Annotated in this window: 75 protein-coding genes and 4 tRNA genes; 62 read left to right on the plus strand and 17 right to left on the minus strand. The window is 67.4% G+C overall.

Going from position 1 to position 86,215, the window contains the following annotated elements:
• Positions 1-131 precede the first annotated feature (131 nt).
• Positions 132-1,382 carry a putative DNA modification/repair radical SAM protein gene (locus ACG04R_RS25500; RefSeq protein WP_394416780.1) on the plus strand — a complete coding sequence of 417 codons (1,251 nt, stop codon included), beginning with the start codon at positions 132-134 and terminating at the stop codon, positions 1,380-1,382.
• Positions 1,382-2,137: a TIGR03915 family putative DNA repair protein gene (locus ACG04R_RS25505; protein ID WP_394416782.1), complete on the plus strand. Its 756-nt coding sequence runs from the start codon at positions 1,382-1,384 to the stop codon at positions 2,135-2,137. The genes ACG04R_RS25500 and ACG04R_RS25505 overlap by 1 nt, the downstream gene beginning before the upstream one ends.
• Here ACG04R_RS25505 and ACG04R_RS25510 read toward each other — a convergent pair.
• Positions 2,134-3,609 (minus strand): hypothetical protein, encoded by a 1,476-nt coding sequence (locus ACG04R_RS25510; RefSeq protein WP_394416784.1) that lies wholly within the window; start codon positions 3,607-3,609, stop codon positions 2,134-2,136. The genes ACG04R_RS25505 and ACG04R_RS25510 overlap by 4 nt on opposite strands.
• A gap of 197 nt (positions 3,610-3,806) precedes the next feature.
• Here ACG04R_RS25510 and ACG04R_RS25515 point away from each other — a divergent pair, with 197 nt between their 5' ends.
• The 10 genes from ACG04R_RS25515 to ACG04R_RS25560 all read left to right on the plus strand — a co-directional run bounded on the left by ACG04R_RS25515 (position 3,807) and on the right by ACG04R_RS25560 (position 14,232).
• Positions 3,807-4,688, plus strand: a complete 882-nt coding sequence (locus tag ACG04R_RS25515; RefSeq protein ID WP_394416786.1) for a glucosamine kinase nucleotide-binding domain-containing protein — start codon at positions 3,807-3,809, stop codon at positions 4,686-4,688.
• On the plus strand, positions 4,685-5,413 hold the full coding sequence (locus ACG04R_RS25520; RefSeq protein ID WP_394416788.1) for a GntR family transcriptional regulator: 729 nt from the start codon (positions 4,685-4,687) through the stop codon (positions 5,411-5,413). Before ACG04R_RS25515 ends, ACG04R_RS25520 begins: the two co-directional genes overlap by 4 nt.
• A 151-nt stretch (positions 5,414-5,564) precedes the next feature.
• Positions 5,565-6,689 (plus strand): N-acetylglucosamine-6-phosphate deacetylase, encoded by a 1,125-nt coding sequence (nagA, locus tag ACG04R_RS25525; RefSeq protein ID WP_394416790.1) that lies wholly within the window; start codon positions 5,565-5,567, stop codon positions 6,687-6,689.
• A complete protein-coding gene (locus ACG04R_RS25530) occupies positions 6,670-7,704 on the plus strand; it encodes an SIS domain-containing protein (RefSeq protein WP_394416792.1) in 1,035 nt (344 codons plus the stop codon). Before nagA ends, ACG04R_RS25530 begins: the two co-directional genes overlap by 20 nt.
• 15 nt (positions 7,705-7,719) lie before the next feature.
• Positions 7,720-9,192, plus strand: a complete 1,473-nt coding sequence (gene nagZ / locus ACG04R_RS25535; protein WP_394416794.1) for a beta-N-acetylhexosaminidase — start codon at positions 7,720-7,722, stop codon at positions 9,190-9,192.
• Positions 9,192-10,469 carry an MFS transporter gene (locus ACG04R_RS25540; protein WP_394416796.1) on the plus strand — a complete coding sequence of 426 codons (1,278 nt, stop codon included), beginning with the start codon at positions 9,192-9,194 and terminating at the stop codon, positions 10,467-10,469. The genes nagZ and ACG04R_RS25540 overlap by 1 nt, the downstream gene beginning before the upstream one ends.
• Positions 10,466-11,308, plus strand: a complete 843-nt coding sequence (locus tag ACG04R_RS25545) for a glycoside hydrolase family 16 protein (RefSeq protein WP_394416798.1) — start codon at positions 10,466-10,468, stop codon at positions 11,306-11,308. The genes ACG04R_RS25540 and ACG04R_RS25545 overlap by 4 nt, the downstream gene beginning before the upstream one ends.
• Positions 11,305-12,447 (plus strand): glycoside hydrolase family 18 protein, encoded by a 1,143-nt coding sequence (locus ACG04R_RS25550; RefSeq protein ID WP_394416800.1) that lies wholly within the window; start codon positions 11,305-11,307, stop codon positions 12,445-12,447. Before ACG04R_RS25545 ends, ACG04R_RS25550 begins: the two co-directional genes overlap by 4 nt.
• Positions 12,444-13,505, plus strand: a complete 1,062-nt coding sequence (locus ACG04R_RS25555; protein ID WP_394416802.1) for an acyltransferase family protein — start codon at positions 12,444-12,446, stop codon at positions 13,503-13,505. The genes ACG04R_RS25550 and ACG04R_RS25555 overlap by 4 nt, the downstream gene beginning before the upstream one ends.
• A gap of 13 nt (positions 13,506-13,518) precedes the next feature.
• Positions 13,519-14,232 carry a DUF6445 family protein gene (locus tag ACG04R_RS25560; protein ID WP_394416803.1) on the plus strand — a complete coding sequence of 238 codons (714 nt, stop codon included), beginning with the start codon at positions 13,519-13,521 and terminating at the stop codon, positions 14,230-14,232.
• A 179-nt stretch (positions 14,233-14,411) separates the two neighbouring features.
• Here the strand turns inward: ACG04R_RS25560 and ACG04R_RS25565 are convergent, their stop codons facing one another.
• A complete protein-coding gene (locus ACG04R_RS25565; RefSeq protein ID WP_394416805.1) occupies positions 14,412-17,060 on the minus strand; it encodes a TonB-dependent receptor in 2,649 nt (882 codons plus the stop codon).
• A 420-nt stretch (positions 17,061-17,480) separates the two neighbouring features.
• On the opposite strand from ACG04R_RS25565, the gene ACG04R_RS25570 reads away from it, so the two are divergent.
• Both ACG04R_RS25570 and ACG04R_RS25575 read left to right on the plus strand, forming a co-directional pair.
• A complete protein-coding gene (locus tag ACG04R_RS25570) occupies positions 17,481-18,440 on the plus strand; it encodes a cupin-like domain-containing protein (protein WP_394416807.1) in 960 nt (319 codons plus the stop codon).
• A gap of 10 nt (positions 18,441-18,450) precedes the next feature.
• Positions 18,451-19,494: a cupin-like domain-containing protein gene (locus ACG04R_RS25575; RefSeq protein WP_394416809.1), complete on the plus strand. Its 1,044-nt coding sequence runs from the start codon at positions 18,451-18,453 to the stop codon at positions 19,492-19,494.
• A gap of 1 nt (position 19,495) precedes the next feature.
• Here ACG04R_RS25575 and ACG04R_RS25580 read toward each other — a convergent pair whose 3' ends face one another.
• Both ACG04R_RS25580 and ACG04R_RS25585 read right to left on the minus strand, forming a co-directional pair.
• Positions 19,496-21,106, minus strand: a complete 1,611-nt coding sequence (locus ACG04R_RS25580) for a tryptophan halogenase family protein (RefSeq protein WP_394416811.1) — start codon at positions 21,104-21,106, stop codon at positions 19,496-19,498.
• A gap of 107 nt (positions 21,107-21,213) precedes the next feature.
• Positions 21,214-24,030, minus strand: coding sequence for a TonB-dependent receptor (locus ACG04R_RS25585; protein WP_394416813.1), 2,817 nt, complete (start codon positions 24,028-24,030; stop codon positions 21,214-21,216).
• A gap of 630 nt (positions 24,031-24,660) precedes the next feature.
• Here ACG04R_RS25585 and ACG04R_RS25590 point away from each other — a divergent pair.
• The 13 genes from ACG04R_RS25590 (at position 24,661) to rpoC (ending at position 38,866) form a co-directional block, all read left to right on the plus strand.
• Positions 24,661-24,745 (plus strand) — tRNA-Tyr (locus tag ACG04R_RS25590).
• Positions 24,746-24,783: 38 nt separating this feature from the next.
• Positions 24,784-24,857: transfer RNA gene (locus ACG04R_RS25595), tRNA-Gly, on the plus strand.
• Between the two features lie 84 nt (positions 24,858-24,941).
• Positions 24,942-25,016, plus strand: a tRNA-Thr gene (locus ACG04R_RS25600).
• Between the two features lie 49 nt (positions 25,017-25,065).
• Complete coding sequence (gene tuf, locus ACG04R_RS25605; protein ID WP_394416815.1) at positions 25,066-26,256, plus strand: elongation factor Tu; 1,191 nt, start codon at positions 25,066-25,068, stop codon at positions 26,254-26,256.
• 16 nt (positions 26,257-26,272) lie between these two features.
• A tRNA-Trp gene (locus ACG04R_RS25610) sits at positions 26,273-26,348 on the plus strand.
• Positions 26,349-26,492: 144 nt separating this feature from the next.
• On the plus strand, positions 26,493-26,879 hold the full coding sequence (secE, locus tag ACG04R_RS25615; RefSeq protein ID WP_394416817.1) for a preprotein translocase subunit SecE: 387 nt from the start codon (positions 26,493-26,495) through the stop codon (positions 26,877-26,879).
• An 11-nt stretch (positions 26,880-26,890) separates the two neighbouring features.
• On the plus strand, positions 26,891-27,469 hold the full coding sequence (gene nusG / locus ACG04R_RS25620) for a transcription termination/antitermination protein NusG (RefSeq protein WP_394416819.1): 579 nt from the start codon (positions 26,891-26,893) through the stop codon (positions 27,467-27,469).
• 224 nt (positions 27,470-27,693) lie between these two features.
• The gene (rplK, locus tag ACG04R_RS25625; protein ID WP_394416821.1) at positions 27,694-28,131 is read left to right on the plus strand and encodes a 50S ribosomal protein L11; all 438 of its coding nucleotides are present in this window, start codon (positions 27,694-27,696) and stop codon (positions 28,129-28,131) included.
• A gap of 1 nt (position 28,132) precedes the next feature.
• Positions 28,133-28,843: a 50S ribosomal protein L1 gene (rplA, locus tag ACG04R_RS25630; RefSeq protein WP_394416823.1), complete on the plus strand. Its 711-nt coding sequence runs from the start codon at positions 28,133-28,135 to the stop codon at positions 28,841-28,843.
• A 282-nt stretch (positions 28,844-29,125) separates the two neighbouring features.
• Positions 29,126-29,650: a 50S ribosomal protein L10 gene (gene rplJ, locus ACG04R_RS25635; protein WP_394416825.1), complete on the plus strand. Its 525-nt coding sequence runs from the start codon at positions 29,126-29,128 to the stop codon at positions 29,648-29,650.
• Positions 29,651-29,704: 54 nt separating this feature from the next.
• Positions 29,705-30,085: a 50S ribosomal protein L7/L12 gene (rplL, locus tag ACG04R_RS25640; protein ID WP_394416827.1), complete on the plus strand. Its 381-nt coding sequence runs from the start codon at positions 29,705-29,707 to the stop codon at positions 30,083-30,085.
• 430 nt (positions 30,086-30,515) lie between these two features.
• Complete coding sequence (gene rpoB / locus ACG04R_RS25645; RefSeq protein ID WP_394416829.1) at positions 30,516-34,637, plus strand: DNA-directed RNA polymerase subunit beta; 4,122 nt, start codon at positions 30,516-30,518, stop codon at positions 34,635-34,637.
• 11 nt (positions 34,638-34,648) lie between these two features.
• The gene (gene rpoC, locus ACG04R_RS25650; RefSeq protein WP_394416831.1) at positions 34,649-38,866 is read left to right on the plus strand and encodes a DNA-directed RNA polymerase subunit beta'; all 4,218 of its coding nucleotides are present in this window, start codon (positions 34,649-34,651) and stop codon (positions 38,864-38,866) included.
• Between the two features lie 69 nt (positions 38,867-38,935).
• Here rpoC and ACG04R_RS25655 read toward each other — a convergent pair whose 3' ends face one another.
• The gene (locus tag ACG04R_RS25655) at positions 38,936-39,412 is read right to left on the minus strand and encodes a PIN domain-containing protein (RefSeq protein ID WP_394416833.1); all 477 of its coding nucleotides are present in this window, start codon (positions 39,410-39,412) and stop codon (positions 38,936-38,938) included.
• A 146-nt stretch (positions 39,413-39,558) separates the two neighbouring features.
• Here ACG04R_RS25655 and rpsL point away from each other — a divergent pair, with 146 nt between their 5' ends.
• From rpsL to rplQ, 34 genes are all read left to right on the plus strand, one after another.
• Positions 39,559-39,933, plus strand: coding sequence for a 30S ribosomal protein S12 (gene rpsL / locus ACG04R_RS25660; RefSeq protein ID WP_088486369.1), 375 nt, complete (start codon positions 39,559-39,561; stop codon positions 39,931-39,933).
• Positions 39,934-40,088: 155 nt separating this feature from the next.
• The gene (gene rpsG / locus ACG04R_RS25665) at positions 40,089-40,559 is read left to right on the plus strand and encodes a 30S ribosomal protein S7 (protein ID WP_119046632.1); all 471 of its coding nucleotides are present in this window, start codon (positions 40,089-40,091) and stop codon (positions 40,557-40,559) included.
• Between the two features lie 68 nt (positions 40,560-40,627).
• Positions 40,628-42,733, plus strand: a complete 2,106-nt coding sequence (gene fusA / locus ACG04R_RS25670) for an elongation factor G (protein WP_394416836.1) — start codon at positions 40,628-40,630, stop codon at positions 42,731-42,733.
• Positions 42,734-42,853: 120 nt separating this feature from the next.
• Positions 42,854-44,044: an elongation factor Tu gene (tuf, locus tag ACG04R_RS25675; RefSeq protein WP_394416815.1), complete on the plus strand. Its 1,191-nt coding sequence runs from the start codon at positions 42,854-42,856 to the stop codon at positions 44,042-44,044.
• Between the two features lie 64 nt (positions 44,045-44,108).
• The gene (rpsJ, locus tag ACG04R_RS25680) at positions 44,109-44,420 is read left to right on the plus strand and encodes a 30S ribosomal protein S10 (RefSeq protein WP_132576760.1); all 312 of its coding nucleotides are present in this window, start codon (positions 44,109-44,111) and stop codon (positions 44,418-44,420) included.
• Positions 44,421-44,685: 265 nt separating this feature from the next.
• Entirely contained in the window at positions 44,686-45,357 is a 672-nt protein-coding gene (rplC, locus tag ACG04R_RS25685) for a 50S ribosomal protein L3 (protein WP_394416838.1), read from the plus strand.
• On the plus strand, positions 45,357-45,977 hold the full coding sequence (rplD, locus tag ACG04R_RS25690; protein ID WP_132576758.1) for a 50S ribosomal protein L4: 621 nt from the start codon (positions 45,357-45,359) through the stop codon (positions 45,975-45,977). The genes rplC and rplD overlap by 1 nt, the downstream gene beginning before the upstream one ends.
• Positions 45,974-46,288 (plus strand): 50S ribosomal protein L23, encoded by a 315-nt coding sequence (rplW, locus tag ACG04R_RS25695; RefSeq protein WP_394416840.1) that lies wholly within the window; start codon positions 45,974-45,976, stop codon positions 46,286-46,288. The genes rplD and rplW overlap by 4 nt, the downstream gene beginning before the upstream one ends.
• A complete protein-coding gene (rplB, locus tag ACG04R_RS25700) occupies positions 46,289-47,113 on the plus strand; it encodes a 50S ribosomal protein L2 (protein WP_394416842.1) in 825 nt (274 codons plus the stop codon).
• Positions 47,114-47,123: 10 nt separating this feature from the next.
• Positions 47,124-47,402 carry a 30S ribosomal protein S19 gene (rpsS, locus tag ACG04R_RS25705; protein ID WP_088484478.1) on the plus strand — a complete coding sequence of 93 codons (279 nt, stop codon included), beginning with the start codon at positions 47,124-47,126 and terminating at the stop codon, positions 47,400-47,402.
• Between the two features lie 11 nt (positions 47,403-47,413).
• Positions 47,414-47,743 (plus strand): 50S ribosomal protein L22, encoded by a 330-nt coding sequence (rplV, locus tag ACG04R_RS25710; RefSeq protein WP_233374577.1) that lies wholly within the window; start codon positions 47,414-47,416, stop codon positions 47,741-47,743.
• Positions 47,744-47,758: 15 nt separating this feature from the next.
• Positions 47,759-48,619, plus strand: a complete 861-nt coding sequence (rpsC, locus tag ACG04R_RS25715; RefSeq protein WP_394416844.1) for a 30S ribosomal protein S3 — start codon at positions 47,759-47,761, stop codon at positions 48,617-48,619.
• A 2-nt stretch (positions 48,620-48,621) separates the two neighbouring features.
• Complete coding sequence (gene rplP, locus ACG04R_RS25720; protein ID WP_394416847.1) at positions 48,622-49,038, plus strand: 50S ribosomal protein L16; 417 nt, start codon at positions 48,622-48,624, stop codon at positions 49,036-49,038.
• An 11-nt stretch (positions 49,039-49,049) separates the two neighbouring features.
• Positions 49,050-49,250 carry a 50S ribosomal protein L29 gene (gene rpmC / locus ACG04R_RS25725; protein ID WP_394386455.1) on the plus strand — a complete coding sequence of 67 codons (201 nt, stop codon included), beginning with the start codon at positions 49,050-49,052 and terminating at the stop codon, positions 49,248-49,250.
• Positions 49,247-49,516, plus strand: coding sequence for a 30S ribosomal protein S17 (rpsQ, locus tag ACG04R_RS25730; protein WP_394416849.1), 270 nt, complete (start codon positions 49,247-49,249; stop codon positions 49,514-49,516). Before rpmC ends, rpsQ begins: the two co-directional genes overlap by 4 nt.
• An 84-nt stretch (positions 49,517-49,600) precedes the next feature.
• Positions 49,601-50,107: a peroxiredoxin gene (locus ACG04R_RS25735; protein WP_394416851.1), complete on the plus strand. Its 507-nt coding sequence runs from the start codon at positions 49,601-49,603 to the stop codon at positions 50,105-50,107.
• 257 nt (positions 50,108-50,364) lie between these two features.
• Positions 50,365-50,733, plus strand: a complete 369-nt coding sequence (gene rplN, locus ACG04R_RS25740) for a 50S ribosomal protein L14 (protein WP_056194233.1) — start codon at positions 50,365-50,367, stop codon at positions 50,731-50,733.
• A gap of 23 nt (positions 50,734-50,756) precedes the next feature.
• Positions 50,757-51,071 carry a 50S ribosomal protein L24 gene (gene rplX, locus ACG04R_RS25745; RefSeq protein ID WP_394416853.1) on the plus strand — a complete coding sequence of 105 codons (315 nt, stop codon included), beginning with the start codon at positions 50,757-50,759 and terminating at the stop codon, positions 51,069-51,071.
• Positions 51,072-51,081: 10 nt separating this feature from the next.
• The gene (gene rplE, locus ACG04R_RS25750) at positions 51,082-51,621 is read left to right on the plus strand and encodes a 50S ribosomal protein L5 (RefSeq protein ID WP_268169246.1); all 540 of its coding nucleotides are present in this window, start codon (positions 51,082-51,084) and stop codon (positions 51,619-51,621) included.
• A gap of 8 nt (positions 51,622-51,629) precedes the next feature.
• Complete coding sequence (gene rpsN / locus ACG04R_RS25755; RefSeq protein WP_394416855.1) at positions 51,630-51,935, plus strand: 30S ribosomal protein S14; 306 nt, start codon at positions 51,630-51,632, stop codon at positions 51,933-51,935.
• Positions 51,936-51,961: 26 nt separating this feature from the next.
• A complete protein-coding gene (gene rpsH / locus ACG04R_RS25760; protein ID WP_394416857.1) occupies positions 51,962-52,357 on the plus strand; it encodes a 30S ribosomal protein S8 in 396 nt (131 codons plus the stop codon).
• A 17-nt stretch (positions 52,358-52,374) separates the two neighbouring features.
• The gene (gene rplF, locus ACG04R_RS25765) at positions 52,375-52,908 is read left to right on the plus strand and encodes a 50S ribosomal protein L6 (protein WP_394416859.1); all 534 of its coding nucleotides are present in this window, start codon (positions 52,375-52,377) and stop codon (positions 52,906-52,908) included.
• An 11-nt stretch (positions 52,909-52,919) separates the two neighbouring features.
• Positions 52,920-53,276, plus strand: a complete 357-nt coding sequence (gene rplR / locus ACG04R_RS25770; protein ID WP_394416861.1) for a 50S ribosomal protein L18 — start codon at positions 52,920-52,922, stop codon at positions 53,274-53,276.
• An 18-nt stretch (positions 53,277-53,294) separates the two neighbouring features.
• Entirely contained in the window at positions 53,295-53,816 is a 522-nt protein-coding gene (gene rpsE, locus ACG04R_RS25775; protein ID WP_394416863.1) for a 30S ribosomal protein S5, read from the plus strand.
• Between the two features lie 20 nt (positions 53,817-53,836).
• A complete protein-coding gene (gene rpmD / locus ACG04R_RS25780) occupies positions 53,837-54,019 on the plus strand; it encodes a 50S ribosomal protein L30 (protein WP_056877725.1) in 183 nt (60 codons plus the stop codon).
• 26 nt (positions 54,020-54,045) lie between these two features.
• The gene (gene rplO / locus ACG04R_RS25785) at positions 54,046-54,477 is read left to right on the plus strand and encodes a 50S ribosomal protein L15 (protein ID WP_394416865.1); all 432 of its coding nucleotides are present in this window, start codon (positions 54,046-54,048) and stop codon (positions 54,475-54,477) included.
• 18 nt (positions 54,478-54,495) lie between these two features.
• Positions 54,496-55,806, plus strand: coding sequence for a preprotein translocase subunit SecY (gene secY / locus ACG04R_RS25790; protein WP_394416867.1), 1,311 nt, complete (start codon positions 54,496-54,498; stop codon positions 55,804-55,806).
• Between the two features lie 54 nt (positions 55,807-55,860).
• A complete protein-coding gene (infA, locus tag ACG04R_RS25795; protein WP_011830996.1) occupies positions 55,861-56,079 on the plus strand; it encodes a translation initiation factor IF-1 in 219 nt (72 codons plus the stop codon).
• A gap of 59 nt (positions 56,080-56,138) precedes the next feature.
• Positions 56,139-56,252 carry a 50S ribosomal protein L36 gene (gene rpmJ / locus ACG04R_RS25800; RefSeq protein ID WP_056194202.1) on the plus strand — a complete coding sequence of 38 codons (114 nt, stop codon included), beginning with the start codon at positions 56,139-56,141 and terminating at the stop codon, positions 56,250-56,252.
• A 30-nt stretch (positions 56,253-56,282) separates the two neighbouring features.
• Entirely contained in the window at positions 56,283-56,648 is a 366-nt protein-coding gene (gene rpsM, locus ACG04R_RS25805) for a 30S ribosomal protein S13 (RefSeq protein WP_268154334.1), read from the plus strand.
• A gap of 26 nt (positions 56,649-56,674) precedes the next feature.
• A complete protein-coding gene (gene rpsK / locus ACG04R_RS25810; protein WP_056194196.1) occupies positions 56,675-57,079 on the plus strand; it encodes a 30S ribosomal protein S11 in 405 nt (134 codons plus the stop codon).
• Positions 57,080-57,300: 221 nt separating this feature from the next.
• Positions 57,301-57,924 (plus strand): 30S ribosomal protein S4, encoded by a 624-nt coding sequence (rpsD, locus tag ACG04R_RS25815; RefSeq protein ID WP_394416870.1) that lies wholly within the window; start codon positions 57,301-57,303, stop codon positions 57,922-57,924.
• A gap of 139 nt (positions 57,925-58,063) precedes the next feature.
• On the plus strand, positions 58,064-59,053 hold the full coding sequence (locus ACG04R_RS25820) for a DNA-directed RNA polymerase subunit alpha (RefSeq protein ID WP_056194188.1): 990 nt from the start codon (positions 58,064-58,066) through the stop codon (positions 59,051-59,053).
• Positions 59,054-59,148: 95 nt separating this feature from the next.
• Positions 59,149-59,538 (plus strand): 50S ribosomal protein L17, encoded by a 390-nt coding sequence (gene rplQ, locus ACG04R_RS25825; RefSeq protein WP_394416872.1) that lies wholly within the window; start codon positions 59,149-59,151, stop codon positions 59,536-59,538.
• An 85-nt stretch (positions 59,539-59,623) separates the two neighbouring features.
• On the opposite strand, the gene ACG04R_RS25830 is transcribed toward rplQ, so the two are convergent.
• Genes ACG04R_RS25830 through tssK form a run of 5 tightly spaced genes read right to left on the minus strand, consistent with a single transcriptional unit; the run spans position 59,624 to position 68,454 of the window.
• Positions 59,624-61,561: a protein kinase domain-containing protein gene (locus tag ACG04R_RS25830; RefSeq protein WP_394416874.1), complete on the minus strand. Its 1,938-nt coding sequence runs from the start codon at positions 61,559-61,561 to the stop codon at positions 59,624-59,626.
• The gene (tagF, locus tag ACG04R_RS25835) at positions 61,558-62,259 is read right to left on the minus strand and encodes a type VI secretion system-associated protein TagF (protein WP_394416876.1); all 702 of its coding nucleotides are present in this window, start codon (positions 62,257-62,259) and stop codon (positions 61,558-61,560) included. Before tagF ends, ACG04R_RS25830 begins: the two co-directional genes overlap by 4 nt.
• Complete coding sequence (gene tssM / locus ACG04R_RS25840) at positions 62,256-65,795, minus strand: type VI secretion system membrane subunit TssM (RefSeq protein WP_394416878.1); 3,540 nt, start codon at positions 65,793-65,795, stop codon at positions 62,256-62,258. The genes tagF and tssM overlap by 4 nt, the downstream gene beginning before the upstream one ends.
• Before the next feature lie 4 nt (positions 65,796-65,799).
• Entirely contained in the window at positions 65,800-67,101 is a 1,302-nt protein-coding gene (gene tssL, locus ACG04R_RS25845; RefSeq protein WP_394416880.1) for a type VI secretion system protein TssL, long form, read from the minus strand.
• An 18-nt stretch (positions 67,102-67,119) separates the two neighbouring features.
• A complete protein-coding gene (tssK, locus tag ACG04R_RS25850; protein WP_394416882.1) occupies positions 67,120-68,454 on the minus strand; it encodes a type VI secretion system baseplate subunit TssK in 1,335 nt (444 codons plus the stop codon).
• A 259-nt stretch (positions 68,455-68,713) separates the two neighbouring features.
• On the opposite strand from tssK, the gene ACG04R_RS25855 reads away from it, so the two are divergent.
• Positions 68,714-69,253 carry an OmpA family protein gene (locus ACG04R_RS25855; protein ID WP_394416884.1) on the plus strand — a complete coding sequence of 180 codons (540 nt, stop codon included), beginning with the start codon at positions 68,714-68,716 and terminating at the stop codon, positions 69,251-69,253.
• Positions 69,254-69,556: 303 nt separating this feature from the next.
• Here the strand turns inward: ACG04R_RS25855 and ACG04R_RS25860 are convergent, their stop codons facing one another.
• The 7 genes from ACG04R_RS25860 to ACG04R_RS25890 all read right to left on the minus strand — a co-directional run.
• Positions 69,557-69,943, minus strand: coding sequence for a DUF4280 domain-containing protein (locus tag ACG04R_RS25860; RefSeq protein WP_394416886.1), 387 nt, complete (start codon positions 69,941-69,943; stop codon positions 69,557-69,559).
• Between the two features lie 10 nt (positions 69,944-69,953).
• A complete protein-coding gene (locus tag ACG04R_RS25865; protein ID WP_394416888.1) occupies positions 69,954-70,712 on the minus strand; it encodes a PP2C family protein-serine/threonine phosphatase in 759 nt (252 codons plus the stop codon).
• A 10-nt stretch (positions 70,713-70,722) separates the two neighbouring features.
• On the minus strand, positions 70,723-72,354 hold the full coding sequence (gene tagH / locus ACG04R_RS25870) for a type VI secretion system-associated FHA domain protein TagH (RefSeq protein WP_394416890.1): 1,632 nt from the start codon (positions 72,352-72,354) through the stop codon (positions 70,723-70,725).
• Positions 72,355-72,426: 72 nt separating this feature from the next.
• Positions 72,427-73,209, minus strand: coding sequence for a hypothetical protein (locus ACG04R_RS25875; RefSeq protein ID WP_394416892.1), 783 nt, complete (start codon positions 73,207-73,209; stop codon positions 72,427-72,429).
• A 161-nt stretch (positions 73,210-73,370) separates the two neighbouring features.
• Positions 73,371-75,062, minus strand: coding sequence for a hypothetical protein (locus ACG04R_RS25880; protein ID WP_394416894.1), 1,692 nt, complete (start codon positions 75,060-75,062; stop codon positions 73,371-73,373).
• A 49-nt stretch (positions 75,063-75,111) separates the two neighbouring features.
• Entirely contained in the window at positions 75,112-76,527 is a 1,416-nt protein-coding gene (locus tag ACG04R_RS25885) for a caspase family protein (RefSeq protein ID WP_394416896.1), read from the minus strand.
• Positions 76,524-86,215: autotransporter-associated beta strand repeat-containing protein (locus tag ACG04R_RS25890; protein ID WP_394416898.1), on the minus strand; the 9,692-nt coding region annotated here is incomplete at its 5' end. The genes ACG04R_RS25890 and ACG04R_RS25885, both read right to left, overlap by 4 nt.

Below are 86,215 nucleotides of genomic sequence, written 5' to 3' on the forward strand. Positions count from 1 at the left end.
GCATCCTTCATCCTTGGCCAAACCAGCGCTTCGACGCCACCCACCCAAGGCAGGAGCCCGGTGCGGGAATTCTGCACGCCGGGATCTGCGCGGGGGGCGCCCGGTAACGGGTGGCCCTATCGCAATTCTACATGGAAGTCCAGGACAAGCTCGCCATCCTTGCCGACGCCGCCAAGTACGACGCGTCGTGCGCCAGCAGCGGCACCGAAAAGCGCGACTCTCGCGACGGCAAGGGCCTGGGCTCGACGAGCAACGGCATCTGCCACGCCTACACGCCCGACGGGCGCTGCATCTCGCTGCTGAAGGTGCTGCTGACGAACTGGTGCGTCTACGACTGCCTCTACTGCATCAACCGCCAATCCAGTGACGTGAAGCGCGCACGCTTCACCGTCGACGAGGTCGTGCGGCTCACGCTGTCCTTCTACCGCCGCAACGCCATCGAGGGGCTGTTCCTGTCCAGCGGCATCATCCGCACGCCCGACTACACGATGGAGCAGGTCATCGAGGTCGCGCGGCGGCTGCGCGAGGAGGAGCACTTCCGGGGCTACATCCACCTCAAGACCATCCCCGACGCGTCGCCCGAACTGGTCGAGCGCGCCGGCCGCTACGCCGACCGGCTGTCCATCAACGTCGAGCTGCCCAGCGCGGCGAGCCTGAAGCAGTTGGCGCCCGAGAAGGACGCCGCCGGCATCGAGCGCACGATGTCGCGCATCCACCTGCGGCTGCAGGCGGCCCGCGAGGCGAAGCGAGAAGCCCAGGCCATCCGCGCGCTGCCCGGCGCCGTGGCGGGCGCCGTGAAGCCGCCGCCCTTCGCGCCGGCCGGTCAGAGCACGCAGCTCATCGTTGGCGCCGATGCCTCCGACGACCGCGTGGTGCTGCAGCTTTCCAGCCGGCTCTACACCGGCCAGCGGCTGCGGCGCGTTTACTACTCGGCCTACAGCCCCATTCCGCATGCCCACCGCGCGCTGCCCGCCCAGGCCGCGCCGCTGCTGCGCGAGCACCGGCTCTACCAGGCCGACTGGCTGATGCGCTTCTACGGCTTCCAGGCCGACGAGATCGTCACTGAGGCCGGCTTCCTGTCGCTGCGCCACGACCCCAAGCTGGCCTGGGCGCTGGCCCACCCCGAGGTGTTCCCGCTCGACGTCGACCGAGCCCCCCGCGAGCAGTTGCTGCGCGTGCCGGGGCTGGGCGTGGGCTCGGTCGACAAGCTGCTGGCCGCGCGCCAGCACCGGCGGCTTCGCCGCGCCGACCTGCTCGCGCTGGGGCCCTCGGGCAAGAAGGCGCTGCCCTTCGTCGTGACGGTGGACCACCGCCCGCGCCCGGCTGATGTGCAGGCACTGGCGCGGCCCGTCGCTGCCCCACAGCAGGCGGCGCTGTTCTGATGAACCTGCCGCTGCGCTACCCCGCTGACTGGGACGGCTTCGCCGCGCAACTGCCGGCGCTGCTGGCCGGCGATGCCGACTGGACGCACGACGTGGGCGCCCAGGCCGCGCTGTTCGGCGATGCCCCGCCGACGCCGCCGGCCCCCTGGGCGCCGCCCGACGGCTGGGACGCGCTGGGCCGTCAGGTGGCCATGCATGCCGACGACGACCGCTACGCGCGGCTGCTCGCCTTTGCGCGCCGGCTGCAGCGCGAGCCGGGCCTGTGGGGCGACCTGCTGGACCCGGAGCGCCGCCACCTTCAGTCGCTGGCCCGGCAGGTGCGCCGCGAGATCCACAAGATGCATGCCTTCGTGCGCTTTCGCGAGGTGGCCGACGACCAGGCGCCGGGCGGCCGCCGGCATGTCGCGTGGTTCGAGCCGGTCCACCACGTGCTGCGCGCGGCTGCGCCGTTCTTCGTGAAGCGCTTCGCCCAGCACGCCTGGGCCATCCTGACCCCACGCGGCTGCCTGCACTGGGACGGCAGCCGCCTCACCGGCGCCGGCCCTGCGCTCCGTGAGGACGCGCCACCCGAGGACGCCGGCGAGGCGCTGTGGCTGACCTACTACCGCAGTATCTTCAACCCGGCGCGGCTCAAGATCGGCATGATGAAGAAGGAGATGCCGGTGCGCTACTGGGCACAGATGCCCGAGACTCGGCTCATCAGCGAGCTGGTGAAGGACGCGCCGCGGCGAGAGGCGCGGATGCGTTCTGTCTAGGCGGACTGAGCTTCAAAAAGTAGCGCGAGCTGGCTCGCGATCAGCAGCTCCTGCCGTGTCCAGGCCCGTGTGGCACGTGCATCGACAAGCCACAGCGCGCCGGCGAGCTGCGCGCCGTCGTAGAGCGGCACCTCGATGCGCGCCTCGGCCGCGCCGGTCAGGCCGGCCAGCTCATCGTGGCAGGGGTGCAGGGCCGCGTCGGGCAGGGCCAGCGGTGCGCCGTGGCGGGTCAGCAGGTCGATATAGCGGGCATGGGAGTCGGCGTTCAGCCCTTGCGGCCCCAGCGGCCAGCGGATGACGCTGGCCACGCCCAGGATGCGGCTGCTGGCCGCCTTCAGTTCGGCCAGCGCTTCATGCGGCGGGATGCTGGCCAGGCGCTGGCGCTGCCCGCACAGGTGCAGCAACAGCTCCTCAGGCGAAACCGGTGTGCCGGTGTCGTCGGCCGGCGGCGCGGCCAGCGTGGCACGTGCAGGCAGGGACAGGCGCTCGATCTCCGACTGCAGGGCCAGGTGTTGCCAGAGATGCTCCAGTGCGCCGGCGGCGTCGCCTTCGGCCTGCAGCAGCTGGGCCAGCTGCAGGTGGGCCTGGCGGGCCTGGGCGCGGGCCTGGATGCGTTGCGCCAGCTGCAGGCCGTGGCGCGTGGAGCGCACGGCGGCGGCGTTGTCCCCGCGGGCCAGCGCGATCTCGGTCCAGGTGCGGCTGGCGGCGGCCTCCAGCCAGGGGTAGCCCTGGCGGGCGGCGATGTCGAGGGCCAGGCGGCAGTCGGCCACGGCCCAGTCCATGCGCTGGCGGGCCAGCGCGGCGCGGGCCAGGTGCCAGTGCGCCTCGGCCTCGAACACGCGGTGTCCGCCGCGGCGCGCCGCCGCGAGGCCGTGGCTGAAGTGGCGCTCGGCCGCGGGCAGGTCGCCGGTCTCGAAGCTGCCGACGCCGATGTTCAGCGCCAACTTGGCGGCGAGGTAGCTGTCGTCCCCCTCTTTGGCGGATTGGGTGAGGTGCTCGGCGGCGTCACGCATCTGGCGCAGGCCCCGGGCCCAGTCGGCCTGCGCGTAGTAGATCTGGCCCAGGCCGATGCGCGCGGCCACGCCGGTCTGCAGATGGCCGCTGACTTCGGAAAGGTCCAGCGCGCGCGACCACTGCTCGCTGGCGAGCTGGTACTCGCCCTGCTGGTAGGCGATGCGCCCCAGCGCCTCGCAGACGCGCGCGGCCTGGATGGGGAAGTGGCCCGCCGCGGCCAGCGCGCCGGCCTGCTCCAGTGCCGGCAGCAGCTCCAGCGCGCGGCCGCGCGGCTCCAGCAGGCCGAAGCGGGCGTAGAGCGTATCCACGCCGACAGCGGTGTCGCCGGCGGCGAAGGCGTTCGCGCTCAGGTGGTCCAGCAGCCGGTCGGCCAGGGCGGGGTGGCGGTGGCCGACACGGGCGATGCGGCCCAGCAGGTCCGACAGGGCTTCGCTGGCAGCAGGTTGGAGCGTGAACACGGCGGGGGCGTCAGGTTGGTTTCTCACTGGTATTCTTGTTCATCCGAGAGCCTTCCCAACCCCGGCAAGGGCGGGTCCGTGGTCCGCAAAGAAGACCGTAGACCAGTTTAAAACCAATTGACGATGCCTGTCGTTGGTATTAGAGTGGTATCGACTGATTCGCGTCGACCATGTTGCCTGCTCTCGATCCTTCTCTTGTGACCTCTCACGACTCCGGTCGGCCCGCCCGCTGGTGGGTCGGCATCGACGGCGGCGGCACCAGCACGCGGGCCGTCGTGGCCGACGCCGGCGGCCAACTGCTGGGCCGCGGCGAGTCCGGCGCGTCGGCGCTGAACCAGGGGGTCGAACAGGCCTGGCGGCATATCGCCGAGGCGATTGAACGCGCCAGCGTGCCGGGCTTGCAGCTGCAGGATTGTGCGCTGGGCCTGGGGCTGTCCGGCACGGGTGTTCCCGCGCAGCTGCAGGGCTTCGTCGCGGCCGATCCGGGTGTTGCGCGCTTCGCATTGATCACCGACGGCCTGGCCGGTCTGCTGGGCGCGCATGGCGGCCGGGCCGGCGCGCTGCTGATCTCGGGCACCGGCTCCGTGGCCGAAGCGCTGCTGGAAGACGGCACGCGCCGCATGACGGGCGGCTGGGGCTGGCAGATCGGCGACGAGGGCAGCGGCGCCTGGCTGGGCCAGCAGGCGATGAAGGTCGCCCAGGCTGCTTTCGATGGCCGTGCGCCGCGCGGTGCGCTGGCCGACAGCGTTTACGCCGCTGCCGGGCCGAGCCGCGAAGACTTGTTGGCCTTTTGCGCCCAGGCCGGCCAGGGCGGCTATGCCGGCCTCGCACGGCTCGTGTTCGAGAACGAGCATGCCGACCCCGCTGCCGCCGCGCTGCTCGACGAGGCCGCACGCGCGCTGGACGCGCTTGCCGAGGCCCTCCATCCCTCCTTGCCGCTGGCCCTGGCCGGCAGCATCGCGCTGCGCCTGGCGCCGCGCCTCGGCCCGGCCCTGCAGGCCCGCCGTGTCGAACCCCAGGGCGATGCCGCTGCCGGCGCACTCTGGCTGATCCAACAACAAGAGACAACCTCCCCATGAGCGCTGTTTTCGATTTCAAACCCGACCCCAACGCGGCGTCGCCCCTGTATATGCAACTGGCGCAGAGCCTGGCGCAGGCCATCCGCGACGGTGTCTTCCACGCCGACGAGGCGCTGCCGAGCGAGCGCGTGCTGGCCGAGCAGCTGGAGCTGTCGCGCGTCACCGCGCGCAAGGCCATCGACCGGCTCGTCGAGCAAGGGCTGATCATCCGCAAGCGCGGCTCGGGCAACTACATCGCGCCCAAGCTGGAGCAGCCGCTGACGCGCCTGACCAGCTTCTCCGAGGAGCTGCACCAGCGCGGCTTCGTGCCGGGCTCGCGCTGGCTGCTGCGCGGCTTCACGCCGGCGGCGCCGGACGAGCAGCTGTCGCTGGAACTGAAGAGCGGTGAGCGCGTCGCTCGCCTGGAGCGGCTGCGGCTGGCGGACTCGGTCGTCATGGCCTACGAGGTCAGCGTGCTGCCGCAGAGCGTGCTGCCCGACCCGCAGAAGGTCGAGGCCTCGTTGTACTCGCACCTCGGCGACCGCGCCCCGGTGCGTGCGCTGCAGCACATCCGGGCGCTGAACGCGGACGCCAAGCTGGCGGGCCTGCTGGAGGTGCCGCTGGGCGCCGCGGTGCTGTTCATCACGCGGGTGGGCTATCTGGCCTCCGGTCAGGCGGTGGAGCTGACGCACTCCTACTGCCGCAGCGACTACTACGACTTCGTCGCCGAGATGCGCCGGGAATGATGATGCCCCTCGTCCAACGATTGCGTTGGCCGGTCCCCCGCGGGGACGGCGATGCTTGCCGGGTTGACCGGCAAGCACATCGCCATGGCGGGCCGGCTTGGGAGCGGCCCGGCGCTCGGCCCGCGGAAGTCACGACGTGTTGGAGAGGCTGATGCGACTCGAAGGCGACATCGTCACGCCGCAGGGCGTGATCGCCGGCCACCTGGACATCGCTGACGGCCGCATTGCTGCCGTCAGCGGCACGCCCATTGACGCTTCTCGCGCCGGTGAGGGCGGCCGCGCCGTGCTGCTGCCCGGCTTCATCGACACCCACGTGCACGGCGGTGGTGGCCGCGACACGATGGAGGCCGGCGACGCCATCGAGACGATTGCACGCCGCCATGTGCGCCACGGCACGACGGCCTTCCTCGCGACGACGATGACCGCGCCGGTCGGCGACATCGAGGCTGCCTTGCGCGCCCTCGGCCCCGTCTGCCGAGAGCGTGGTGCGCAGTCGGCGCGCGTGCTGGGCGTGCATCTGGAAGGGCCCTACATCAACCCCGACCGTCTCGGCGCCCAGCCGGCGCACGCGATTCCCGCGACGCTGGCCGAGGTCATGCGGCTGAACGAATTCGCGCCCATCAGGGTGCTGACCATCGCGCCCGAGATGGCCGGCCACATCGCGCTGATCGGCCCGCTGCGCGATGCCGGCATCCGCGTGCAGATCGGCCACAGTGCCGGCAGCTACGACGACGGCGTGGCGGCGCTGAACGCCGGCGCGGCCGGCTTCACCCACCTCTTCAACGCCATGACGGGCCTGCACCATCGCGAGCCCGGCATGGTCGGCGCGGCGCTGGCGCATGGCCGGCATGCCGAGCTCATCCCCGACCTGCTGCACGTGCACCCCGGCGCCATCCGCGTCGCGCTGCGCTGCATCCCGGGCCTGTTCTGCGTGACCGACTCGACCGCCGCCGCCGGCATGCCCGACGGCGAGTACCGCCTGGGCGAATACACGGTGCAGAAATGCCTGGGCGGCGTGCGCCTGGCCGACGGCACGCTGGCCGGCAGCGCACTGACGATGGACCAGGCGCTGCGCAACCTCGTGCAGGCGCTGGGCCTGGATCTCGTGGACGCCTCACGTCGCGTGTCGACGGCGGCGGCCGATTACCTGGGCCTCGCGGATCGTGGGCGGCTCGCCCCCGGCGCGTGGGCGGATGTGGTCGTGATGGATGGCGCGCTCGATCTGCGGCGCGTGTTTGTGGAAGGTGAAGAGGTCGATGTCGTCTTTGATGCTTGAGGAGGCGCTGAGCGCGCCGGACGTGGTGGCCCGCCAGCTGGCGGCCGACCCGTTGAGTTACGCCCGCCTGGGCCAGTCGCTGCAGGAGCTGCCGCCCACCAGCGTGCTGACCATTGCGCGCGGCAGCTCCGACCATGCGGCCCACTACCTGGCCTATCTCGTCATGGCGCGGCTGGGCCGGCTGGTCACATCGCTGCCGATGTCGCTGATCACGCTGTACCAGAGCCGCATCCACTGCGAGGGCCTGCTGTCGCTGGCCTTCTCGCAGTCCGGCCAGAGCCCCGACCTGATCGCACCGACGACCTTCTTCCGCGAGGGCGGCGCGCGCACGGTGGCCTTCGTCAACGCCAGCGGCTCGCCGCTGGCCGCCGCGGCCGAGCATGTGTTCGAGCTGCACGCCGGCCCCGAGAAGAGCGTCGCCGCGACGAAGAGCTACATCGCCCAACTCGTTGCCGGTGCCCGCGTCGTGGCCGCCTGGCAGCAGGACGATGCGCTGCGTGCCGCGCTGAACGTGCTGCCCATCGCGCTGGAGCAGGCCGCCAAGCTGGACTGGAGCGCTGCGCTGCCGGTGCTGCAGAACGAGGAGCGCCTGTTCGTGCTGGGCCGCGGCACGGGCCTGGCCGTCGCGATGGAAGCGGCGCTGAAGCTGAAGGAGACCTGCGGCATCCAGGCCGAGGCCTTCTCGGGCGCCGAAGTCAAGCATGGCCCGATGGCGCTGGTGCGCGACGGCTATCCGCTGCTCGTCTTCGCGCCGCGCGGTCCCGCGCAAGCCGGCCTGCTGGCCATCGCCGAGGAGATGAGCACCCGTGGTGGCCGCGTGCTGCTGGCCGCGCCCATCGGCACGCGCTGCTCGGCCGGTATCGAGCTGCTGCCGCTGGTCACGACCGGCAACGAGGACCTCGACCCCATCGCCCTCGTGCAGAGCTTCTACCCGATGGTCGAGGCGCTGGCGCGTGCGCGCGGCTTCAACCCGGACGTTCCGCCAAACCTGGCCAAGGTCACCAAGACCCACTGAGAAGCTGAGGACAGCATGAGCACCTTCGATCCTGGCCGTCTCGTGATGGTCGACATCCCCGGCAAGTCCCTCGATACCGAGACCGCCGCCTTCCTGCGAGAGCAGAAGATCCGCTCGGTCTGCCTGTTCCGCAAGAACCTCGGCACCGAGGAGGAGGTCCGGGCGCTCGTCGGCGACCTCATCGACGTGCTGGGCCCCGAGGCGCTGATCGGCATCGACCAGGAAGGCGGCGCCGTCGTGCGCGCCACCTTCCTGCCGCAGCCGCCGTCGGCGATGGCGCTGGGCGCCAGCGGCGACGCCGACCGTGCCGAGGCCGTGGGCGCCGCGGTCGCGCGTGGCTTGAAGTCGCTGGGCATCAACTGGAACTTCGCGCCGGTGCTGGACGTCAACAACAACCCGGCCAACCCGGTCATCGGCGAGCGCAGCTTCTCGAACGACCCGGCCGAGGTCAGCCGCCTGGCCGCCGCGTGGATGCGCGGCTCGCTGCGTGAAGGCGTGGCCTGCTGCGTGAAGCACTTTCCCGGCCACGGCGACACGCACGTGGACTCGCACCACGCGCTGCCCACCGTCGACAAGAGCCGCGCCGAGCTGGATGCGCTGGAGCTGGCGCCGTTCAAGGCGCTCGCCGGCCAGGCCCCGGCCATGATGACGGCCCACATCGTCTACCCGCAGATCGACCCCGACCGGCCCGCCACGCTGTCGCCGCAGCTGCTCAAGGGCATCCTGCGCGACGACTGGGGCTACGACGGTGTCGTCATCACCGACGCGCTGATGATGAAGGCCGTCGCCGAGCGCTTCGGCTATGCGAAGAGCGCCGTCATGGCCATCGAGGCCGGCGCCGACATGGTGCTGGCCCAGGGCTCGCTGGCCGAGCAGCTCGTGGCCATCAATGCGTTGCGCGACGCTTTTGCCAAGGGCCGGCTGACGCTCGAGCAGGGCGAGACGGCCAACCGCCGCCTGGACACGCTGGCCGCCGCCTACCCCGCCCGCGTGGTGGGCGATGCCGCCGCGCGTGCGGCTGACCATGCGCTGATGGCGGAGGCCTGGGCGGCCGGCCTGACGGTGCTGCGCGGCGCGAAGCCGCCTGCGCTGACCACGCCCATCCGCGTCATCGTGCAGGGCGACGTGCCGACCGACATGGTCTCCGAGGCGGGCCCCACGGGCCGACAGGCTCTCGCGCTGTTCGACGCCTTCACCGACGCCCAGGTGCGCATGGTGGATGACATCGCCCAGTTCGACTGGTCGACGCTGCCCAAGGATGGCCGCCTCAACGTCGTCGTGTCCACGCGCCGCGCCCGCTACGGGCTGGCTGCCAGCGAGTGGCGGCCCGACCTGCACCTGTCGCTGTGGAACCCCTACCAGGCGCTGGACGTGCACGGCCCGACCGTGCTGACCTGGGGCTTCGCACCCGGTGCCCTGGCCGCACTGAAGGCCTGGCTGGAAGGCCGCACCCAAGCAACCGGCCGTGCGCCGCAGGGACTGCAGTGATGGAACAAGCCAAGACGCCCATGCGGTGGATTCCGACCCTGTACTTCGTGCAGGGCATGCAGTTCTTCGTCGTCATGCTCATCGCGGGCCTGATGTTCAAGAACCTGGGCGTCGCCAACGACCAGATCGCGCGCTGGACCGCCGTGCTGGGCCTGGCCTGGGCCGTCAAGCCGCTGTGGAGCCCCTTCCTGGAGCTGGCGCGCAGCAAGAAGCTCATCGTCACGGCGATGCAGTACCTCGGCGCCGTGGGCCTGGGCCTGATGGCGCTGGCGCTGCACCTGCCGCACTGGTTCGGCGCGGCCATCATCGTGCTGTTCCTGATCGCCTATGCGTCGGCCACGCACGACATCGCCTGCGACGGCCTCTACATGGCCTCGCTGGACAGCAAGCGCCAGGCCGCCTACGCGGGCTGGCAGGGCGCCTTCTTCAACGGCGCGCGCTTCTTCATCACCGGCATTGTGCTCAAGCTCGCCGGCCATCTGGAAGGGCAGGTGGGTGTCGTGAACGCGTGGAGCAGCGTCTTCCTGATGCTGTGCGTGCTGGTCACGGTGCTGGCCACTTACAACGCCAAGTTCCTGCCCGGCACGCTGAGCACCGAGCACAGCGACCTGACGGCCTCGGGCGTCGCCGAGATGCTGAAGGACGTCGTCATCGACTTCTTCAAGAAGCCCGGCATCTGGCTGGCCGTGCTATTCATCGTGCTGTTCCGCCTCGCCGAAGGCCAGGTGCAGACCATCGGCCCGCTGTTCCTGCTCGAAGCGCGCGACAAGGGTGGCCTGGGCCTGACGACCGGCCAGGTGGCCGACGTCTACGGCTGGGTCGGCACGGGCGGCTTCCTGATCGGTTCGGTGCTGGGCGGCTACCTGACCAGCGCGCTGGGCCTGAAGCGTGCAATGCCGCTGCTGCTCGTCGCGATGATGGTGCCCAACTTCACCTTCTACTACCTCGCCAGCACGCTGCCGCAGGACATGCTGCACATCGGCGCGGCGGTGGGCACCGAGATGCTGGGTTACGGCTTCGGCTTCGTCGGCATGATCCTCTACATCATGCAGGCCGTGGCCCCCGGCCGCTACCAGACGGCGCACTACGCGCTGGGCTCGGGCGTCATGCAGCTGGGCTTCATCTTCGCGAAGTTCATCAGCGGCGACATCCAGGTCTCGGTCGGCTACCAGCACTTCTTCGCCTGGACCATCGGTTGCGGTGTGTTGCCGCTGCTGCTGCTGTTCTGGGTGCCGATGCCGCGCACGGCCAAGCCCGCCGAGGCGGTGCCGGCATGAAGGCGGCGCTGGTTCTGCTCGTCGTGGCCACTCCGGTGTTGGCGGGCGGCGAGTTCTTCGACGACTTCTCGCAGAAGGACCTCGACGCGCTGCGTGCCAGCGGCTGGGTACTGCGCGATGGCTCGGGCCATCCGGGCCTCGCCGGCTCACGCTTTTCGCCTGGCCAGCTGTCGCTGGACGCGGGCCTGCTGAAGCTCAAGCTCACGACCGACGGCACCAACGCCAACACGACGCTGGCCCAGCTCTGCGCGCCGCGCAAGTTCCTCGTCGGCACGACGACGGCGCGCGTGCGGCTGCGCGACACACCGGGCTCGCGCGATCCCGTCATCCAGAGCTTCTTCCTGGCCGGCCCGCTCAAGCACGACTACGACCCCGACTTCAGCGAGGTCGACTTCGAATACCTGCCGCACGGCGGCTGGGGCGAGCCCGAGACGCGGCTGTACGGCGTCAGCTGGCACACGGTGCGCATCGACCCGTGGGAGTCGTTCAACCAGGCGTCCATCCTGCAAGGCTCGTTCGACGGCTGGCAGCTGCTGACCGTGCAGGTCGAGGCGACGCGCACGCGCCACTACGTCAACGGCCGCCTCATCGGCGAGCACACCGGCCGCAACGTGCCCAGCCAGCCGATGGCGATCAGCTTCAACCACTGGCTGTCGGCGGGCGCCGTCGCCGGCTCGCAGCGCGACTACGAATTCGACGTCGACTGGGTGCTGCACGAAGCCGGCAGGACGCTGAGCCCCACGGCCATGCAGGCCCGCGCCGCGCAACTGCGCAAAGAGGGCGTGGCCCGGCGTGACACCGTGCCCGACGCGGGCCTCACCAGCGAATGCAATCTATGAAGAAGACCTGGCTCGCCGCACTGGCATTCGTCGCGGCTGCCGCGAACGCCCAGATCAAGCCTTCTCCCGTCGTCGGCACCTATGTCCTGGCCGAGCGCGGCGTCGACGTCGTCGAGCAGCTCAAGCCCGGCAGCGTCACGCACATCCTCTACGCCTTCCTGCTGATCTGCGGCGAGGGCGAACGCAAGCAGGAGGCCGCTGCCTGCGCCGGCCGTCCCAACTTCAGCATCGCGCCGCATGCCGACCAGGAGACCTTCTCCGCGGCGTTCCAGCGCCTGAAGGCACGCGACCCGAAGGTGCAGGTGCTGGCCTCGGTCGGCGGCTGGGGTGGGTCCGACCCGTTCTTCCACCTCGCCGCGACGGCCGAGGGCCGCGCCGCGTTCGTGAAGCAGGCGAGCGACTGGCTGCGCGCTCACCCCGGCTTCGACGGCCTGGACATCGACTGGGAGCACCCGGGCAACAACGGCGCGTCCAACGGCGTGCAGCTGGGCAGCCCGGCCGACGGCGAGCACTTCGTGCAGCTGCTGCAGGATCTGCGCGCGGGCCTGGACGCGCTGGGCCGCGAGGCCGGCCGGCATTACGCGCTGACCACGGCCATCAATTCTTCGAAGGAACAACTCGCGCGCATGCCCATGGGCCGCGCGGCGGCGTCGCTGGATCTGGTCTTCATGATGACCTACGACTTCACCGGCCCGTGGACGAAGAACGCAGGCAATCACGCTGCGCTGCGCAGTGCCAGGCCTGGCGACGACGCCAGCCTGGAGGCGCAAGTAGCCGGCCTCAAGGCCGCGGGCGTGTCGCCGGCCAAGATGGTGGCCGGCGTGGCCATGTACGGCCGCGGCTTCGCCGGCGTGAAGGCCGACGGCAGCTACGCCAAGCCCTGGCCCAACGAGGACGGCTCGGTCGCCTTCAAGGACATCGCCGCGCTGAAGCAGCAGGGCATGACACCGCAGTTCGACAAGCGCACGCAGTCCTGGGCCATGGTGGGCGGCGGCCGCTTCGTCGGCTACGACGACCCGCGCGCGGTGCGTGCCAAGGTGGCGTTCGCGAAGAAGGCGGGCCTGGCCGGCGTGTTCGCGTGGGAGCTGAGCCAGGACAACGGCGAGATCCTGGGCGCGATGAACGCGATGCGGCCGTGAGCCGGCGCATCGCGTCGGTGGATGCGCTGCGCGGCCTGGCCGTCGCGGCCATGCTGCTGGTCAACAACCCGGGCGATTGGGGCCATGTATACGCGCCGCTGGAGCATGCCGCCTGGCACGGCTTCACGCCGACCGACCTGATCTTCCCGTTCTTCCTCTTCATCGTCGGCGTGTCCGCCGCGCTGGCGCTCGGGCCGCGTGTGGATGCGGGCGCCCCGCTGGGGCCGGTGCGCGCGGCCGTCGTGCAGCGCGGGCTGCGCATCGTGGCGCTGGGCCTCGTGCTGCACGCGCTGGCCTGGTGGCTGATGCACAAGCCGGAGTTTCGCGTGCTGGGCGTGCTGCAGCGCATCGGCCTGTGCTTCATCGCCGCCGGACTGGTGGCATTGGGCCTGCGCGCCCGCGGGCAGTGGGTGCTGTTCGTGGCGCTGCTGGCCGGCTACGGCGCGCTGCTGCTGACGGGGCCGACGCTGGAGAAGCTCGGCAGCCTGGCCCAGCGCGTGGACACGGCCGTGCTGGGCCGTTTCGCCTACGAATGGGACCCGGTCACGCGCATCGCCTTCGACCCCGAGGGCCTGCTGTCCACGCTGGGCGCGCTGGCGACGACGCTGTTCGGTGTGCTGTGCGGCGGCCTGCTGCGCCGCGGGCAGGTGCGCGGCCTGCTGCTGAGCGGCATTGCCGCAGCGCTGGTGGGCTGGTGGTGGTCGGCCTGGCTGCCGTGGAACAAGCAGCTGTGGACGCCGTCCTTCGTGCTGTGGACCGGTGGCCTGGCCGCTGTGGCGCTGGCCGCTGCGCACGAGTGGGTGGACCGGCGCGGTCACCGGCCCTGGGGCCGTGCCTTCGGGCTCAACGCGATCGGCGCCTACGCCGGGGCCTGGATGTGCACCGTGCTGCTGGCCGCCACGGGCTGGATGGAGCCGCTGTACCGCGGCGTGTTCGGCCCGCTGGGCCGCTTCGTGGGGCCGGAGGGCCAGTCGCTGAGCTTCGCCGTGGCCTTCGTGGCCGTCTGGGCCGTCATCGTCTGGGCGCTGGACCGGCGCGGCTGGTACTGGAAGATCTGACACGCGAGCCGCCATGAGCGACGACGAGCCGTTCGCGCTGCGCATGCCGCCGGACATCCGCTCCGTGCGGATCGGCGAGCACACGGTCGTCTTCATCGACGACTTCCTGCAGGACCCGCAGGCCCTCGTCGAGGCGGCCAGCCGCGCCCGCTTCGAACCCTGCCCCGGCGCCGACGAGAAGCGCGGTTACCCCGGCATCCGCGCGCCGGTGCCATCGGCCTATTCCGAAAGCCTGACGGCGCTGCTGGACCCGCTGATCAAGGTCAACTTCGGCGTGCCCGAGGCCCTGCCGGTAAAGAAGACGCCCTGCGCCTTCTCGCTGACCACCGTGGCGCCAAGCGAGCTGGGGCCGCTGCAGCGCATACCGCATTTCGACGCCAGCACGCCGCACTACATGGCCGTGCTGCTCTACCTATGCGACGAGCAGCAGGGCGGCACGGCGTTCTATCGCCACCGCGCCACGGGCCTGCAGCAGATCACCGCCGCGAACCGCGAGCGCTACGGGGCCGCGGTCTACGGCGAGGTCGATCGCCGGCCCGCGCCGCCGCGCTATTTCGACGACTCCGACGAGCACTTCGAGTTCCTCGGCATGATGCCGGCGCGCTTCAACCGCCTGGTGATCTATCGTGGCAGCCTGCTGCACTCGGCCATCGTCAACCCGCAGCGCGGCCTGGGAAGCGACCCGCGTACGGGTCGGTTGACGGTCAACACCTTCTACGACTTCTAGGAAGGGGCTGCGACACCCGCGCGGGCCGGGGCTGTCGCCAACCCGCAGGGGTTTTGCAGACCCTTCCTGGCCCCGGCACGGCCACCGGGCTTCGCCCGCGCAGTGCTGCGCCTGCCGCGCCAGAAAAAAAGCCCGGCGGCTGCCGGGCTTGAAGGGGAGGAGACAAGGGGACGTCGGGGTCAGAACTTGGCGGTCAGGCCCAGCTTGTAGGTCGTCTCGCCCTTGAACGACCAGGCCGGGAAGCCGGCGCGCAGCGGGTCCTTGATGGCCGTGTTGCTGGCGGCCGCGGCGCCGTACTGGATGTCGTCCTGCTTGGTCAGGTTGACGGCATCCAGGCTCAGCTTCAGCCACTTGTTGATGTTCCAGCCGAAGGAGGCGTCCAGCGTGCCGAAGCTGGCATGCATGCGGTTGCCGTACCAGAACGCGCCCTCGCGGATCATGTACTTCGAGCGCCAGTTGTAGGCCAGGCGGCCGAAGTAGGTCTCGTTCTCGTAGTAGCCGACCAGGTTGACGTTGTGCTTGGAGGCCTGGGTGAACAGGTTCAACCCGTCCAGGAAGCTGCTGCCGGGGGCCTTGCCTTCGGTGAAGGTGTAGTTGCCGCTGACGCCGAAGCCATTGCTGAAGCCGTGGTTGACCTGCAGCTCCAGGCCGCGGATGGTGCCGCCACCGGCGTTCTGGAAGCTCTGGACTGTCCAGTTGTCCACCTTCGTCAGCGGGTCGACCAGGCCGACCTTCTGGTTCTGCAGGACGTTGGCGACGACGAAGTTGGAGATGTCCTTCAGGAAGTAGGTCGCCGACAGCAGATTGCCCTTGCCGTAGTAGTACTCCAGGCTGAGATCGGCCTGGCTGGACTTCATGGGCTTGAGGCCGACGTTGCCGACGGTCCAGGTCTCGTTGTTCGGCCGGTCGTCGTTGTAGCCGGACACCGTCACGCCGAACATGTTGGCGAAGTTCGGGCGGGTGATGGCCTGGGACGCCGTGGCGCGCAGCACCAGGTCCTTGCGCAGGTCGAAGGCGATGTTGAGGCTGGGCAGCACGTCGTTGTAGGTGGAGTCCGTGGACGCCGTGGTCTTGGCCCAGTTCTGGTTGCCGGAGTAGGCGTCGGCCGGCGTCGTGCCGTCGAACTTGTAGCCGGTGCTGGTGACCTTGGTCGAGATGTAGCGCAGGCCGAAGTTGCCGCGCACGCCCTCGGTGTCGAACTCGAACATGCCGTAGGCCGAGCGGTTCTTCTCGTTCAGCTCGCCGTAGCCCGAACGATCTTCCACCCAGGAGCCGATGCTCTTGGAAGTGTTGTTCAACATGGCGCTGATGTCGGGGCGCGGAACCGACCAGCTGGCCACGTTCACCGAGCCGCTGAACAGTGTGTTGGTGTTGGTCAGCGCATTGATGCCGTCACCGTCCTGGATGAGTCCAACGCTCCAGATCGGGCGGAAGCTGCGCTTCTCGAAGGTATGGTCAGCCAGACGGACACCGGTCTTGAAGGCGCTGATGACGCCCCAATCCAGATTGAAGGTCGCGTCGAACTGGCCGAACTTCTCCTTGTCCTTGTTCGGGCCGGAAGACGTGGCCCATGACCTGGCCGCCAGCTGCGTCGGCAGAGCGCTCAGGCCCCAGGACTGGTTGGACGTCGGGTTGATCTCGATCTCGTGACCGGTGGCGTCGATCGTGCCTTGCCAGTTCGGGCGGTTGAAGACGTTGCTCCAGGAATTGGTCTGGTAGTTGGTCGTGATGGACGTGCCACCCTTGGCGCTGGTGTCGCCGAGCACGACGTCGAACTTGGCGTTGTCGAGCTTGTAGTGGGCATCCGCCACGACGCTGTTCGAATCCATGCTGGCACCACGGGCCCAGACTTGGAAGAAGCGGTTCTGCAGCGGATTGGCGGCCGTCGTCGTGCTGTGCAGGCACATGCCGTTCGGGTTGAAGATCGACTCGACAGCGGTATTGCGCTGGTCGCAGTTCGGGTCGTGCATCAGGTAGTCGCTGGTGTTGGAGCTGTTGGCGTCCAGCTTCATCTTCAGCACGTTCAGGCCCAGCTCCAGACCCTCGACCGGGCGCGCCTGCAGTGCGACGTTGAGCGACGTGCGCTTGCGCTCCTGAATGAAGGCGGTGGGGGCCACGTCGCTGTTCCAGCGGCTGTCGGACTCGACGCCGTTGCGGATGTAGTTGCCCTTGGAGATGCCGGCGGCCACCAGGGCGCCGAAGCGGCGGTCAGCGGTGCGCCAGCTGTAGAGGCCGGAAACCTCCTTCTCGGGCTCGCTGATGGAACTGTGGCTGTAGTGCGTGCTCAGGAAGACGGTGTTGGGGTCCAGATCCAGCGGCTTGCGGGTCTTGACGATCACGGTGCCGCCGATGCCGCCTTCGGTCAGGTTGGCCTGCGACGACTTGTAGACCTCCATGCCGCCGATCATTTCAGCGGGCAGCAGCGAGTAGTTGAACGAGCGGTCGATGTCCATCTGGTCGTACCAGCCGGTGGACGCGACGGTCTGGCCGTTCAGCGTGGTGTAGGTCATCTGCGGGTCGGAGCCGCGGATGGACACGGACGCGCCCTGTCCGAATGCGCGGCCGACGGACACGCCGGGGATGCGGCCCAGCGCCTGGCCCACGTCGGAGTCGGGCAGCTTGCCCACGTCTTCGGCCGACACGGCGTCGACGACGGCGCTGGCGTTCTTCTTGATCACCGCGGCGCTTTGCAGCGAGGCGCGGATGCCGGTGACGACGACTTGCTCCAGCTGGGTGGATGCGGGTGCCTCCTGTGCCTGGACGGCGAATGCCGCGCCCAGCAGTGACAGCGAGACGGCTGCTGCGATGGGGGTCTGCTTGACCTTCATGATCTCTGGTTCCTCGTTGTGGCCGGTGGTTCGATGCGGAGGTGGTGGTGGCCTGCCTGCATACCACCTCAAGTCCGGTTTGCTTCGATCACGCGGTGAACGATATGCAACCAGTGCAATGCCACTATAGGTATCGATAAATCCACTTAGCTACCAATTGTGAGTGGGTAGTTTCCCGGGTGGCTTAGGTGTTCCATGGGAAGAGGGCGGGTTTTCTCTGTGATTGCCCCGCCTTGGTGCGCCAACTGGTATTGGATTGGGATTGAGTTTTTGCCAGAATCCTGTTGTTCACCAGCGACGCAGACGACACCAGACGCAGGGCTTGGCGCTGACATCGGGTGGCTGGTATGTTGGTGGCCTTGTCTTGGAGGGCGTGGATGCGAGGATCGAATGGCCGGCGATGAGGCGCCCTCAGCGGGCATGACTCCGGTTGAAAGCTGGCCGGCCACGGACGGGCCGGACCTGCGCCAGCGGCTGGAACAGCGTGCCGAACCGGTGCTGCTGAAGGGGCTGCTGAGCCACTGGCCCGCCGTCGAGGCGGGGCGTGCCGCCGTGCTGGGGATCTGCGACTACCTCGCCCGTTTCGACCGCGGCGCAGAGGTCATCGCCACCAAGACCCGCGCGGCGGCGCGGGGCGTCATGGGCTACAACGACACGCTGACCGACTTCGCCTTCGTGAAGGCGCGCATGCGGCTGCCGGAGTTCATGGCCAACCTGGCTGCCTACCTGCCCGTCGACGGTGCGCCGGCCATCGCCGCGCAGTGCGCCAAGGTCAGCGAGGTCATCCCCGGATTCCTGGACGAGAACCCGCTGCAGGCGCTGCCCGGCGTCGTGCCCAACTTCTGGCTGGGCAATGCGCTGACGGTGCCGGTGCATCACGACCATCCGTACAACCTGGCCTGCGTGGTGGCCGGGCGGCGGCGCTTCACGCTGTTCCCGCCCGATCAGGTGGGCAATCTCTACATCGGCCCGCTGGAGCACACGCCATCGGGCGCGCCCATCTCGGTCGTGCATCCCAAGGCGCCTGATTACGAGCGCTATCCGCGCTACCGCGAGGCGCTGGCTGCGGCCCGCGCCGCCGAGATGGCGCCGGGCGATGCGCTCTACATCCCGCCGCTGTGGTTCCACCAGGTCGAGGCGCTGGAGAAGGTCAACCTGCTCGTGAACTACTGGTGGCCTGTCGTGGGGCTCCCCGGCGACGCTCAGCTGCCCGCGCCGGTCGCCACGCTGATGCAGGCCATCCGGGTGCTGAACGCGCTGCCGGCGGCGCAGCGCGACGCCTGGGCGGCGATGTTCGAGCACTACGTCGTGCAGCGCGACCTCGACCCCACCGCCCACATCCCCGAACCCTGGCACGGCGTGCTGGCGCGGCGGCGTTGATCGGAGTGCCATGCAGCCGATGAAGGAACTGACCGGCCTGACGCGCGATCGCTTCGAGCGCGACGTGGTGCCGGCGTACGAGCCGGTGGTGATGCGCGGTGTGGTGGCGCACTGGCCGCTGGTGGCGCAGGGCCGGGCGGGGCTGGAGCCCTGCCTGCAGTACCTGATGGGTTTCGACGGCGGCCAGCCGGTGGACGCCGTGCTGGCCAGGCCCGAACCCACGCGGGCCTTCAGCTACAAGCCCGGGCTGGACGGCTTCAACTTCACGCACGACAAGCGGCCCTACGCCGCGCTGTTCGAGCAGCTCTGGCGCTACAGCCACTTTCCCGAGCCGCCCAGCCTCGCGGCCCAGAGCGCGCTCGTGTCGGACGCCTTGCCAGGCCTGGATCGCGCGAATGCGCTGCCGCTGCTGGACGCCGCCGTGGCGCCGCGCATCTGGATCGGCAACCGTGCCACGGTGCCTGCGCACTTCGACGATTCGCACAACATCGCCTGCGTCGCGGCGGGCCGGCGACGCTTCACGCTGCTGCCGCCGCAATGCGCGCCGCTGCTCTACCTGGGCCCGCCTGACTACGCGCCCACGCCGGCGCCGATGTCGGTCGTGCCCGACCTGCACCGGGCCGACCCGGCGCGCTTTCCCCTCGTGGCGCAAGCGCTGGAGCAGGCCGTCGTGGCCGAGTTGGAGCCGGGTGATGCGATCTACATCCCGCCGCTGTGGTTCCACCAGGTCGAGGCGTTGGCGCCGGACCTGAACATCCTGATGAACTACTGGTGGCGCCCGCTGGCCGCACCGCAGCGGCCGGACGACCTGCACCTGGCTGCGATGCGGCTGGCCATGCTGGCGCTGCGCCATCTGCCGGAGGGCGAGCGCGAGGGCTGGCGGGCCTTGTTCGGGCACTACGTGTTCGGCGCCCGTGGCGAGGTGCTGGCGCACATCCCGCCAGGGCAGCGCCACCTGTTCGGCGACATCGACGCGGCACAGGATGCCGCGCAGCGCCAGGACCTGGTGGGCCGGCTGAAACGCGCGGCGGATGGTGACGGCGGGGTCGGCTGAGCTACCAGGTGTAGATCTGCAGTGCCTTGTCGGCGACACCCGGCGGGATGTCGGCCAGCAGCGCGCGGTGGTCGGGGAAGTTGCTGGCGCTGCGGGCAATGAAGTCGTCCACCGCGGCCAGGTTATGGCGGGCCTGGTGCGTCGTGGGCGGCTGCAGGTCGTTCGGGTCGGGAAAGATGCCCATGCCGGCCAGCAGCGCGTACCAGGACACGGTGGGGTAGCCGCCGCCGAAGCGCCCGGCCTTCAGCGCCGCCACCAGCGGCTTGCGCGACAGCCACGTCATCAACACGCCCTGCAGCGACTCCGAGAGGTGCATGTTCTCGGCGTTCTCGCGCCAGTAGGCGGTGTCGGTGCGGGAGTTGGTCTTGTAGTGCGCCACGATGTAGTCGCGCGTGTTGTCGAAGCGCCGGCGCATGGCCTCGTTGAACTGGTCCTGCGCCGAGGTGCCGAGGTCGCCCTTCTCCAGCGCCTCCACCAGCATGGACGCCGTGACCTGCACGAACAGCAGTGCCGTGGCCTCCAGCGGCTCGATGAAGCCTTGCGACAGGCCCACGGCCACGCAGTTGCGGTTCCAGACCTTGGCCATGCGGCCCACGCGCATCTTGAGGTGACGCGCGGGGACGTCGGCATCCAGCAGGCCAAGGTGGGCGCGCAGCTCGGTCTCTGCTTCGTCCGCCGAGCAGTGGGCGCTGCTGTAGACGTAGCCGTTGCCCTGGCGCTGGGTGAGCGGGATCTTCCATGCCCAGCCGTGGCGCAGCGCGGTGGACACGGTCTGCGACTCGAGGGGGCCGTCCAGCGGCGTGGGCAGGGCGACGGCCGCGTCGTTGAACAGGTTCTCGCCGAAACCGATGAAAGGCGTCTGCAAGGCCTTGCCGGTCAGCAGCGAGGCGAAGCCGGTGCAGTCGACGAAGAAGTCGGCCGCCAGCGTCTCGCCGTCGTCGAGCTGCAGGCGGTCGATGTCGCCGCGCTCGTTCAGCAGCACCTGCGTGACGTGGCGCTGCAGGTGGGTCACGCCGCGCTGCACCGCTTTGGCGGCGAGGAACTGACCCAGCAGCGTGGCGTCGAAGTGGTAGCCGTACCAGACGTCAAACGGGAAGTTGGTGTTGGCGCGCGGGCCCTTGGCCTGGCGGCCGAGCGTGGCGGAGATGAAGAATCGATCGGGGTGGGCATACACGTCTGCCCCTTCCAGCCGGGCATGCACGTTGTCCACGAAGGGATGCATGGTCATGTTGTCCAGCATCGACACGAACGGGTGGAAGTAGCGCTCGAAACCCGGCTTGGTGGACCAGCCCTCGAACGTGATGCCGCTCTTGTAGGTGGCATTGCAGGCGGGCATCCACTCCGACTCTTCGATGCCCAGGACCTCGAAGAAGCGACGCAGCCAGGGCGTGGAGCCCTCGCCCACGCCGATGATGCCGACCTGGGGAGACTCCAGCACCGTCACCTTCAGCCGCGGACCGTAGGCGGTGGTGGCCAGCATCAGCGCCGTCATCCAGCCGGCCGAGCCGCCGCCGACCACGCAGATGTGCTTCACGGGTGGTGGCACGTCCGTGCTGCCTCCGAGCGGACGCGCGGCGATGTACTGGTCGATGAGGGTGGCGGTGTCGCTCATGGGGCGCCTGAATGAATGAAGGGGAACGTGTGATGCACGTTCCCCTTCGATTGTGGTCAGCGGCGGCCACGGCCGGAGCCCGAGAGTTCCAGCAGTGGCAGCGGCGATCAGTACTTGATGCGGGCGGTCAGGTAGAACTGGCGGCCATTCTTGTAGAACGCACGCGGCTGGTCGGCCGTGGCGTAGTACTTCAGGATGGGGTCGTTCAGGTTCTGCGCATCCAGGCTCACGGCGAAGTGCTCGTTGAGCTTGTAGCCCAGCGAGGCCGACAGTACGCCCGAACCCTTCTGGAAGTAGTCCGTACCGCGGTCCTGGCCGACGAAGATGTCGTCGGTGTAGCCGTAGTTCACGCGGGCCGAGAACTGGTCGTTCTCGAAGAAGCCGCCCAGGTTGAACGAGTTCTTGACGTTGCCGCGCAGCACGTGGCCATCCTGGTCGTGACCCTTGGCCAGCGTGTAGTTGGCGCTGACGCCAAAGTTGTTGGCGATGGGGGTCTCGAACGCGAACTCCAGACCGTAGACCGACGCCTGGGTGTTGGTCGGGTAGTAGATGTCGTAGTTGCGATAGACCAGTTGATCCTTCAGGCCGGTCGGGTTGACCGAGCTCAGCAGGGCCGGCAACGTGGTCGAGCGCACCTTGTCCTTGATGTAGCCGTCCAGGCCCATGTAGAACGCGCCGGCCGACACGAAGGCGCGCGGCGCGAAATACCACTCCAGGTTGCCGTCGATGTTGTTGGAGCGGATCGGGGCCAAGTCAGGATTGCCGGATGAACCCCAGCCGTTGCCGGTGTCTTCCAGGTTTTTCGGATCGTGCTTGTCCAGGTAGCCCGACAGCGCGGTGTAGTCGGCACGGGTGAGGGTGCGGCTGACGGCGAGGCGCGCGACGATGCTCTTGGTCACGTCCAGGCGGATGCTGGCGCTGGGCAGCACGTCGGTGTAGCTGCTGCTGGAAGTGGTGCCCACGTAGTCGCCGAACGCGGACGAGATCGTCGGCTTCGTCGAGTCGCCCGGCAGGACCGGGCGCATGGAGCCGGCGTCCTGCTTGGTGCGAACCAGCCGCAGGCCGATGTTGCCGCTCCAGGCCTCGCCCTCCAGGTTGCCCTGCAGGTAGCCGGCGGTCGTCGTTTCCTTGACGCTGTATTCCAGGTTCGGGTAGCGACGGGTGACCGGATCACGGTTGGTGATCTTGGCGTTGTAGGCCGCCAGTGCATCGGCCGGGATGTAGGCGATGTTGGTCGGGAATCCGCTGCCGAGGCCGCTGCCGAAGTTGCCCGGGTAGTTGCCGCTGAAGGCCGGCACGGTGTAGGGCGAGAGCTGCGGCGCGTCCGCGCCGCTTGCGTCTGCGCAAGCGCTGGCCTTGCTCCAGTCCCAGGGGCCGACGCGGTACGGCGTGCCTGTGGCGCAGCCAGGACCTTGGCTGATGATGGGGCCGGTGTAGCGCTTGTGCTCAGCACCGCGTGCGCCGAACTGCAGGCTCTTGAGGGCGCCGGCGTCGAGCGTGTACTCGGCGTCCACCTGCGCCCAGGACTCCTTGTCGTTCACGACGACGTTCTGGGTGCCGAAGATCCAGTCGAAGTTCTGATAGCTGTTGTTGGTCAGCGAGAAGGCGGGGGCGCTGCCCGTGCCCTTGAGGTCGAATCCGGAGCCGCTCGACGTGATGTGGGACTCGAGCACGTCCTGGCTGCCCGTCTTGCCCTTGCCGGTGGAAGAACCGACGTTGGCCGTCAGGCGCAGTGCGTCGTTGACTTTCCAGCCGCCGTCCAGGCTCAGGAAGTTGGCCGAGGCCGAGGCCTGGCGCGAGATCTGGTCGTAGTAGCCGTTGTTGGTAGGCGTGGCGAAGGTGTAGTGCGCGCTGACCAGCGTGTTGTTGACGACCTTGTAGTCGGTCATCGTTGCGGCGTTTAGGTTCGCCGGGATGGCCGACAGCAGGAAGTTGCGGTTGTAGTTGTCCGCGTCCATCTTGGACGAGAACCCCGTCAGCGTCAGGTCGACGTCCTTGGTGGGCTTGAACTCGGCGCGGATCAGGCCGCCCTTGCGCTCGCGCTCTTGCGTGAAATAGGCGGAGCCGAGCATGTTCGGCGCCTTCACACCTTCCAGATCAGGGTGGGCGGCGATCAAGGCGGCGGCGTTGGCGCCGGTGCCCTTGCCCGTGAGCGTCTCATACGTGGCGATGTGGCCGTCTTGAGCAATGACTTCGACGCCGTCTCGACGCAGGTGGCGCTTTTCGGAGAACGCCTGCACCAGGACGCCGAAGGTCTTGTCTTCATTCTTGAAGTTGACCAGCGCGCTGAACTGCGGGTCGGTCTTGCCCGGCAGGCTGGCGTAAACCGCGCCCACGCCGGCTTCAAAAGTCAGCGCCTTCGCAAAGTCCAGAGGCTTGCGGGTGATGATGTTCACCGATCCCGCCGAGCCGCCCTCGACCAGGGAGGCTTGAGAGTTCTTGTGCACTTCGACGCGGCTGACCAGTTCCGACGGCAGCAGCGAGTAGCTGACGCTGCGGCCGACGCCGGCGCCGGTCTGATCGAGAACGAACCAGTCGCCGTTGGCGATGCCGTGACCGTCCAGCAGCGTCTGCGTCAGGCTGGGGTTGGTGCCGCGCAGACCCACGCGATCGCGCTCGTCAAAGCCGCCGGAACCGCCCGCCGGGCTGTTCAGGATGGTGACGCCGGGAACGCGGGCCAGCGAGTCGGCCACGTTCTTGTCGGGCATCTTGCCGATGTCTTCGGCCGAGATGACGTCGATGTGCGTGTCGGCGTTCCGCTTGACGCTCAGCGACTTCTCCTGCGATGCGCGGATGCCGGTCACGGTGACCATGTCCAGCTGCTGGGTTGCGGGCGCCTCCTGTTGCTGCGCCATGGCGGCGCTGCTGGCGCCGAGCAGTGCGATGAACACCGCCTGCGAGATGGGAGTCTGCTTGACCTTCATGAACTGATCCTCGTTGTGGCCAATGAAATCGGTCGGGCGGTGGTGCGTCCCCTGGTTGGTCTGCATACCACCTTGAGTCCGGTTGCGGCCGCTTTTCGAGTTGTCGCAGCTCTGCATCCCAGTGTGACACCACTGTAATGCGCGATAACGCCACTTTGCTACCAGTATCGACTGCGGAGTTTCCCGAGTGGGCGTCCTGAAGTGCGTGTGAAATAACGCTTTTACTGGGAGGGAGGGCGCTTTTGCCCTCTGGATATTGGTCTTTGATTGGCATCTTTCCCGTGGCTGTCAAATGTTGCGCGTCGGCTACGTTTGGTGTGCCGCGAGGTGGTCGGGGCTTGACGGGGTGGCCTGCTGGTCTCCCGGTTGCCTTGCTCTGGTGCTGAACTGGTCCTGAAGGCCGGTTGGCGCGTATGCGAGGCGCTGGTTTGTTGGCCGAGAGGCGTTTTCGCGATGCGGCTAGGCCTCTGCCGGCGTGGTTTCGGGCGGCGTTGTGCGTCGCATCTCGGGCGTGTCGATCGCCGCGCGGCAATCGCCGGATATCCAGGGGCATTGGCGCGAGGCTGTGTTCTTCTTGCGTGCCGCTGTTGCGCCCCACTCGGCCTGTGCTATAGTTGCGGGCTTGCCTCAGGAGGGGTGGCCGAGTGGTTAAAGGCAGCAGACTGTAAATCTGCCCGCATAGCGTACGCTGGTTCGAATCCAGCCTCCTCCACCAAAGCTTGCGCTTGCAAGCAGAGGTCAAGAGCTCCCAGGGCGGGAGTAGTTCAATGGTAGAACCTTAGCCTTCCAAGCTAATGACACGGGTTCGATTCCCGTTTCCCGCTCCATCCGAGTGGCTTGGTCGGCGAGCGTCGATACCGGTTTGCCGGCCAGCGGTTCAGCAATGAGCTTGGCGTCAAACCCGTGCCGATGCCCATGTGGCTCAGTGGTAGAGCACTCCCTTGGTAAGGGAGAGGTCACGCGTTCGATCCGCGTCATGGGCACCACCCTTTCTTTTTTCTACTCGTCTCAACGGGTTCGCCTCAGGAGCGCAAGATGGCAAAAGGCAAGTTTGAACGGACCAAGCCGCACGTGAACGTGGGCACGATCGGTCACGTGGACCACGGCAAGACGACGCTGACGGCAGCGATCGCGACCGTGCTGTCCAAGAAGTTCGGTGGCGAGGCCAAGGCCTACGACCAGATCGACGCGGCTCCGGAAGAAAAGGCCCGCGGCATCACGATCAACACCGCGCACGTCGAATACGAGACGGCCAACCGCCACTACGCGCACGTTGACTGCCCCGGCCACGCCGACTACGTCAAGAACATGATCACCGGTGCCGCCCAGATGGACGGCGCCATCCTGGTGTGCTCGGCCGCTGACGGCCCGATGCCCCAGACCCGCGAGCACATCCTGCTGGCTCGCCAGGTCGGCGTGAAGTACATCATCGTCTTCCTGAACAAGTGCGACATGGTCGACGACGCCGAGCTGCTCGAGCTGGTCGAAATGGAAGTTCGCGAACTCCTGTCCAAGTACGACTTCCCTGGCGACGACACCCCCATCATCAAGGGTTCGGCCAAGCTGGCCCTGGAAGGCGACACCGGCGACCTGGGCGAACAAGCCATCATGCGCCTGGCCGAAGCCCTGGACACCTACATCCCCCAGCCGGACCGTGCCGTTGACGGCGCCTTCCTGCTGCCGGTGGAAGACGTGTTCTCGATCTCGGGCCGCGGCACCGTCGTGACCGGTCGCGTCGAGCGCGGCATCATCAAGGTCGGCGAAGAAATCGAAATCGTCGGCATCCGCGAAGTCCAGAAGACCACGGTCACGGGCGTCGAAATGTTCCGCAAGCTGCTGGACCAAGGTCAAGCAGGCGACAACGTCGGCATCCTGCTGCGCGGCACCAAGCGTGAAGACGTCGAGCGCGGCCAAGTCCTGGCCAAGCCCGGCACCATCAAGCCCCACACCCACTTCACCGCTGAGATCTACGTTCTGAGCAAGGAAGAGGGCGGCCGCCACACCCCGTTCTTCAACAACTACCGTCCCCAGTTCTACTTCCGCACGACGGACGTGACCGGTGCCGTCGAGCTGCCGAAGGACAAGGAAATGGTCATGCCCGGCGACAACGTCGGCATCACCGTCAAGCTGATCGCGCCGATCGCGATGGAAACCGGCCTGCGCTTCGCCATCCGTGAAGGCGGTCGCACCGTCGGCTCCGGCGTCGTCGCCACGATCCTCGCGTAAGTTTTTTTAAGGCCACAGGGGCATAGCTCAATTGGCAGAGCGTCGGTCTCCAAAACCGAAGGTTGGGGGTTCGAGACCCTCTGCCCCTGCCACCCGCCACTGATCACGGCGGTTGGTTCCCTGGCTAACCAAGCATCGGCCCGCGAGAGAGATCTCGGCGGGCCTTGCTGCTGATGGCTACGGCCTGCGGCAGCGTCCGAAAAGCCGCCTCGATGGCGGCGCGTGAAAGACAAGTGATGGCGAATCCTCCCCAAGTCGAGACCGTGACAAGCGGCGCCGACAAGGCCAAGCTGGCCGCTGCGGTGCTGCTGCTGATCGGCGCGTTGGCGGCCTATTACGGGCTGTCCAAGCAAGGCGCGCTGGTGCAGTGGGCCTCGCTGATCGTGCTGCTGGCCGCTGGTGTAGCTGCTTTCTTCACGTCCGAGCATGGCAAGGCGCTGATCGCCTACGGCCGCGACTCGGTCCGTGAAGTGAAGAAGGTCGTCTGGCCCACGCACAAGGAAGCGCGCCAGATGACCGGCTACGTCTTCGCCTTCGTCGTTGTCATGGCGCTGTTCCTGTGGCTGACGGACAAGACGCTGGAATGGGCGTTGTACGACCTGATCCTTGGCTGGAAGCGCTGAGAAGGAACGAGATGAGCGAAGAGCAAAACGTCGCCGCCGCCGAGGCGCCTGCTGGCCTGCCCAAGCGCTGGTATGTGGTCCACGCCTATTCGGGCATGGAGAAAGCCGTCGAGCGCAACCTGCGTGAGCGCATCGACCGCGCCGGCATGCAGGACAAGTTCGGCCGCATCCTGGTGCCGACCGAGGAGGTTGTCGAGCTCAAGAACGGCAAGAAGGCCGTGACCGAGCGCCGCTTCTTCCCTGGCTACGTACTGGTCGAGATGGCGATGGACGACGAGTCCTGGCACTTGGTGAAGCACACGTCCAAGGTGACGGGCTTCGTCGGTGGTGCGAAGAACCGCCCGGCGCCGATCTCGGAGGCTGAGGTCATGAAGATCGTCAACCAGATGCAGGAAGGCGTCGAGAAGCCCCGGCCCAAGGTCGAATGGACGGTCGGCGAGGTCGTGCGCGTCAAGGAAGGCCCCTTCACCGACTTCAACGGTTCGGTCGAGGAAGTCAACTACGACAAGTCCAAGGTCCGCGTTTCCGTCACGATCTTCGGTCGTGCGACGCCGGTGGAGCTGGATTTCGCGCAGGTCGAGAAAGTTTGAAGAACCGAGAGGTTCGTCAAACTTCGCCGCTGGCCCGTAGGGCTCAAGGCAAAGTCTGAGGCGCTAGAATTGCGGGTTCGGCCGGCGTCCCCTGAACGTCGGCCCGTGATCAGTCTGCAACGAGAGGCGGACAAGAGGAGCAAAGGTAAGGACGCAAGTCCGAGTCCAATGCGCTAGCACTCAGGTGCCCAGGCTTTGCCGCCCGGGCGCTGATTGGAGAAAACATGGCAAAGAAGATTGTCGGCTTCATCAAGCTGCAAGTCGCCGCCGGCAAGGCCAACCCCTCGCCGCCGGTCGGTCCCGCGCTGGGTCAGCGTGGCCTGAACATCATGGAATTCTGCAAGGCGTTCAACGCCCAGACTTCGGGTCCTGGCTTCGAGCCGGGCATGAAGCTGCCGGTGGTCATCACCGCGTTCGCAGACAAGAGCTTCACCTTCGTCATCAAGTCGCCCCCGGCGACCGTGCTGCTGAAGAAGGCCGCCAAGATCGAGAAGGGCTCGCAGCGTCCCCACCTGGACAAGGTCGGCAAGCTGACCCGCGCCCAGCTGGAAGAGATTGCGAAGATCAAGACCAAGGACCTGACGGCTGCCAACGTCGACGCCGCTGTCCGCACCATCGCCGGCTCCGCCCGCTCGATGGGCATCATCGTGGAAGGGGTCTGACATGGCCAAGCTCACCAAGAAGCAAAAGGCGCTGGCTGGCAAGGTCGAATCGACCAAGCTGTACGCGCTGACCGAGGCCCTGGACCTAGTCAAGAGCCTGGCCACCGCCAAGTTCGATGAGTCCATCGACGTCGCCGTGCAACTCGGTATCGATGCCAAGAAGTCGGACCAGGTCGTTCGTGGCGCCGTCGTGCTGCCCAACGGCACCGGCAAGACCAAGCGCGTCGCCGTGTTCGCCCAAGGTGCCAAGGCTGAAGAAGCCCGCGCCGCCGGCGCCGACGTCGTCGGCATGGAAGACCTGGCCGAGCGCGTCAAGGCGGGCGACATGCCCTTCGACGTGGTCATCGCCTCGCCCGACACCATGCGCGTTGTCGGTACCCTGGGTCAGATCCTGGGCCCGCGCGGCCTGATGCCTAACCCCAAGGTTGGCACCGTAACCCCGGACGTCGCCACCGCCGTCAAGAACGCCAAGGCTGGACAGGTCCAGTTCCGCGTCGACAAGGCCGGCATCATCCACGGCACCCTCGGCCGTCGTTCGTTTGACACCGACAAGCTGGAAGGCAACCTGCGCGCGCTGATCGAAGCCCTGAACAAGGCCAAGCCGGCGTCGAGCAAGGGCATCTACCTGCGCAAGGTTGCCGTGTCCTCGACGATGGGCGTCGGCGCCCGCGTCGAAATCGCGTCGATCAACGCTCAGGCCAACGCCGCCTAAGCAACGACATCAGGCCCTGGTGGCCTGAGTCAAAGAATCTGCGCGGGGCGAGTCTGGCCCCGGGCAACAAAGATTGGTGGGGCGCCGACCGGGCAACCGGGCGGCGCGTCATCCAAGACCGCTGGTGGAGACCCCTTAAATCGAAGTTGCCGATCCGTCGGTGATGGAGAACCAGCGCAGATGGCGGTCCCGCTGAAAGGAATTCTTTCCTGACAGATGGTCGCTGAATCCCTGGCGCTCTCGAAGCCGCAAGGCCGAGGGAGCAAATGTGAGGAGTAGACCTTGAGTCTCAATCGCAACGAGAAGGCAGTCGTTGTCTCCGACGTCGCAGCGCAAGCTGCCAAGTCGCAGACGCTGGCGTTGGCCGAGTACCGTGGCCTCACCGTGGAAGCCTTGAACAAGCTGCGCGTCGATGCGCGTGCCAAGGGTGTCTATCTTCACGTGCTGAAGAACACCCTGGCCCGTCGCGCTGTCGCCGGCACCCCGTTCGAAGCGGCTGCGGAGAGCATGGTCGGTCCGCTGATCTACGGCTTTTCGGAAGACGCTGTCGCGGCTGCCAAAGTCATCGCTGACTTTGCCAAGACCAACGACAAGCTCGTCATCAAGGGCGGCGCCTACGGCGGCAAGGCTCTGGACGTCAATGGCGTGAAGGCCCTGGCCAACGTCCCGTCCAAGGAAGTCCTGCTGTCGCAAATCGCTGGCCTGCTCAAGTCGCCGGTGCAGCGCACCGCGGCCGTGCTGGCAGCCCTGGCTCAGCAACGTGGTGGTGGCGCCGAAGCGGCTGCCGAAGCCCCGGCTGCCGCCTGATCGACGACAAATCACGCGTTCACACGCAACCCATCTGTTTTTAGGAAATTAATCATGGCATTCGACAAAGACGCTTTCCTGTCCGCTCTGGACAGCATGACCGTTCTGGAACTGAACGATCTGGTCAAGGCAATTGAAGAGAAGTTCGGCGTGTCCGCCGCTTCGATGGCTGCTCCGGCTGCCGGTGGCGCTGGCGGCGGTGCTGCTGCTGCTGCTGAAGAGAAGACCGAATTCAACGTCGTGCTGGTCGAAGCCGGCGCGCAGAAGGTCGGCGTCATCAAGGCCGTCCGCGAAATCACCGGCCTGGGCCTCAAGGAAGCCAAGGACCTGGTCGACGGCGCTCCGAAGAACGTCAAGGAAGGCGTGTCCAAGGCTGACGGCGAAGCCGCTGTCAAGAAGCTGGTGGAAGCCGGCGCCAAGGCTGAGCTGAAGTAATTCGTACGGCGCTCGGCTACTGCGCCGGACGATCTCGGGCCTTCGATGCTCACCGCACGTCAGTGCGGTTGCGCGTCTCAGACCCGACCTCGACCGGCTCGCGACGCCGCGCGCCGCACGAATCTGGGTTTGCCTGGATTCAAAAAGGGGTTGCCGACAGGCATCCCCTTTTTCGTCTTTACGGGTATCTCCCCGTAGAGAACAGTTGAAAGAACCGTGCGCGGTATGATGCGCGGTTCTTTCACGTGTTCTCTGATCCGACTGCAGAGAACCAGTTTGGTCGGACTTTGGTGCAATGCCAGAGTTGTCCGCCAGCGGTTGGTAGTGGCCAACCACCAAGCTAGGCAGCCGCCCGTTCCGGGTGTGTGAGCCAGCCAGTCGCCGACGCGGTGCGTCCCACGGCCGGGGGCGCACTCGACACGGAGTGTTTATGGCGCAAGCAACCCCCTACAGCTACACCGAGCGCAAGCGGATCCGCAAGAGCTTCGGCAAGCGCGAGAGCGTTCTCAACGTTCCCTATCTGCTCACGATGCAGAAGGACAGCTACGTGGCCTTCCTGCAGAAGGACGTGGCCCCCGCCAAACGCAAGCCTGAAGGGCTGCAGGCGGCTTTTCTGTCGGCGTTCCCGATTGTTTCGCACAACGGTTTCGTCGAGATGAAGTTCCTCGAGTTCAACATCGCCAAGCCGCCGTTTGACACCCGTGAGTGCCAACAGCGTGGGTTGACCTATGCAGCCGCCGTGCGCGCGCGCCTGCAGATGATCATCTATGACCGTGAATCGCCCCAGGCGAAGACTGTCAAGGAAATCAAGGAACAAGAGGTCTACATGGGCGAAGTGCCCCTGATGACCGACTACGGCTCCTTCATCGTCAACGGTACCGAGCGCGTCATCGTGTCGCAGCTGCACCGTTCGCCGGGCGTGTTCTTCGAGCACGACAAGGGCAAGACGCACTCGTCGGGCAAGCTGCTGTTCAGCGCCCGCATCATTCCTTACCGCGGCTCCTGGCTCGACTTCGAGTTCGACCCGAAGGACATCCTGTACTTCCGCGTCGACCGCCGCCGCAAGATGCCGGTCACGATCCTGCTGAAGGCCATCGGCCTGAACCCCGAGCAGATCCTGGCCCACTTCTTCGTGTTCGACAACTTCCGCCTGATGGACGTTGGCGCGCAGCTCGAATTCGTCGCCGACCGCCTGAAGGGCGAAGTCGCCCGCTTCGACATCGTCGACAAGAGCGGTGCCGTCATCGTCGAGAAGGACAAGCGCATCACGGCCCGCCACGTGCGCCAGCTGGAGCAGTCCGGCACGCAGCACATCTCGGTGCCCGAGGACTTCCTGGTCGGCCGTGTGCTGGCCAAGAACATGATCGACGCCGATACCGGCGAAATCATCGCCAAGGCCAACGACGAGCTGACCGACGCGCTGCTGAAGAAGCTGCGCCAGGCCGGCATCAAGGAAATCCAGTGCCTGTTCACGAACGAACTGGACGAAGGCGCCTACATCTCGCAGACGCTGGCGTCTGACGAGACCGAGACGCAGCTCGCCGCCCGCGTCGCCATCTACCGCATGATGCGCCCCGGCGAGCCGCCGACGGAAGACGCCGTCGAAGCGCTGTTCAACCGCCTGTTCTACAGCACCGACACCTACGACCTGAGCCGCGTCGGCCGCATGAAGTTCAACGCGCGTGTCGGCCGTGACACGCCGGAAGGCGCGATGAACCTGTCCAACGAGGACATCCTTGACGTCGTCAAGATCCTCGTCGAGCTGCGCAATGGCCGCGGCGAAGTGGACGACATCGACCACCTGGGCAACCGCCGCGTGCGTTGCGTGGGCGAACTGGCCGAAAACCAGTACCGCTCGGGCCTCGCCCGCATCGAGAAGGCCGTCAAGGAGCGTCTGGGCCAGGCCGAGACCGAAGCCCTGATGCCGCACGACCTGATCAACTCCAAGCCGATCTCTGCGGCGCTGAAGGAGTTCTTCGGTGCGTCGCAGCTGTCGCAGTTCATGGACCAGACCAACCCGCTGTCGGAAATCACGCACAAGCGTCGTGTTTCCGCCCTGGGCCCGGGCGGTCTGACCCGCGAGCGCGCCGGCTTCGAAGTCCGCGACGTGCACCCGACCCACTACGGCCGCGTCTGCCCGATCGAAACGCCGGAAGGCCCGAACATCGGCCTGATCAACTCGCTGGCGCTGTTCGCACAGCTCAACGAGTACGGCTTCCTGGAAACGCCGTACCGTCGCGTGGTGGACGGCAAGGTCACCGACCAGATCGACTACCTGTCCGCCATCGAGGAAGGCAAGTACGTCATCGCCCAGGCCAACGCGACGCTGAACGCCGAAGGTTCGCTGACGGACGAGCTGGTCTCCGCCCGTGAGAACGGCGAATCGGTGCTGACCTCGCCCGAGCGCATCCAGTACATGGACGTGGCGCCGACGCAGATCGTGTCGGTCGCGGCCTCGCTCGTGCCGTTCCTGGAGCACGACGACGCGAACCGCGCGTTGATGGGCGCCAACATGCAGCGTCAGGCCGTGCCGGTGCTGCGCCCCGAGAAGGCTTTCGTCGGTACGGGCGTCGAGCGCGTCGCCGCGAAGGACTCGGGCACGGTGGTCGCGGCTCGCCGTGGCGGCGTGGTCGACTATGTCGACACGAACCGCATCGTGATCCGCGTGAACGATGACGAGACCGTGGCCGGTGAGGTCGGTGTCGACATCTACAACCTGATCAAGTACCAGCGCTCCAACCAGAACACCAATATCCACCAGCGCCCGATCGTGCGCCGTGGCGACAAGGTGGCGGCCGAGGACATCATTGCCGACGGCGCGTCCACCGACATCGGTGAACTGGCCCTGGGCCAGAACATGCTGGTCGCGTTCATGCCGTGGAACGGCTACAACTTCGAAGACTCGATCCTGATCTCGGAACGCGTCATCGCCGAAGACCGCTACACCTCGATCCACATCGAGGAACTGGTGGTCAACGCGCGTGACACCAAGCTGGGTTCGGAAGAAATCACCCGCGACATCCCGAACCTGTCCGAGCAGCAACTGGGCCGTCTGGATGAATCCGGCATCGTCTACATCGGTGCCGAGGTGAACCCGGGCGACGTGCTGGTCGGCAAGGTCACGCCCAAGGGCGAAACGACGCTGACGCCGGAAGAGAAGCTGCTGCGCGCCATCTTCGGCGAGAAGGCTTCGGACGTGAAGGACACGTCGCTGCGTGTCGACCAGGGTACGAGCGGCACCGTCATCGACGTGCAGGTCTTCACCCGTGAAGGCATCCAGCGCGACAAGCGCGCCCAGCAGATCATCGACGACGAGCTCAAGCGCTACCGCCTGGACCTGAACGACCAGCTGCGCATCGTCGAGAGCGACGCCTTCGACCGTATCGAGAAGCTGCTGGTCGGCAAGATCGCCAACGGCGGCCCGCAGAAGATCGCCAAGGGCACGAAGATCGACAAGGAGTACCTGGCTTCGGTCGAGAAGTTCCACTGGTTCGACATCCGTCCGGCCGAGGAAGACGTCGCCAACCAGCTCGAGTCGATCAAGAACTCGCTCGACCAGACGCGTCACAGCTTCGACCTGGCCTTCGAAGAGAAGCGCAAGAAGCTGACGCAGGGCGACGAGCTGCCCGCCGGCGTGCTGAAGATGGTCAAGGTCTACCTGGCCGTCAAGCGCCGCCTGCAGCCTGGCGACAAGATGGCCGGCCGTCACGGCAACAAGGGTGTGGTGTCCAAGGTCACGCCGATCGAAGACATGCCCTACATGGCCGACGGCACGCCCGCGGACATCGTGCTGAACCCGCTGGGCGTCCCGTCGCGGATGAACGTGGGTCAGGTGCTGGAAGTCCACCTGGGCTGGGCCGGCAAGGGTATCGGTCAGCGCATCGGCGACATGCTGCAGCAGCACTCCAAGGTGGCCGAGCTGCGCAAGTTCTTCGACGAGCTCTACAACCAGAGCGGCGGCAAGACCGAGAACATCGATGAGCTGTCCGACGCCGAAGTGCTGGAGATGGCCGAGAACCTGTCCAAGGGCGTGCCCTTCGCGACCCCGGTCTTCGACGGCGCCAAGGAAGAAGAGATCCGCGGCATGCTGAAGCTGGCCTATCCGGACGATATCGCCGCCAAGAAGGGGCTGACGGAAACGCGCACCCAGGCCTGGCTGTGCGACGGCCGCACCGGCGAGCAGTTCGAGCGCCCGGTCACCGTCGGCTACATGCACGTGCTGAAGCTGCACCACCTGGTGGACGACAAGATGCACGCCCGCTCGACCGGCCCGTACTCGCTCGTTACGCAGCAACCGCTGGGCGGCAAGGCGCAGTTCGGCGGCCAGCGTTTCGGCGAAATGGAAGTCTGGGCGCTGGAAGCCTACGGCGCCTCGTACATCCTGCAGGAAATGCTGACGGTCAAGTCCGACGACGTGAACGGCCGCACCAAGGTCTACGAAAGCATCGTCAAGGGCGAACACGCCATCGAAGCGGGCATGCCCGAATCGTTCAATGTGCTGGTCAAGGAAATCCGCTCCTTGGGCATCGACATTGAACTGGAACGCAATTAAGGAGCAGATGCATGAAGGGACTACTCGACCTTTTCAAGCAATTCACCCCCGATGAGCATTTCGATGCCATCAAGATCGGCCTGGCATCTCCGGAGAAGATCCGCAGCTGGTCGTTCGGCGAGGTGAAGAAGCCCGAGACCATCAACTACCGCACCTTCAAGCCCGAGCGTGACGGCCTGTTCTGCGCCAAGATCTTTGGCCCGATCAAGGACTACGAGTGCCTGTGCGGCAAGTACAAGCGCCTGAAGCACCGCGGCGTCATCTGCGAGAAGTGCGGCGTCGAAGTCACGCAGACCAAGGTCCGCCGTGACCGCATGGGCCACATCGACCTGGCGGCGCCCTGCGCGCACATCTGGTTCCTGAAGTCGCTGCCGTCGCGTCTGGGCCTGGTGCTCGACATGACGCTGCGCGACATCGAGCGCGTGCTGTACTTCGAAGCCTACGTCGTCGTCGACCCGGGCATGACCCCGCTGAAGAAGTTCTCGATCATGAGCGAGGACGACTACGACGCGAAGCGCATCGAATTCGGCGACGAATTCATCGCGCTGATGGGCGCCGAGGGCATCAAGAAGCTGCTGGAGGAGATGGATCTCGACATCGAGATCGATCGCCTGCGCAACGACATGACCGGCTCCGAGCTCAAGGTCAAGAAGAACTCCAAGCGCCTGAAGGTCATGGAGGCCTTCAAGAAGTCCGGCATCAAGCCGAACTGGATGGTGCTGGACGTGCTGCCCGTGCTGCCGCCGGACCTGCGTCCGCTGGTGCCGCTGGACGGCGGCCGCTTCGCGACCTCCGACCTGAACGACCTCTACCGTCGCGTCATCAACCGCAACAACCGCCTGGCCCGCCTGCTGGAGCTGAAGGCCCCTGAAATCATCGTGCGCAACGAAAAGCGCATGCTGCAGGAAGCCGTCGACTCGCTGCTGGACAACGGCCGCCGCGGCAAGGCGATGACCGGCGCGAACAAGCGTGCCCTCAAGTCGCTGGCCGACATGATCAAGGGCAAGAGCGGTCGCTTCCGTCAGAACCTGCTGGGCAAGCGCGTCGACTACTCGGGTCGTTCGGTCATTACCGTGGGCCCGTACCTCAAGCTGCATCAGTGCGGCCTGCCCAAGCTGATGGCGCTGGAGCTGTTCAAGCCCTTCATCTTCAGCCGTCTCGAAGCCATGGGCATCGCGACGACGATCAAGGCCGCCAAGAAGGAAGTCGAATCCGGCACCCCCGTGGTCTGGGACATCCTGGAAGAGGTCATCAAGGAGCACCCGGTTCTGCTGAACCGCGCCCCGACGCTGCACCGCCTCGGCATCCAGGCCTTCGAGCCCGTGCTGATCGAAGGCAAGGCCATCCAGCTGCACCCGCTCGTCTGCTCGGCCTTCAACGCCGACTTCGACGGTGACCAGATGGCCGTCCACGTGCCGCTGTCGATCGAAGCGCAGATGGAAGCCCGCACGCTGATGCTGGCCTCCAACAACGTGCTGTTCCCTGCCTCCGGCGAACCGTCCATCGTCCCGTCGCAGGACGTGGTGCTGGGCCTGTACTACGCCACCCGCGAGCGCACGAATGGCAAGGGCGAAGGTCTGATCTTCTCGGACATCCCGGAAGTGATCCGCGCGCTGGAAAACGGCGCCGTCGAAATCACCGCCAAGATCAGCGTGCGCCTGACCGAGTGGACCAAGGACAAGGAAACGGGCGAGTTCGTGCCCGAGACCAAACTGACGGACACGACCGTCGGCCGCGCCCTGCTGTCGGAAATCCTGCCCAAGGGCCTGCCGTTCAGCAACATCAACAAGGCGCTGAAGAAGAAGGAAATCTCGCGTCTCATCAACACGAGCTTCCGCAAGTGCGGCCTGAAGGAAACCGTGGTGCTGGCCGACAAGCTGCTGCAGAGCGGCTTCAAGCTCGCCACGCGCGCCGGCATCTCGATCGCCATCGACGACATGCTGGTGCCCGCTCAGAAGCACACGCTGATCGAGCGCGCCGAGAACGAGGTCAAGGAGATCGAGCAGCAGTACGTCTCGGGTCTCGTGACCGCCGGCGAGCGCTACAACAAGGTCGTGGACATCTGGGGCAAGGCCGGTGACGAAATCGGCAAGAAGATGATGGACCACCTGAAGGTCGAGAAGACGATTGATCGCCACGGCAAGACCGTCGATCAGGAGTCGTTCAACTCGATCTACATGATGGCCGACTCGGGCGCGCGGGGTTCCGCCGCCCAGATTCGCCAGTTGGCCGGCATGCGCGGCCTGATGGCCAAGCCGGACGGCTCCATCATCGAGACGCCCATCACGGCGAACTTCCGTGAAGGTCTGAACGTGTTGCAGTACTTCATCTCCACCCACGGCGCCCGTAAGGGCCTGGCGGACACGGCGTTGAAGACCGCGAACTCGGGCTACCTGACGCGTCGTCTGGTCGACGTGACCCAGGACCTGGTCGTCATCGAAGACGATTGCGGCACCGACAACGGCATGGCCATGCGCGCCCTGGTCGAAGGCGGTGAAGTCATCGAATCCCTGCGCGACCGCGTGCTGGGCCGCGTGACCGCCATCGACGTCGTCCACCCCGAGACGCAAGCCTCGCTGCTGGCTGCCGGCAAGATGCTGGACGAAGACACCCTCGACGTGCTGGAACAGGCCGGCGTGGACGAGATCAAGGTTCGCACGCCGCTGACCTGCGGCACGCGCTTCGGCCTGTGCGCCAAGTGCTATGGCCGTGACCTCGGCCGTGGCGGTCTGGTCAATACGGGTGAGGCCGTGGGCGTCATCGCCGCGCAGTCCATCGGTGAACCGGGCACGCAGCTGACGATGCGGACGTTCCACATCGGCGGCGCCGCGTCGCGCGCTGCCGTGGCCTCGAGCGTCGAAGCCAAGTCGGACGGCATCATCGGCTTCAACGCCACGATGCGCTACGTGACCAACGGCAAGGGTGAACTGGTCGTGATTTCCCGCTCCGGCGAGATCATCATTGCCGACCCGCACGGCCGCGAGCGCGAGCGTCACAAGGTGCCGTACGGCGCCGTGCTGAACATCAAGGCCAGCCAGGTCATCAAGGCCGGGCTGGTGCTCGCGAACTGGGACCCGCTGACCCGCCCGATCATCACGGAATTCGCCGGTCAGGCGAAGTTCGAGAACGTCGAGGAAGGCGTGACCGTCGCCAAGCAGGTGGACGAGGTGACCGGTCTGTCGACCCTGGTCGTCATCGACCCGAAGCGCCGCGGCGCCGCCAAGGTCGTGCGCCCGCAGGTCAAGCTGCTGGACGCGCAAGGCCACGAGGTCAAGATCCCCGGTACCGACCACTCGGTGGCCATCGGCTTCCAGGTCGGCGCGCTGATCCAGATCCGCGACGGCCAGGAACTGCTGCCCGGTGAAGTGCTCGCCCGTATCCCGGTCGAAGGCCAGAAGACCCGCGACATCACCGGCGGTCTGCCGCGCGTTGCCGAGCTCTTCGAAGCCCGCTCGCCGAAGGATGTTGGCGTGCTGGCCGAGCAGACCGGCACGGTGTCGTTCGGCAAGGAGACCAAGGGCAAGATCCGCCTGCAGATCACCGACCCGGACGGCAAGGCCCACGAGGAGCTGGTGCCCAAGGAAAAGAATATCCTGGTGCACGAAGGCCAGGTGGTCAACCGCGGCGAACTGATCGTCGACGGCGCAGCGGACCCGCAGGACATCCTGCGCCTGCTGGGCATCGAGGAACTGGCCCGCTACATCGTCGACGAAGTCCAGGACGTGTACCGACTCCAGGGCGTGAAGATCAACGACAAGCACATCGAGGTGATCGTTCGCCAGATGCTGCGTCGCGTGACCATCACCAACCCGGGTGACTCGCACTACATCCTGAACGAGCAGGTCGAGCGTTCGGAGCTGCTGGACACCAACGACAAGCTGCGCAAGGAAGGCAAGCTGATCGCCACGCACGCAGACGTGCTGCTGGGCATCACCAAGGCCTCGCTGTCGACGGACTCCTTCATCTCGGCCGCTTCCTTCCAGGAAACGACCCGCGTGCTCACCGAGGCTGCCATCATGGGCAAGCGCGACGAACTGCGTGGCCTGAAGGAAAACGTCATCGTCGGTCGTCTGATCCCGGCTGGTACCGGCATGGCTTTCCACGAAGCGCGCCGCGCCAAGGAAGCGATGGACGATGCCGAGCGCCGCGCCATCGCCCTGCAGGAAGCCGAGGAGCTGGCTGCTGCGCAGATGGCGGGTGTGGACGCCGACGACGGCGCCGCCGAGTAAGCGCCACGGGGCCTTCGCCCCTCAAAGCCGCCCCGGTTCACGCCGCGGGCGGCTTTTTCATTGGCGGGATCAGTCCGGTGACCAGCGCTCCGGTGTCACGATCGCCAGGCCGCGCAGCCGTGCGCGCTTCGCCAGTGCCAGCACGGCCTTGTCGCGGGAGACCAGCCAGCGCGCGCCGGCGGCCAGCGCGAGATCGATGAACTTCTGGTCGTCTGGGTCGCGGCAGACCAGCCGTCCGGCCAGCGGCTGCAGCCCGGCAGCGTCGACGGCGAGCGCGTGGGCGTCGAACTGCGCCTCGATGAAGGCCAGGTCAGGCGCGTAGCTTGCCGCGACGCCGCGGCCCAGCACGTGGCGGATCTCGTCGCGCATCGCCGGCGCGACCAGCCAGCGCAGCCGGCCTGACGTGACGGCCGTGGTCAGCGCCTGCACGCGCTCGTCTCGGAAGACCAGCCAGTCCATGACGACCTGGGTGTCGATGACGATGGCCGGTCGTTCGTCCGTTTCCAGTGGGGCGGTTGCAGCGGCAGACGGAGCGGGGGTGTCCATTGCCGCCAGCTTACCCCGGCCTCCGGGCAGACCCTTGTGCCGGAATTGCCAGCGGTCTACAATCCTCGGCTCTTCGCCTTTTGGGTGGTGCATTCCTGCGCGCCCGAAAAGTGAGGTTCACTGACTTCAAACGGGAACAAGTCGTAATGCCAACCATCAATCAGCTGGTGCGCCACGGTCGTGAGGCCGAGGTCACCAAGTCCAAGTCGCCTGCGATGCAGAACTGCCCGCAGCGCCGCGGTGTCTGCACCCGCGTCTACACCACCACGCCGAAGAAGCCGAACTCCGCGCTGCGTAAGGTCGCCAAGGTGCGCCTGACCAACGGCTTCGAGGTCATCTCCTACATCGGCGGCGAAGGCCACAACCTGCAAGAACACAGCGTCGTGCTCGTGCGCGGCGGCCGTGTGAAGGACTTGCCCGGTGTTCGTTACCACATCGTGCGCGGTTCGCTGGACCTGCAAGGCGTCAAGGATCGCAAGCAGGCCCGTTCCAAGTACGGCGCCAAGCGTCCGAAGAAGTAAATCGTCTGTTCGGGCTCAGCACATCTGCTGACCCAACGTTGTTGCGGCCTCTGAGTTGTCGGTAGGTCGAGTAAGTGGACAAGCCCCAGATGTCGGTGGTTGTCCAGCGGAGCGAGGCGACAAGCCCCTCCAACTGAAGCAGAAGGAAGAATCCCATGCCACGTCGTCGCGAAGTACCCAAGCGCGAAATCCTGCCGGACCCCAAGTTCGGTTCCGTCGATCTGTCCAAGTTCATGAACGTCATCATGGAATCGGGCAAGAAGGCCGTCGCCGAGCGCATCATCTACGGTGCTCTGGACCAGGTCGAAAAGAAGATCGGCAAGGACCCGCTGGAAGTGTTCATGGTCGCCCTGAACAACGTGAAGCCCATGGTTGAAGTGAAGTCCCGCCGTGTCGGTGGTGCGAACTACCAAGTTCCCGTGGAAGTTCGCCCTGTCCGCCGGATGGCTCTCGCCATGCGCTGGCTGAAGGAATCCGCTCGCAAGCGCGGTGAGAAGTCGATGGCCCAACGCCTGGCCAACGAGCTGCTGGAGGCCGCTGAAGGCCGCGGCGGCGCGATGAAGAAGCGTGACGAAGTCCACCGCATGGCAGAAGCCAACAAGGCCTTCTCGCACTTCCGCTTCTAAACCACTGTCTTTCAGCCGCCTCGGGTTTCTACCAACCCGCTGGCGGCTCCTGTCTTCTGGAGCAAACCATGGCCCGCAAAACCCCCATCGAGCGCTACCGCAACATCGGTATCTCCGCGCACATCGATGCCGGCAAGACCACCACGACCGAGCGCATCCTCTACTACACCGGTGTGAACCACAAGATCGGTGAGGTGCATGACGGCGCCGCCACGATGGACTGGATGGAACAGGAGCAAGAGCGCGGCATCACGATCACGTCGGCCGCGACGACCTGCTTCTGGAAGGGCATGGACATGTCCTACCCCGAGCACCGCTTCAACATCATCGACACCCCTGGACACGTGGACTTCACGATTGAAGTCGAGCGCTCGATGCGCGTCCTGGACGGTGCCTGCATGGTGTACTGCGCCGTGGGTGGTGTGCAGCCCCAGTCGGAAACCGTCTGGCGCCAGGCCAACAAGTACAAGGTGCCCCGCCTCGCGTTCGTCAACAAGATGGACCGCACCGGCGCGAACTTCTTCAAGGTCGTCGACCAGATGAAGACCCGCCTGAAGGCCAACCCCGTGCCCGTGGTCATTCCCATCGGCGCTGAAGAGGGCTTCAAGGGTGTGGTGGACCTCTTCAAGATGAAGGCCATCATCTGGGACGAGGCTTCCCAGGGCATGAAGTTCACCTTCGAAGACATCCCCGCTGACCTCGTCGGCGTCGCCCAGGAATGGCGCGAGAAGATGGTCGAGGCCGCTGCCGAAGCCACCGAAGAGCTGATGAACAAGTACCTCGAGACGGGGGATCTGTCCGAGGAAGAAATCAAGACGGCCATCCGCCAGCGCACGATCGCGACGGAAATCCAGCCGATGCTGTGCGGCACCGCCTTCAAGAACAAGGGCGTGCAGCGCATGCTGGATGCCGTCATCGACTTCCTGCCCTCGCCGCTGGACATCCCGCCGGTCTCGGGCACGGACGAAGACGACCAGCCGATCACGCGTCAGCGCACCGACGAAGAGAAGTTCTCGGCGCTGGCCTTCAAGCTGATGACTGACCCCTACGTCGGCCAGCTGACCTTCGTGCGCGTGTACTCGGGCGTGCTGCAGTCGGGCGCGACCGTCTACAACCCGATCCGCGGCAAGAAGGAGCGCATCGGCCGGATTCTGCAGATGCACGCCAACCAGCGTGAAGAAATCAAGGAAATTCTGGCTGGCGACATCGCCGCCTGCGTGGGCCTGAAGGACGTCACCACGGGTGAAACCCTGTGCGACCCGGACAGCATCATCACGCTGGAAAAGATGATCTTCCCGGAGCCCGTGATCTCGCAGGCCGTCGAGCCGAAGACCAAGGCCGACCAGGAAAAGATGGGCCTCGCGCTGGGCCGTCTGGCTGCCGAAGACCCGTCGTTCCGTCTGCGCACCGACGAAGAGTCCGGCCAGACCATCATCTCCGGCATGGGCGAGCTGCACCTGGAAATCATCGTCGACCGCATGAAGCGCGAGTTCGGCGTGGAAGCCAACGTCGGCAAGCCGCAGGTGGCCTACCGCGAAACCATCCGCAAGACCGCGACCGACGTCGAAGGCAAGTTCGTTCGCCAGTCCGGTGGTAAGGGCCAGTACGGTCACGTCGTGCTGACGCTCGAGCCGCAAGAGCCGGGCAAGGGCTTCGAGTTCGTCGACGCCATCAAGGGCGGTGTGGTTCCTCGCGAATACATCCCCGCGGTCGAGAAGGGCATCATCGACAGCCTGCCGAACGGCGTGCTGGCCGGCTTCCCGGTCGTCGACGTGAAGGCCACGCTGACCTTCGGTTCGTACCACGACGTCGACTCGAACGAAAACGCGTTCAAGATGGCCGCGTCCATGGGTTTCAAGGAAGCCATGCGCCGCGCCGGCCCCGTCATCCTCGAGCCGATGATGGCCGTGGAAGTCGAGACGCCGGAAGACTACGCCGGTACCGTCATGGGCGACCTGTCCAGCCGTCGCGGCATGGTGCAGGGCATGGACGACATGGTCGGCGGCGGCAAGGTCATCAAGGCCGAAGTCCCGCTGAGCGAAATGTTCGGCTACTCGACGTCGCTGCGCTCGGCCACGCAAGGCCGCGCCACCTACACGATGGAGTTCAAGCACTACTCCGAAGCGCCCAAGAACGTTGCCGACGCCATCATCCTGGCGCGCGGCAAGTCCTGATCCGCTTCTAAAGAATCGTCTTCGTAGCTGCCCGCCCGTCTGGCCAGTCGGCGGGAATCACGGGCACTACGGAAACGCTAAACCAACAGACTGGCGAGATGCTCTTTTTGGAGATTTGAAATGGCAAAAGGCAAGTTTGAGCGGACCAAGCCGCACGTGAACGTGGGCACGATCGGTCACGTGGACCACGGCAAGACGACGCTGACGGCAGCGATCGCGACCGTGCTGTCCAAGAAGTTCGGTGGCGAGGCCAAGGCCTACGACCAGATCGACGCGGCTCCGGAAGAAAAGGCCCGCGGCATCACGATCAACACCGCGCACGTCGAATACGAGACGGCCAACCGCCACTACGCGCACGTTGACTGCCCCGGCCACGCCGACTACGTCAAGAACATGATCACCGGTGCCGCCCAGATGGACGGCGCCATCCTGGTGTGCTCGGCCGCTGACGGCCCGATGCCCCAGACCCGCGAGCACATCCTGCTGGCTCGCCAGGTCGGCGTGAAGTACATCATCGTCTTCCTGAACAAGTGCGACATGGTCGACGACGCCGAGCTGCTCGAGCTGGTCGAAATGGAAGTTCGCGAACTCCTGTCCAAGTACGACTTCCCTGGCGACGACACCCCCATCATCAAGGGTTCGGCCAAGCTGGCCCTGGAAGGCGACACCGGCGACCTGGGCGAACAAGCCATCATGCGCCTGGCCGAAGCCCTGGACACCTACATCCCCCAGCCGGACCGTGCCGTTGACGGCGCCTTCCTGCTGCCGGTGGAAGACGTGTTCTCGATCTCGGGCCGCGGCACCGTCGTGACCGGTCGCGTCGAGCGCGGCATCATCAAGGTCGGCGAAGAAATCGAAATCGTCGGCATCCGCGAAGTCCAGAAGACCACGGTCACGGGCGTCGAAATGTTCCGCAAGCTGCTGGACCAAGGTCAAGCAGGCGACAACGTCGGCATCCTGCTGCGCGGCACCAAGCGTGAAGACGTCGAGCGCGGCCAAGTCCTGGCCAAGCCCGGCACCATCAAGCCCCACACCCACTTCACCGCTGAGATCTACGTTCTGAGCAAGGAAGAGGGCGGCCGCCACACCCCGTTCTTCAACAACTACCGTCCCCAGTTCTACTTCCGCACGACGGACGTGACCGGTGCCGTCGAGCTGCCGAAGGACAAGGAAATGGTCATGCCCGGCGACAACGTCGGCATCACCGTCAAGCTGATCGCGCCGATCGCGATGGAAACCGGCCTGCGCTTCGCCATCCGTGAAGGCGGTCGCACCGTCGGCTCCGGCGTCGTCGCCACGATCCTCGCGTAATCACTGCGTGACCGTGCGCCGGGCGGCTGCCGCCCGGTGCTCACCCGCTCTTTAAGGAACAGTCATGCAAAAGCAAAAGATCCGCATCCGCCTGAAGGCGTTTGACTACAAGCTGATCGACCAGTCGGCCCTCGAGATCGTCGAGACCGCCAAGCGTACCGGCGCCATCGTCAAGGGCCCCGTGCCCCTGCCGACCCGTCTGGAGCGTTTCGACATCCTGCGTTCGCCGCACGTCAACAAGACCAGCCGCGACCAGTTCGAGATCCGCACCCACCAGCGCCTGATGGACATCGTCGACCCGACCGACAAGACGGTTGATGCGCTGATGAAGCTCGACCTGCCCGCCGGCGTCGACGTCGAAATCAAGCTGCAGTAATTCGCGAGGCCTGCGGGCTTCCGAACCCCAAGGCCCCGGCCCTGTCTCGACAGGCTGGGGCTTTGTTCTTTTGCGGCGTGGCGGGCGAGATGCTTGCATCAGGGCAATCCCTCGCGCTATACTCGCCAGCTTTCCCGGGTTGGCCTATGCCTGCTCGGAATTCGCGCAGCGTCATCTCGATGGCGTTGCAAGGTCAGCCCGGCCAATCGATGTCGGGTGTTCGCAATAGCTTCTGCGGCGCAAGCCAAGGGGGCTGGAGAAAAACATGAGTCTGAGCAACCGTCTCGGTTTGCTGGGCCGCAAGGTGGGCATGATGCGCATCTTCACGGACGATGGCGATGCCATTCCCGTGACGGTGCTGGACGTGTCCAACAACCGCGTGACCCAGGTCAAGACCCAAGAGACCGACGGCTACAGCGCCATCCAGGTGGCGTTCGGTACGCGCAAAGCTTCGCGCGTCACCAAGCCTGAAGCCGGCCACCTCGCCAAGGCAGGTGTCGAAGCCGGTGAAATCCTCAAGGAATTCCGCGTCGAGGCCGACGTCGCTGCCCAGTACCAGGCTGGCGCGACCGTCCCTGTGACGCTGTTCGCCACGGGCCAACTGGTCGACGTGCAAGGCACGTCTATCGGCAAGGGCTACGCCGGCACCATCAAGCGCCACAACTTCAGCTCGCAGCGCGCGTCGCACGGTAACAGCCGTTCGCACAATGTGCCGGGCTCGATCTCCATGGCGCAGGACCCGGGCCGTGTGTTTCCGGGCAAGAAGATGACCGGCCACATGGGCGACGAAACCGTCACCACCCAAAACCTCGACATCGTGCGCGTGGACGAAGCCCGTTCGCTGCTGCTGGTCCGTGGTGCGGTGCCGGGTTCCAAGAACGGCCACGTCGTCGTTCGCCCCGCCGTCAAGGTCAAGATCAAGAAGGGAGCCAACTGATGCAGCTCGAGCTCCTGAACGAGCAGGGTCAGGCCACCGCCAAGGTGGACGCGCCTGACACCGTCTTCGCTCGCGACTACAACGAAGCCCTGGTGCACCAGGTGGTCGTGGCCTTCCAGGCCAACGCCCGCCAAGGCACCCGCGCCCAGAAGGACCGTGAACAGGTCCACCACTCGACCAAGAAGCCCTTCCGCCAGAAGGGCACCGGCCGCGCTCGCGCCGGTATGACCTCGTCGCCGCTGTGGCGCGGGGGCGGTCGCATCTTCCCGAACCTGCCTGACGAGAACTTCTCGCACAAGCTGAACAAGAAGATGTACCGCGCCGGCATGGCCGCGATTCTGTCGCAGCTGGCCCGCGAAGGCCGCCTGGCCGTGGTGGATTCGATCTCGGTTGAAGCCCCCAAGACCAAGCTGCTGGCCGCCAAGTTCAAGGCCATGGGTCTGGACTCGGTGATGGTCATCGCCGACACCGTGGACGACAACCTGCTGCTGGCCTCGCGCAACCTGGCCAACGTGCTCGTCGTCGAGCCGCGCTACGCCGACCCCCTGTCGCTGGTCTTCTACAAGAAGGTGCTGGTGACCAAGGCTGCGGTCGAGCAACTCAAGGAGATGCTGGCATGAGCGCCCCCAAGTATTCCGAAGGCCGTCTGGCCTCCGTGCTGCTCGCGCCCATCGTGTCCGAGAAGGCCACGCAAGTCGCCGAGAAGCACAATCAAGTGCTGTTCAAGGTCCTGCGCGACGCCACCAAGCCCGAGATCAAGGCCGCTGTTGAACTGATGTTCAAGGTCGAAGTCGAGTCGGTCAGCGTGGTCAACGTCAAGGGCAAGACCAAGCGCTTTGGTGGCCGTGCTGGCCGCCGCGACCACGTCAAGAAGGCCTACGTGGCCCTCAAGGCCGGTCAAGAGCTCAATTTCTCCGGGGAGGCCGCGTAAATGGCCATCGTCAAAGTCAAGCCGACTTCGCCCGGCCGCCGTGGCGTCGTCAAGGTGGTGCACAAGCATCTGCACAAGGGCGCGCCCCACGCAGCTTTGCTTGAGCCGCAAAAGCAGAACTCCGGCCGCAACAACAACGGTCACATCACGATTCGCCACAAGGGCGGTGGTCACAAGCACCACTACCGCGTGGTCGACTTCAAGCGCAACAAGGACGGCATTCCGGCCAAGGTCGAGACCATCGAGTACGACCCGAACCGCACCGCCCACATCGCGCTGGTGGTGTACGCCGACGGCGAGCGCCGCTACGTGATCGCCCCGCGCGGTCTGGAAGTGGGTTCGACCATCCTGAGCGGCTCGGAAGCGCCGATCAAGGCTGGCAACACGCTGCCCATCCGCAACATTCCGGTGGGTTCGACCATCCACTGCATCGAGCTGCAGCCTGGCAAGGGCGCCCAGATGATCCGTTCGGCCGGCACCTCCGCTGTCCTGATGGCTCGTGAAGGCGTGTACGCCCAGATCCGCCTGCGCTCCGGTGAAGTGCGTCGCGTGCATATCGACTGCCGCGCCACCATCGGTGAAGTCAGCAACGAAGAGCACAGCCTGCGCCAGTACGGCAAGGCCGGCGCGATCCGCTGGAAGGGTATCCGTCCGACCGTTCGCGGCGTGGCGATGAACCCGGTGGATCACCCGCACGGTGGTGGCGAAGGCCGCACCGGCGAGGGCCAGGTCCCTGTGTCGCCGTGGAACACCCTGACGAAGGGCTACCGCACTCGCAACAACAAGCGCACGCAGACGTTCATCGTCTCGCGTCGCAAGAAGTAAGGGCTAGGCCATGACTCGTTCACTGAAGAAGGGCCCCTTCGTCGACCACCACCTGCAGGCCAAGGTCGACAAGGCTGTTGCCAACAAGGACAAGAAGCCCATCAAGACCTGGTCGCGTCGCTCGACGATCCTGCCCGAGTTCATCGGTCTGACGATCGCCGTGCACAACGGCAAGCAGCACGTGCCGGTCTATGTGTCTGACCAGATGGTCGGCCACAAGCTGGGTGAATTCGCACTGACCCGCACCTTCAAGGGCCACCCGGCCGACAAGAAGGCCGGGAAGAAGTAAGGATGTCGACGATGGAAACCAAAGCAATCGTTCGCGGCGTCCGCCTGTCCTGCGATAAGGGCCGCCTCGTGGCGGACCTGATCCGCGGCAAGAAGGTGGATCAAGCGCTGAACATCCTGGAATTCACCCAGAAGAAGGCGGCCGTGATCATCAAGAAGGCGCTGGAAAGCGCCATCGCCAACGCCGAGCACAATGACGGCGCTGACATCGATGAACTCAAGGTCACCTCGATCTACGTCGAGCAGGGTGCCACGCTGAAGCGCTTCTCGGCTCGCGCCAAGGGCCGCGGCAACCGCATCAGCAAGCCCACGTGCCACATCTTCGTGGCCGTCGGCAACTAAGGCGCAAGGAAGACTATGGGACAGAAAATCCATCCGGTTGGCTTCCGCCTTCCCGTCACCCGCAATTGGGCTTCGCGCTGGTACGCGAACAACCAGAACTTCGCCACGATGCTGGCCGAAGACCTGCAAGTTCGTGAGTACCTGAAGGCCAAGCTCAAGAATGCCGCCGTCTCGCGCATCCTGATCGAGCGCCCCGCCAAGAACGCCCGCATCACGATCTTCTCGGCTCGTCCGGGCGTCGTGATCGGCAAGAAGGGCGAGGACATCGAGAACCTGAAGGCTGAGCTGACCAAGCGTCTGGGCGTGCCCGTCGCCGTCAACATCGAAGAGGTGCGCAAGCCTGAAGTCGATGCCCAGCTGATCGCCGACTCGATCACGCAACAGCTCGAAAAGCGCATCATGTTCCGCCGCGCGATGAAGCGCGCGATGCAGAACGCCATGCGTCTGGGTGCCCAGGGCATCAAGATCATGAGCGCTGGTCGTCTGAACGGCATCGAAATCGCTCGCACCGAGTGGTATCGCGAAGGTCGTGTGCCCCTGCACACCCTGAAGGCCGACATCGACTACGGCTTCTCCGAAGCCAAGACCACCTATGGCGTCATCGGCGTCAAGGTGTGGGTCTATCGCGGTGACCGCCTGGCCAATGGCGAGGCTCCCGTCATCAACACCCCCGCAGGCGCCGAAGACGATCGTCGCCCGCGCCGTAACGCCCGCCCGGGCGCTCCTGGTGGCCGCGGCCGTCCGGGTGGCGATCGTGGCCCGCGTGACGGAGCAGATCAGCCCGCTGCCGCCGCCCCCACGGGTGACGCAGCCAAGCCCGCTGGCAAGCGCGTGGTCCGCAAGGTTCCCGCCGCCGGTGAGGCCAAAGGAGAATAAGCATGCTGCAACCTAATCGTCGCAAGTACCGCAAGGAGCAGAAAGGCCGCAACACCGGTGTTGCGACCCGCGGCGCCGCGGTGTCTTTCGGTGACTTCGGCCTGAAGGCCACGGAACGCGGCCGTCTGACGGCCCGTCAGATCGAAGCGGCTCGCCGCGCGATCTCGCGTCACATCAAGCGTGGCGGCCGGATCTTCATCCGCGTGTTCCCGGACAAGCCCATCTCGCAGAAGCCCGCCGAAGTCCGGATGGGTAACGGCAAGGGCAATCCCGAGTACTACGTCGCTGAAATCCAGCCCGGTAAGGTGATCTACGAAGTGAATGGCGTCCCCGAGCAGCTTGCTCGTGAGGCATTCACGCTGGCCGCTGCCAAGCTGCCGCTGCGTTGCACCTTCGTGGCCCGTCAGGTCGGTACCTGAGGAAGGACACCATGAAAGCATCTGAACTCCGCGCCAAGGACGTCGCTGCCCTCGAGAAGGAAGTGACCGATCTGCTGAAGGCCCACTTCGGCCTGCGCATGCAAAAGGCCACCCAGCAGCTGACCAACCACAGCCAGCTGGGTAAGACCCGCCGCGACATCGCGCGTGCCAAGACTGTCCTGGCACAAAAGAAGAAGGAGGCCGCGAAATGACTGAGGCCCAAGTGAAGAACGTGCGCACCCTGGTCGGCAAGGTCGTCAGCGACGCCCGCGCCAAGACCGTGACCGTGCTCGTCGAGCGCCGTGCCAAGCACGAGCTGTACGGCAAGATCGTGGCCCGCTCGCGCAAGTACCACGCTCACGACGAAAACAACGAGTACAAGATCGGTGACGTCGTCGAGATCAGCGAGACCCGTCCGGTCTCCAAGACCAAGGCCTGGGCTGTGACCCGCCTGGTTGAGAAGGCGCAACTCGTCTAAGACCGTCGGTCACCTGACCGCTGAAGCCGGCGCACTGGGAAACTGGTGCTCCGGCTTTTTCATTTCCAACCCGTGGAGCAACACATGATCAAAGTGGGCGACAAGCTGCCGGCCGGCAGCCTGCAGGAATTTATTGAAATCGAGGGCGATGGCTGCAGCCTGGGCCCCAACAGCTTCGACATCGAGAAAGCCACGGCAGGCAAGACCGTGGCGATCTTCGCGCTGCCCGGCGCCTTCACGCCGACCTGTTCCGCCCAGCATGTGCCAGGTTACGTGGCCCAGGCTGACGCCTTCAAGGCCGCCGGCGTCGACGAGATCTGGTGCGTGTCGGTCAACGATGCCTTCGTCATGGGCGCCTGGGGCCGCGAGCAGAAGACGGCCGGCAAGGTGCGCATGATGGCGGACGGCAGCGCGGCCTTCACCAAGGCCGTGGACCTCGTGTTCGACCTGACCGCCAAGGGCTTCGGTGTGCGTTCGCAGCGCTACTCCATGCTGGTCAAGGACGGCGTCGTCCAGTCGCTGAACGTCGAGGCGCCCGGCAAGTTCGAGGTCAGCGACGCCGCGACGCTGTTGGCGCAGGCCAAAGCCTGAGGTCCGGCGGGGCGGCGATGCCGCCCTGAAAAAACTTCGGCGCAGGGCATTGACGGCTCTTTGGCTTTCAATGCATAATGCGCAGCTTCGCCGAACGTCAGGTCCGTGAGCATCCTCGCTCCCAATTGCCTGGCTTCGGATCCGCCCTCAACCGTCGGGCAGTGCTGATGAGAGTCAGCCTGATCGACATACGGGCCCAAGACTGACCGACGCGTCGCGCTGAAAAGCAGGCAACTCGGGGCAAGTTGGGGACAGACATGATCCAAATGCAATCGCGGCTTGATGTCGCGGACAACACTGGCGCCAAGTCCGTTCAGTGCATCAAGGTGCTGGGCGGCTCCAAGCGCCGCTATGCGCACATTGGCGACATCATCAAGGTCAGCATCAAAGAAGCTGCGCCGCGTGGTCGCGTGAAGAAGGGTGAGGTCTACAGCGCCGTGGTGGTCCGTACCGCCAAGGGTGTGCGCCGTCAGGACGGCTCGCTCGTCAAGTTCGACGGCAATGCCGCCGTGCTGCTCAATGCCAAGCTGGAGCCGATCGGCACCCGCATCTTCGGCCCGGTCACGCGTGAACTGCGCACCGAGCGCTTCATGAAGATCGTGTCGCTGGCCCCCGAGGTGCTCTGAGCACCGACTGTCTGAGGTAAGCCATGAACAAGATTCGTACCGGCGACCAGGTCATCGTGTTGACCGGCCGCGACAAAGGCAAGCGCGGCACCGTGTCCGCTCGCACTGATGCTGACCACGTGGTGGTCGACGGCGTCAACGTCGTCAAGAAGCACGTCAAGCCCAACCCCATGAAGGGCACCACCGGCGGCGTCGTCGACAAGACTATGCCCATCCATCAATCCAACGTGGCGATCTTCAACGCCGCCTCCGGCAAGGCCGATCGCGTGGGCGTCAAGCTCGTCGACGGCAAGCGGGTGCGCGTCTACAAGTCGACCGGCGAAGAGATCAAGGCTTAAGGGGTTCGACATGGCTCGTCTGCAAACGCATTACCGCGAAAAAATCGTGCCCAGCCTGACTGAGAAGTTTGGCTACAAGTCGGTCATGGAAGTGCCGCGCATCACCAAGATCACGCTGAACATGGGCGTGAGCGAGGCGGTCGCCGACAAGAAGGTCATGGACCACGCCGTGGGCGACCTGACCAAGATCGCTGGCCAGAAGCCCGTGGTCACCAAGTCCAAGAAGGCCATCGCCGGCTTCAAGATTCGCGACAACGTGCCCATCGGTGCGATGGTGACCCTGCGCGGCGTCCAGATGTATGAATTCCTGGACCGCTTCGTGACGATCGCGCTGCCGCGCGTTCGCGACTTCCGTGGTATCTCCGGCCGTTCGTTCGACGGCCGTGGCAACTACAACATCGGCGTCAAAGAGCAAATCATCTTCCCCGAGATCGAGTACGACAAGGTGGATGCTCTGCGTGGTCTGAACATCAGCATCACGACGACTGCCAAGACGGACGACGAAGCCAAGGCTCTGCTGGCTGCGTTCAAGTTTCCGTTCAAGAACTGAGGTGACCCGTGGCAAAACTCTCGATCAAACAACGTGAGCTGAAGCGCGAAGCGCTGGTCGCCAAGTTCTCCAAGAAGTACGCGGAACTGAAGGCCATCATCGACGACAGCAAGAAGTCCGAGGAAGAGCGCTACGCCGCTCGCCTCGAGCTGCAAAAGCTGCCTCGCAATGCCTACCCCACTCGCCTGCGCAACCGCTGCGAGCTGACCGGTCGTCCGCGTGGCACCTTCCGCAAGTTCGGCCTGGCCCGTAACAAGATCCGTGAACTGGCCTTCAAGGGCGACATCCCCGGTGTCGTCAAGGCCAGCTGGTAATCATCGGCTGATAGGAGATATCGCAAATGAGCATGAGTGATCCCATCGCCGATATGCTGACCCGCATCCGCAATGCGCAAATCGTCGAGAAGACGAGCGTTGCCATGCCGTCGTCCAAGCTGAAGGTGGCGATTGCCAAGGTCCTGAAGGACGAAGGCTATATCGACGATTTCGCCGTGCGCGGCGAAGCTACCCGTCCGGAACTGGAAATCTCGCTGAAGTACTACGCTGGCCGTCCGGTCATCGAACGTATCGAGCGCGTCAGCCGCCCCGGTCTGCGCATCTACAAGGGCCGCCACGACATTCCTCAGGTCATGAATGGCCTGGGCGTGGCGATCGTCACGACCCCGCAAGGCGTCATGACGGACCGCAAGGCTCGCGCTGCCGGCATCGGCGGCGAAGTCCTCTGCTACGTCGCCTAAGCGAAGGAGTAGGAACAATGTCCCGCGTTGGAAAAATGCCGGTCATCCTCCCGCAAGGCGTGGATGTGACCGTCGGCGCTGAGTCGATCAGCGTCAAGGGCTCGCTCGGTACGCTGGTGCGTCCCGCGAACGGCCTGGTGAATGTCAAGAACGAAGCTGGCAAGCTGAGCTTCGTGCCCGCCAACGATTCGGCCGAAGCCGATGCGATGAGCGGCACGATGCGCGCCCTGGTGGCCAACATGGTCAACGGCGTCAGCAAGGGCTTCGAGAAGAAGCTGAACCTGGTCGGCGTGGGCTTCCGTGCTCAGGCCCAGGGTCAGAAGCTCAACCTGCAGATCGGTTTCTCTCACCCTGTGGTGAAGGACATGCCGGCCGGCATCAAGGTCGAGTGCCCCACCCAGACCGAAATCCTCATCAAGGGCGCTGACCGCCAGGTCGTCGGCCAGATCGCCGCCGAGGTGCGTGCCTTCCGCCCGCCCGAGCCGTACAAGGGCAAGGGCATCCGTTACTCGGATGAGAAGGTCTCCCTCAAAGAGACCAAGAAGAAGTAAGGAGCAGCGCCATGATGACCAAGAAAGAACAACGCCTGCGTCGTTCGCGCCAGACCCGCGCTCGCATTGCGATCCAGCGCGTCGCCCGTCTGACGGTGTTCCGCTCCAACCTGCACATCTACGCCCAAGTCGTCTCGGAAGATGGCGACAAGGTGCTGGCTGCGGCCTCGACGGCCGAGAAGTCGGTTCGCGAACAGGTGAGCAATGGCGGCAACGTCGCCGCTGCCACGCTGGTCGGCAAGCTGATCGCCGAGAAGGCCAAGGCTGCCGGCGTCGACAAGGTTGCCTTCGACCGCTCGGGTTTCGCCTACCACGGTCGTGTCAAGGCACTGGCCGAAGCAGCCCGCGAAGCCGGCCTGCAGTTCTGACGCATCAAGGAATAGGAAATGGCAAAGTTTCAACCCCGCGGCGCGCAGGCTGAAGGCAACGACGACGGCCTGAAGGAAAAGATGATCGCGGTCAACCGCGTCACCAAGGTGGTCAAGGGCGGCCGTACGCTGTCCTTCGCTGCTCTGACCGTGGTCGGTGATGGCGATGGCCGCATCGGCATGGGCAAGGGCAAGGCCAAGGAAGTGCCGGTCGCAGTGCAGAAGGCCATGGAATCGGCCCGCCGCAACATGATCAAGGTCAACCTGAAGAACGGCACCATTCACCACAACGTGGTGGGCGAGCACGGTGCTGCTCACGTCATCATGGCTCCGGCTCCTGCCGGTACCGGCGTCATCGCCGGCGGCCCGATGCGTGCTGTCTTCGAAGTGATGGGCGTGACCGACATCGTGACCAAGAGCCACGGTTCGACCAACCCTTACAACATGGTCCGCGCCACGCTGGACGCCCTGAAGCGTTCGACGACGGCGTCGGAAGTCGCTGCCAAGCGCGGCAAGACGGTTGAAGAACTCTTCAACTGATCGCCAGAGCGGAGCACAAGATGTCTGACAAGAAAACCGTGACGGTCAAGCTGGTGCGTAGCCCCATCGGCTGCCGCGCCTCGCACCGTGCCACCGTGGTCGGCCTGGGTCTGCGCAAGCTGAACAGCCAGTCCACGCTGGAAGACACGCCCGCCGTGCGCGGCATGATCAACAAGATCGCCTATCTGGTGCAGGTGCTGTAAGCGCCACGCACATCGAGGACAAGACGATGGAACTCAACACGATCAAGCCCGCAGAGGGCGCCAAGCATGCCAAGCGCCGTGTCGGCCGCGGCATCGGCTCCGGCCTGGGCAAGACCGCCGGTCGCGGTCACAAGGGTCAGAAGTCCCGCGCTGGTGGCTACCACAAGGTCGGCTTCGAAGGCGGCCAGATGCCGCTGCAGCGTCGCCTGCCCAAGCGTGGCTTCAAGTCGCTGACGCTGAAGTACAACGCCGAGATCACGCTGACCGACCTGCAAGGTCTGGCTGGTGAAGAGATCGACGTGTCGACGCTGAAGGCTGTCGGCCTGGTGCCCCAACTGGCCAAGTCGGTCAAGGTCATCCTGGCTGGCGCCATCGAGCGCAAGGTCACGCTGAAGGGCGTGAACGCCACGAAGGGCGCCAAGGCGGCCATCGAGGCAGCGGGCGGCTCGGTCGCTTAATCAGGGAACTGATCCAGCGTGGCTACCAACGCGAATCAGCTGGCCAAGAGCGGCAAGTTCGGCGACCTGCGTCGCCGTCTTGTGTTCCTGCTGCTGGCTCTGGTCGTCTACCGCATCGGGGCGCATATCCCGGTGCCCGGTATCGACCCGAACCAGTTGGCCCAATTCTTCAAGGGTCAGGCCGGTGGCATCCTGAGCCTGTTCAACATGTTCTCGGGCGGCGCGCTGTCGCGCTTCACCGTGTTCGCGTTGGGCATCACGCCGTACATCTCGGCTTCCATCGTGCTGCAGTTGATGACCTACGTGGTCCCGACGCTGGAACAGCTGAAGAAGGAAGGCGAGGCAGGCCGTCGCAAGATCACTCAGTACACGCGTTATGCGACGCTGGGTCTGGCTCTGTTTCAGAGTCTGTCGATCGCGCTGGCGCTGGAAGGCTCTGCCGGTCTGGTACTGAACCCTGGCTTTGGTTTCCGCCTCACCGCGGTTTCCAGCCTGGTGGCAGGCACGATGTTCCTGATGTGGCTGGGCGAACAGATCACCGAGCGTGGTCTGGGCAATGGCATCTCGATCCTGATCTTCGGCGGTATCGCCGCAGGTTTGCCGGGTGCGATCGGTGGCCTGTTCGAGCTGGTGCGTACCGGTGCGATGGGCTACGGCTCGGCGCTGGTGGTGATCACGCTGATCGTGCTGGTGACCTACGCCGTCGTGTTCGTCGAACGTGGTCAGCGCAAGATCCTGGTGAACTACGCCAAGCGCCAGGTCGGCAATAAGGTCTATGGTGGCCAGTCGTCGCACCTGCCCTTGAAGCTGAACATGTCGGGCGTGATCCCGCCGATCTTCGCGTCGTCGATCATCCTGCTGCCGACCACGGTGGTGAGTTGGTTTGCGACCGGTGACGGCCTGCGCTGGCTGAAGGACATCGCGGGCATGATCAGCCCGGGACAGCCGATCTACGTCCTGCTGTATTCGGCGGCGATCGTGTTCTTCTGCTTCTTCTACACGGCGCTGGTGTTCAACAGCCGTGAGACGGCGGACAACCTGAAGAAGAGTGGCGCGTTCATCCCGGGCATTCGCCCTGGTGAGCAGACCGCGAAGCACATCGACAAGATCCTTTCGCGACTGACGCTGGCTGGTGCGATCTACATCACGCTGGTCTGTCTGTTGCCCGAGTTCCTGACGCTGAAGTACAACGTGCCGTTCTATTTTGGTGGCACGTCCCTGTTGATCATCGTCGTCGTGACGATGGACTTTTGGGCTCAGGTTCAGAGCTACATCATGAGTCAGCAGTACGAATCACTGCTGAAGAAGGCCAGCTTCAAGCCCAACTGAGGGTCGGGAGCTGTACATGGGAAGAATTTGATTTAACCCACACGAAGCGCAGACATGTCGAAAGACGACGTCATTCAGATGCAGGGTGAGATTCTGGAGAACCTCCCCAACGCAACGTTTCGTGTGAAGTTGGAGAACGGGCATGTCGTTCTCGGTCATATCTCCGGCAAGATGCGGATGCATTACATCCGCATCCTGCCTGGCGACAAAGTGACCGTGGAATTGACGCCCTACGATTTGAGTCGTGCTCGCATCGTGTTCCGGGCGAAGTGAGCTTTTTGAATCCCCGGGAACGCGACTAGAGCGCAAAAGAGTAGGCCAAGGAGCAGACCATGAAAGTTTCGGCATCCGTGAAGCAGATGTGCCGCAATTGCAAGATCATCCGCCGCAAGGGCGTGGTGCGTGTGATCTGCACCGACCCGCGCCACAAGCAGCGCCAGGGCTGATTGGCCGCACGACAGGACTAGAGGACCACCATGGCACGTATTGCTGGTATCAACATTCCGCCGCAAAAGCACACTGAGATCGGTCTGACCTCGATCTACGGCATTGGCCGTACGACCGCCCAGAAGATCTGCACGACTTGCGGCATCCCGTTCGACAAGAAGGTCAAGGACCTGACCGACGGCGATCTCGAAAAGATCCGTGACGAGGTCAACAAGCTGACCATCGAAGGTGACCTGCGCCGTGAGCAGTCCATCAACATCAAGCGTCTGATGGACCTCGGCTGCTACCGTGGCTTCCGTCATCGCCGTGGCCTGCCGATGCGCGGCCAGCGCACCCGCACGAACGCCCGCACCCGCAAGGGTCCGCGCAAGTCGGCCGCGACCGGCAAGAAGTAAGCTGCCCGAACTGAAAGAAGGTCAATATGGCAAAGGCTCCCAACAATTCGGCGGCTCAGCGGGTTCGCAAGAAGGTCCGCAAGAACGTTGCTGACGGCATCGCGCATGTCCACGCTTCGTTCAACAACACCATCATCACCATCACCGACCGTCAAGGCGGCGCCCTGTCCTGGGCTTCGTCGGGCGGCCAGGGCTTCAAGGGCTCGCGCAAGTCGACCCCCTTCGCAGCCCAGGTGGCGGCTGAAGTGGCAGGCCGTGCCGCTCAAGAGCAGGGCATCAAGAACCTGGACGTCAAGATCAAGGGCCCTGGCCCGGGTCGTGAGTCGTCGGTGCGTGCCCTGGCTGCGCTCGGCATCCGCATCAACTCGATCTCTGACGTGACGCCGGTGCCGCACAACGGCTGCCGTCCGCAAAAGCGTCGCCGTATCTGAGCTCCTTCACCCTCTGGTGACAGGGATATTGCAGATTCGGATGACGGTGCGATAATCGCGCGCTTTCCCGGAGCCGGCGGGCACTTCAGTGCCGCGCCGGCTTCAGTTTTGAGCCGATCCCATTTGGCGACGGCTCACAAGCCCACCGTCCAAGCCCACAACAACACCGGCTGGACTCGCGTCAGGCAACCCTGGCGTTAGATTGAACAAGGACACTCAAAGTGGCACGCTACCTCGGCCCCAAGGGCAAACTTTCCCGCCGCGAAGGCACCGACCTCTACCTGAAGAGCGCCCGTCGCGCCATCAGCGACAAGGTCAAGTTCGACAGCAAGCCCGGCCAGCACGGTCGCACCTCGGGTCAGCGCACTTCTGACTTCGGCCTGCAACTGCGTGAAAAGCAGAAGGTCAAGCGCATGTATGGCGTGCTGGAGCGTCAGTTCCGCCGCTACTTTGCCGAAGCCGAGCGCCGCAAGGGCTCGACCGGCGTGAACCTGCTGCAACTGCTGGAATCGCGTCTGGACAACGTCGTCTACCGCATGGGCTTCGGCTCGACCCGCGCCGAGGCTCGTCAGCTGGTTTCGCACAAGGGCATCGTCGTGAACGGCGAGGTCGTCAACATCGCTTCCTACATGGTCAAGGCCGGTGACACCGTCGCCGTGCGCGAAAAGGCCAAGAAGCAGCTGCGCGTGACCGAGTCCTTCAAGCTGGCCGATTCCATCGGCCTGCCGGCCTGGGTTGCCGTTGACGGCACCAAGCTCGAAGGCGTGTTCAAGAAGGCTCCGGACCGCGATGAGTTCGGTGCCGAGATCAACGAATCGCTGATCGTCGAGTTGTACTCGCGTTAATGTTTCCCCCCGCCGATCACGCCCATCCGGGCGCGGTCGGCGTTTCCTCGTCCGGGCCTCAAAGCCCTTCGAAGGCTCTGCCCGGCTGGTCCTCAGCCTTATCGGTGTAACGAACCGAGGGTATTGAAAGAAAGACCTCATGCAAACCAACTTGCTCAAACCCAAGTCCATCAACGTGGAGCCCCTGGGCGGTCATCGCGCCAAGGTCACGCTGGAGCCGTTCGAACGCGGCTACGGTCACACCCTGGGCAACGCCCTGCGCCGTGTGCTGCTCTCGTCGATGGTGGGGTATGCGCCGACGGAAGTGACGATTGCTGGCGTGCTCCACGAGTACTCGGCCATCGACGGCGTGCAAGAGGACGTGGTTCACATCATGCTGAACCTCAAGGGCGTCGTCTTCCGCCTGCACAACCGTGAAGAAGTGACCCTGGTCCTGCGCAAGGAAGGCGAAGGCCCCGTCACCGCGGCCGACATCCAGACCCCGCACGACGTTGAGATCATCAACCCCGAGCACGTCATTGCCCACCTGTCGCAAGGCGGCAAGCTGGATATGCAGATCAAGGTTGAAAAGGGCCGTGGCTACGTGCCCGGCACGATGCGCCGCTTCGGCGACGAGCCGACCAAGAGCATCGGCCGCATCGTCCTCGACGCCTCGTTCTCGCCCGTCAAGCGCGTCAGCTACGCCGTCGAAAACGCCCGCGTCGAGCAGCGTACCGACCTGGACAAGCTGGTCATGGAAATCGAAACCAACGGCGCCATCTCGCCCGAGGAAGCGATCCGTGCTTCGGCCAAGATCCTGGTTGAGCAACTGGCCGTCTTCGCCCAGTTGCAAGGCACCGACCTGGTCGACGCCTTCGACCAGCCGGCCCAGCGCTCCAGCAGCTTCGACCCGATCCTGCTGCGCCCGGTCGACGAGCTCGAACTGACCGTGCGTTCGGCCAACTGCCTGAAGGCCGAAAACATCTACTACATCGGCGACCTGATCCAGCGCACCGAGACCGAGCTGCTGAAGACCCCGAACCTGGGTCGCAAGTCGCTCAACGAAATCAAGGAAGTCCTCGCTTCGCGCGGTCTGACCTTGGGCGCGCGTCTCGAGAACTGGCCTCCCCAAGGTCTCGACAAGCGTTGATTTTTAAGTGGGTGGCGCGCTGACCAACGCCACCCGGTGCACCCGCCAGTACCTGATCCGGCTGGCGGCATTAATGAAGTGAAAGGAAAAGCACCATGCGTCACCGTAACGGCCTCCGCAAACTCAACCGTACCAGCGCCCACCGCGCTGCCATGCTGCGCAACATGTGCGTTTCGCTGCTCGAGCACGAAGCCATCAAGACCACGGTCCCCAAGGCCAAGGAACTGCGTCGCGTCGTTGAGCCCCTGATCACGCTCGCCAAGGAACCCACGCTGGCCAACCGCCGCCTGGCTTTCGACCGCCTGCGTGACCGCGACATCGTCACCAAGCTGTTCAACGTGCTGGGCCCGCGCTTTGCGGCTCGTCCGGGCGGCTACACCCGCATCCTGAAGATGGGCTTCCGTGTCGGCGACAACGCGCCCATGGCCTTCGTCGAACTGGTGGACCGCGCCGAAGGCGAGACCGCCGGCGAAGCCGTCGAATAAGTTCAGCTTTCGCTGATCTGCAAAGCCCGCCTCGTGCGGGCTTTTTTGCGTCTGCGCCCGCGGCTGGGATGGCCGGAGCCTGAGGTCACTGCACGATGTCGAAGACCAGCTTCGCCGCGCCGTAGTCCTGGCTGCAGTCGCCGCCGCCAGCGCAGACGGCGCGGCCCAGGTAGGCGGGCTGGCGGCCGGCCTGCTCGCCCAGCATGGTGGCAGCTGTGGTGCCGACGGCGAGTTCGGTCAGGCCGCTGTCCACGCCGATCTTGAGCCCTGTCAGGTCGCGCGGCGTGGCGGACACGACGACGAACAGCTGCTCGGCGCCGGCAGGCGGGCTGACGTCCAGCGGCATAGCCGGGCCCGGCAACGTGAGGGTCTGGCCGGCCTTGATACGGTGCTGGGTCAGCACGGTGTTGGGCATCAGCTGGATCAAGGTGCCGTCAGGGCCCAGTGCGAGCACGTGGTAGTAGCCGTCGCGCTCGGAGCGCAGCGTGAACGCAAGCCGGTCGTGGCCGATGCGCAGCTGCGTCTTCTTGGCCGCGAGCTCCACCTTGAATCCGGCGCTCTGGCCGGCCAGGATGCGCTCGAAGTCTGTGTTCGGGTCGATGCTGGTGACGGCGGCGGGCGCGGGAGCTTGCACGGGCGCCGCCGCGACAGGCGTTTCGGCGACGCTGGCGGACGGTGCCGGCGGTGATGCGGTGATGGGGGGCGCTGTTTCTGGGGCGTTGCGCCTGGGCGGAGTCGACGTGAGCGACAGATACGCCACCACGCCCACGGCGACGAGCCCCAGCGCGCCGAGCCCGGCGTACAGCGGCGTACGCGACGACACCTTGGCAGGCTCGGCCAGCGGTGCCGGTGATGGCGTGGCGGCAGCACGGGGCGTCGACACCGTACCGGTCGGTGCTGGCGCGGCATTGCCAAAGCCCGCCAGAGGATCTGCCACCGGAGCGCCGGCGACCGGCGGGCGCACGGGCCGGATGATGGTCTTGTCGTCGTCCTGCCCGAAGTCGTCCGGCAGCGTTGCGTGGGCGGCGGGGGCGGGGCGGTCCAGCTCGGCGATCAGCTCCGCGATGCTCTGCGGGCGATCTTCGGGCTTCACCGACAGCGCGCGATCGATGGCGTGCAGGAAGCTGTCGCTGTACTGGCCAGCCACCAACTGGCGCAGCGGCTGGTAGGTGTCGCCCATCATGCGGCCCACCGACGGCGGCGGCGTGCGGCGCGTGATGGCGAAGTAGACGACGGCCGCCAGCGCGTAGATGTCGGTCCATGGGCCCTGCTTCATGTGCGGCACTTCGGCGTACTGCTCCAGCGGCGCGTAGCCGGGCTTGAGGATGACCGTGAGGGCCTGCGTCATGTCGCTGATGACGCGGCGCGCGGCGCCGAAGTCCAGCAGCAGCGGCCGCGTGTGCAGGCCGCCGAGCAGGATGATGTTGTCGGGCGCGATGTCGCGGTGGAAGCACTGCTCGCCGTGGATGACCTTGAGCGCCTCCGACAGCGGGCTCAAGAGGCCGCGCAGCCAGGCCTCGTCCGGCGGGCCGGGCAGGGCCTTCAGCGTGTCCTTCAGCGTCTGGCCCTCGTAGAACGGCATGACCATGTAGGCCGTGCCGTTGGCCTCCCAGAAGCGGTAGACCTTGACCAGCGCCGGGTGGTCGAACTGGGCCAGCAGGCGGGCCTCGTTGATGAAGCTCTTCAGGCCGGCTTCGAAGGTGTCGCGATAGCGCTCGGCCTTGACGCTGACGCTGGTGCCGGCGCCGCGCGAGGCCAGCTGCGACGGCATGTATTCCTTCAGCGCGACCTTGCGTTGCAGCGAGTGGTCCAGCGCCAGGTAGACGATGCCGAAGCCGCCTTCGCCCAGCGTGCGCGTCAGCTCGAACTCGGCCAGCCGCGTGCCGACGGGCAGCGAGTTGCCGTCGCTCATCGCGGCGGCGCTGCTGGGCTGAGGCGTCGGTGCCGCGACCTGCTGCGTCTTGTTGAAGGGCGCTGGGCTGGGCTGGATCTGCGTCGGCAGATCATCGTCGTTGGCGGTCATGAGGCAGCGGTCGCGGCGCCGAACAGCAGCCGCATGTCGTCAGGGGAGGGCAGGCCGCGGGTGACCAGCAGGCGGGGCTCGCCCGACTGGCCATCGGCCCACCAGAAGGCGTGGCCGGCCGCCGCGTGGCGCCAGGCCTGCGACTGGCCGTCGGCGACCAGCGCGATGATCGCTTCGGCGCCGGCGGCCGAGTGGATGGTGAACGGCGCGCCGCCGGGCAGCAGCTCGGCCAGCGTGGCCGGCACGTCCCAGCCGGGGCGGGGGCACTGGGCCAGCTCGGCTTCGAGGCGGTCGACGGGCCAGTCGTCCTGCAGCGCGTCGGCAGCCAGGTCGTCGAGGTCGTGCAGCCAGCTCAGCAGCGTGCGCAGCTCGCCGTCGCCGTGCGGCGGTTCGACGAGCGGCGCGATCAGCGTCAGCGGGAAGTAGCGACCGATGCGGTCCACCGATGGCATCAGCACGCCGGCCCAGGCGCGGTCGCCGAATGGCGCGGGCAGCAGGCCCGGCATCAGCACGAAGCGCCAGGCCGGGCAGGCCAGGTAGTGCTGCAGCCAGTCGGCCGGCGAGCGCTGCTGCAGGCCGGCGAGGCCGGCGGCGAGCCAGCCGTCCCAGAACGCGACGAAGTCGGGCTCGAGCCGGCGCGAGGCGAAGTCGCCCAGGCTGGGCAGCTTGCCATGCCAGCCGGCGATGACGTCGCTCACATCGCCCCCGGGCAGCGGAACTGCGAGATCTCGCGCAGCCGGAACGGGTTGAACACGCTGGCAGCCGTCACGTCCAGGCGGGCCTTGCGGCCTTCCAGGTTCAGCAGCACGCTGAACTTCTCGGGCTGGGCGCCAGGCTGCACCTCGAAGCGCTCGAACAGCCGGAACAGCGCCCACGGGCCTTCGAACATCAGCGGCGTGGCCAGTGCCGGCGTCGTGTTGACCTTGATCTGCGAGGCCACGCGTGTGCTGGGCCAGGTGATGGTCTGCGCCGTGCCGCCGGGCGTGAAGACCAGGTGCTGGCCGTCGATGTCCAGGCTCAGCTCCTTCAGCCCGTCGGCGAGCTCGCCGGCGCGGATATCGACGCGGAAGCCCGGTGCCTTGCCGCCGCCTCGGAAGAACACCTCGCGGATGCGCGCGGCGCGCTGGAACTCGGCCAGCGCGGCAGGCGCTGGCGGGCGTGTGCCGTCGGGCAGCGGCTTGTACGTCCAGGTGGCCGTGCCGGTGTCGACCAGCGGCTGCAGGCGGCGCTGGAAGAAGTCGTCCAGCATGCCGCCGTTGCCGAACAGCTGGCCGAAGTCCTCGGGCAGCACGTCGGCACGCGAGTTGGCCGCGAACGGGTAGCGGTTGGCGATGGCGCGCTGGCAGAACTCGGTGACCGGCCGCAGATCGGCCGTCAGCAGGTCACGCTCGGCACTGCGGCCCTGACGGTCTCCCGCGTCGGCCAGCGTCTCCAGCACGCCGCGGATCATGTCCGGCTGCTGGCCGGCCGCGGCCTTCAGCTTGGCGCCGCCGCCACCGCCGGCGGGCGGCGGGGCCTTGCTCTTTTGCGCGGCGTCGATGGCCACGAGTTGCAGGTTCAGCTCCTCGAAGAGCTTGCGCGTGTCGTCGATGGGCGCCGGGTTGCCGGTGACGAGGCGCCGGTAGTTGGCGAAGTGGTCGTCGACCATCTGCTCCACCGCGACACCGCCACCGGCCGCCGGGGCGGCACCGCCGTCGGACAGCGCGGCCGCGTCGGCCTTGGCCTGCTTGACCTTGTCGCTCAGCGCCGCTGCGGCGCCGGCGAGACCACTGGGCGCTGCGGCCGGCGGCGGCACCAGCGTCGTTTCCTCGGCGATGCGGCGCGTCAGCTTGGTCAGCGGCGAGTCGGGCGAGGCCAGCAGGCGCGAGGCCTCGATGCTGCCGGCCAGGCCGCCCAGCTGCACCAGCTTCACGTCGGCCAGGTACTTGTCCCAGACCTTGATGTACTCCTCCAGGAACAGCCGGCGCACGCGGTTGTTGAGCTGGTCGCCCAGCAGCGCGTCCTTCTGGCGCTGCGGGTCGGCCGGTACGCCCAGCACCCAGCTCTCCTCGGCCGCGAGCTTGCTGGCCACCAGCGCCAGCGACGACTGGAAGCTGCGGCGGTAGCCGTCGCGCGTGTACAGGCCCGGGATGCCGCGCGTCAGCGGCTCGCCGCTGGCCCGCGTGAAGACCTTGGCCGCGTCCGGCCCGGCGGCCGAGGCCACCGAGAACTCCGGCGCGTCGCTGCCGCGGCTCTGGCGCTTCAGGCGGCTGAACACGCGGTACTCCAGCGGGTAGGCCACCAGCATCTCGCGCACGCTGCTCACCAGGGTCTGGTCCATCGGTGCGATGGCGGGCGGCGCACCCAGCGCGAGCAGCGCGTCGAGGTGGGCGTCCAGTTGCTGGCGCTGCTCGGCGGTCAGGCTGCGGGCGTACTGCTGGTCCCAGTCGCTGCCGATCCATGCGCGCAGGCTGTCCGCGTCGAAGTGGTTCGGCGAGTACAGCATCAGGTAGGACTTGAGCGCCTCGTACGCGTTCTCGAGGTTGTCCTTGCTGGCGGCGCGCAGCCGTTCCTGCAGCCGCGCGGCGATGCGTGGCGCGAGCGCATGCGGCAGCGCGCGCTCGTAGCCCAGGCGGGCGCCGGCGTCGAGCTTGTTGCCCTGGTAGAGCCCGAGCGTGGACAGCACGGGCGGCTGCTCGACGGGGAAGTCCGCCGGCACGGCCGCGTTGCGGGCCGCGGTCAGCGCATTCAGCGCCACCGACACGTCGCCCTGCGGCGCCGGCGGCACGGCGGCCAGTTCTTGCTGCACCTTGGGCAGACCGGCAGCGACCTCTTCGGCGTAGCTGCCGTTGCGCGTGTAGCTGACGGCCCAGCCCACCAGCAGCGCCACCGACAGCGTCGCCAGCCCGGCCACGCCGGACCAGTACAGCACGCGGCGGCGGCGCTCGGCACCGGCGTTCCAGACGCCCAGGCCGCGCTCGGCGAAGACCAGCTCGTGCAGCAGCTGCGACAGGAAGAAGCTGCGGCCCTGGCCGGCCAGGCTGGCCGACGCGCGGCGTGTCAGGCCGAAGCTGCGGCCCAACGCGCCCATGACGCGGTCGATGGGCGTGCCTTCCTGCGTGCCGCTGGTGAAGTAGACGCCGCGCACGGGCGGCGTGGCCTGCAGGCTGCCGCCGGATGCGAACACGGTGGCGAGAAACTCCCGCAGCGGCCCGCGCAGCGCGGCGAACTCCTGGTGGAAGCCGAAGGCCGCAGCGCGGCGCTGCGGGTCGCGCGTGGCCAGCATGCGCTCTGGCATGCGTTCGCCCAGGCGCTGCTCCAGGCCGGCGTAGCCGCTGTCGAAGGCGGCGGTCACGTCGGCCGCCGCGCCGTCCTGCCAGGGCAGCGTGAAGCCCCAGACCTGGTCGCGCTCCTCCTTGGGCAGGTCGGCGAAGTTCTCGTTGAAGCCGGCGATCAGGTCGACCTTGGTCACCAGCACGTAGACCGGCGCGCGCACGCCCAGCTTGGTCTGCAGCTCGTGCAGGCGCTCGCGCAGCTTGGCGGCGTGCTGCGCGCGCTCGGGCGCGCCCTGCTGCAGCAGGTCCTGAACGTTGACCGTCAGCATCACGCCGTTGATGGGCTGGCGCGGGCGGGTCTTCTTCAGCAGGCCGAGGAAGCTGTCCCAGGCCTGCGCGTCGACCTTCTCGTCGGACTCCTGCAGCGTGTAGCGGCCGGCGGTGTCGATGAGCACGGCCTCGCGGGTGAACCACCAGTCGCAGTTGCGCGTGCCGCCGACGCCGCGCAGCTCGGCGCCCGACTTGCCGTCGCCGAGCAGGAACTGAAGGCCGGCGTTCATCAGTGCCGTCGTCTTGCCCGAGCCCGGCGCGCCGATGAACATGTACCAGGGCAGCTCGTACAGGTAGGCGCCCGGCTGCAGCAGCGAGCGGCCGGACGCGCCCTTGAGCCGTGTCATCGCCTCGGCGAAGCGCTCGGCCAGCACCTGGGCCTCGCGGTCACCGGCGGTCGCGCCACCGCTCATGCCCTGGATCAGCGCAGCATTCGTGCGCTTGCGCCGCCAGGCCTTCCAGATGAGGCGCCCGATCCAGCCCGCCCACAGCAGTGCCAGGATCAGCACGCGCACCCAGGTCGGGTCGAGCGGTCGGCGGTCGCCGATGCCGATCAGCGGCCCCACCCACCAGATGACGGCCGACAGCACCAGCACGGCCAACGTGCCCAGCACGACGGGGCTGAGCAGCTTGGAAAGGAATCGGTTCATGGCTTCAGTTGCCTTGGACGGTCAACGTGATCTCGACACGGCGGTTGCGCGCGCGTCCCGCGGGGGTGCTGTTGTCGGCGACCGGGCGGCTGTCTGCGACGCCCTCGGCGCGGATGCGCTGGCCGCCCAGCGTCGGCAGCAGCAGCTGGCGCACCGCCTCGGCACGTTCGCGCGACAGGTCGAAGTTGGACGGGAAGCGCAGCGAGCGGATGGGCTGGTTGTCGGTGTGGCCGGTCACGGTGACCTGGCCCGGCAACTGCACCAGCGCCGCGGCGATCTCGGCCAGCAGCGGCTTCACGCCGCTGGCGACCTCGGCACTGCCGGGCTCGAAGAAGCCGTCACCGGCGATGGTGACGATGGACTTGTCGGCCAGGTCCTGCACCTGCAGCGCGCCGCGCGCGATGGCCGTCTGCAGCAGCGTCGCCAGGCGCGGTGCTGCTGCGGGCGGTGGTGGGGGCGGTGCCAGCGTCGCAGCGCGCACGTCCATGGACTGCAGCGTGTCAAACGTGGCGTCGGTGCGCGCATGCAGCGACAGCCGCAGTGCGATGAACACCAGCAGCAGCAGGCCGGCCGTCAGCGCGGCCAGCACCCACAGCGGCAGGCCATCGGAGAGCTTGTGCGGCCGCAGCGCGACACCCCGCCACTGCGGTGACAGCTCGCGCAGCGGCGGCCCGGCCTGCTCGCGCAACAGGCTGGCGAGGCGTTCGTTGACGCTGTCCAGCTGGGCCTTGCCGTTGTCGAGCACGCGGTAGCGGCCCTCGAAGCCCAGTGCCAGCACGACCTGCAGCAACTCCAGCAGCGGGCGCTGGCCGGCGACGTTCTCGGCCAGCTTGCCGAGCAGCTGGAACACCTTCTCGCCGCCCCAGCTCTCGTTGTGGAAGTGCACCAGCAGGCTCTGGCTGGACCACGCACCCGATCCGCCCCACGGCGTGCTGGACGCGCACTCGTCGATGAAGCTGCACAGGATGTAGCGCGCCGCGACGACATGCTCGGCCGGCAACCCCTTGGCCTGCGCCTGGCGCTCGAAGCGCTTGACCGACTCGATCAGCGCCGCACGCAGGCCGGTCGGGTTGGGGTGCTGCGGCATGGCGCGCAACTGGCTCGCCGTCGACAGCAGCGGCGCGGCCAGTTGCAGCAGCGGGTTCAGACCTTGCGGCAGTGGCAGGTCATCGGGCAGCGCAGCAGCGGCCGGCGCCGTCGACGCGGGGCCTTGCACCTGCGTCGTCGTCGGTGCGGCACGGCCGGCGCCGGGCTTGATGATGGTGCGTTCCTGCTCGAAGGCCGAGAAGGGATCGTTCTCGTTCATGGACCTGGCCTCTCAGAGTTAGCGAATCGCCCAGAGCTCGAGTTCGAGCCCGGGGAACTCGCCGGCGATGTGCATCGCCAGGCCGCCGGAGGTTTCGAGCTGCTTCCACATCTCGTTGCCGCGCGTCTCCAGCTCGAAGTAGTTGAAGCCGGCGTGGTACGGGATCTGGCGCGGCGCCACCGGCATCGGCCGCAGCGTGACGCCGGGCAGCTGCAGGTTGACGAGGTCTCGGATCTTCTCGGCCGGGCCGATCTTGACCTGCGTCGGAAAGCGCGCGCGCACGGCGTCGCCCGGCATCTGTGCGTTGACGGCCAGCACGAAGCTGGCGCTGCGGCGCAGCTCGGCGTCGGCGATGACGGCCACGCGCACGCCGTACTTGCGGTCCTGCAGCTCGATGGGGATGGCCGACTGTTCCATCACCATCGACAGCGACTGGCGGATGTCGGCCAGCACTGGCTCGAAACAACCCGCCAGGTCGTGGTGGGCATAGACGGGGAAGCTCGGCGGGCGGCGTTTGTCACGGAAACAGGCCAGCTCGCCGGCCAGCGCCAGGCACATCGAATACAGCCGCTCGGGATGCAGCGGGCGCAGCTGGCGGGCGTGGTCGAACAGCGGCTCGTGGCGGTTGACGGTCTGCAACAGCAGGAAGTCGGCGATCTCGCCGACGCCGGCGCGGCCCGGCTGCGCCAGCCGCGCGGCTAGCGCCTCGCCCCGCTGGTGCAGCATGCCCAGCACCTCGCGCAGCCAGCCTTCAAGCAAGACCTGCTCGGCGACGTGCAGCGACGGCGGGATGTAGCGCGGGTCCAGCACGACGCGGCCATCGGCGCGGCGCTCGACGATGCGCGCCACGCCCAGGCCGACGAAGCCGTTGCCGGCGCGGCTTTCCAGCACGAGGCGCAGGTTGAGCCGGCCGATCTGGATCGGCGCCTCGCTGAGCTTGCGCGCATGGCCGTCAGCGACCGACAGCTCCAGCGCGTGATAGCGCGGCGGCATGCCGGCCTGCTCGCCCTCGACGTCGCTTTCGACGACGCCGGGCTCCGAGCGCGCGATGGCGAGCAGCACGAGTTCGTCGCGGGTGTCGGCGGGGATGTCCAGCGCGGGCGGTGCTGGCTCGTCGTCGGGCATCGCGAACGCGAGGCCGTCGCGCATGACGCCGCTGGCGCTGGTCAGCGCCAGCTGGCCCTGCAGCAGGGCCGGCTGGTCGATCAGCAGCGTCGTGAAGCCTTCCGGATGCAGGCTGGCGCTGGCCAGGCGGGCATCCAGCTGGCGTGAAAAGTACCGCTCCTGCTGCTGGAAGTGCTGGGGCTGCAGAAACATGCCCTCCGTCCACATCACTTTGTTATGCCGGGTCATGTCGTTGAAAGCAAAGGGAAATCGTGGGTTTGCATAGAGGCACTGCAGCGCAACTCGGCGGTAGGCGTCCGGCGCGAACGATACACGGCGGTCGTGTCACCAGGACAGGGGGCGGAACCCGGTTCCGCATATTTAAGGGTGTCGTCGGCGGGCGCCGAACGCTATGATTTGTTCACACCTTTCGCTTGCCGCGGCGAGCGTTGCGGTACCAGGTGGCTCGATTCTGTGTTACCTGGCTGTGATTGATCGGGAGTTCGCCATGTTTGTTCGTCGTTCCCTGCCCCTGTTTTTCGTGACGGCCGCTTTGCTGGCCGGTGGCGCTGCCCAGGCGCAAGAAACCGTCGAGGTCGGCAACGGGGTGCCGACTGTCAGCGCCGTCAAGGAAGGCCTGTTCCCGGAGGACGCCTGCGAACAACTCGTGGCGGCCGGTTTCAAGTGCATGGGCTTCAAGCCCGCCGTGCGTTTCTCGCTGCCGGCGCTGGCCTTCAAGGTCGGTTCCGCCGAGATCCCCGACGGCCTGCGCAAGCAGCTGGACGTGTTCGCCGAGGCGCTGGCCACCAAGCGCGGCAGCGGCAAGACGGTGCGCATCGAAGGCCATGCGGACGCCTCTGGCAGCGCCGACAGCAACCAGGCGCTGTCGCAGAAGCGCGCCGAAGAGGTAAAGCGCTACCTGGTCGCCCACGGTGCCGAGGACAGCATGCTGACGGCTGTGGGGCTCGGCGCCACCGAGCCCAAGGTCAAGGACCCGTTCGCCGCGGAGAACCGCCGCGTCGAGATCGGCCGCGCCACGCCTCCCTGAGCCTCACAGGCTCCCGCAACACGGCCGCCTTCGGGCGGCTTTGTCGTTTGAGCCACCGCCGTTTCACCTGGGCCGTTGATATCCACGGACTGGCGCCGGGCCGCCCCAAGCCGGCCCGTAGGCGATGTGCTTGCGGCTCAATGCTGCAAGCATCGCCGTCCCCTCGGGGGCTGAGGCTGGACACATGGCGCCCAGTGGGCGGCATGTGCCTGCCGAAGGGCTGTGGTACTGCCGCAGCGCGGTCTGCAAGACCGACCAGACTCGCCCGCGTACAGCGGGGCGAGTCTGGGCGAGGGGTGCACGTCAGGGAATCTGGTGATTCGTCTGGCCGGCGTCGCTGAATTCGATGACGCCGCCCCAGATGCACATGAGCTTGTGCGTGTTGTCCAGCGCCGGGAAGTTGGCCACCAGCACGGTGGGCGCGCCGGTGATCCATGGCGCTGGCGTGACGGGGACGCAGGGCATGGGCGTCAACGTTCCCATCGCGGCGGCGGTCGCGGCGGCCACGGTCGGGTTGGCCAGGCTCTTGCACACGCCGAACGGCGGGATGTTGGCGATCGGGATGTGATCCATGATGTTCGCCGCGACCTTGTTGTTGGTCATGATCGGCTTGGGCGTCGGGATCAGTGCACTCGGTGAAGCACCGAAGCTGCACTTCATCTGGGAGCCCATGCAACATTGAAACGGCATCGCAGCCTCCTCAGAGATTGGGTTGACTCAACCACAGCGCCATCGCGCTGAAGTTGTCGTAGCCGGGTTTTCCGGCCGTGGCCGCGGTGACGATGCGGCGCAGTGCGTCCAGCCAGTCGCCGGGCGCGCGCGCCGTGGCCAGCGTGGCTTCGAGGTCGCGGTCGTCGAGGTTCTCCCACAGGCCATCACTGCACAGCAGGAAGCAGTCGCCCGCGGCGATCTCGGCCGGGCCGGACCGGGCGCTGACGTCCAGCTCGTCGGGCTGCGTGCCCAGCGCAGAGCGCAGCTCGCTGCGCCGCGGGTGATGGCGCAGCTCGGCTTCCGACACGAGACCCACTTCGACGAGCCCCTGCACGAGGCTGTGGTCCAGTGTCCGGCCGTTGAGGCGGCCGTTACGGAACCAGTACAGCCGCGAGTCGCCGGCGTGCGCCCAGTAGGCGCGGTGCTCGATGAAATCCACGACCAGGCAGACGACGGTGCTGTGCATGTCGGCGCTGCGCGTGCCGGGCCGGCGCTGGTCGAGGATGGCCTGGTTGGTCTGCCGCACGAGACCGGCGAGCTGTTCGCCGCAGTCCTCCGGGTGGGCCTGGACGGCGGCGAGCAGGTTCTGCACGGCCAGGCGCGACGCGAGATCGCCGCCGCCGTGGCCGCCGGCGCCGTCGGCCAGCACGCAGGCGAGATGACGCTTGGAGTGCCAGTGGCCGCAGGCGTCTTCGTTGTAGGGGCGCCCGCCGCGTTCGGACAGGATGGCGACTTCCATGGCCAGCATGGGGGGCTCCTCAGCGGCCCGACGTGCCGGGGCCAGGCTCGGCCTCCAGCGCGTCGAGCTGGGCCTCGTAGGCCTGCAGGAAGGCCTTGCCGAACAGCGTGTGGAAGTCGTCCGCGGCCTCGCGCGACAGCTGCGTGTACAGCTGCTGGAACTGCTCCCACAGCTGCGCCTTGCGCGAGCCGGGCAGCAGCGACGCGAGCGCGCCGCGCTTCGTGATGGCGCTGTCGAGCACGGCCGGGTCGAAGCGGGCCAGCACGCCGTCCAACGCCGCGCGCATGCCGGCCATGACACCGATCTCGTGGGCGCGCAGGTCATCGAACGCGTCGCGCATCGCACGGGCGGGCGGCATGAAACCGGTGGCGACGGGGCCCAGCAGGTGGGTCAGCGCAGCGTCGACGTTGGGCGAGAACTTCAGCGGGTTGTTGCCCTGCGTGACGATCATCGTCACCTGGGCGCGCACTTCCTGCTTCAGCGTGGCGCGGGCGCGCAGCAACTCGACGGCGCCGCGTGTCGACTCGCGCAGCAGTTCGCCGAGGAGCTGCATCGTGGCCGGCGTCAGCGTCTGCAGCGGCGATGTGGACAGGCCCAGGCCCGTCATCAGCGCGTTCAGCAGCGCGGTCGTGTCGCCGGCGGGGCCGGCGGCCGGTGCGGGCGCCTGGGTCGGTCGGGCCGGCGGCGGCGCGTGGTTGTTGCCGTCGAGGTGGCGCACGTCGGGCAGCGTGATGACCTTCTGGTCCCGCATCGAGTCGTCCCAGGACAGCACGGCGCCGGCCGGAGAGGACGGCGCGGGCACAGTGGGCGGCGTCAGCGCGGCCGCCTGCCACGGCATGTGCAGGTCGGAGACGGTGTCGTCGGCCGGCAGCAGCGGTTGCGGCGCACCGGCGGGCTTCATCAGCGCGCGCAGCGGGTCGGCGTCGCCGGCGGTGTTGGCCGGCGGCGGTGCGGCGCCCAGCACGCCCAGCGGGTCGGCGGGTGCGGCACCTATCGGGCCGAGGCCGAACAGGTCGTCCAGCGACGGCCCGGCCGACAGCGGTGCCTGCGCCGGCGCGCCCAGGCCCAGCGGGTCGCTGGGTGTCGTGATGATGCGGGTGATGGCAACGCCGCTGGTGGGCATCTCGGGCGCGAACGGGTCCCAGTCGGCCGGGATGGCGCCCATCGCGCCGGACGGGGCGGCAGCGGGCGGCGGCGGGAAGAACGCCGGTGCCGGCGGTGGCGGAGCGAAGAAGGCTGCGGGCGGGGGCGGTGGCGCAAAAGCCGGCGGGGCGGTCGGCGCGCTGGCGCGGGGCGTGGCACTGCCGAACAGGTCTCCGAACGGGTCCTTGGCGATGGTCTGGTGGCCGGCGCGGACCTGGATCACGTAGCCGCCGATGTTGAGCGTGTCGCCCGCCTTCAGCGGCGCCTCGCGGCCGTTACCCAGCGGCGTGCCGTTGATGCTGATGGCGTTGCTGCCGCGGTCGACGACGGCGAACGCGCCGTTGCGCAGCGCGACCTGCGCGTGGACGCGCGAGATCGTGCGGTCGGGGTCAGGCAGTACCAGCTGGTTGGTGGTGGCGCGGCCGATGGTGCCGCCCAGTTCGTCGAAGCTGGCTTCGCGCGGCTCGGTCGGTGCGCCGTTGTAGCTGCTGACGGACAGCACGATCATTCGCGGGTTCCCTTGTTTTCGTGGCGTTCTGGACGGGCGTTGAGGATACGACAGCCTCGTGCGCGGGTGCCTTCAGCGGAGTACGTAGAGCCGGCCTTCGACGACGGCGATGCGCATGGGCATCGAGACCTTGCCGCCGTCGGGCCGGTTGAATTGCAGCAGCGGTCCGCCTTCGGTCGACAGGCATTCGATGAGCCGCCCGTCGGCTGTCGGGCGCAGCTTCAGTTTGTCCGCAGCCGGCAGCGGGCCGCGCAGCGCCTTCTGCGCGTGCAGCAGCTGCACGCGGGCCCGCCAGCGGGCCAGGTCGTCCTCGGGCTTGCGCTGGTAGGCCAATGCCAGTTCCTCGAAACGCAGCCGCGCGGCGGTGATCCAGGGCTCGGCATCGCCTTGTGCCAGCGCCAGCGCCTGCTCCTGCGCGAAGGCCAGCACCGGCGCCGTCAGCGTGCCCAGATCGGGCAGCGGCGGCGCGTCCTGCCAACGCCAGCGCGGGAACTTGACAGGGATGTCGACCTCCTGCTGCACGGTGGCGTGGGCGCGGTACAGCTCGCCGTCCTGCACGGCCCAGTCCAGCGTGGCGAGGCAGCGGGACTGGTCGTCGCTGGCGGCCTGGCCCACGCGCGGCAGCAGCAGCTGCAGGCGGGCGGTGCGCGGGCCTTCGGACAGCCGGGGCTCGGGTGCCGGGGCGGCGGGCTCGATGACCAGCTCCAGCCGGTTGTTGCCGGCCAGCGTGTACTCGTGGACGGCCAGCGCCTGCACGCCGCCGGCGGCGCCGACCTCAGCCAGCGCGAAGCCGTTCAGGCGCGCCTGCGCGGCCACGCCCTGGGCCTGGAGGCGGAGGATGAGGAGGCGTTCCATCAGAGGGTGGGAGTGAATTGGGCGCGCCCGAGCAGGCCGCGCAGGGCGGCCCAATCTAGACGCAACGCGCAGTCGTAGCTCGGGCTACGGCGAGCATTTGCAACGACGAGTGGGGCGGCTTGCGCGGTATGAGCGGGTGTGTTCAATTTGCTCGCACCTTCTTAGCCGAGGCTCCAGTCGAGAAGCGGCACGGAGCCGAGCAGCGCGACATGCTGGCTGCTGCGGCCCAGCAGCGGGTCCTGTACGGCCATGGGCGCGACGACGGGCTCCAGCGCCAGCTGCAGGAACCACTGCCATGCGCCGCCGCCCTGCGGGCTGGGCCGCAGCCCGAAGGCGCCGACCAGCGCGCCGGTGGGCGGACCGAACTCGCTCCACAGCAGGCCGGTCTCGCTGGCCAGCGGTGTGAACTCCAGCGCAACCGGGCAGCGGATGTGCTGCTGCACCGGCTCCAGCACCTCGGCCAGCGGCGGTTCGGCGGTGTCGCGGTTCAGCTGCATGGCCAGCTCGGTGTCGAGGTTGATGCGCAGGCTCAGCTGCGTGCGCGCGCCTGCCTGCTCGATCTCGCCGGTCAGCACGAGGTCCAGCGTCATGCCGAGCTTGAAGTCGCCGACGACGCGCAGCAGTGGGTCGGCGTTCAGGCCGGCAGGACTTTCGCGCAGGCCCCAGGTCATGGCCGCATGGCCGTTGAACAGCCCGGCACGCAGGCTCATGCGTGGTGATTGCGCGCAGGCTGACCAGGCGGCGAACAGCTTCTCGGCGCCGGCCATCAGCGCGGCCTCGATGCCGGGGCCCAGGCCTTCGCCCCACTTGGGCGCGGCGCGCGGCGCGCCGTCGCGGGCCAGGCGCACGCGCAGGCCTTGCGACGCGGGAGGCAGCGGCGGCGCGGAGGCCTGACGCGGCCAGGTCTGCTCCAGCAGGCGGTCGCGCTGCCAGGTCAGCAGCCACTGCTGGGCCGGCCAGGACCAGACCTTCAGGTGCTGCGATCCCAGCGGCACGCCGCGGTCACGCACGCCGCAGGTGTTCAGCTCCAGCAGGGTCAGTTCGGGCGAGGGCTCCTGCAGCAGCAGCGCGCCCCAGCCTGGCGGCACGGCGGGTGGCGGCAGCGCGGCGACTGTCCAGCTGGTGGACTGCGCGGCGTGGCCTTGGCAGGCCATCAGCCCGTGGCCGCCCAGCCAGCGCAGCTGCGGGTGCGGCACCGGCAGGCCGCACTGGCCGTGCGGCGCCTGGCGGACCTGCAGCCGCGTCTGCGGGCCTTCGCTGGCGGCCTGGCTGAGCAGGCACAGCCGCTCCACCGTGGGTTCGCCGGCACCGACGCGCAGCGGTGGCGGTGCGGGCGGAGCCGCCAGATGCTGCCAGGCACCGCCTTCGAGGCGATATTCGCGGCGCCAGTCGAGGTCCAGCGCGCGGAACTCCAGCGCCTCGATGTCGCAGGCCTTTCGCGGCAGCGGCGGCGTGCCTTCGTTGACACGGGCGCGGTGGTCGAGCGCATCGACGAGGCGGGCGTCGTTGACGAGCAGCAACTGCGCCTCGCCGCCGCGGCGCGCCAGTTCCTCGGCGCCGGCGCGCACCAGCTGGTGCAGCTTGACCCAGTTGCCCAGGCGCTCGTCCACGAGCAGCGCCAGCGCCCATTCGTTCTCGGGCCGCGTCTCGAAGGCCGGGCCGAAGGCGAAGCAGAGATTGAGGTAGCGCGCGGCGCTGTTGGTGTCCAGCAGGCCTTGCGAGCGCGCCTGCTCCCCGACCCGCGTGACGAAGGCCTCGCGGCGGTCTCCCAGCCGGGCGGCCATGTCGGGCCAGCCGGCTTCGATGAGGGCGACGAGGGCGGGGTCGAGTGGGCCTGCGGGGGTGTCGGACATGGTCAGGGGTTCGTTCGCGCCGCGCGAGCCGTTGCGGTCGCGCCCGGGATCACTTGCGATAGTGGTCCAGCGTCGGCGGCGGTGTATACCCCAGTTCGCGGGCTCGCGACTCGAACTGCGAGGCCAGCAGCGGCTGGGCGCTGCGGCGGTAATGCAGCGCCAGTTCGTAGGCGGCGATGCCGTTGCCCAGGCCGGCCGCGTACTGCAGCCAGCCTTCGTAGCGGCCCGGCGCGGACGGCGAGTTGCCGTCGCGGTAGCTGCGGGCCACGCGGGCGGCGGCGTCCTTGTCGCCGCGGGCCGATTTGTGGATGTCGGCGCGCAGCTCCTCGCCCATGTCGTCGGCGAGGTTGAAGGCCGTGCGGTACAGGCGCACGTCGGTGCGCTTGAGCACCTGGCTGGCCTCCTTGGCACCTTCGCGGGCGGCCAGCGCGGCGGTGGCGCGGCGGCCCTGCGGGTGGCGCTGCAGGTAGCCGTCGGCGAGCTTGGAGACGTCCTGCGGCCAGATGCTCTGGTCGACGGCGGCCCAGTCCTCGAGGTCGTCGGGGGCGCGCGGCGCAGCGGACGGCGGGTCGGCTTCGGCCTTGTCGCCCGTCGTCGGGCGCGCCAGCGTCACGGGGCGGCGCACGTCCTTGGCGATGAAGGAGTCCTGCGCCAGCGCGCGCACGGCCTCGACCGGGTGGTTGCGCATCGTGTTCAGCACGTCCAGCCGCACGACGGAGAAGAAGTCGGACCAGGTTGCCTCCGCGTCGGCCACCTTCAGCAGCTTGACCAGCGAGGCCGTGTAGAAAGTGCTCAGGTTGGCCGATGCGGGCGCGATGGCCGGCTTGCCGGCACCGGTGGAGAACGCGACGAGGAAGCCGGGCGGCACCTCGATCTGGTTCAGGCCGTCGCTGGCCTGCACGGCCGCGCGGATGTTGGTGCGGCAGGCGTCGATGACGCAGATGGTCAGCGCATCGGGGCGCTGGGGCATGCGCTCGACGACATCTTTCATGACGCTGACGCTGCTGCGGCCCAGGACTTCCGCCTTGGCCTTGGGGCTGGTGCCTGCGCCGACAAGCAGGCTCTCGGCATCCAGTTGCAGGCCATGGCCGGTGAAGTAGAAGAAGGCCACCGTGTCCGGCGGGCCGGACTTGACGCTGGCGGCGAAGGTCTCGATGGCCTGGCGGGTCTTGGCGGCATCGACGTCCAGCGCGTCGGTGACGCTGAAGCCGCGCAGCTCCAGCGCGGCGCGCAGGTCGTGCACGTTCTTGTGCGTGGGCGGGAGGTCGTCGGGTTCGGGGTAGTCGCGGTTGCCGACCAGCAGCGCGAGGCGGGTCGAGGGCAGCGCGTCGGCGTCGTTCTGCTGCGCCTGGCCCAGCGCCGGCGCGCCGGCGAGCAGGGCCGGCAGCGCCTCGAGCAGGGTGCGGCGGCGGAGGTTTGCCGGGCGGTCGGTGGTCATGGTCGAGATGCCTGGTTGGGGACTCATTGCTCGCAGCCCAGCGTTGCGGATGGCGTGCATCCGTCGGGCAGGCGGATGCCTTCCTTGCCGATGGTGGCCGGGCGGCCGGCGCCGACCTCCGCGATGACGCCGGAGCGCAGCCGGATGGCGACGTTCTCGGTGCGCACGGCCTCGTCGAAGCGGTCCTTGCGGGCGCCTTCCGACACCGCGACGGTGGCGGAGATGGAGCCCTGCGCTTCGGGCGTGGACGGTGCCACGCCGTTGTACACCACCGGCACTTCCGTTGTGCGGCGGGCGCCGTCGTAGAAGAACTGGTAGCCGTTGGTGCCCACTGAAGGTCCACTGGCGTACACGGCCGTGGCGCCCAGGTTCGCCGGCTTCTTGGGCAGGATGGTCATGTAGCCGGCAGGGATGTTCGGCGCGCTGCTGCCCACGTCGATGGCCAGCGCGTTGCCGTCGCCGATGCCGCCGAACGTGTAGGACTGTGCGAAGGCCGCGTCGCGCAGCTTCAGCGTCAGGCCGGGCAGCTGCACGGCGAAGCCCAGCGCCGAGCTGTACGGCAGGCGGGCGCGGATGACGCTGCTGGCCGCGGTGCTGAGCTTGGCGGCGTCGATGACGACGAGGTCTCCATCGACGCCCGCGCCGTTGACGCGCAGCGTGTCGCCGCTGATGCTGATGCGGCTCTGCTGCGCCGCCGTCTGGTCGGCCGAGGAGTTGGCGCTCCACGCCGCGCCGGCGGTGCCGCTGACGGCGGAGATGCCGCCGCTCAGGTCGTTGGCCGCACCGTCCAGCAGCGTGATGGAGCCGCCGCCCTTGGCCTGCAGCGCCAGCGCGCCGGAGGTCGCGTGGATGAGGCCGCCGGTCTGGCTGATGGTGTTGCTGGCGATGGCGAGTTGCTGCGCATTGCCGGCCTGCTTGCCGGTCTCGACCGTGTAGGCCGTGGGTGCTGCGGCCGCCACGAGGGTGGTGGTGCCGCCGGTCAGCGTGACGTCGCCGGTCAGCTCGATGGTGCCGGCCGAGATGCTGGAGTCTGCCGCGATCTTGACGGTGCCCAGCTTGAGCGCGGCGTTGTCGGCCGTCTTGAGCTGCACGGACTGCGCGGTCAGCGACAGCGGCTGTGCGCCCAGCACGTTGGCGGCGTTGGTGGCCTCCAGCTTGCTGGCGACCAGGCTTTGCGGGCCGGAGCCGGTCAGGCTGAGCTGGCCGCTGATCGTCACGTCGCCGCTGGCGCTGAGGTTGCCCTTGAGCTCGACGCTGCCGGCGCTGGTCAGCGCGGCCAGCGTCTCGCTGCCGCCCAGCGTCAGCGAGGCGCCGCTGTCGACGACGACGCTGCTGGTGTCGGCGATGCGTTCGTCGCCCGCGGTGGCGAGCGTGCCCTTGCTGACCTTGGTCACGCCGGTGGTCTGCAGGGCGGTGGCCAGCGTCAGCGTGCCGGTGCCGGCCTGCTCGACGCCGCCGGTGCCGGAGACGGCCTGGTTCAGCGTGATGGCGTCGCTGCGCTGGAAGCGCAGCGTGCCTCCGTCGTCGACGGCGCCGCTGCCCAGCGCGCCGCTGGTGCCGCCCGTACCGACCTGCAGCGTGCCCGCGGCGATCTGCGTGGTGCCGGTGTAGCTGTTGTTGTTGCCCAGGATCAGCGTGCCGGTGCCTTCCTTGCGCAGCGCGCCGGCGCCGCTGTAGACGCCGTCGTACTGGCTGTCGCCACGGCTGCCGACGGCCAGCGTGCCGCTGCTCGACGTGATGGCGCCGGCACCGGCGAGGCTGCCCAGCGTCTGGCTGCCGTTCAGCGCCAGCGTAGCCCCGGCGGCCAGCGTCGTGGCCGGGGCGGCGCCGAGCTGGTTGCTGCCGTCCAGCTGCAGCGTGCCGCCGTTGACGTTGAGCGTCTGCACGCCGGCGTTGCCGGAGATGTAGACGGCGCCGCTGGTGTCCAGCGAGCCGCCGCCGAGGCTGGCGAGCAGGCGGGCGCCGTTGCTGGCCGTCGTCGACGTGGCGGTCAGCGTGTCGGCGGCGCCGGTGTTGGCCAGCGTGCCGGCGACGGCCAGCGTGCCGACGGTGTCGTTGCCATTGAGCTTGAGCGTGGCGCCGTTGGCGATGGTGACGGCGGCGCTGTCGGCCAGGCGGTCGGCGGCGCCGAGGTTCAGCGTGCCGGTGGCGACGTTGACCGTCGTGGCGGCGGACGTGCCCGCCAGGGTGACGGCGCCGTTGCTTGTCAGCGTGCCGGTGCCGAGGTTGGCGTTGACGGCGGCGCCGTCGTTGAGCGCGTAGCTGGCGGCGGTCAGCGTGTCGGTGGCGCCGGTCCTGGCCAGCGTGCCGGCGGACGTGAGGCTGCCGACGGTGTCGCTGCCATTGAGCTTGAGCGTGGCGCCGCTGGCGATGTTGACCGAGGCCGAGTCGGCCAGGCGGTCGGCGGCGCCGAGGCTCAGCGTGCCGCTGGCGACGCCGACATTGGCGGCGGACGTGCCGTTGAGGGTGACGTTGCCGTTGCTGGTCAGCGTGCCGGTGCCGAGGTTGGCCGCGACGACTGCGCCGTCGTTGAGCGCGTAGGTGGCGGCGGTCAGCGTGTCGGTGGCGCCGGTCTTGTCCAGCGTGCCGGCGGACGTGAGGCTGCTGACGGTGTCGTTGCCGTTGAGTTTGAGCGTGGTGCCTGCAGCCAGCGTGACGGCTGCGGCGTCGGCCAGACGGTCGGATGCGCCCAGCGCCAGCGTGCCGGTGGCGACGTTGACGGTGGCTGCGGCGGACGTGCCGTTGAGGGCGACGTTGCCGTTGCTGGTCAACGCGCCGGCGCCGAGGTTGGCGTTGACGACGGCGCCGTTGTTCAGCGCGTAGGTTGCGGCGGTCAGCGTGTCGGCGGCGCCGGTCCTGGCCAGCGTGCCGTTGCTGGTCAGGCTGCCGATGGTGTCGCTGCCGTTCAGCGTCAGCGCGCTGCCGGTGGCGACGGTGACGGCCGCGGTGTCGGCCAGGCGGTCGGCGGCGCCCAGCGTCAGCGTGCCGGTGGCGACGTTGACGGTGGTGGCGGCCACCGTGCCGTTGAGGGCGACGCTGCCGTTGCTGGTCAGTGCGCCGGTGCCCAGGTTGGCGTTGACCACGGCGCCATCGTTCAGCGCGTAGGTGGCGGCGGTCAGCGTGTCGGCGGCGCCGGTCTTGGCCAGCGTGCCGGCGGAGGTCAGCGTGCCGATGGTGTTGTTGCCGTTGAGCGTCAGCGTGGCGCCGTTGGCGACATTCACCGCGGCAGTGGTGGCCAGGCGGTTTGCGCCGGCCAGCGTCAGCGTGCCGCTGGCGATGTTGACGTTGGCGGACGCTGCCGTGCCGCCGAGCGTGACCGCGCCGTTGCTCGTCAGCGTGCCGGCGCCCAGGTTGGCGGAGACGGTGGCGCCATCGTTCAGTGCGTAGGTCGTGGCGGTGAGCGTGTCGCCCGCGCCGGTGCCGGCGACCGTGCCGGCAGTGGTCAGCGTGCCGACGGTGTCGCTGCCATTGAGCTTGAGCGTGGCGCCGTTGGTGACGCTGACTGCGGCGGCGTCGGCCAGGCGGTCGGCCGCGCCGAGGCTCAGCGTGCCGGAGACGACGCTGATGACGGTAGCGGCCACGGTGCCGTTGAGGGCGACGCTGCCGTTGCTCGTCAGCGTGCCGGCGCCCAGGTTGGCGTCGACGACGGCGCCGTTGTTCAGCGCGTAGGTGGTGGCGCTCAGCGTGTCGGTGGCGCCGGTCTTGGCCAGCGTGCCGGCCGAGGTCAGCGTGCCGACGGTGTCGCTGCCGTTGAGGGCCAGCGTTGCGCCGCCGGCGATGGTCACGGCGGCCGTGTCGGCCAGGCGGTTGGCGGCGCCCAGCGTCAGCGTGCCGCCGTTGACGTCGACGGTGGTGGCCGCGGACGTGGCGTTCAGCGTCGCGCTGCCGGTGCTGGTCAGCGTGCCGGTGCCGAGGTTGGTGTTGACCACGGCGCCGTTGTTCAGCGCGTAGCTGGTAGCGGTCAACGTGTCGGTGCCGCTGGTGTTGGCCAGCGTGCCGGCCGAGGTCAGCGAGCCGACGGTGTCGCTGCCGTTGAGCGTGAGCGTGGCACCGCTGGCGATGCCGACGGCGGCGGTGTCGGCCAGGCGGTTGGCGGCGCCCAGCGTCAGCGTGCCGCTGGCGATGTTGACGGTGGCGGCGGCTGCCGTGCCGTTGAGGGCGACGCTGCCGTTGCTGGTGACCGCGCCGGCGCCGAGGTTGGCGGTGACGACGGCGCCGTTGTTGAGCGCGTAGGTGGCGGCGGTGAGCGTGTCGGTGGCGCTGGTGTTGGCCAGCGTGCCGGCGGTGGTCAGCGTGCCGACGGTGTCGCTGCCACCCAGCTTGAGCGTCGCGCCGCTGGCGATGCCGACAGCGGTGCTGTCGCCCAGGCGGTCTGCCGCGCCCAGCGTCAGCGTGCCGGTGGCGACGTCGACCGACGTCGCTGCGGCCGTGCCGTTGAGCGTGACGTTGCCGTTGCTGGTGACCGCGCCGGCGCCGAGGTTGGCGGTGACGACGGCGCCGTCGTTCAGCGCGTAGGTGGCGGCGGTGAGGGTGTCGGTGGCGCTGGTCTTGTCGATCGTGCCGGCGACGGTGGCCGCGGCCACCGTCTGGTTGCCGTCCAGCTTGAGCAGCGCGCCGCTGTCGACGAGGACGCTGCTGGCGCTGCCCAGGCGGTTGATGCCCGACAGCAGCAGCGTGCCTTCCTTCACCTCGAACAGGCCGCTGCTGCCGGTGCTGGCACCGCTGAGCGTGAACGTGGTGGCGCTGCCTTCCTTGATCAGCTGCGACCCGGCGCTGCCGGTGATGAGGCCGCTGAAGACGGTGGACTGCGTGGAGCCGGTCAGCAGCGACTGGCTGCCCAGCGCCAGCGTGCCGGCGCCGGCCAGCGAGCCGAAGTGCTCGTGGCCGCCCAGCGCCAGGCTGGCGCCAGCGTTGATGGTCACGTCGGGCAGGGCGGTGAAGCGGTCGGCCGCGCCCAGCGTCAGCGTGCCGGTGTCGACCAGCAGCAGGGTGGCCGCGGAGTGGCCGTTCAGCGTGCTGTTGTTGCGGCTGGTCAGCTTGCCGCCGTCCAGGTCGCCGTTGTAGGTGGCGTTGTCGAGCACGTAGTCGGTGGCGCTCAGCGTGCCGGTGCCGTTGACCTGCGCGCCGGCGCCGAGGCTGACCGACTGCGCCGTGTTGTTGGCCAGCAGCGTCAGCGTGCCGCCGGCATCGACGGTGATGGTCGGGTGGGCAGTCAGGCGGGCCGCCGTGCTGCCCAGCGTCAGCGTGTCCCCGGCGCCGATGTGCACGTCCGTGGCGGCCGTCGTGCCGTTGAGCTGGCTGGTGCCGGTTGCCGACAGCTTGCCGGCGCCCAGGTTGGCGTGCAGCTGCGTGACGCCGCCGGTCAGTGCGTAGCCGGTGGTAGCGGTTGCGGTCAGCGTGTTGTCGACGTCGCTTTCCAGCGTGCCCGACAGGTTGAGCTGCGTGATGGTGTCGTTGCCGCCGAGCTTGAGGGTGCCAGCGCCGCTGACGTTGACGGTCGCGCCGTCGGCCAGCAGGTTGGCGCCGCCCAGCGTGAGGCGGCCGCCGTTCACGTTCACCGTGGTGGCCGCGGCTGTGCCATTGAGGGTGGCGTCGCCGTCGCTGCTCAACGTGCCGGCGCCGAGGTTGGCGTTGACGACGGCACCGCTGTGCAGCGTGTAGCCGCCGGGCGTGGCGGTGAGGGTGTCGCCGGCGGCGGTCTTGTCCAGCGTGCCGGAGAGGGTGAGTCCGCCGATGGTCTCGGTGCCACCCAGCTTGAGCGTGGCGCCGCCGGAGACGGTGACGGCGGCGGCGTCGGCCAGGCGCTCGGCGGCGCCCAGCGTCAGCGTGCCGGCGGTGACATTGACGGTGGTGGCCGCCGAACTGCCGTTCAGCGTCGCGTTGCCGTTGCTGGCCAGCGTGCCGGTGCCGAGGTTGGCGTTGACGACGGCGCCGGTGTTCAGCGCGTAGGTCGAGGCGATCAGCGTGTCGGTGATGCCGGTCTTGTCCAGCGTGCCGGCCGTGGTGAACGTGCCGACGGTGTCGCTGCCGTTCAACTTCAGCGTGGCGCCGCTGGCGATGCTGACGGCAGCCGTGTCGGCGAGGCGGTCGGCGGCGCCCAGCGTCAGCGTGCCGGTGGCGACGTTGACGGTGGTGGCGGCCGAGGGGCCGCTGAGCGTGACGCTGCCGTTGCTCGTCAGCGTGCCGGCGCCGAGCTTGGCGGCCACGCTGCTGCCCGTGTTGAGCGCGTAGGTGGCGGCCGTCAGCACGCCGGTCGCGCCGGTGACGGTGGCGTTCTGCGCCGTGAGGCTGGCGACGGTGTCGCTGAAGCTGCCGATGTCCAGCGTGCCGCCGGTCAGGGCGACGGCGCCGCTGCTCAGCACGTCGCTGGCGCCCAGCGCCAGCGTGCCGGCCGAGATGGTGGTGCCGCCACCGTAGGTGTTGGCGCCGGACAGTGTCAGCGTGCCGGTGCCGCTCTTGGCCAGCACACCGGTGCTGCCGGAGATGACGCCGGCATAGCTGCCGCTGCTGACGGTCAGCGTCTGGCCTGCGGCGATGGCGATGTTTCCGCCCGTGGCGCCGCCGCCGGTCAGCGCGCCGATGGTCTCGCTGGCATTGACGTTCAGGACGACGCCCGCGCCGTTGAACAGCGAGACGGTGCCGTTGTCCGCCAGTGCGGAGCCGCCGACCACGTTGAGCGCGCCGCTGCTGACCGTCGTGCTACCGGTGAAGGTGTTGGTGCCCGACAAGGTCAGCGCGGCGGCACCGAGCTTTTGTAGCCCGCCCGTTCCGCTGATGTTGTTGGCGATGGTCAGCGCATCGCTGCGGTTGCTCCACAGCGTGCCGTTGTCGATGACGGCACCGGTGCCCAGGCTGCCGGTTGTGCCGCCGTTGCCGACGAACAGCTCGCCGTTGATGGTGGTGGTGCCGCTGTAGGTGTTGGTGCCGGTGAGGTAGACCTGGTTGCTGCCCAGCTGAACCAGCGCGCCCGAGCCGCTGATGGCGTTCGCCAGCACGACCGAATTGCTCTTGTTGATGACCAGGGTGCCGTTGTTCGTCACGGCGCCCGAGCCCAGCGTCCCGAAGGCTGAGCCATCGCCCAGGCTCAACGTGCTGCCCGAGGCGATGCTGATGGTGCCGGTGTGGGCGTTGTTGGTGCCCGTGAGGCTGAGGGTGCCGCTGCCCTGCTGGACCAGCGAGCCGGCGCCGCTGATGGCGGAGGACAGCGTCAGCGCGGCGCTGCGGTTGAAGACCAGCGTGCCGTCGTTGAAGATGGTGCTGACACCCAGCGAGCCGGTGGCGCCGCCGTTGCCGACATTGAGCATCGAGCCGCTGCTGATCGTCGTGTTGCCGCTGTAGCTGTTGCTGCCGGTCAGTGTCAGGGCACCGCTGCCGAGCTGCGTCAGGCTCAGGTCGCTGCCGATGTCGGCGCTGACCGTCAGCGCGTCGCTGTGGTTGAACGCCAGCGTGCCGGCGCCGCTGATGCCGGTCAGGCTCAGCGTGCCCGTGGTACCGCCGTTGCCCAGCTGCAGCGTGCCGCCCGAGATGGTGGTGCCGCCGGTGTGCGTGCTGGTGCCGGTCAGCGTCAGAGTGCCCGTTCCCGACTTGACCAGAGCGCCGCTGGAGGTGAATGCGCCGCCGAAAACGGTGCTGGTGTTGTCGGCGCCCGTCGTCAGCGTCTGCCCCGCGGCGATGCTGACGTTGCCCCCCGTGCTGCCGCCGCCCGCCAGCGAACCTATCGTTTCGCTGCCGGTCACGGCCAGCGTGGCGCCTGCCGTGTTGGCGATGGTCACGGCGCCGCTGTCGGGCAGCGCCGCGCCGTTGGTGACCGCCAGCGTGCCACCGCTGATGGTCGTGGTGCCGGTGTAGGTGTTGGTGCCACTCAGTGTCACCGTGTTGGCGCCGAGCTTGGCAATGCTGAGATTGCTGCCCAGGTTGCCGGAGACGGTCAGGCCCGCCGCGCCCGGATCGAAGGCCAGCGTGCCGGAGCCGGTAACGGCGCCGGAGCCGAGCGAGCCGGTGGTGCTGCCGTCACCGAGCTGCAGCGTCCCCGTCGTGACGATGGTGTTGCCATAGGTGTTGGCGCCCGTCAGCGTCAGCGTGCCGCTGCCGGTCTTGTTCAGCGTGCCGGACGAACTGATGATGCCGCTGAACTGCGTGCTGGTGTTGTCGCCGCCGACACTCAGCGTCTGCCCGCTGGCGATGCTGACGTTGCCGCCACTGCTGCCGCCGCCGCTAAGCGAGCCGATGGCCTCGCTGGCCGTGATGTCCAGCGAGGCACCGGTCGTGTTCGCAAGCGTGACGTTGCCGGTGTCGGCCAGCGCTGCGCCGCCCGCCAAGGCCAGCGTGCCGGCTTCGATGCTGGTGCCGCCGGTGTAGGTGTTGGTGCCGCTCAGCGTCGTCGTGCCCGCGGCGCGCTTGATGAGACTGCCGGTGCCGACGATGTTGTTGGCGACGGCCAGCGCGTCGCTGCGTTCCAGCACCAGCGTGCCGTTGTCGGTGACCGTGCCGCCGCCCAGCGTGCCCGTCGCGCCGCCGCCGCCGATGTTGAGCGTGGCGCCTGAGGCGATGGTGGTGGTACCGGCGTAGGTGTTGGTGCCGGTCAGCGTCAGCGTGTTGCTGCCGAGCTGGCTCAGTGCGCCGCTGCCACCAATGTCGTTGGCGAGGGTGACGGCGTTGCTGCGATTGACGGCCAGCGTGGCGTTGTTCGTCACGGCGCCAGTGCCCAGCGTGCCGGTCGTGCCGCCGTTGCCGAGTTGCAGCGTGCCGGCGCTGATGGTGGTGGTACCGCTGTAGGTGCTGGTGCCGGTCAGCGTCGTCGTGCCGGCGGCCTGCTTGACCAGATTGCCCGTGCCACCGATGGCGGCCGAGACGGTCAAGGCGTTGCTGCGGTTCAGCGTGAGGGTGCCATTGTTCGTGATGGACCCGGTACCCAGCGTACCCGTGCTGCCTCCGCCTCCGACGTCGAGCGTGCCGGCGCTGATGGTGGTGGTGCCGCTGTAGGTGTTGGCGCCGGTGAGGGTCAGCGTGCCGGTGCCGGACTTGGTCAGCGAGCCGCCGGAGCTGGTGAGGGCGGTGGCCAGCGTGACGGCCTGGCCGTTGGTGTCGAGGTTGTAGGCCTGGGACGCGGCGGTGCTGAAACGGCCTGAGTAGTCGGTGGTGTTGCTGGCGGAGAACTGCAGCGTGCCGCCGGTGAAGGAGATGGTGCCAGTGGAGCCGATGGCGCCGGCGCTGCCCAGGGCCAGCGTGCCCGCGGTGAGCGTGGTGCCGCCGCTGTAGGTGTTGGTGCCCGAGAGCGTCAGCGTGCCGGAGCCGGCCTGCTCGAGCGAGCCGGTGCCGGAGATGGTGTTGGAAACGGTGAACGCATTGCTGCGGTCGAAGACGAGTGCGGCGTTGTCGGTGACGGCGCCACTGCCCAGTGTGCCGGTGGTGCCGCCGTTGCCGACCTGCAGCGTGCCGGCGCTGATGGTGGTGGTGCCGTAGGTGTTGGCGCCGGTGAGGGTCAGCGTGCCTGCGCCGGACTTGGTCAGCGAGCCGCCGGAGCTGGTGAGGGCGGTGGCCAGCGTGACGGCCTGGCCGTTGGTGTCGAGGTTGTAGGCCTGGGACGCGGCGGTGCTGAAGCGGCTGGAGTAGTCGGTGGTGTTGCTGGCAGAGAACTGCAGCGAGCCGCCGCCGAGGGTGATGGTGCCGGTGGAGCCGATGGCGCCGGCGCTGCCCAGGGCCAGCGTGCCTGCGG

It is taken from the genome of Pelomonas candidula (assembly GCF_043555985.1).
GTDB lineage: Bacteria > Pseudomonadota > Gammaproteobacteria > Burkholderiales > Burkholderiaceae_C > Pelomonas > Pelomonas candidula.

Bases quoted from the DNA above. Each gene is read 5' to 3' on its own strand.
- ACG04R_RS25500 (WP_394416780.1), top strand. From the start codon at position 132: ATGGAAGTCCAGGACAAGCTCGCCATCCTTGCCGACGCCGCCAAGTAC.
- ACG04R_RS25505 (WP_394416782.1), top strand. From the start codon at position 1,382: ATGAACCTGCCGCTGCGCTACCCCGCTGACTGGGACGGCTTCGCCGCG.
- ACG04R_RS25520 (WP_394416788.1), top strand. From the start codon at position 4,685: ATGAGCGCTGTTTTCGATTTCAAACCCGACCCCAACGCGGCGTCGCCC.
- nagA (WP_394416790.1), top strand. From the start codon at position 5,565: ATGCGACTCGAAGGCGACATCGTCACGCCGCAGGGCGTGATCGCCGGC.
- ACG04R_RS25530 (WP_394416792.1), top strand. From the start codon at position 6,670: ATGTCGTCTTTGATGCTTGAGGAGGCGCTGAGCGCGCCGGACGTGGTG.
- nagZ (WP_394416794.1), top strand. From the start codon at position 7,720: ATGAGCACCTTCGATCCTGGCCGTCTCGTGATGGTCGACATCCCCGGC.
- ACG04R_RS25540 (WP_394416796.1), top strand. From the start codon at position 9,192: ATGGAACAAGCCAAGACGCCCATGCGGTGGATTCCGACCCTGTACTTC.
- ACG04R_RS25545 (WP_394416798.1), top strand. From the start codon at position 10,466: ATGAAGGCGGCGCTGGTTCTGCTCGTCGTGGCCACTCCGGTGTTGGCG.
- ACG04R_RS25550 (WP_394416800.1), top strand. From the start codon at position 11,305: ATGAAGAAGACCTGGCTCGCCGCACTGGCATTCGTCGCGGCTGCCGCG.
- ACG04R_RS25560 (WP_394416803.1), top strand. From the start codon at position 13,519: ATGAGCGACGACGAGCCGTTCGCGCTGCGCATGCCGCCGGACATCCGC.
- ACG04R_RS25565 (WP_394416805.1), bottom strand. From the start codon at position 17,060: ATGAAGGTCAAGCAGACCCCCATCGCAGCAGCCGTCTCGCTGTCACTG.
- ACG04R_RS25570 (WP_394416807.1), top strand. From the start codon at position 17,481: ATGACTCCGGTTGAAAGCTGGCCGGCCACGGACGGGCCGGACCTGCGC.
- ACG04R_RS25575 (WP_394416809.1), top strand. From the start codon at position 18,451: ATGCAGCCGATGAAGGAACTGACCGGCCTGACGCGCGATCGCTTCGAG.
- ACG04R_RS25580 (WP_394416811.1), bottom strand. From the start codon at position 21,106: ATGAGCGACACCGCCACCCTCATCGACCAGTACATCGCCGCGCGTCCG.
- ACG04R_RS25585 (WP_394416813.1), bottom strand. From the start codon at position 24,030: ATGAAGGTCAAGCAGACTCCCATCTCGCAGGCGGTGTTCATCGCACTG.
- tuf (WP_394416815.1), top strand. From the start codon at position 25,066: ATGGCAAAAGGCAAGTTTGAACGGACCAAGCCGCACGTGAACGTGGGC.
- secE (WP_394416817.1), top strand. From the start codon at position 26,493: ATGGCGAATCCTCCCCAAGTCGAGACCGTGACAAGCGGCGCCGACAAG.
- nusG (WP_394416819.1), top strand. From the start codon at position 26,891: ATGAGCGAAGAGCAAAACGTCGCCGCCGCCGAGGCGCCTGCTGGCCTG.
- rplK (WP_394416821.1), top strand. From the start codon at position 27,694: ATGGCAAAGAAGATTGTCGGCTTCATCAAGCTGCAAGTCGCCGCCGGC.
- rplA (WP_394416823.1), top strand. From the start codon at position 28,133: ATGGCCAAGCTCACCAAGAAGCAAAAGGCGCTGGCTGGCAAGGTCGAA.
- rplL (WP_394416827.1), top strand. From the start codon at position 29,705: ATGGCATTCGACAAAGACGCTTTCCTGTCCGCTCTGGACAGCATGACC.
- rpoB (WP_394416829.1), top strand. From the start codon at position 30,516: ATGGCGCAAGCAACCCCCTACAGCTACACCGAGCGCAAGCGGATCCGC.
- rpoC (WP_394416831.1), top strand. From the start codon at position 34,649: ATGAAGGGACTACTCGACCTTTTCAAGCAATTCACCCCCGATGAGCAT.
- ACG04R_RS25655 (WP_394416833.1), bottom strand. From the start codon at position 39,412: ATGGACACCCCCGCTCCGTCTGCCGCTGCAACCGCCCCACTGGAAACG.
- rpsL (WP_088486369.1), top strand. From the start codon at position 39,559: ATGCCAACCATCAATCAGCTGGTGCGCCACGGTCGTGAGGCCGAGGTC.
- rpsG (WP_119046632.1), top strand. From the start codon at position 40,089: ATGCCACGTCGTCGCGAAGTACCCAAGCGCGAAATCCTGCCGGACCCC.
- fusA (WP_394416836.1), top strand. From the start codon at position 40,628: ATGGCCCGCAAAACCCCCATCGAGCGCTACCGCAACATCGGTATCTCC.
- tuf (WP_394416815.1), top strand. From the start codon at position 42,854: ATGGCAAAAGGCAAGTTTGAGCGGACCAAGCCGCACGTGAACGTGGGC.
- rpsJ (WP_132576760.1), top strand. From the start codon at position 44,109: ATGCAAAAGCAAAAGATCCGCATCCGCCTGAAGGCGTTTGACTACAAG.
- rplC (WP_394416838.1), top strand. From the start codon at position 44,686: ATGAGTCTGAGCAACCGTCTCGGTTTGCTGGGCCGCAAGGTGGGCATG.
- rplD (WP_132576758.1), top strand. From the start codon at position 45,357: ATGCAGCTCGAGCTCCTGAACGAGCAGGGTCAGGCCACCGCCAAGGTG.
- rplW (WP_394416840.1), top strand. From the start codon at position 45,974: ATGAGCGCCCCCAAGTATTCCGAAGGCCGTCTGGCCTCCGTGCTGCTC.
- rplB (WP_394416842.1), top strand. From the start codon at position 46,289: ATGGCCATCGTCAAAGTCAAGCCGACTTCGCCCGGCCGCCGTGGCGTC.
- rpsS (WP_088484478.1), top strand. From the start codon at position 47,124: ATGACTCGTTCACTGAAGAAGGGCCCCTTCGTCGACCACCACCTGCAG.
- rplV (WP_233374577.1), top strand. From the start codon at position 47,414: ATGGAAACCAAAGCAATCGTTCGCGGCGTCCGCCTGTCCTGCGATAAG.
- rpsC (WP_394416844.1), top strand. From the start codon at position 47,759: ATGGGACAGAAAATCCATCCGGTTGGCTTCCGCCTTCCCGTCACCCGC.
- rplP (WP_394416847.1), top strand. From the start codon at position 48,622: ATGCTGCAACCTAATCGTCGCAAGTACCGCAAGGAGCAGAAAGGCCGC.
- rpmC (WP_394386455.1), top strand. From the start codon at position 49,050: ATGAAAGCATCTGAACTCCGCGCCAAGGACGTCGCTGCCCTCGAGAAG.
- rpsQ (WP_394416849.1), top strand. From the start codon at position 49,247: ATGACTGAGGCCCAAGTGAAGAACGTGCGCACCCTGGTCGGCAAGGTC.
- ACG04R_RS25735 (WP_394416851.1), top strand. From the start codon at position 49,601: ATGATCAAAGTGGGCGACAAGCTGCCGGCCGGCAGCCTGCAGGAATTT.
- rplN (WP_056194233.1), top strand. From the start codon at position 50,365: ATGATCCAAATGCAATCGCGGCTTGATGTCGCGGACAACACTGGCGCC.
- rplX (WP_394416853.1), top strand. From the start codon at position 50,757: ATGAACAAGATTCGTACCGGCGACCAGGTCATCGTGTTGACCGGCCGC.
- rplE (WP_268169246.1), top strand. From the start codon at position 51,082: ATGGCTCGTCTGCAAACGCATTACCGCGAAAAAATCGTGCCCAGCCTG.
- rpsH (WP_394416857.1), top strand. From the start codon at position 51,962: ATGAGCATGAGTGATCCCATCGCCGATATGCTGACCCGCATCCGCAAT.
- rplF (WP_394416859.1), top strand. From the start codon at position 52,375: ATGTCCCGCGTTGGAAAAATGCCGGTCATCCTCCCGCAAGGCGTGGAT.
- rplR (WP_394416861.1), top strand. From the start codon at position 52,920: ATGATGACCAAGAAAGAACAACGCCTGCGTCGTTCGCGCCAGACCCGC.
- rpsE (WP_394416863.1), top strand. From the start codon at position 53,295: ATGGCAAAGTTTCAACCCCGCGGCGCGCAGGCTGAAGGCAACGACGAC.
- rpmD (WP_056877725.1), top strand. From the start codon at position 53,837: ATGTCTGACAAGAAAACCGTGACGGTCAAGCTGGTGCGTAGCCCCATC.
- rplO (WP_394416865.1), top strand. From the start codon at position 54,046: ATGGAACTCAACACGATCAAGCCCGCAGAGGGCGCCAAGCATGCCAAG.
- infA (WP_011830996.1), top strand. From the start codon at position 55,861: ATGTCGAAAGACGACGTCATTCAGATGCAGGGTGAGATTCTGGAGAAC.
- rpmJ (WP_056194202.1), top strand. From the start codon at position 56,139: ATGAAAGTTTCGGCATCCGTGAAGCAGATGTGCCGCAATTGCAAGATC.
- rpsM (WP_268154334.1), top strand. From the start codon at position 56,283: ATGGCACGTATTGCTGGTATCAACATTCCGCCGCAAAAGCACACTGAG.
- rpsK (WP_056194196.1), top strand. From the start codon at position 56,675: ATGGCAAAGGCTCCCAACAATTCGGCGGCTCAGCGGGTTCGCAAGAAG.
- ACG04R_RS25820 (WP_056194188.1), top strand. From the start codon at position 58,064: ATGCAAACCAACTTGCTCAAACCCAAGTCCATCAACGTGGAGCCCCTG.
- rplQ (WP_394416872.1), top strand. From the start codon at position 59,149: ATGCGTCACCGTAACGGCCTCCGCAAACTCAACCGTACCAGCGCCCAC.
- ACG04R_RS25830 (WP_394416874.1), bottom strand. From the start codon at position 61,561: ATGACCGCCAACGACGATGATCTGCCGACGCAGATCCAGCCCAGCCCA.
- tssM (WP_394416878.1), bottom strand. From the start codon at position 65,795: ATGAACCGATTCCTTTCCAAGCTGCTCAGCCCCGTCGTGCTGGGCACG.
- tssL (WP_394416880.1), bottom strand. From the start codon at position 67,101: ATGAACGAGAACGATCCCTTCTCGGCCTTCGAGCAGGAACGCACCATC.
- tssK (WP_394416882.1), bottom strand. From the start codon at position 68,454: ATGACCCGGCATAACAAAGTGATGTGGACGGAGGGCATGTTTCTGCAG.
- ACG04R_RS25855 (WP_394416884.1), top strand. From the start codon at position 68,714: ATGTTTGTTCGTCGTTCCCTGCCCCTGTTTTTCGTGACGGCCGCTTTG.
- ACG04R_RS25860 (WP_394416886.1), bottom strand. From the start codon at position 69,943: ATGCCGTTTCAATGTTGCATGGGCTCCCAGATGAAGTGCAGCTTCGGT.
- ACG04R_RS25865 (WP_394416888.1), bottom strand. From the start codon at position 70,712: ATGCTGGCCATGGAAGTCGCCATCCTGTCCGAACGCGGCGGGCGCCCC.
- tagH (WP_394416890.1), bottom strand. From the start codon at position 72,354: ATGATCGTGCTGTCCGTCAGCAGCTACAACGGCGCACCGACCGAGCCG.
- ACG04R_RS25875 (WP_394416892.1), bottom strand. From the start codon at position 73,209: ATGGAACGCCTCCTCATCCTCCGCCTCCAGGCCCAGGGCGTGGCCGCG.
- ACG04R_RS25880 (WP_394416894.1), bottom strand. From the start codon at position 75,062: ATGTCCGACACCCCCGCAGGCCCACTCGACCCCGCCCTCGTCGCCCTC.
- ACG04R_RS25885 (WP_394416896.1), bottom strand. From the start codon at position 76,527: ATGAGTCCCCAACCAGGCATCTCGACCATGACCACCGACCGCCCGGCA.